Source organism: Jatrophihabitans sp. GAS493, from assembly GCF_900230215.1.
Classification (GTDB): Bacteria; Actinomycetota; Actinomycetes; order Mycobacteriales; family Jatrophihabitantaceae; genus MT45.
Window position 1 is genome coordinate 1 of sequence record NZ_LT907982.1, and the last position, 115,343, is coordinate 115,343.

At 67.6% G+C, this 115,343-nt stretch carries 92 protein-coding genes, 1 tRNA gene and 5 pseudogenes (1 of these 98 running past the window's edge); 41 read left to right on the plus strand and 57 right to left on the minus strand.

What is annotated here, in order from left to right; genetic code table 11:
- Positions 1-555, plus strand: a pseudogene (locus tag CPH63_RS00005) (hypothetical protein); the annotation flags it as partial.
- Here the strand turns inward: CPH63_RS00005 and CPH63_RS00010 are convergent.
- The 4 genes and pseudogenes from CPH63_RS00010 to CPH63_RS23560 all read right to left on the minus strand — a co-directional run bounded on the left by CPH63_RS00010 (position 479) and on the right by CPH63_RS23560 (position 4,347).
- A complete protein-coding gene (locus tag CPH63_RS00010; protein ID WP_096301002.1) occupies positions 479-1,507 on the minus strand; it encodes an NAD(P)-dependent oxidoreductase in 1,029 nt (342 codons plus the stop codon). The pseudogene CPH63_RS00005 and the gene CPH63_RS00010 overlap by 77 nt on opposite strands.
- 48 nt (positions 1,508-1,555) lie before the next feature.
- Positions 1,556-2,230, minus strand: a pseudogene (locus tag CPH63_RS00015) (PIG-L deacetylase family protein).
- Between the two features lie 12 nt (positions 2,231-2,242).
- Positions 2,243-3,073, minus strand: a pseudogene (locus CPH63_RS23555) (sugar phosphate nucleotidyltransferase).
- A pseudogene (locus CPH63_RS23560) lies at positions 3,070-4,347 on the minus strand (class I SAM-dependent methyltransferase). The pseudogenes CPH63_RS23555 and CPH63_RS23560 overlap by 4 nt, the downstream one beginning before the upstream one ends.
- A gap of 194 nt (positions 4,348-4,541) precedes the next feature.
- On the opposite strand from CPH63_RS23560, the pseudogene CPH63_RS23565 reads away from it, so the two are divergent.
- Positions 4,542-5,438, plus strand: a pseudogene (locus tag CPH63_RS23565) (glycosyltransferase family 4 protein); the annotation flags it as partial.
- Between the two features lie 31 nt (positions 5,439-5,469).
- Entirely contained in the window at positions 5,470-5,616 is a 147-nt protein-coding gene (locus CPH63_RS21985) for a hypothetical protein (protein ID WP_157749166.1), read from the plus strand.
- On the opposite strand, the gene galE is transcribed toward CPH63_RS21985, so the two are convergent.
- Positions 5,613-6,614, minus strand: a complete 1,002-nt coding sequence (gene galE / locus CPH63_RS00035; RefSeq protein ID WP_096301003.1) for a UDP-glucose 4-epimerase GalE — start codon at positions 6,612-6,614, stop codon at positions 5,613-5,615. The two genes, CPH63_RS21985 and galE, sit on opposite strands and share 4 nt — an antisense overlap.
- Before the next feature lie 108 nt (positions 6,615-6,722).
- Between galE and CPH63_RS00040 the strand changes: the two genes are divergently transcribed.
- Positions 6,723-7,475 (plus strand): hypothetical protein, encoded by a 753-nt coding sequence (locus CPH63_RS00040; protein ID WP_206745610.1) that lies wholly within the window; start codon positions 6,723-6,725, stop codon positions 7,473-7,475.
- Between the two features lie 71 nt (positions 7,476-7,546).
- Here the strand turns inward: CPH63_RS00040 and mfd are convergent, their stop codons facing one another.
- Positions 7,547-11,080 (minus strand): transcription-repair coupling factor, encoded by a 3,534-nt coding sequence (gene mfd / locus CPH63_RS00045; RefSeq protein ID WP_096301004.1) that lies wholly within the window; start codon positions 11,078-11,080, stop codon positions 7,547-7,549.
- Between the two features lie 124 nt (positions 11,081-11,204).
- Positions 11,205-11,858, minus strand: coding sequence for a hypothetical protein (locus CPH63_RS23345; RefSeq protein ID WP_096301005.1), 654 nt, complete (start codon positions 11,856-11,858; stop codon positions 11,205-11,207).
- A 208-nt stretch (positions 11,859-12,066) separates the two neighbouring features.
- Between CPH63_RS23345 and CPH63_RS00055 the strand changes: the two genes are divergently transcribed.
- The 6 genes from CPH63_RS00055 (at position 12,067) to CPH63_RS00080 (ending at position 16,574) form a co-directional block, all read left to right on the plus strand.
- The gene (locus tag CPH63_RS00055) at positions 12,067-12,894 is read left to right on the plus strand and encodes a glycosyltransferase family 2 protein (RefSeq protein WP_157749167.1); all 828 of its coding nucleotides are present in this window, start codon (positions 12,067-12,069) and stop codon (positions 12,892-12,894) included.
- Positions 12,894-13,475 (plus strand): DapH/DapD/GlmU-related protein, encoded by a 582-nt coding sequence (locus tag CPH63_RS00060; RefSeq protein ID WP_096304845.1) that lies wholly within the window; start codon positions 12,894-12,896, stop codon positions 13,473-13,475. The genes CPH63_RS00055 and CPH63_RS00060 overlap by 1 nt, the downstream gene beginning before the upstream one ends.
- A complete protein-coding gene (locus CPH63_RS00065; RefSeq protein ID WP_157749168.1) occupies positions 13,472-14,389 on the plus strand; it encodes a glycosyltransferase family 2 protein in 918 nt (305 codons plus the stop codon). Before CPH63_RS00060 ends, CPH63_RS00065 begins: the two co-directional genes overlap by 4 nt.
- Positions 14,386-14,841, plus strand: coding sequence for a hypothetical protein (locus tag CPH63_RS00070; protein WP_096301008.1), 456 nt, complete (start codon positions 14,386-14,388; stop codon positions 14,839-14,841). The genes CPH63_RS00065 and CPH63_RS00070 overlap by 4 nt, the downstream gene beginning before the upstream one ends.
- A 38-nt stretch (positions 14,842-14,879) precedes the next feature.
- Positions 14,880-15,320, plus strand: a complete 441-nt coding sequence (locus tag CPH63_RS00075) for a VOC family protein (protein WP_096301009.1) — start codon at positions 14,880-14,882, stop codon at positions 15,318-15,320.
- A gap of 249 nt (positions 15,321-15,569) precedes the next feature.
- Positions 15,570-16,574, plus strand: coding sequence for a patatin-like phospholipase family protein (locus CPH63_RS00080; RefSeq protein ID WP_096301010.1), 1,005 nt, complete (start codon positions 15,570-15,572; stop codon positions 16,572-16,574).
- Here CPH63_RS00080 and CPH63_RS23570 read toward each other — a convergent pair.
- Entirely contained in the window at positions 16,551-16,802 is a 252-nt protein-coding gene (locus tag CPH63_RS23570) for a monooxygenase family protein (protein ID WP_096301011.1), read from the minus strand. The genes CPH63_RS00080 and CPH63_RS23570 overlap by 24 nt on opposite strands.
- Between CPH63_RS23570 and CPH63_RS00090 the strand changes: the two genes are divergently transcribed.
- Positions 16,795-17,388: a dihydrofolate reductase family protein gene (locus CPH63_RS00090; protein WP_096301012.1), complete on the plus strand. Its 594-nt coding sequence runs from the start codon at positions 16,795-16,797 to the stop codon at positions 17,386-17,388. The genes CPH63_RS23570 and CPH63_RS00090 overlap by 8 nt on opposite strands.
- A 30-nt stretch (positions 17,389-17,418) precedes the next feature.
- Here the strand turns inward: CPH63_RS00090 and CPH63_RS00095 are convergent, their stop codons facing one another.
- The 3 genes from CPH63_RS00095 to CPH63_RS00105 form a co-directional block, all read right to left on the minus strand.
- Positions 17,419-18,024 (minus strand): dihydrofolate reductase family protein, encoded by a 606-nt coding sequence (locus CPH63_RS00095; protein WP_096301013.1) that lies wholly within the window; start codon positions 18,022-18,024, stop codon positions 17,419-17,421.
- A gap of 26 nt (positions 18,025-18,050) precedes the next feature.
- Positions 18,051-19,340, minus strand: a complete 1,290-nt coding sequence (locus tag CPH63_RS00100; RefSeq protein WP_206745619.1) for a glycosyltransferase family 4 protein — start codon at positions 19,338-19,340, stop codon at positions 18,051-18,053.
- 106 nt (positions 19,341-19,446) lie between these two features.
- A complete protein-coding gene (locus tag CPH63_RS00105) occupies positions 19,447-20,175 on the minus strand; it encodes a hypothetical protein (RefSeq protein WP_157749169.1) in 729 nt (242 codons plus the stop codon).
- A gap of 193 nt (positions 20,176-20,368) precedes the next feature.
- On the opposite strand from CPH63_RS00105, the gene CPH63_RS00110 reads away from it, so the two are divergent.
- Together CPH63_RS00110 and CPH63_RS00115 are read left to right on the plus strand one after the other, a co-directional pair.
- On the plus strand, positions 20,369-21,583 hold the full coding sequence (locus tag CPH63_RS00110) for a hypothetical protein (RefSeq protein WP_096301016.1): 1,215 nt from the start codon (positions 20,369-20,371) through the stop codon (positions 21,581-21,583).
- Positions 21,576-22,946 (plus strand): O-antigen ligase, encoded by a 1,371-nt coding sequence (locus CPH63_RS00115; RefSeq protein WP_096301017.1) that lies wholly within the window; start codon positions 21,576-21,578, stop codon positions 22,944-22,946. Before CPH63_RS00110 ends, CPH63_RS00115 begins: the two co-directional genes overlap by 8 nt.
- Before the next feature lie 45 nt (positions 22,947-22,991).
- Here CPH63_RS00115 and CPH63_RS00120 read toward each other — a convergent pair whose 3' ends face one another.
- From CPH63_RS00120 to CPH63_RS00130, 3 genes are all read right to left on the minus strand, one after another.
- Positions 22,992-24,137: a glycosyltransferase family 4 protein gene (locus tag CPH63_RS00120; RefSeq protein ID WP_096301018.1), complete on the minus strand. Its 1,146-nt coding sequence runs from the start codon at positions 24,135-24,137 to the stop codon at positions 22,992-22,994.
- 164 nt (positions 24,138-24,301) lie between these two features.
- Positions 24,302-25,843 carry a DUF4082 domain-containing protein gene (locus tag CPH63_RS00125; RefSeq protein ID WP_096301019.1) on the minus strand — a complete coding sequence of 514 codons (1,542 nt, stop codon included), beginning with the start codon at positions 25,841-25,843 and terminating at the stop codon, positions 24,302-24,304.
- 504 nt (positions 25,844-26,347) lie between these two features.
- On the minus strand, positions 26,348-27,970 hold the full coding sequence (locus CPH63_RS00130; protein WP_172892126.1) for a DUF4082 domain-containing protein: 1,623 nt from the start codon (positions 27,968-27,970) through the stop codon (positions 26,348-26,350).
- Positions 27,971-28,707: 737 nt separating this feature from the next.
- On the opposite strand from CPH63_RS00130, the gene CPH63_RS22665 reads away from it, so the two are divergent.
- The 5 genes from CPH63_RS22665 (at position 28,708) to CPH63_RS00155 (ending at position 34,234) form a co-directional block, all read left to right on the plus strand.
- Positions 28,708-30,144, plus strand: coding sequence for an MFS transporter (locus tag CPH63_RS22665; RefSeq protein WP_197704502.1), 1,437 nt, complete (start codon positions 28,708-28,710; stop codon positions 30,142-30,144).
- Positions 30,145-30,149: 5 nt separating this feature from the next.
- On the plus strand, positions 30,150-31,157 hold the full coding sequence (locus tag CPH63_RS00140; RefSeq protein WP_157749170.1) for a PD40 domain-containing protein: 1,008 nt from the start codon (positions 30,150-30,152) through the stop codon (positions 31,155-31,157).
- A complete protein-coding gene (locus CPH63_RS00145) occupies positions 31,154-32,272 on the plus strand; it encodes a glycosyltransferase family 4 protein (protein ID WP_096301022.1) in 1,119 nt (372 codons plus the stop codon). The genes CPH63_RS00140 and CPH63_RS00145 overlap by 4 nt, the downstream gene beginning before the upstream one ends.
- Entirely contained in the window at positions 32,269-33,024 is a 756-nt protein-coding gene (locus CPH63_RS00150; RefSeq protein ID WP_096301023.1) for a PIG-L deacetylase family protein, read from the plus strand. The genes CPH63_RS00145 and CPH63_RS00150 overlap by 4 nt, the downstream gene beginning before the upstream one ends.
- Before the next feature lie 94 nt (positions 33,025-33,118).
- The gene (locus tag CPH63_RS00155) at positions 33,119-34,234 is read left to right on the plus strand and encodes a glycosyltransferase family 2 protein (RefSeq protein WP_157749171.1); all 1,116 of its coding nucleotides are present in this window, start codon (positions 33,119-33,121) and stop codon (positions 34,232-34,234) included.
- Between the two features lie 34 nt (positions 34,235-34,268).
- Here the strand turns inward: CPH63_RS00155 and CPH63_RS00160 are convergent, their stop codons facing one another.
- The 8 genes from CPH63_RS00160 to CPH63_RS00195 all read right to left on the minus strand — a co-directional run bounded on the left by CPH63_RS00160 (position 34,269) and on the right by CPH63_RS00195 (position 48,426).
- On the minus strand, positions 34,269-35,741 hold the full coding sequence (locus CPH63_RS00160; RefSeq protein ID WP_096301025.1) for a glycosyltransferase family 4 protein: 1,473 nt from the start codon (positions 35,739-35,741) through the stop codon (positions 34,269-34,271).
- On the minus strand, positions 35,738-37,300 hold the full coding sequence (locus tag CPH63_RS00165; RefSeq protein ID WP_096301026.1) for an oligosaccharide flippase family protein: 1,563 nt from the start codon (positions 37,298-37,300) through the stop codon (positions 35,738-35,740). The genes CPH63_RS00160 and CPH63_RS00165 overlap by 4 nt, the downstream gene beginning before the upstream one ends.
- A 22-nt stretch (positions 37,301-37,322) precedes the next feature.
- Positions 37,323-38,429, minus strand: a complete 1,107-nt coding sequence (locus CPH63_RS00170) for a DegT/DnrJ/EryC1/StrS aminotransferase family protein (RefSeq protein WP_096301027.1) — start codon at positions 38,427-38,429, stop codon at positions 37,323-37,325.
- Complete coding sequence (locus CPH63_RS00175) at positions 38,426-39,070, minus strand: acetyltransferase (protein ID WP_096301028.1); 645 nt, start codon at positions 39,068-39,070, stop codon at positions 38,426-38,428. The genes CPH63_RS00170 and CPH63_RS00175 overlap by 4 nt, the downstream gene beginning before the upstream one ends.
- Positions 39,067-40,206: a DegT/DnrJ/EryC1/StrS aminotransferase family protein gene (locus CPH63_RS00180; protein ID WP_096301029.1), complete on the minus strand. Its 1,140-nt coding sequence runs from the start codon at positions 40,204-40,206 to the stop codon at positions 39,067-39,069. The genes CPH63_RS00175 and CPH63_RS00180 overlap by 4 nt, the downstream gene beginning before the upstream one ends.
- Positions 40,203-41,183, minus strand: coding sequence for an NAD-dependent epimerase/dehydratase family protein (locus CPH63_RS00185; RefSeq protein ID WP_096301030.1), 981 nt, complete (start codon positions 41,181-41,183; stop codon positions 40,203-40,205). The genes CPH63_RS00180 and CPH63_RS00185 overlap by 4 nt, the downstream gene beginning before the upstream one ends.
- The gene (locus CPH63_RS00190; RefSeq protein WP_096301031.1) at positions 41,180-42,238 is read right to left on the minus strand and encodes a Gfo/Idh/MocA family protein; all 1,059 of its coding nucleotides are present in this window, start codon (positions 42,236-42,238) and stop codon (positions 41,180-41,182) included. Before CPH63_RS00190 ends, CPH63_RS00185 begins: the two co-directional genes overlap by 4 nt.
- 170 nt (positions 42,239-42,408) lie before the next feature.
- On the minus strand, positions 42,409-48,426 hold the full coding sequence (locus tag CPH63_RS00195; protein WP_197704504.1) for a DUF4082 domain-containing protein: 6,018 nt from the start codon (positions 48,424-48,426) through the stop codon (positions 42,409-42,411).
- 275 nt (positions 48,427-48,701) lie between these two features.
- Between CPH63_RS00195 and CPH63_RS00200 the strand changes: the two genes are divergently transcribed.
- Complete coding sequence (locus tag CPH63_RS00200; protein WP_096301033.1) at positions 48,702-49,295, plus strand: acyltransferase; 594 nt, start codon at positions 48,702-48,704, stop codon at positions 49,293-49,295.
- Positions 49,296-49,345: 50 nt separating this feature from the next.
- Here the strand turns inward: CPH63_RS00200 and CPH63_RS00205 are convergent, their stop codons facing one another.
- Positions 49,346-50,956 (minus strand): sugar transferase, encoded by a 1,611-nt coding sequence (locus CPH63_RS00205; protein ID WP_197704505.1) that lies wholly within the window; start codon positions 50,954-50,956, stop codon positions 49,346-49,348.
- Positions 50,957-51,544: 588 nt separating this feature from the next.
- Here CPH63_RS00205 and ppc point away from each other — a divergent pair.
- The 3 genes from ppc to CPH63_RS23350 all read left to right on the plus strand — a co-directional run bounded on the left by ppc (position 51,545) and on the right by CPH63_RS23350 (position 56,589).
- The gene (ppc, locus tag CPH63_RS00210) at positions 51,545-54,493 is read left to right on the plus strand and encodes a phosphoenolpyruvate carboxylase (protein WP_206745620.1); all 2,949 of its coding nucleotides are present in this window, start codon (positions 51,545-51,547) and stop codon (positions 54,491-54,493) included.
- 100 nt (positions 54,494-54,593) lie between these two features.
- Positions 54,594-56,039 (plus strand): DNA-3-methyladenine glycosylase 2 family protein, encoded by a 1,446-nt coding sequence (locus CPH63_RS00215; RefSeq protein WP_096301035.1) that lies wholly within the window; start codon positions 54,594-54,596, stop codon positions 56,037-56,039.
- Position 56,040: 1 nt separating this feature from the next.
- Positions 56,041-56,589 (plus strand): methylated-DNA--[protein]-cysteine S-methyltransferase, encoded by a 549-nt coding sequence (locus CPH63_RS23350; RefSeq protein ID WP_305778086.1) that lies wholly within the window; start codon positions 56,041-56,043, stop codon positions 56,587-56,589.
- A 143-nt stretch (positions 56,590-56,732) separates the two neighbouring features.
- Here CPH63_RS23350 and pth read toward each other — a convergent pair whose 3' ends face one another.
- Both pth and CPH63_RS00230 read right to left on the minus strand, forming a co-directional pair.
- Positions 56,733-57,305, minus strand: coding sequence for an aminoacyl-tRNA hydrolase (pth, locus tag CPH63_RS00225; protein ID WP_096301037.1), 573 nt, complete (start codon positions 57,303-57,305; stop codon positions 56,733-56,735).
- Positions 57,306-57,360: 55 nt separating this feature from the next.
- Positions 57,361-57,978, minus strand: a complete 618-nt coding sequence (locus CPH63_RS00230; protein ID WP_096301038.1) for a 50S ribosomal protein L25/general stress protein Ctc — start codon at positions 57,976-57,978, stop codon at positions 57,361-57,363.
- A gap of 224 nt (positions 57,979-58,202) precedes the next feature.
- On the opposite strand from CPH63_RS00230, the gene CPH63_RS00235 reads away from it, so the two are divergent.
- Both CPH63_RS00235 and CPH63_RS00240 read left to right on the plus strand, forming a co-directional pair.
- Positions 58,203-59,126, plus strand: a complete 924-nt coding sequence (locus CPH63_RS00235; protein ID WP_241895766.1) for a 4-(cytidine 5'-diphospho)-2-C-methyl-D-erythritol kinase — start codon at positions 58,203-58,205, stop codon at positions 59,124-59,126.
- Positions 59,126-60,886, plus strand: coding sequence for an ABC-F family ATP-binding cassette domain-containing protein (locus CPH63_RS00240; protein WP_096301040.1), 1,761 nt, complete (start codon positions 59,126-59,128; stop codon positions 60,884-60,886). Before CPH63_RS00235 ends, CPH63_RS00240 begins: the two co-directional genes overlap by 1 nt.
- Here the strand turns inward: CPH63_RS00240 and CPH63_RS00245 are convergent.
- Entirely contained in the window at positions 60,883-61,524 is a 642-nt protein-coding gene (locus CPH63_RS00245; protein WP_206745621.1) for a TetR/AcrR family transcriptional regulator, read from the minus strand. The genes CPH63_RS00240 and CPH63_RS00245 overlap by 4 nt on opposite strands.
- Positions 61,525-61,607: 83 nt before the next feature.
- On the opposite strand from CPH63_RS00245, the gene kynU reads away from it, so the two are divergent.
- From kynU to CPH63_RS00270, 5 genes are all read left to right on the plus strand, one after another.
- Complete coding sequence (gene kynU, locus CPH63_RS00250) at positions 61,608-62,840, plus strand: kynureninase (RefSeq protein WP_096301042.1); 1,233 nt, start codon at positions 61,608-61,610, stop codon at positions 62,838-62,840.
- 92 nt (positions 62,841-62,932) lie between these two features.
- The gene (locus tag CPH63_RS00255; protein ID WP_096301043.1) at positions 62,933-63,502 is read left to right on the plus strand and encodes a toxin-antitoxin system HicB family antitoxin; all 570 of its coding nucleotides are present in this window, start codon (positions 62,933-62,935) and stop codon (positions 63,500-63,502) included.
- A gap of 65 nt (positions 63,503-63,567) precedes the next feature.
- Positions 63,568-64,449 carry a DUF4097 family beta strand repeat-containing protein gene (locus CPH63_RS00260; protein WP_096301044.1) on the plus strand — a complete coding sequence of 294 codons (882 nt, stop codon included), beginning with the start codon at positions 63,568-63,570 and terminating at the stop codon, positions 64,447-64,449.
- Positions 64,436-65,422, plus strand: a complete 987-nt coding sequence (locus tag CPH63_RS00265) for an ATP-binding cassette domain-containing protein (protein ID WP_096301045.1) — start codon at positions 64,436-64,438, stop codon at positions 65,420-65,422. The genes CPH63_RS00260 and CPH63_RS00265 overlap by 14 nt, the downstream gene beginning before the upstream one ends.
- Positions 65,419-66,243 carry an ABC transporter permease gene (locus CPH63_RS00270; RefSeq protein WP_096301046.1) on the plus strand — a complete coding sequence of 275 codons (825 nt, stop codon included), beginning with the start codon at positions 65,419-65,421 and terminating at the stop codon, positions 66,241-66,243. The genes CPH63_RS00265 and CPH63_RS00270 overlap by 4 nt, the downstream gene beginning before the upstream one ends.
- Before the next feature lie 16 nt (positions 66,244-66,259).
- On the opposite strand, the gene CPH63_RS00275 is transcribed toward CPH63_RS00270, so the two are convergent.
- The 3 genes from CPH63_RS00275 to CPH63_RS00285 form a co-directional block, all read right to left on the minus strand.
- Positions 66,260-66,625 (minus strand): YciI family protein, encoded by a 366-nt coding sequence (locus CPH63_RS00275; protein WP_096301047.1) that lies wholly within the window; start codon positions 66,623-66,625, stop codon positions 66,260-66,262.
- 109 nt (positions 66,626-66,734) lie between these two features.
- Entirely contained in the window at positions 66,735-67,748 is a 1,014-nt protein-coding gene (locus CPH63_RS00280) for an acyl-CoA desaturase (RefSeq protein WP_241895767.1), read from the minus strand.
- 148 nt (positions 67,749-67,896) lie between these two features.
- The gene (locus tag CPH63_RS00285) at positions 67,897-71,340 is read right to left on the minus strand and encodes a hypothetical protein (protein ID WP_096301048.1); all 3,444 of its coding nucleotides are present in this window, start codon (positions 71,338-71,340) and stop codon (positions 67,897-67,899) included.
- Positions 71,341-71,488: 148 nt separating this feature from the next.
- On the opposite strand from CPH63_RS00285, the gene CPH63_RS00290 reads away from it, so the two are divergent.
- The 3 genes from CPH63_RS00290 to CPH63_RS00300 all read left to right on the plus strand — a co-directional run bounded on the left by CPH63_RS00290 (position 71,489) and on the right by CPH63_RS00300 (position 74,114).
- A tRNA-Gln gene (locus tag CPH63_RS00290) sits at positions 71,489-71,561 on the plus strand.
- A gap of 61 nt (positions 71,562-71,622) precedes the next feature.
- Positions 71,623-73,119: a bifunctional UDP-N-acetylglucosamine diphosphorylase/glucosamine-1-phosphate N-acetyltransferase GlmU gene (glmU, locus tag CPH63_RS00295; RefSeq protein WP_096301049.1), complete on the plus strand. Its 1,497-nt coding sequence runs from the start codon at positions 71,623-71,625 to the stop codon at positions 73,117-73,119.
- 14 nt (positions 73,120-73,133) lie between these two features.
- Entirely contained in the window at positions 73,134-74,114 is a 981-nt protein-coding gene (locus CPH63_RS00300; protein ID WP_096301050.1) for a ribose-phosphate diphosphokinase, read from the plus strand.
- A gap of 30 nt (positions 74,115-74,144) precedes the next feature.
- Here the strand turns inward: CPH63_RS00300 and rsmA are convergent, their stop codons facing one another.
- From rsmA to metG, 6 genes are all read right to left on the minus strand, one after another.
- Positions 74,145-75,002: a 16S rRNA (adenine(1518)-N(6)/adenine(1519)-N(6))-dimethyltransferase RsmA gene (gene rsmA, locus CPH63_RS00305; RefSeq protein ID WP_096301051.1), complete on the minus strand. Its 858-nt coding sequence runs from the start codon at positions 75,000-75,002 to the stop codon at positions 74,145-74,147.
- Between the two features lie 21 nt (positions 75,003-75,023).
- Complete coding sequence (locus tag CPH63_RS00310) at positions 75,024-76,214, minus strand: ubiquitin-like domain-containing protein (protein ID WP_096301052.1); 1,191 nt, start codon at positions 76,212-76,214, stop codon at positions 75,024-75,026.
- Positions 76,215-76,532: 318 nt separating this feature from the next.
- On the minus strand, positions 76,533-78,095 hold the full coding sequence (locus tag CPH63_RS23455) for a resuscitation-promoting factor (RefSeq protein WP_172892127.1): 1,563 nt from the start codon (positions 78,093-78,095) through the stop codon (positions 76,533-76,535).
- 271 nt (positions 78,096-78,366) lie between these two features.
- The gene (locus CPH63_RS23355; RefSeq protein WP_096301054.1) at positions 78,367-79,494 is read right to left on the minus strand and encodes a resuscitation-promoting factor; all 1,128 of its coding nucleotides are present in this window, start codon (positions 79,492-79,494) and stop codon (positions 78,367-78,369) included.
- A gap of 123 nt (positions 79,495-79,617) precedes the next feature.
- Positions 79,618-80,481, minus strand: a complete 864-nt coding sequence (locus tag CPH63_RS00325; protein WP_256385809.1) for a TatD family hydrolase — start codon at positions 80,479-80,481, stop codon at positions 79,618-79,620.
- The gene (gene metG, locus CPH63_RS00330; RefSeq protein ID WP_096301055.1) at positions 80,478-82,277 is read right to left on the minus strand and encodes a methionine--tRNA ligase; all 1,800 of its coding nucleotides are present in this window, start codon (positions 82,275-82,277) and stop codon (positions 80,478-80,480) included. The genes CPH63_RS00325 and metG overlap by 4 nt, the downstream gene beginning before the upstream one ends.
- 295 nt (positions 82,278-82,572) lie before the next feature.
- Between metG and CPH63_RS00335 the strand changes: the two genes are divergently transcribed.
- Positions 82,573-82,860: a chorismate mutase gene (locus CPH63_RS00335; protein ID WP_096301056.1), complete on the plus strand. Its 288-nt coding sequence runs from the start codon at positions 82,573-82,575 to the stop codon at positions 82,858-82,860.
- Positions 82,861-82,869: 9 nt separating this feature from the next.
- Here CPH63_RS00335 and CPH63_RS00340 read toward each other — a convergent pair whose 3' ends face one another.
- Both CPH63_RS00340 and CPH63_RS00345 read right to left on the minus strand, forming a co-directional pair.
- Positions 82,870-83,520, minus strand: a complete 651-nt coding sequence (locus CPH63_RS00340) for a response regulator transcription factor (RefSeq protein ID WP_096301057.1) — start codon at positions 83,518-83,520, stop codon at positions 82,870-82,872.
- Positions 83,521-83,620: 100 nt separating this feature from the next.
- The gene (locus CPH63_RS00345) at positions 83,621-84,820 is read right to left on the minus strand and encodes an ATP-binding protein (protein ID WP_096301058.1); all 1,200 of its coding nucleotides are present in this window, start codon (positions 84,818-84,820) and stop codon (positions 83,621-83,623) included.
- Positions 84,821-84,950: 130 nt separating this feature from the next.
- Here CPH63_RS00345 and CPH63_RS00350 point away from each other — a divergent pair, with 130 nt between their 5' ends.
- The gene (locus tag CPH63_RS00350) at positions 84,951-86,234 is read left to right on the plus strand and encodes a PspC domain-containing protein (protein WP_157749173.1); all 1,284 of its coding nucleotides are present in this window, start codon (positions 84,951-84,953) and stop codon (positions 86,232-86,234) included.
- On the opposite strand, the gene CPH63_RS00355 is transcribed toward CPH63_RS00350, so the two are convergent.
- The 6 genes from CPH63_RS00355 to CPH63_RS00380 form a co-directional block, all read right to left on the minus strand.
- Positions 86,218-87,693, minus strand: coding sequence for an amidohydrolase family protein (locus tag CPH63_RS00355; protein WP_096301060.1), 1,476 nt, complete (start codon positions 87,691-87,693; stop codon positions 86,218-86,220). The genes CPH63_RS00350 and CPH63_RS00355 overlap by 17 nt on opposite strands.
- A gap of 26 nt (positions 87,694-87,719) precedes the next feature.
- Positions 87,720-88,475, minus strand: a complete 756-nt coding sequence (locus CPH63_RS00360; RefSeq protein WP_096301061.1) for a sulfite exporter TauE/SafE family protein — start codon at positions 88,473-88,475, stop codon at positions 87,720-87,722.
- Entirely contained in the window at positions 88,472-89,158 is a 687-nt protein-coding gene (locus CPH63_RS00365) for a cyclase family protein (RefSeq protein ID WP_096301062.1), read from the minus strand. The genes CPH63_RS00360 and CPH63_RS00365 overlap by 4 nt, the downstream gene beginning before the upstream one ends.
- Positions 89,159-89,185: 27 nt before the next feature.
- Entirely contained in the window at positions 89,186-90,694 is a 1,509-nt protein-coding gene (locus tag CPH63_RS23460; protein WP_096301063.1) for an amino acid ABC transporter permease/ATP-binding protein, read from the minus strand.
- Between the two features lie 156 nt (positions 90,695-90,850).
- Positions 90,851-91,813, minus strand: coding sequence for an ABC transporter substrate-binding protein (locus tag CPH63_RS00375; RefSeq protein WP_096301064.1), 963 nt, complete (start codon positions 91,811-91,813; stop codon positions 90,851-90,853).
- Between the two features lie 218 nt (positions 91,814-92,031).
- A complete protein-coding gene (locus tag CPH63_RS00380; RefSeq protein WP_096301065.1) occupies positions 92,032-92,691 on the minus strand; it encodes a GntR family transcriptional regulator in 660 nt (219 codons plus the stop codon).
- A 74-nt stretch (positions 92,692-92,765) separates the two neighbouring features.
- Here CPH63_RS00380 and CPH63_RS00385 point away from each other — a divergent pair, with 74 nt between their 5' ends.
- Both CPH63_RS00385 and CPH63_RS00390 read left to right on the plus strand, forming a co-directional pair.
- On the plus strand, positions 92,766-93,857 hold the full coding sequence (locus tag CPH63_RS00385) for an acetamidase/formamidase family protein (protein WP_096301066.1): 1,092 nt from the start codon (positions 92,766-92,768) through the stop codon (positions 93,855-93,857).
- Between the two features lie 2 nt (positions 93,858-93,859).
- On the plus strand, positions 93,860-94,678 hold the full coding sequence (locus CPH63_RS00390; RefSeq protein WP_096301067.1) for a DUF3891 family protein: 819 nt from the start codon (positions 93,860-93,862) through the stop codon (positions 94,676-94,678).
- Between the two features lie 70 nt (positions 94,679-94,748).
- Here CPH63_RS00390 and guaA read toward each other — a convergent pair whose 3' ends face one another.
- The 3 genes from guaA to CPH63_RS00405 all read right to left on the minus strand — a co-directional run bounded on the left by guaA (position 94,749) and on the right by CPH63_RS00405 (position 98,558).
- A complete protein-coding gene (gene guaA, locus CPH63_RS00395) occupies positions 94,749-96,311 on the minus strand; it encodes a glutamine-hydrolyzing GMP synthase (protein WP_096301068.1) in 1,563 nt (520 codons plus the stop codon).
- A 79-nt stretch (positions 96,312-96,390) separates the two neighbouring features.
- On the minus strand, positions 96,391-97,524 hold the full coding sequence (locus CPH63_RS00400; RefSeq protein ID WP_096301069.1) for an acyltransferase: 1,134 nt from the start codon (positions 97,522-97,524) through the stop codon (positions 96,391-96,393).
- Positions 97,525-97,655: 131 nt separating this feature from the next.
- The gene (locus tag CPH63_RS00405; RefSeq protein ID WP_241895768.1) at positions 97,656-98,558 is read right to left on the minus strand and encodes an oxidoreductase; all 903 of its coding nucleotides are present in this window, start codon (positions 98,556-98,558) and stop codon (positions 97,656-97,658) included.
- A 75-nt stretch (positions 98,559-98,633) separates the two neighbouring features.
- On the opposite strand from CPH63_RS00405, the gene CPH63_RS00410 reads away from it, so the two are divergent.
- Complete coding sequence (locus CPH63_RS00410; RefSeq protein WP_096301071.1) at positions 98,634-99,650, plus strand: magnesium transporter CorA family protein; 1,017 nt, start codon at positions 98,634-98,636, stop codon at positions 99,648-99,650.
- Positions 99,651-99,653: 3 nt separating this feature from the next.
- Here CPH63_RS00410 and CPH63_RS00415 read toward each other — a convergent pair whose 3' ends face one another.
- Positions 99,654-100,781: a GuaB3 family IMP dehydrogenase-related protein gene (locus tag CPH63_RS00415; protein WP_096301072.1), complete on the minus strand. Its 1,128-nt coding sequence runs from the start codon at positions 100,779-100,781 to the stop codon at positions 99,654-99,656.
- A 30-nt stretch (positions 100,782-100,811) separates the two neighbouring features.
- Positions 100,812-102,320, minus strand: a complete 1,509-nt coding sequence (gene guaB / locus CPH63_RS00420) for an IMP dehydrogenase (RefSeq protein ID WP_197704506.1) — start codon at positions 102,318-102,320, stop codon at positions 100,812-100,814.
- A gap of 255 nt (positions 102,321-102,575) precedes the next feature.
- Between guaB and CPH63_RS00425 the strand changes: the two genes are divergently transcribed.
- From CPH63_RS00425 to CPH63_RS00440, 4 genes are all read left to right on the plus strand, one after another.
- On the plus strand, positions 102,576-103,283 hold the full coding sequence (locus tag CPH63_RS00425; protein WP_371365065.1) for an ABC transporter ATP-binding protein: 708 nt from the start codon (positions 102,576-102,578) through the stop codon (positions 103,281-103,283).
- A complete protein-coding gene (locus tag CPH63_RS00430) occupies positions 103,283-105,817 on the plus strand; it encodes an ABC transporter permease (protein WP_206745623.1) in 2,535 nt (844 codons plus the stop codon). Before CPH63_RS00425 ends, CPH63_RS00430 begins: the two co-directional genes overlap by 1 nt.
- A 157-nt stretch (positions 105,818-105,974) precedes the next feature.
- On the plus strand, positions 105,975-106,349 hold the full coding sequence (locus tag CPH63_RS00435; protein WP_172892272.1) for a DUF5319 family protein: 375 nt from the start codon (positions 105,975-105,977) through the stop codon (positions 106,347-106,349).
- A 422-nt stretch (positions 106,350-106,771) separates the two neighbouring features.
- A complete protein-coding gene (locus CPH63_RS00440; protein WP_096301076.1) occupies positions 106,772-107,053 on the plus strand; it encodes a WhiB family transcriptional regulator in 282 nt (93 codons plus the stop codon).
- A gap of 438 nt (positions 107,054-107,491) precedes the next feature.
- Here the strand turns inward: CPH63_RS00440 and groL are convergent, their stop codons facing one another.
- The 9 genes from groL to CPH63_RS00485 all read right to left on the minus strand — a co-directional run.
- On the minus strand, positions 107,492-109,138 hold the full coding sequence (gene groL / locus CPH63_RS00445; RefSeq protein ID WP_096301077.1) for a chaperonin GroEL: 1,647 nt from the start codon (positions 109,136-109,138) through the stop codon (positions 107,492-107,494).
- Between the two features lie 230 nt (positions 109,139-109,368).
- Positions 109,369-109,674: a co-chaperone GroES gene (gene groES / locus CPH63_RS00450; RefSeq protein WP_091354382.1), complete on the minus strand. Its 306-nt coding sequence runs from the start codon at positions 109,672-109,674 to the stop codon at positions 109,369-109,371.
- A 187-nt stretch (positions 109,675-109,861) separates the two neighbouring features.
- A complete protein-coding gene (locus tag CPH63_RS00455) occupies positions 109,862-110,101 on the minus strand; it encodes a hypothetical protein (protein WP_096301079.1) in 240 nt (79 codons plus the stop codon).
- Between the two features lie 65 nt (positions 110,102-110,166).
- Positions 110,167-111,213, minus strand: a complete 1,047-nt coding sequence (tsaD, locus tag CPH63_RS00460) for a tRNA (adenosine(37)-N6)-threonylcarbamoyltransferase complex transferase subunit TsaD (RefSeq protein ID WP_096301080.1) — start codon at positions 111,211-111,213, stop codon at positions 110,167-110,169.
- Positions 111,210-111,728 (minus strand): ribosomal protein S18-alanine N-acetyltransferase, encoded by a 519-nt coding sequence (gene rimI, locus CPH63_RS00465; protein ID WP_096301081.1) that lies wholly within the window; start codon positions 111,726-111,728, stop codon positions 111,210-111,212. The genes tsaD and rimI overlap by 4 nt, the downstream gene beginning before the upstream one ends.
- A complete protein-coding gene (tsaB, locus tag CPH63_RS00470) occupies positions 111,725-112,396 on the minus strand; it encodes a tRNA (adenosine(37)-N6)-threonylcarbamoyltransferase complex dimerization subunit type 1 TsaB (protein WP_096301082.1) in 672 nt (223 codons plus the stop codon). Before tsaB ends, rimI begins: the two co-directional genes overlap by 4 nt.
- 67 nt (positions 112,397-112,463) lie before the next feature.
- The gene (locus tag CPH63_RS00475; protein WP_096301083.1) at positions 112,464-113,678 is read right to left on the minus strand and encodes a bulb-type lectin domain-containing protein; all 1,215 of its coding nucleotides are present in this window, start codon (positions 113,676-113,678) and stop codon (positions 112,464-112,466) included.
- A 50-nt stretch (positions 113,679-113,728) separates the two neighbouring features.
- The gene (tsaE, locus tag CPH63_RS00480; RefSeq protein ID WP_096301084.1) at positions 113,729-114,259 is read right to left on the minus strand and encodes a tRNA (adenosine(37)-N6)-threonylcarbamoyltransferase complex ATPase subunit type 1 TsaE; all 531 of its coding nucleotides are present in this window, start codon (positions 114,257-114,259) and stop codon (positions 113,729-113,731) included.
- Positions 114,256-115,343, minus strand: partial view of an alpha/beta fold hydrolase gene (locus CPH63_RS00485; protein WP_096301085.1) — the 3' portion only. It continues 19 nt past the right edge of the window; 1,088 of the gene's 1,107 nt are visible here — the last part of the coding sequence; its start codon lies beyond the right edge, outside the window; the stop codon is at positions 114,256-114,258. The genes tsaE and CPH63_RS00485 overlap by 4 nt, the downstream gene beginning before the upstream one ends.

A 115,343-nucleotide genomic window follows, 5' to 3' on the forward strand; every position in this document is an offset into this window, starting at 1 on the left:
TCGGCCATCGTCACGCTCTTCGTCACCGGCTCCCAGGACGGGTCGCTCGAGTCGCGCGGCTACGGGCGCTTCTACGTCTACTACGCGGTCGGGGACCACATCTGGGTCGGCCAGGGGCTGGGCACCTACAACGTCCCCATCCAACCGGTGCTGGACAACCAATACCTCGACCAGTTGATGGAGACCGGCGTCATCGGCCTCACCGCCTTCGCCGGGCTTCTGGTGACGGCGCTGCTGGTCGCGACGCGGGTGGCCAGCCAGATCGACCGGTGGCGGGTGCCGAACGTCGACCCGGTGCTGGCCGAACTCGCCTCCGGCGTCGGCGGCGCGATGATGGTTGTAATCACGACCAATCTGGTGCTGGACACCTATGGATTCATTCAGATCTCGACGCTGATGTGGATTCTCTTCGCGGTGGTCGCCGCGATGCGCAACGTCGCTGACATCCGGCCACCCTTCCCGGATCTGGAGCTGCTGACTACCGGCGGATCCAGCGCATCTGGTCATCCAGCTTCTGATCGGACTGCAGCTTCGCCAGCCACGGCAAGCGCTTGAAGCTCGCCCGGTACACCGCTTCGGTGAGCTGGTAGCGGGTGTACGCGTCGTAGAGCTCCTGCGCTCCGGCCGCCACCGTCCACTGGGCCTCGAACTGCGGAACCAGCTTGTTTATCCGGGAGAAATCGACCCGATAGGAGCGCGGGTCGTTACCGGCCTCGCCGGTGATACGGACCGAGGAGCCCGCCACGGTGGCGGCGACGATTTCGGCGATGTCGCTGACCCGAAGATTCGCCGCGTCGCTGCCGACGTTGAAGGCGGTGTCGTGGACGGCCGCGCGGGGTGCGGTGAGACAGGCGAGGAAGGCCGAGGCGATATCGCGGGCGTGTACGAGCGGACGCCACGGGGTGCCGTCGGAGAGCACCAGCACGGTGCCGGTCAGGTAGGCCGACGCGACCAGGTCGTTGAGCACGATGTCTCCGCGCAGCCGCGGCGAGAAGCCGAAGGCGGTCGCGTTGCGCAGGTAGACCGGTTCGAAGGAGTCATCGGCCAGCTCATGCAGATCGTCCTCGACGCGGACCTTGCTCACCGCGTAGGGGGTGACCGGCGACAACGGTGCCTCCTCGCCGACCAGCGCATCCCCACCGGAGGTTCCGTAGACGCTGCAGGTGGAGGCGTAGAGGAATCGGCGGACGCCGGCATCCCGGGCGGCCCGGGCCAGCCGCACGCTGGCGTGGTGGTTGATGTCGTAGGTGAGCTCGGGCGCCAGGTTGCCCAGCGGATCGTTGGAGAGTGCCCCCAGGTGCACCACCGCCTCGAAGTCCAGCAGCTGCTCACTCGTCACGTCTCGCAGGTCGCCGTGCAGCGTCGGCGGATCGGTCGGGTGCGGTCCCAGCACGCAGGGCTCGAAGAGGCCGCTGTCGAAGCCGACCACATCGTGACCGGCGCCCGTCAGCACCTGCGTCATGATGGTGCCGAGATACCCCTCGCTACCGGTGACCAGAACCCGCACGTCTCATCCTCTCAGCTGCTCGTCACAGCCTGTAGTTACCGCCTGTGGTTACAGCAGAATCTTGCCGGCCGTGAAGGCCTCGGCGTAGCGCTGGTTGCACTCCACCCGCGGATGCGCATCAGGGCCAGGAACGTCTCGTCGTCGAACCAGGTGTGACCCCCGCTGCGAGCCGAAATGCTCATGCAGCAGCTGCGACTTCCGCCGGGCCGCCTCCTCGCTCACTGCCACGTAGACGTTCGGCCGGCCGAGATCGCCGTCATACTTCAGGATCTCGTAGCTGAGTATCAGCTGATCGCGGAAGACGGTCGGGGCGATCTCGCCGAGCAACCGATGGTCCTGATGCGCGTCCTGCGCCGACGGGGCCAGCACCACGGCGGCCGATCCGGGCGAGCCACCGGCGGCGTCGGCCCGGTCCCGGGTTGCGTGCACCGCCTCTTTGACGGCCAGCCAGTGCTCGGGCAGGCGGCCGTCGGGGAGTTCGAGGACCTGCAGGTCAACGGCGGCGCCGGCGGCGAAGGCCGGCAGCGCCGTGAAGGCCTCAGCCGCCCGGGGCGGGGTCGAGGCGAGCACGGTGGCGACCACGGTGAGACCGGGAACCTGCTGGGAAAGCTTTGCGATCGTCGCCCCGGCCCCGATCTCGACGTCGTCGCAGTGCGCCCCCAGCGCGACCAGCACCGGGCGTGGTTGAGCCCGCAGCGCAGCCACGAGCGAAAGTTCCAGCATGAACCGGTCGACCTAGCGGGCGTCGAGATCGTGGGAGGCGCGGGCCAGGATGTCGGAGGAGGCTTCGTCGTCGAGCCAGACCATCCAGGGCCGGTACCCGTTCTCATACGCCTCCTCCAGGCGGCGCGCTCCTTCACGGTGTCGGCCGGGTGCCAGAATCCGCGGTAGGGGTAGGCGAGCAATCGCCCGTCTTTTGCCGCTGATCCGCAGCCGTCCTGTACCAGGTCCGCCCCCTCGAAGAGGTAGTCGAAGATGCCGGTGCGCAGCACGAAGTAGCCGCCGTTCTCCCAGAGGTCGAGAGTGGAGACCGAACGGACATCGGTGACGTGCGAGCTCTCATCGATCTGCAGGCAGTGGAAGGCCGACTGCGGCGGGACGGCGATCATGCTCGCCACCGCGTCACTGCGCTCCAGGTTGGCCCACCATCTCATTCAGCGGGGCATCGGTGAGGACGTCGGCGTAGTTGGCCATGAAGACCTCGTCGTCGCCGAGCAGGTGACGCACGCGGCGCAGCCGCTCGCCGATCGGGGACTTCAGTCCGGTGTCGACGAAGCTGATCGTCCAGTCGCTGATGTCGGTGGAGAGTAGCTCGACGCTTCGTCCCCCGTCGGTCATCACGAAGTCGTTGGAGTAAGTCTCCTGATAATTGAGGAAGTACTCCTTGATGTGGTGCGCGCCGTAACCGAGGCAGAGGATGAACTCGGTGTGCCCGAAGTGGGCGTAGTAGCGCATCACATGCCAGATCAGGGGGCGCGATCCGACCATCACCATCGGCTTGGGGGCACTGCTGGTGCCGTCGCGCATGCGCATGCCATAGCCACCGCAGAAAAGCACAACCTTCATTGCTTGAGGTCCCCTCTACACGATCTCAAGTTGCGGTATGGGAGCACCAATCGGGCGCCCCACTCCTTGACGTAGTCCAGCTGCTCAACCAGCTCAGTACGCAGATTCCACGGAAGGATAAGGACATAATCCGGCTTCGTGATCGCCAGCTGCTCCGGGGCGTGCACCGGAATGTGCGTCCCCGGCAGGAAGCGCCCGTGTTTGTAAGGGTTTCGGTCCACCGTGTACTGCAGCAGATCGCCCCGGATGCCGCAGTGATTCAGCAGCGTGTTGCCCTTACCCGGAGCTCCGTAGCCGGCGACGTCTTCCCTCGCGCGAGGCTTCGATCAGGAATCCCAGCAGATCACGCTTGATCTGCAGCACCGCGTGGGCGAACCCGGCGTGCCCGGCGACCGTGTCCAGGCCGGCCGCCCGCTCCTCGGCGAGCACGCGCCGCACCGCCTCCGACGCCGGCCCGGCCACCTCGACCGGTCGGGCGAAGGCCCGATGGAGCCACCGTGGGTGGCGAGTTTCCTCGACGTCGACCACCTCCAGACCACCGGATCGCAGCGCCCGGATGAGGGTCAGCAGCGTGTAGTACTGGAAGTGCTCGTGGTAGATGGTGTCGTACTGGCGCCGCTCGATGAGCCGGAGCAGGTGCTGCACCTCGATGGTGACCCAGCCGTCGTCGGCGACCAGGGCCGCAGGCCCTTGGTGAATCCGATCAGGTCCGGAATGTGGGCGTAGACGTTGTTGGCCGCCACCAGGTTCGCCCGGCCGAACTCCTCAGCCGCCTCGAAGCCGGTCTTCTCACCGAGGAAGCAACCTGGGTGCGGATCCCTTCTCGACGGCGACCTCGGCGATGTTGGCCGCCGGCTCGATGCCGAGCACCGGGATGTCACGGGCCACGAAGTGCTGCAGCAGGTAGCCGTCGTTACTGGCGACCTCGACGACGAGGCTGTCGCGGCCAAGCCCCAGGCGTTCGATCATCGCGTCGGCGTAGCGCTTGGCGTGGGCGACCCAGCTGTCGAGAAGGAGGAGAAGTACGCGTACTCGGAGAAGATCTCGTCCGGGTCGATGTAGTCGGGCAGCTGAACCAGCAGGCAGGAGGGGCAGAGTCGCACATGCAGCGGATAGGTGCGCTCCATCGCGTCGAGCTCGTCGGCGACCAGGAAATTCTCACACGGCGGGGACATTCCGAGGTCGACAAAGGTCTCGCTCAACGGGGTCTGACAGAGCCGGCACAGCGGGAGATTCTCCACGGTCACGCGCTCGCTGCCCTCTCTGTCGTCCATCTCAATCGCCGTTGAGGCAATTGCTACTCACCAGTATGAGCGGAATCCTACGTGGATCCGGACAAAGCGTCCTGTTGACCGGGGTGCGCTAACTTCGACCCGTGAGCAACCCGCACTCCGCCTCGGCCCGAGTGGTCAACTTCGTGATGATGAACCCCAACAAGCGCGGCCCGGTCGAGCTGCAGCTGGCCGAGATGGCCCGGCTCTGGAGCGCGGGCGGCGGGGAGTTCGTCTGCTACTTCATCGCCGCCCCGCCGCCCTGGTACGCAGCCCTGCTCGCCGAGGCCGGGGCCGAGGTCGGCGTCCTGGAGGGGGTCGTGGACCAGGGCAGCTGGAACCGCGCGGTGGCCGCCGCGGCCGCGGTCGAGAAGCCCGCATTGGCCCACTTCCACTTCGGCCGGCATGACACTGCCGCGCAGTTGGTGCAGTCAGGGGCGGTGGTGATCCGCACCGAACACTCGGAGCGCAAGCGCGAGCGGGGCGAACCCCTGCGCCGGCTGGCGCGCCACCGTCGCCAGCGCCACCTGCACTCCTTCATTGCCGTCTCCGACTACCTGGCCGCCCAGACCCGCCGCGACTATCTGGTCTCGGCCGCACGGGTCAAGCGCATCCACAACGGAGCCGACCTGGAGCACTTCAGGCCCCGCCCGGAGGCCGAGCGGCGTGAGCTGCGGCAGCGACTGCTGGGCATCAGCGACGACCGGGTGGTAATCACCCAGGCCGCCTTCCTCGACGCGCGCAAGCGCCAGGACCTGCTCATTCGAGCCATGCCGGAACTGCTGGCGACGGGCCGACCGGCCCACCTGGTACTGGCCGGCGGCGGAACTCAGGAGGCGGCGCTGCGCAGCCTGATCAGCGAGCTCGGGGTGCAGGATCGGGTGAGCCTGCTCAGCGGCGACAACGACATCGCTGCACTCTATGCCGCCTCCGACGTCGGGGCGCTGCTCACCGATCGGGAGGGGCTGGGGGGCAGCGCCATCGAGGCGATGGCCTGCGGGCTGCCGCTGGTCGCCTCCGATCGGGGTGGGTTGCGCGAGGTGCCCGAGGTCGGGGTGAGCGGAGTGCTGGTGGATCACGACGTACCGGCGCAGACCATCGGCGCGCTGGGCTGGTTGATCGACGATGCCGAGCTACGGCACCGGATGGGGTCCGGCCGCGCTGATCCGGGCCCGAGCCCATTTCGACCAGCGACGGGCCGCCGCGCAGACCGTGCAGCGCTATCACGAGGTTCTCACCGACGGCCACTCGCACAGCGTCCACCGCGACTAGCCGGCTTCGGCTTCGGCTTCGGCTTCGGCTTCGGCAAGGTAGTGCTGCCAGGCGGCCCAGGCGCTGGAGACCATGTCGTCCAGGTCGTGACTGGCCTGCCAGTCGAGGTCACGCCTGATGGCGGCCACCGAGCCGACGATGCGGGCCGGATCGCCGGGTCGGCGCGGCTGCACGGTCGGGGTGAAGTCGATGCCGGTGACCCGGGCGATGGTGTCCATCACCTCGCGCACCGAGGAGCCCTCCCCCCGTCCCACGTTATAGGCCGGGGCACAGACGCCCCCGCTCTCGAGATTGCGGGCCGCGGTGACGTGCGCCTGGGCCAGGTCGACCACGTGGATGTAGTCCCGCACGCAGGTGCCGTCCGGGGTGGCGTAGTCGCCGCCGTTGATCCGTGGGGTTTCGCCGGCGGCCAGGGCCCGGAAGACCATCGGAAAGAGGTTGTACGGGCTGTGGTCGGCCCGGAACTCCGGCCCCGAACCGACGACGTTGAAGTAGCGCAGCGAGGTGTGGCGCAGTTGCGGGTCGACGACGGCGCAGTCGCGCAGCAGCCACTCGCTGATCACCTTCGACTCACCGTAGGGACTCTGCGGCCGCGGCGGCTCCTGCTCGTCGACGATCTCCAGATCCGGCGTGCCGTAATAGGAGGCGCTGGAGGAGAGGACGAAGCTGCGGATCTGCCGGGCCAGCACCGCCTCCAGCAGCACCTGCATGCCGGTGACGTTCTGCCGGTAGAAGTGCAGCGGCTGCCCCACGGACTGGCCGGCGTACTTGACCCCGGCCAGGTGCACGACACCGGTGACGCCGTACTCGTCGAGCACGTGGGCCACCGCGTCGGCGTCGGTGATCGACCCTTCGACGAAGGGGACGTCGTCGGGGACGTAGTGGCGAAAACCTGAGGAGAGGTCGTCGAGCACGACCGTCGGGGTATCGGCCTGGGCGAAGGCGATGAGCACGTGCGATCCGATGTAGCCGGCGCCGCCGGTCACGAGCCAAGTCATGCAGGTAGGTTAGCGGCCCATTCCTGAGGTTTCCTGATCCACACCCCGCATCGCGTCACCCCGGCGTGGATGCGTTGTCGAACGCAGCGGATGGTGCACGCTCGACCCATGCCGTCTCCCAACTCTCAGGCCTCGACCGATCCCCCGAAGAAGCCCGATCTGCCGGCCCATCGTGGCCACGGGCACCGGCAGCAGGGTCGCGGGGAGAACCGCCTGCCCCCGGCCCTGGCCGTCGTGGTGGCGATCGGCCTCTACGCGCTCTTGCCGCAGTCGCTGCTGCTCGGCCCGCGGCTGCTGCTTCCGGCCCTGGAGGTAGTGCTGCTGCTGGCCCTGGTGATCACGCACCCGCACCGCCTGGACGAGGAGTCCCGCCTCTCCCGCATCATCTCGCTGGCGCTCACGGCGATCATCATCCTCACCAACCTCACCGCGCTCGGGCTGCTGGTCGATCACCTCACCCAACACAATGCGAAGGGTGGGTCACTTCTGGTGGCCGGCCTGCAGGTCTGGGCGACGAACGTGATCGCCTTCGGCCTCCTCTTCTGGAACATCGACCGGGGCGGCCCGGTGGCGCGCAGCAAGCTACCCCGCGACAAGCTGCCGCTGGCCGATTTCCGGTTCAGCCACGACGAGGACCATGACGCGGTCGTCGAGGTGGCGGCCGGCTCCAGTCGCTCCGCCGACTGGGCCCCCACCTTCGTGGACTACCTCTACGTGTCGACCACGAACTCCAGCGCGTTCAGCCCGACCGACACGATGCCACTCTCCAGTCGGGCCAAGATGCTGATGGCGCTGGAGGCCACGTCGGCACTACTCGTATCACTGCTCGTCATCGCACGGGCCGTGGGTTCGTTCACCTGACGAGCGAGACGGTCCAGACGATCTGCTACTCACGACCGACTACGTCGGCTACTCACGACCGACTACGTCGGCTACTCACGACCGACTACGTCGGCTAAGACCTTCGCGCACCAGGTCAGCAGCGGCACATCGCGCAGCGGCTCGCCACCGAACTTCGCTTCGGTGAACTTGCCGTCCTTCCCGACTATCCCCTTCGGCCGCGGCACGCTGACCGTGGCCACCGCCTGCTTGTAGAGCGACTTGTCGAAGAGGCGCTTGAGCCGGATCTGGGCCGACTCGGCCAGTTCGAGCGGGCCGAAGCGAATCGTGTTCCCCTGCATCGAGACCTCGGTGAGGCCATAGCTGCGAGCCAGCACCTTGAAGCGGGCCACCGCCAGCAGGTTGGAGACCGGTTCCGGGATCGGCCCGAAGCGGTCGATGAGTTCCAGCCGGACGGCCTCCACCGCCTCGTCGGATGAGGCCGAGGCCAGCGCCCGGTAGGCCTCCAGCCGTAGCCGCTCGCCGGGCAGGTAGTCGTAGGGCAGGTTGGCGTCCACCGGCAGATCCACCTTGACGTCGACGAACTCCTGCTCGGTCTCGCCGCGGAACTCGGCCACCGCCTCGCCGACCAGGCGAACGTAGAGGTCGAAGCCCACTCCGGCGATGTGCCCGGACTGCTCACCGCCGAGCAGGTTTCCGGCGCCCCGGATCTCCAGATCCTTCATAGCCACGGCCATGCCGGCCCCGAGCTCGGTGTGCTGGGCAATCGTGGCCAGGCGATCGAGTGCCAGCTCGGTGAGCGGCTTCTCCGGCGGGTAGAGGAAGTAGGCGTAGCCACGTTCCCGGGAACGCCCGACCCGGCCGCGCAGCTGGTGCAGTTGCGAGAGGCCGAACATGTCGGCCCGTTCCACGATCAGCGTGTTCGCGTTGGGGATGTCCAGCCCCGACTCGACGATGGTGGTGGAGACGAGAACGTCGAAGCGATTCTCCCAGAAACCCAGCATGATCTGCTCGAGCGCGTCCTCCCCCATCTGCCCGTGAGCCACCGCGATCCGCGCCTCGGGCACCAGCTCGGCCAGCTTCGCCGCCGCCCGGTTGATCGACTCCACCCGGTTGTGGATGTAGAAGACCTGCCCGTCGCGGAGCAGCTCGCGGCGCACCGCGGCCGCGATCTGCCGGCTGTCATGCGCCCCGACGAAGGTGAGGATCGGGTGCCGCTCCTCCGGCGGGGTGAGGATCGTCGTCATCTCCCGGATTCCGGTGAGCGACATCTCCAGGGTGCGCGGGATCGGAGTGGCCGACATCGTCAGCACATCCACCGAGGTCCGCAGCGACGTCAGGTACTCCTTGTGCTCGACGCCGAAGCGCTGCTCCTCATCGACGATGACCAGACCGAGGTCCTTGAAGCGGACGGTCTGCTGCAGGATGCGGTGCGTACCGATGACGATGTCGACGCTGCCGTCGTGCAATCCGGCCAGCACCTTGTCGGCATCCGACGACGCCGTGAAGCGGGACAACTCCCGCAGCTGCACCGGAAACTGCGACATCCGCTCGGAGAACGTGGTGTGGTGCTGGTGGGCCAGCAGCGTGGTCGGCACCAGCACCGCCACCTGCTTGCCGTCCTGGACCGCCTTGAAGGCGGCCCGTACGGCGACCTCCGTCTTGCCGTAGCCGACGTCGCCACAGATCACCCGATCCATCGGCAGCGACTTCTGCATGTCGGCCTTAACCTCGTCGATGGCGGCCAGCTGATCGGGGGTCTCGACGTAGGCGAAGGCATCCTCGAGCTCTCGCTGCCACGGGGTATCCGGGCCGAAGGCATAACCCTTCGTTGCCATTCGAGCGGAGTAGAGCCGGATCAACTCGGCCGCGATCTCCTTGACCGCCTTGCGAGCCCGGCCCTTCGTCTTGGCCCAGTCCGCTCCACCGAGGCGGTTCACCGACGGGGCCTCGCCACCGACGTACTTGGTGACCTGATCGAGGGAGTCGGTCGGGACGAAGAGCCGGTCGGCCGGCTGCCCCTTCTTCGAAGCCGCGTACTCGATGATCAGGTACTCACGCTCGCCACCGTTGATGGTGCGCCGCACCATCTCCACGTACCGCCCGACACCGTGCTGCTCGTGCACCACGAAATCACCGGCGGCCAGGTGGATCGGGTCGATCGCGTTGCGCCGCCGGGTCGGCATCCGGCTGGAGTCCTTGGTCAGCGAACCACGCTGGCCGGTGAGGTCGGTCTCGGTGAGGACCACGATCTTCATCGACGGCGAGTAGAGACCGCCGAGCAGCGAACCCGTGGTCACCAGCGCCATCCCGGCCTCGGGCACCGGCACCGCCTCCAGACGGGCCGGCACCTCGGCGTCGCTGAGCCGTTCGACGGTCCGCTTCGCGGTGCCGTGGCCGTCGAGCACGAGCGCCACCTGCCAGCCGTCGCGGGTCCAGTTGCGCAGGTCGACGACCGCCGCCTCCAGATCGCCCCGGTAGGTCGGAGCCGGCTCGAAGGTCGAGGTGATCGTCTGGGCCGAGTCGCTGCCGAAGGGGGTGATCCCCCACCACGGCAGCCCCATCCCGATCGCCTCGTCACGCACCTCGTCGAAGGAGCGCAGCGAGGCCGCCCCCAGATCCACCGGCGCTCTGCCACCACCGGCCGCGGCGGCCCAGGAGGCGGCCAGGAACTCCTGGGAGGTGCTCACCAGGTCGGCCGAGCGGGACCGCACGCGCTCCGGGTCACAGACGATGACGTGCGTTCCGACCGGCAGCTCGTGCAGCACCAGGGTGAGTTCATCGACCAGCGCCGGCGCGAGTGCCTCCATCCCCTCCACCGCAGTGCCCAGGCTGATCGGCTCGAGCAGTTCGCCTAGCTCGGGGTGCTCGGCCAGCAGCGCCGCGGCCCGTTCCCGCACCGAGTCGGTGAGCAGCATCTCCCGACACGGCGGAGCCCAGACGCCGTGCTCGGCGATCTCCAGCGACCGCTGGTCGGCCACCTTGAAGTAGCGCACCTCCTCGATGTCGTCGCCCCAGAACTCGACCCGCAGCGGGTGCTGCTCGGTGGGTGGGAAGACGTCGAGGATGCCGCCGCGGACGGCGAACTGGCCGCGGTTCTCGACCAGATCGGCCCGTGAATACCCGGCGTTCACCAGGTCGGCGACGATGGTGGCCAGGTCGCGATCGGTGTCGCCGGCGCGGAGCGAGACCGGCGTCAGGTGGCCGAGTCCGGGCACCTGCGGCTGCAACACCGACCGCACCGGGGCCACCACCACCGAGAGTGGCCCGGAGGCCGGGTCATCGGTCGAGGGGTGGGCCAGGCGGCGCAGCACGGCCAGCCGCTGCCCGACCGTATCGGCCCGCGGCGAGAGCCGCTCGTGCGGCAGCGTCTCCCAGCCGGGGTAGAGCGCGACCGTGTCCGGATCGAGCAGGCTGCCGAGCGCGGTGACCAGATCCTCGGCCTCGCGGGCGGTGCTGGTCACCGCGAGGACCGTCCGGGAGGTGCGGGCGGCGAAGCCCGCGATGGCGAAGGCCTGGATCGACGGTGGGCCGGTGAGGGTGAGAGTGGGCTGATCGACACTCTCGATCAGGGTGGTCAGGGAGGGTTCGGCGACTGCGAGTTCTCGCAATCCAGACAGGCTCATTCGGGTCCTCAGCTGGTTCAGGCACAGCAGAAATATCCCCATTCCAGCTTCGGAGGGGGATTCTCCAAGCGTACCCGCGGCCACTGACAAGGCAGCCCGCGTCGCGAGAAGGCCAGACGGCCAGCTACAGCTGAGCGGCGGCGGCCTTGGTGACGGCGATGAGGTCGTTCTTCACCTGCGCGGCTCGCTCTGCGGTGGCCGGCGACCCCAGCGTGGCTTGGATCGAGAGCGCCTTGTTCCCCTTGCGGGCATGCAGGACGTAGGTCGTCGGCAGCAGGTACGCGTCATCTCCGACGCCCGACACCGGCACCGCCCCGGTGGCCGCCGCCTTGGCCCGCGCGAAGGCAGCCGGCGTCGTCGTGGCCAGCGACATCGTCACGCTGCCGCCGGCCTTCGCGTTGGAGGACGTGAGGGTGAAGATGCAGAGCGGGCTTCCGATGCCGCTGGTGGTCGCGACGGACTTGGTCACCACGGCCCCGAAGGCGGTCTTGACGTCGGAGGTTGAGGCGATACGGCAGTTCGGCCCGGAGGCGGCGGTCTGCCCTTCGGCCCCCGGAAGCAGCGAGGAGGGGGCGGTGGAGGGGGTTGCCGAGGCAGTGGGGGCGGCAGTCGGCGCGGACGTGGCGGCTGTGCCCGGGGGGCGGGTGGCTGCGGTGCCGGAGGTTGCGCCCGCGGCGGTCGGGGCGGAGCCGGTGGCGGGTGTGGAGGCACTTGCCGACTTACCGGAGTCGTGACCGCAGGCGCTGAGGGAGAACGTCAGGGCAGCAGCACCCAGCAACGCGGCTCCAATTCGAAACTTGGTAGACCGTGACTGCTCTGTTCCCATTTGCGGCATTCCCCTGCTACCTCGGAGCAACTCATCTAGCCTTGAACCCTATGGGTTCGCACCTGCGCGGACCACTCAGACTTAGCCTTCCCACATGAGCCACCAAGATTGAGCGAGTGTCCGGTGGCTCCACACGACAGCGATGAGGGAGACTTACGCGGTGACCAGCGTGATAGTGCCTGCTCACGACGAAGCGAAGGTGATCCTGCGGCTGCTGGATGGCGCACTGGCCGACGCCGCACCCGACGAGTTCGACGTGGTCGTGGTCTGCAACGGCTGCACCGACGACACCGCGGCCCTGGCTCGCAGCCGACCGGGCGTTCGGGTTGTCGAGATCGACGCCGCCTCCAAGGTCGCCGCCCTGAATGTCGGCGATCGTCACGCGCGGGACTTTCCGCGGATCTATCTCGACGCGGACATCGAACTCAGCACGCAGTCGCTGCGCCTGGTTCGGGACGCCCTGGCCGAAGCCCCCGCGGCCGCCCCGATGCCGGTCGTCGATACCCGCGGCGGCAGCCCGCTGGTTCGCGGGTACTTCGCCATCTGGTCGCGACTGGGCTACACCACCAGTCACGTCCTTGGATCCGGCGTCTATGGCCTCTCCGAGAGCGGGCGCGAGCGTTTCGGGGAGTTCCCCGACCTCATCTCCGACGATGGTTTCGTCTACTGCCAGTTCGCCCCGTCCGAGCGTCACAACCCCCCGGGTGCGAGTTTCACCATCAGAGCACCGCGCACCGTCGCGACGCTGGTTAAGCGGCGCGTCCGCATCATCGCCGGCAACATCGAACTGGAACGCAAAACCGGTCTGCAGCCGCAGCACGACGGCCCCGGCTGGCTATCGGTGGTGTGGCACAACCCGCGCCTGGCATTCGCCGCCCCCTTCTTCGTCGGCGTGAACACCTACGCCTCCCTCGCCGCCCGGCGACGGGCCAGAGCAGGCACCGCCGGCCCATGGAGCCGGGACTTGAGCACGCGGGGGTCAAGCTGATGGCGAGAAGTTCAACCGGTCGGCTCAGCCGTGTCGTTCAGGCCGTGATGAGCCTGCTCGCACCCAGCTCGTGGCTGCGCTACGGAAAGATCGCCAACTTCTTCGGCTACGACGGGGCGGACATCCAGCGGGCCAGCGTCGGCCGGGGCGTGGCGATGTCGCCGACCGTCTCGATCCGCAACGGCGAGCGGGTGCAGATCGGCGACGGCTGCCACCTCGGTCAGTGGACCTCGATCTGGGCCGGCGACACCCACGGTCGCATCGTCATCGGTGACCACGCACTGCTCGCCCCACATGTGTTCATCACCGCGTCGGACTACGACTTCGACGCCGGCGACGGCCCGGTGATGGATCTGCCGAAGCGCGAGGCCGACATCTACATCGGTGCCAACACCTGGCTCGGAGCCAACGTCGTTGTGGTGGCCGGGGTGAGCATCGGCGACGGCGCGATCGTCGCCGCCGGATCGGTGGTCACCCGCGACGTGCCGGCGGGCAGTGTGGTGGCCGGAGTGCCGGCTCGGGTTATCCGTCAACGCGGCGCGGCACCGGGAGTCTCCGATCATCGGCCGGAGGCCCAGTGAGCGACGCTGAAGTCTCCATCGTCATTGTTCTGTACAACTGCCAGGAGTGGATCCGCCGCTGCCTCGACTCGATTCCGGCCGCGCTTGCCGATCGGACCGCGGAGATCGTCGTCGTCGACAACGCCTCGGCCGACTCCAGCGCCGACATCGTGGCCGCCGAGTACCCAGAGGTGATGCTGCTTCGCAACACCAGCAATCTCGGCTTCGCGGGCGCGGTAAATCAAGGAGTGGCCGCCTCCAGCGCGCCCTGGGTGCTGCTGCTGAACCCGGACACCGAAGCCCAGCCGGAGGCCTTCGCCCGCCTGCTGACCTTCGCCGAGTCGATGCCGGGGCGCGGCATCTACGGAGGCCGCACGCTGCGCTCGGACCTGTCGGTCGAGCCGTCGAGTTGCTGGGCGCTGCCGACGATCTGGAGCAGCGCCACCTTCGCCCTCGGCCTGTCGACGGTCTTTGCGCGCAGCCGGCTATTCGATCCGGAGTCGATGGGGAGTTGGCAGCGAGACTCCGTCCGCGAGGTCGGCATGGTCACCGGTTGTCTGCTGCTGACCCCCCGCACCGTGTGGGACGAGCTGCACGGGTTGGACGAGCGGTACTTCGTCTACGGCGAGGACGCCGACTTCGCCGCCCGGGCCCGTGACCGTGGTTATCGGCCGACGATCACTCCGGACGCCGCGGTGATCCACGAGATCGGCATCTCTTCGGCCGACGGTGGCTCGAAGACCACCCTGCTGCTGGCCGGCAAGATCACCTACGCCCGCACCCACCTGCCGGGGCCGTTCGCCGTGTACCTGCTCCGAGTCGGTGTTGCGCTGCGAGCCCTGGGGGCACGGATCACCGGTCGTGGCACGAAGTGGCGCGTCGCGTGGAGCCGGCGGGAGTCCTGGTGGGACGGCTTTCCGGAGCAGCGCCGATGAGCCGCCTGGACGAGGTGGCCGAGCGCGACGGCTGGCGGTGCTGGCTCTGTGACGAGCCCGTCGATCCGGATATGTCGGTGAACGACGACCGGGGGCCAAGCGTCGACGGGCTGACCAGCGCCAAGGCCGCCAAAGGGAAGACCGGCACGACCGAGCGGTTGGCCCACCGCGGGTGCAACACCCGCAAGGGGGCGATCAAACCAGTGGTGCCATGGCCGGCGCGGCTCTTCGTGGCCGACCCGGCTCCGCTCATCGGTGTCGCGGAACGATTGGGGCGCAAGGGCGGCCGCGAGGTTGTGGCCCGGTGCCCGAGCCGCGCCGACGCCGACCAGACCGCAGAGTGGCTCATCGATCGGTTCAGCCGGCTGGCGCCGGAGCTGGCGGTGACCGCCAGTGTCGAACCGGGCGGCGGCCAGTTCATGGTCGCGCTCACCGCTGGTTCACGTCGCTAGCCGACAAGCTGACCGACGGCCGGTGCAGGATAGAAGCCGTGACAGACATCAAGACTTTCGATCATGTCGGGATCACGGTGGCCGACCTCGATTCGGCGACGGCGTTCTTCGTCCGGCTGGGGCTGCAGGTCGAGGGGCGCGCCTTCCTGGAGGGTGACTTCCTGGACACGGTGAGCGGGATACCGGACGCGCGGACCGAGATCGTCATGCTGCGTCCCCCCAGCGGAGGCACCGGGCTGGAACTGGCCAGGTTCATCCGGCCCGACCACGTGGTCGGCTCACCCGCCGCCATGGCGAATGAGCTGGGCCTTCGCAACATATGTTTCGAGATCAGCGACCTGCGGGCGACCGTCGCCGGCTTGGCCGCGGACGGATACGGGCTGGTCGGCGGCATCGGAGAACACGAGGGCAGCTGGCTGATGGCCTACGTCCGCGGACCCGAGGGGATCGTCGTCTCACTGGCCGAGCGGATCGGCTGACCGCCGACGCGCAGACGGCCAACGCGGCGGGTAATCGCGGCGGGTAATCCGGTTGCCCAGCGCGTCGGGGGTGTGACATCGTTGCCATCGCCGCGATTTAGTCGTGATTCAACGTCGGGAGGTGACACCCATGTACGCAGTATCCGTAGTGGGCGCTCCCTCCAGTGCACGATCGCGCGACTGACCTAGTTTGCGACCGACGTAATCGCCACCGGAGCGCCCACCAAGCACTTCGCGAGAGGCGACCCCATGAACGCAACACCCTTTTCAAATCAGCACAACACCTCGACGACCCCCGCTGACCGGTCGAGCTCGGAACAGCATCAGCCAGAGGCGGATTCCACGTCTCGAACGGCCACCGCGGGCGAACGCGCGCTTGTCCTCGGCGGCGGCGGATCGACCGGCAACGCGTGGCTCATCGGCGTCATCGCCGGCCTCAGCGCGGCTGGGCTCGATGTGACCGAAGCCGATCTGATCATCGGGACCTCGGCCGGATCGACCGCGGCGGCGCAGATCAGCGGCGCCTCCCCGAACGAGTTGCTCGCCGCCATCCTCGACGCGGCATCCCAGCCGTCGACGACGGCGCCTGGACGCGACCGCAGGCCGCCGGCGATGGGACCAGTGGTCAACCAGCTGCAGCGGTTGCGCGAGATCATCGACTCCGCCGCGGACGTGGCCGACCTGCGCCGCAGACTGGGGGCGGCGGCGAGTGACCGCGATGCGACGGCGGACGGTCCCCGGCAGCTGCAGTGGCGGGCCACCGTGGCGGCCCGGCTGCCCAGCCAGGACTGGCCGGACCGCAGGATGTTCATCACTGCGATCGACGCCGACACCGGCGAGCCGGTCGTCTTCGATCGCCACAGTGGAGTCGAGCTGGTGGATGCCATCGCGGCCAGCTGCAGCAACGGCTTCGGACTCCCGCCCTACCGCATCGGCGACCGCCGATACCTCGACGGCGGCTACCGATCCAACGCCGAGAACGCCGATCTGGCACTCGGATACGGACGGGTACTCGTGCTCTCACCGTTCGGCGGAAGGTCACTGCATCCGCCGGCCTGGGGCACGCATCTGGCCACCCAGATCGAGGAGCTTCGCGCCCACGGCAGCCGGGTGGAGACCATCTTCCCCGACCCCGACGCCGAGCACATGTTCGGTGCGAATGCGATGGATCTGTCGCTGCGCCCGGCCGCCGCCCGAGCCGGCTTCGAGCAGGGAAGAGCCCGGGCCGAACTACTCGCCCCGTTCTGGCGCTGAGGTGCTGATAGCCGCCGACTGGCTGCGGCTGGGTGGGCGCCGGGCCGAGAACGTCGAACCGCGGGCGGGCTGCACCGGTGCGAATTTGGCCAGGCCAATGGCCGGCATGTCGATGTAGATCGACTCCATCGCCCCGCTGCGGGAGTACGTCTCATGCCAGAAGCCCGTGCCTGCGCGGTCCTGCAGCAGCCTCGGGTGATTGCCTGGATACGATCGGGCCGTGCTGATCTACTCGATGGGCGTCTCCGTGGACGGCTACATCGCCGATCGTGACGGTAATTTCGGGTGGAGCCCCCCGAGCGACGAGCTCTTCGCCTTCCACCTCGCGCGCGTAAGTGGGCTCGGCTCCTACCTCTGCGGCCGCCGGCTCTACGAGACGATGCTGCCCTGGGAGACCGAGCCCGCGATGCGCGAGACCGAACTGGGCGCCGAATTCGCCGACGTCTGGGCTGCACTACCGAAGGTCGTCTTCAGCCGAACCCTGGATAGCGTCCAGGGAAACGCCCGCCTGGCGCGCTCGTCGGTGGCTGAGGAGATCGCCACGGCGCTGGGCGAGACCGGGAACGGCGCGACAGGGAAGGACGAGATCGGGAAGGACGCCGAGATCGGCGGCCCCGGGCTCGCCGCCGCGGCGATCGAACTCGGCCTGGTCGATGAGCTGCGTATCTTCCGCCTGCCGATCCTGGTCGGTGGCGGCACGCCCTACCTACCTGTGACGGCCGAGGAGACACCCCTCGACCTCATCGAGACCAGAACCTTCGACTCACACGTGATCTACGAGCGCTACCGGCGCGCCCGCCCCGACTCACCCTGAAGATCTCCACCGGATTCGTCCGGGACGGCCTCAGCTGCGGCGGTAGCGAATATGGGTGGTCAGAGGGGAGTGAAGCACCTCGACCGGCTCGAAGCCGAAGGACTCAACACCGTCGAAGATGCGCTCGCCGGAACCGAGCAGCACGGGCGCGATGTCGAGGGTCAGCTCATCGATCACCCCGGCCGCGAGTGCCTGCCGGACCGTCGAGGCTCCACCGGCGATGTCCACCCCGCTATCCCCAGCCGCCTCAGATGCGGCGGCGTAGGCGGCGTCGAAACCCTCGGTGACGAAGTGAAAGGTCGTCCCGCCATCCATCGGGATCGGATCATGGCGGTGGTGGGTCAGCACGAAGACCGGCGCGTGGTACGGCGGTTCGGGACCCCACCAGCCCGACCAGTCTTCCTCGTCCCACTCCCCACGGATCGGGCCGTACATGTTGCGCCCCATCACATACGCACCGCGGGGGCGCATGAGCCACCCCGTGGCGAGCTGGTCAGCCTCATTGGCCCGGGGGTCGCCGATGTGCCAGCCGTGCAGCTCCTGCCCCCGCTTGCCCAGCGGGTTCTCCCGGCTCTGATCCGGTCCGGCGACGAAGCCGTCCAATGAGATGGACATGTGGCAGGTGGTGTCCGACACCGCAACCTCCTGATTGATCGCGACCGTCAGGCCCGATGCTGGATGAAATCGGCCAACCGCGCCGGATCGTCCAACGCTATATAACGTCGGCCGCGAGCGTCGGAGGTCCTGGCGTTCTGGGCAGCCAGAGCCTCGGGGTTGACCGGATACCCGTCCTCGGGCAGGCCGAGCACCCGCTGCCAGACCCGCACATACTTGTCGCGCTGCGGAGCCCAGTCGAGCTCGGCGGCGACGCGGGTGCGGGCGAGGGCGCCCCGCCGGGCCCGCTCACCGGGGTCGTCGAGCAGCAGCTCCCAAGCCTGCGCGAAACCGGCGAGGTCTCCGGACGGCAGGTAGATCGCGGACTCGCCGGCCGAGACCCGCGTCTCGACCAGGTCGAAGCTGATCACCGGTAAGCAGTAGGCCATGTACTCCATCGTCTTGTTCATCGTCGAGACGTCATTGAGAGGGCTCTTCGGGTCGGGGCAGATACCGATGTCGGCCGTCGAGAGGTAGTCAGCGATCTCGGGGGCGGCGACCCGACCGGTGAAGGTCACGTACTCGTCGAGGTTGAGTTCGACGGCCAGCTCCTTCAGCTCCTCGAGGCAATCGCCGAAGCCGAGCAGCGCCAGGTGACAGTCCTGGCGGCCGCGGCCGTGGACGAGTTCGGCGAGGGCCCGCAGCGCCTGGTCGACGCCGTCCTGCGGCCCCATGATGCCGAGGTACACGGCCAGTCGCTCCTGCCCACCGCGCAGTGCCGGGACCGGCTCGACCGGGCGCATCACCGTGGTGTCCGGTCCGCTGCGCACGACGGTGACCGTCTGCGGGTCACGCCCGCCGCGGTTCAGCGCGATGCTGCGGTAGGACTCGTTGGTGGAGATGACCTCGTGCGCGGTCCGGTAGGTCATCTTCTCCAGCCAGCGCAGCGCGCCGAACTGCACTCGGGCCCCGGTGGACTTCGGCGCGCCGAACCGGGATAGGAAGACCTCCGGGTTGAGGTCGTGCTGGTCGTAGACGAAGCGCTTACCGAATGGGCGGTAGAGCAGCGCCAGCGCCCAGTACGTGTCCGGCGGGTTGCAGGCCTGGATCGCCCCGAAACCGTCCCGCGCCGCCACCAACAGCGACAGCAGCGCGGTCACCAGCCAGCAGTAGATGAACTCGTACATGTAGCCCAGCACGCCGGAGGCGGCCGGTGGCGGCGGGTACTTGTAGATACGGACGCCGTCGATCTCCTGGATGAACGGGTCGCCCGGGCCCTTCGGGCAGATCACCGAGACGCCGATACCGACGTCGCGCAGCGCCTGGCACTCCAGCCACACCCGCCGGTCCAGCGGCACCGGCAGATTCTGAACGATTATCAGGACTCGTCGTCGCCGTGCGCCCATCTGCACTGCTCCCCTTACCGACTGATCTGTGCGGTGGATGTGGATCTTCGGTAGCAGCCTAGCGAGCGACCCGGCGCAGCAGCGCCATGGCGGCGCCGGTCAGTGAAACGCCGAGGATGAGGACGGCCAGCGCGGAGCGTGACCGGCTGCCATGAAGGTAGGTCACCTCGGGCTCACCCTCGGGAACGAGCTTGGTCCGGATCAGGTTCTCGGCGCTGACCTGCCGCTGCTGCTCGAGGTCGTTCAAGACCTTCGGAATGCGCACCAACAGCTGGTCCATCTGGGCCTTCACCTCGTCCGGATTCGAACCGGCGACCTGCACATCGAGCCACGGTTCGGTGTGGCCCGGGACGAACTGGCCGCCGGTCTGGGGAAGGGTCACCGACCAGCCGTCGCGCACCCCCATGCCGACGATGGTGATGCTCTCATCGTTCGGCGGTGGCAGCGGGTCCGGATCCACGATCTTGGCCACCACGCCGGCCGCACTGATCAGGCTCCGGGTCGAGACGCCGAGCCCGTTCGGGTTGTCCGAGCTGAGTGGGATGACGAACCTGACCTGAGTCTGTGCGAAGAAGACGCCGGGGGCCTTCCTCGCCACCATCGCTCCGGCCAGGGTCACCACCAGACCGCAGATCGCCGTGAGCACCAACGCCCACCGCAGCCGGTTACCCCGCTGAATCCAGCGCCGTCCCAAGCGCCGCGGCGCGGGAGGATCGCCCTGGATCTCCGAGTCCAAACCAAGGATCGGCTGAGGCTCGACCTCTCCAACGGGCGTTTGGGTCCTCACTCCGCATACAATACGGAAAGCAAACACGGTCGAGCACTTCGTCGCAGCGATCGCACAGCAACGTTCCAAGCCGATTAGGGCGATTGGGGGCGATCAGGTCGGTCGGCGACACGGACCCTCCCCGATCGCCACTACTCAGCGCCAGTCCCGAGCGACCAGATACAACCGAAGCAGCCAGTGGAGGTTCGAAGCCGTGCCGCACAAGCGCGTTGCCCTGCTGCTGCGGCGCTGGTACATCGTCCTGCTGGCGCTGTTCATCACCGCCGGACTGGTCGCGGTGGCCTTTACCCAGGTTCCGGCAACCTACAAGGCAACGGCGAACGTTCTGGTGATCCCGCCGGCCGGGGCCGGGGCCAACCCCTACCTCGATCTGGGCGGCCTCAACGGGGTCGGCGATGTCCTGTCGCTGAACCTCTCCAGCATCGACGCCGCGAAGATTCTGACCGACGAGGGCGTGACCGGCACCTATCTCGTGGCCACTGACGACTCTTCCAGCGCACCGCTGATCACGGTCACGGCAACCGACAAGTCACCGGAGGGCGCACTCGCCACCATGCATGCCGTGGTCGCGCTCCTCTCGCCGCGCCTGCAGCAGATCCAGCAGAACCTGAACGTGCCCAACGGCCATTTCCTCACGATTCAGCCGGTGAATGCCGACGACACCGCGAAGCCGATCCGCAAGAGCCAGCAGCGCGCCATCATCGCCGCCGTCGGCATCGGGGTGCTGATCGGGTTCGGAATGCTGGCCGGAGTCGAGAACCTGTCGGCGCGCCGGGCCCGCAAGCGGGCCATCGAGGCTGAGCGGCAGCAGGAGGCGGTGGAGGCGGCGCTCGCCGCCCACGCAGCGGCCGGCGATCAGGCTGAGACGGCTGATGGCGCGGCCGTCGATGGCATCGCAGTAAACGGCTCCGCCGTAAACGGCACCGCCGTGAACGGGACCGCCGTCAATGGGTCCGCCGTCAATGGGTCCGCCCATAACGGTTCGGCGGTGAACGGGCACACCAACGGCAGTCACACCAACGGCGGTCAGAACAACGGCAGCGTCGTCGGGTCCCCGATCGCCGCTCCGCTCCCCGCCGCGGCGCCCGACGAGGGGCAGCTCGGGGCCGGCGCCCACACAGCTGACTCGACAGCAACCACAGCGGTCGCAGCCGACCGGCCGGCGAAGTGGTCGCTCTTCCGCCGCCGCCGTCGTCACGCCGCTCACGTCGCCGCCCGCGCCGAAGCCGCCCGTTTGGAGAGCAGTGACGCCACCGCCGCCGACAACGAAGCCTCCGACAGCACCTCATCAGGCGAGCCGGTAGCGGCCAACGGCGCGCAGAGCTGGCCGGCGCAGGCCATCTCCGTGCCGGAGATCGGTTACGTTCCGGTGCGACGTCGCAGCGGCTCCTCTTACGAACGTGACTGACGAGCCATCTCACACCGAGAAGGGTCGCGCGTCGACACCGCCCGCTGGTGACGAAGAAGCGGCCGAACTCGATCCCGACGCGATCCAGAAGCACAGTCTCAACCTCCGGCTGCTGACCCTCCTGCTGGTTTTCCTGCTGGCGATCCCAGCTCGTCTGATCTTCAAGCCCATCGGCGCGGCCGGCACCCCGGCTGAGATGACCTGCGTGCTGCTCCTGGGCTACTGGGTCTTTCAGCGGCTCTCGACGCCGGCCCGCCACGCCCCCCTCGAACCGATCCAGCGAGCAATGCTGCTGTACATGCTCGCCGTTCTGGCCAGCTACGTGGCGGCCACGACCCGACCGATCGCGGCGAACGAACTGACCGGCGGCGACCGCGCACTGCTGACCGCCTGTAGTTGGCTCGGAGTCCTCTTCTTCGCCTCCGAACTCGTCAGCCGGGCCGAACTCGACATCCTGTTACGGCGCACCAGCTTCGGCGTCGGTTGCCTCTCCACACTGGGCGTCGTGCAGTTCGTGACCGGGCTGCCCTTCACCAACTACATCGTGATTCCCGGACTGACGTTGAACAGCGCGCTGACGTCGGTACTGGAACGCAACGGACGCAATCGGCCCGCCGGAACAGCGACGCACCCGATCGAGTTCGGCGCCGTACTGACGATGGTTCTTCCGATCGCGCTGCACTACGCGCTTTACGACACGCACCGCAGCAAGGTCAAGCGGTGGTTCCCGGTCGTGGCCATCGCCATCGCCATCCCGATCTCGATCTCGCGCTCGGCCATCGTCAGCGCCGCCGTCGCCCTCATCGTTCTGATTCCGTCCTGGCCCAAGGAACGTCGTCGCCGGGCCTACGCCTCCATCGTCGGGCTGCTCGGCGTTGCCTACCTGTTCATTCCGGGGCTGCTCGGCACGCTGACCGGACTCTTCACCGGCATCGGCGAGGACAGCAGCGCGAGCTCGCGCACCAACAGCTACGCCGTGGCCGCACATTTCATCAAGACGAACCCGATCTTCGGCCGAGGCCAGGGCACCTTCCTGATCGGCTATCACATTTTCGACAACTTCTATCTGGGAGCTGCGGTCGAGACCGGCGTGGTTGGCGTCGCCGCGATCCTCACGCTGTATCTCACGGCGATCATCACCAACCGCAAACTACACAACGTCGCCCGTGACGAATCGACGCGCGACCTCGCGCAGGCATTCGCCGCTTCCTTCGCCGCTGCCGCTCTGAGCACCGCCCTTTACGACGCGTACTCCTTCCCGATGGCCACGACGCTGCTGTTCTTTCTGCTCGGGTGTGCCGCAGCGCTGCGCCGAAGAGCGAGGGCCGGCGATGTGGGCGAGACCGCACTCGCCCCCAGCTAGCCGGATCAGCCGGATGCGCCGGTGCCGCGCCCAGGCTCTCGCAAGCTAGCTCGTGGCGGCGCCCATGATCTCGACGACCTGGCGGCCGGCTCGAGACCATGAGTAATAGGCGCGCGATTCGTCAGCCGCAGCGCTCGTGCGACGAATCAGTTCATCATCGTCCAGGGCGGAAGTTATCAGGTCGGCCAGCTCGTCCGCGGAGTCCGAGGTGACGAGGGCACCGTTACGTCCGGGCTGAATTATCTCGGGCATCGCGAAGGCGTCCCGCCCGACACAGGGCAGGCCGCGACTCAGCGCCTCCACGAAGACGATGCCGAATGCCTCGAACTGCGACGGCAAGACAAACAGGTCATGCTCGTCGACCAGTCGCGCGACCTCTTCGTTGGAGACCGGGCCCAGGAACGTCACGCCGGCCGGCGGTTCGCCGGAGAGTGGCCAGGCCTTCGGCCCAGCGATGGTCAGCGTGACATCCGCCCGCTCGCCGTCCCGCAGAATCTTCAGGGCTTGGAGTACCTGCACTCCGCCCTTTCGTTCGAAGTTTCGCCCGACGAAGAGCAACCGCGACCGTCGGCCGGCCAAGCGTCGGGCCGTGACTGCGGAGAGGTCGACCGGTGTCTTCGCCGCCGTCGCCCCCGGATGCACCACGTGCACCTTCTCGGCCGGGACGCCGGAGGTCGTCACGAGATGGCTGGCCAGCCATTGGGATAGCGCGATGACGCCATGCGAGGTCTCGTAGAGGCGTCGTTGCCGGTCGCGCAGACGTCGGATCGTCGCCAAGCTGAGCGACGAGAACTGCATCTGAACGCCCTTGTCGGCCTGCTCCAGGTCCAACAGGAGGTCATAGCTGAGATCCTGCAGAAAGAAGTAGGGCGTCCGCGTCGGACCGAGATCGCCGATCTGGAGGATCGCGTCGAGGGGACGGCTCTGCCTGTTCGCCTCATCGGCGCGGGTGAGGCGGCTTGAGTTGAGCAGCCGCGCCGGTCTCGTGTGCTTCCACAGCGACACGAGCTTCCCGTCGCGCCGGCGCGCGTATGCCGCCTTCAGCGCGAGTCGGGCGGGCTCGGGGTAGGTCAAGTCGATGTCGACGATGTCGCACTCCGATCGCATCCCCTCACGCAGTTGCCACGGGGTGTGCGACCAGGTTGCTTCGGGCTGCGGATCCCAGGCACAGGCGAAGCCAACACGGAGCATCACCGAAGACTATCCGAGCGCCGGGGGCAGCGCCGGGAAACCGGCCACGGGAAATGAGCCCAACCGGAGACAGAAGCGCCCCCGGCCTCCGAAGAGGTCAGGGGCGCTTCCGAGTCGATCCGGGTCGGCCGGGCGTCAGTCACTGACGTCCGGCCGGCCGGTGCCTAGCAGGTGGCGGTGCTGAGGGTCTTGTTGTCCGACACAACCGAACCGGCGGGAACCGAGTAGCCGGTTACCTGGAATCCCTTACCGAAGGTGTTACCCGTGAGCGTGACCTTTCCTGCGGTGTAAGCCGCGAAACCGTAGGAGGTCTGGTTGCCGCGGGTGTCGTCAGCGGTGAAGCAGTTGCCGGTTGCCGTGATGTTCTGCGTCCCGATGTCCTGGACGAAGACCGCGTCGTTGGTGCCACCCTGGAAGGTGTTGTGGGTGAGTACGACCGGTGCGGTGGCCTGCGTCATCTGGATGCCGTCCGAGTGGACGCCCGGAATCTGGTCGATGACCAGGTCGTGGATGAAGGAGTCCTGAACGGTGGTGCCACCGTCGAGGCGGAGCCCGTCACTGGTGTGGTGGACGCTCGTGCGAATGATCATGTTGTTCGGGCCACCGGTGTAGATACCGATCGCGGCGTTGTAGGTGGTGCCATTGGCGCCACCGCCGACGTCAACGCTGTCCAGCGTTGAACCTGAACCCATCGACACGCACCAGCTACCTTCACCGATGCAGCGGACCTTCGAGTTGATGAGCTTCGCGCCATTGCCGAGGTTGACCGCACCGGAGATGTCAAGGTTGCTCAGGGTCGTGTTGGCCGGAACCGAGACATTGCCGGAGCGAACGGTGAGGGTGCCGGTCGGGCCGGTGTTGGCGGCTGACGGGAAGGCCGAGGAGATCGGAGCCGGGGTCGGAGCGGCGGTCGGCACCGGCGTCGGGGCCGGGGCAACCGTCGGGACCGGGGTCGGCTTCGGAGTCGGAACAGCCGTCGGCACCGGCGTCGGGGCCGGGGCAACCGTCGGGACCGGGGTCGGCTTCGGAGTCGGGACAGCCGTCGGCACCGGGGTCGGGGCCGGCGTCGGAGCCACACTCGCGCCGGCCTGGAAGACGACGTCGACGTAGTAGGACGAGGCGTGCCAGGTGCTGGTCGGGAAAGCGCTGCCACCGCCGTAGGCGTAGACGCCCGCGGTCGCATTCAGCGAGCCGGTGTTGATCGACGCTCCGGCGAATGCGTTCTCAAGCGAGGCATAGTGGCCGGAGTTGGTGTGGTAGGACGCGACGTAGGTGGCGCCGGCCGAGACTGCGATCGGCTTGGCGAAGTCGACCTCCTGCCAGCCCGAGGTCGACTCGTCGCTGAAGGTCGCGGTTGCGAGCTTGGCTCCGCTGGAGGACCAGAGGTTTCCAATGTGGACGCCGGAGTTCTTCTTGCTCTTGAAGTAGCGGATGCCGAGGATCGAGCCCGACTTGAGGGTCGAGAACTTCACTCCGAGTTCAACGGCGCTGCTGTCACTGTCGGCCTGGACAGCCGGAACAATGCTCGCCGCGTACAGGCCACTGGTGATGGTGGCGGCTGAGGCGTTGCCGGAGATCGCCGCAAATGACAGGGTGCTGGCGAGCGTTACGGCGACGGCGCCGGCGGCGACCTTCGCGGCCCGACGGCGCTTGCTGGGGGAATCTTGCAACTTCTGGACGTGGGTGATTCGAGTGTGCTTCAGCACGGGTTTCGCTCCTGACTGGCGCGTCTTTGTTGCGCGCTAGCGTTGCTGATGCCAACCCGAACTTCGGGTGATCCAGACCGTCTGGAGAGGGTTAGACATCATCATGTGGACAGAAATCCCCGACCGGCGCTCCGACAATCCCCAGTGATTTGCACTGGATCATGCCGATTCGACGGCCCCCAAATGGAACTGGATCTTGACGCCGAGCAGACATGCGTCTACCCGGCGAGACAAACGTCCCCGAGATGGTGGTGCTTCCCCTTTGATCGGTCTGGCCTCACTCACTTGGAGCGAGGTCCCCGAGACCTTTCAAGCATGTGCGGGCACTGGCTAGTCAGTACATCAGTGCACGCTCGCCGGCTCCCAAAGCCTGGCGACTCGTAGAGATTACATCGAATCTCAGAGGCTCGCGACCGCTAGCGAGTCTCTTTACCTAGACAAAACATCGTGTTCGATGGCGCCCGGTCGGCGCCCCAGCGCCGGCCGCACGTCTGTTGTGTCTGACTACACGCTCTTTCCCGTGAGATCGGTGTTGCCGGACTTCGTGCTCCCGGATGGGACGTTGTAAGGACCGATCTCCCACTTGGTGTCGAAGACGTTCCCGGTGAGGGTGACGTGTCCGGACTGGTTCGGAACCGTGAGGCCGTAGTCGCTCAAGCTCACGTTGGGTACCAGATCAGCCATCAGCAGGTTGTTGGTGACCGTCAGCGTCTGCGTCCCGTTGTCCTCGGCGAAGATGGCGCAGTACGTACCACCGGTGATCGAGTTGTGATTGATGACCGTCGGGTACTGCGCCTGCGTCATCTGGATCCCGTCGGAGTGAACGCCGGGGATTTGATTGATGATCAGGTCGTGAATGATGCTGTCCTGCAGCGTCGTCCCACCGTCGACCCGCATGCCATCGCTGGTGTGATGGATGTTCATCCCGGTGAGGACATTCTTCGGGCCGCCGGTGTACACGCCGATCGCAGGATTGAAGGTGACACCATTGGCGCCGCCACCGACCTCGACGTCGGTAACCGTGTCATTGGAGTCCAACGCCAAGCACCAGTTCGGTTCACCGATGCAGCGAACGCGCGAGTTGATCAGTTTCGACCCCACACCCATCGACACCTGGCCACTGACGTCCACGTTGCTCAGCGTGGCCCCGGACGGGATGCTGACGTTCCCCTTGCGCACGGTGAGCACACCGGATGGGCCGGTCGTCGCGGCGGTGGGGAAACTGCTCAGGCCTGGCTTCGTCGATACCGCCACCGGCGTCGGAGCCGGCGTCGCCGCCACCTTCGGAGTCGGATTCGGGGTCGGCTTGGACGTCGGTTTCGGCGTCGGCTTGGCTGCGACCACAGTGGGGCGCGGCGTCGGTGCCGGCGTCACGGTCGGGGCGGCGGTGGGCACCGGGACCGCCGTCGGAGTGGGCCGCGCGGCCGGCTTGCCGCTCGGCCGGAAGAGCACGTCCACGTAGTAGCCGCTGTCTCGCCAGGTGCTGGTCGGGTAGCCGGAGGATGCGCCGTACCGGTAGACACCCTTCACGCCACTGAGGATCGAGGAGCCGATGTGAGCGCCATGGGCGAAGGCGCCGATCTGCTGGGCGTAGAACCCCATATTGGTGTGATACGAGGCGGTGTAGGTCTGGCCGGCCTGCACGGCGACCGGGCGATCGAAGATGAGGCGCTGCCAGCCGGAGCCGCTCTCGTCCTCGAACTGGGCGGAGGCCAGCCGCTTACCGGTTGGACTCCACACGGTGGCGGTGTGCACGCCGGTGTTACGGAAGCTCTTGAAGAATCGAATCCCCAGCACCGAGCCCGAGACACTTGCTTTGAATTGGACGCCCAACTCCACCGCACTCGAGTCGTTCTCCATAACCTGGACCGGCCGGGCGTTGGTGGCGTAGAGACTGAAGACGGTGCCCTGATCGCCGAGCGCGCCAGTGCCCTGGGCGGTGAAGGCCACGATGCCGAGCAGGAGTGCCGCGACGCCGAAGAAACCGATCGAGTGGCGACGCCGAGCAGCCCGTCGCGCCCGTCGCTTGCCGACGCGACTGGTCGTGCTCTGCCTGAAGCCGCCAACGGCAGTCGAGCCCGTCGAACTCCCGCTGCCTTGAGACCGTGCAGCGCCGTGCTTCGGCAAGATGCTCCTCCAAGTCGATCGTTCGGTCGATCGCGTAGTCGATCGACTTCGTTCGCTCGGCCCTTCCCTTTGCTGCGAAATCGTTGAATACGATCCGCGGTCCCACTGGGAATGGCGCTCAGACATTAGCACCGGGATCCATTCACGTATCAGCGCCGAACGAACACAGCACCGCAGCAGAACAGATCACGGTAATGGACCCATTGAAATTAGCGGACGGGTCCGATTGAGCCAATCCCCAAACTGGCCGATATATGTTTCAAGTGAGGCGACCCGCGTTATCAGTAGCCGTGAGTGACTGAATCGACGAATTCGAAATACGTTCCATACCTGTGCCGACGCCACGGCCAACCTGGGGCAGGGCCGCGGCAGCTAATCCCGTCGTCTCCGCCGGCAGACCTGACCGCACGCCCTCGCACGCCCCGGTCGGGCGCCTTGGACGCGGGTACCGGCCAATCCCGAAATGCTCAAAGAATTGCATTACCACACGGAGCGTGATGGATATGTCGCAGGGAGGCGCTTGGGGATTCCACCCCAGTTCCGAAGTCTGAGTTCTCGGTTAAGAGAACCCCTTCATAAACGGTTCCAGAGAGTTGATGTGATTTGACTCACATCACCTCAGGAACGCTCGCTAGCGGCCCCGATCCCCCCTAATCGGTTTCGCCAGGGGCGATTGCCAGAAACGCCCTAGAATCGAAGGACGAAGCAGATCCACCGATCTGCCAGAAGGAGCCTGGGTGTATCTGACGCTGCGCGATCGGCCGGCGCGCAAGCCCGCCGACGGTGCCGCCGCCGCCGAAGGTGCCGCCGACGCAGACGGCGCCGCCGCCGGCAGTAGGCACCGCGTAGCGGGCACCGTCGTCCTGCTGGGCATAGTCAGCATGTTCACCGATATCTCCACCGAGTCGGTCAACGCGGTACTGCCGAAGTACCTGATCTTTGTCGTCGGACTGAGCCCCCAGGCGTTCGGGTTCGTCAATGGCCTCTACAACGGGGTGAGCGCCTTCATCCGGATCTTCGGCGGTTGGCTGGCCGACCGCACCGATCGCCCGAAATGGGTGGCCTTCGTCGGGTATTTCGTCTCCGCACTGAGCCGGGTCGGGCTCCTCTTCGCGACCAACCTCACGGCTATCGGGACGGTCATCACCGGTGACCGGCTGGGAAAGGGCCTGCGAACCGCTCCCCGGGACGCGCTGATCGCGGCCGCCTCACCCGAGGAGTCCCTCGGACGGGCCTACGGGGTGCACCGATCGCTGGATAGCCTCGGCGCGGCCCTTGGGCCGCTGCTCGCCTTCTGGATTCTCACCGTGGTCAGCAACGGCTTCCACGCCGTCTTCGTGGCCTCACTGGCCTTCGCCATCGTCGGAGTCGCCATCCTGTTGCTGGTCGTACCGGACATGCGGCCACGCCGCCGAGCGCGCGCGGCGGTCGCCGATTCCGGCCGGGTTCGGGCCGGCGCCGCCCACAGCGACAGCGACAGCGACAGCGACAGCGACAGCGACGAGTCGGCGGCGACCAGCGCGACGGTCAGTCCGGCTGAGATAGCGCAACCCCCAGCCCCGCAGCGACGGGGCCTCGACTTTCGCCAGATCGCGAATCCGCGGATGGCGCGGCTGCTCGGTGCCGCCGGCCTGCTGGGGCTACTCACCGTCGGCGACGCCTTTCTCTACCTGCAGCTGCAACTGCGCGACGACCTGGCCAACAACTACTACGCGCTGCTGATGGTGGGGATGAACGTCTCCTATCTCGCGGTCGCGGTGCCGCTCGGGCGCCTCGCCGACCGTGTCGGGCGGGGCCGCGTCTTCGTCGGCGGCCACATCGCCCTCCTGGTCTGCTACTTCTGCGCAGCCGGGCCGCTCGTCGGCCCCGCCACCTCGATCGGCTGCCTGATCCTTCTCGGCACCTACTACGCCTCCACCGACGGCACCCTCGCCGCCCTCGCCGGCGGCGCCGTCGACCCGCAGATCCGGACCAGCAGCATCGCCACCGCGCAGACGTTCCAGGCATTGACCATGTTCGTCTCGTCGCTGATCGTCGGCCTCCTGTGGAGCCAGATCGGGCTACAGGACGCGATTCGCTGGTACATCCCCATCTTGGTGCTGGCTCTGCCGTTCGCCGCCCTCTTGATGCGCGGCGTACAGGTCACCCGTCCCGGCCGGGCCCGTAACGCATGACGGGGATGAAGGCGCGGATCGCCGCGCTGGTGGCGATCTGTGTTCTGGCCATCGGCGCCGCCGTCATCTACCTGGTGCGCAGCCACTCCACCCAGACGGAGGCGGTACAGCACGCGGCACCGGTTAAGACGACGAGCCCGGCGACGATCCAGGCCGAGCCCCACATCGTCTACCGCAACACCGCGCTGGGTACCCAGTACGGAATGGTGGCGATGTCGGCGCTCAGCGCGCCGGCCGGCCCACGAGCCATCACCAGCACGTCCTGCGACCGTGTCTACGCGGCGAGTTCCAAGATCCTCTGCCTCTCCTCGAAGATCGGCATCGTGACCACCTACGCGGCGGCCGTGCTCAACGACGACATGACCAAGGTGCAGAACCTCCCGCTCTCCGGCATCCCCAGCCGGGCCCGCCTCTCAGCCGACGGCAGCTATGCGGCGAGCACCAGCTTCATCTCCGGTGACTCCTACGCCGGCACCTCCTTCTCCACCCGCACGATTCTGTCCAAGGTGGGAAGTACGGAGTCGAGCAACCTCGAGTCCTACACCCTCATTCACAACGGTCAGTCGATCCATCCGGTTGATGAGAACTTCTGGGGCGTGACGTTCGCCGCCGACGGCGACACGTTCTACGTGACGGCCGAGTGGGCCCAGCACACCTGGCTCTCGCGCGGCAGCATCTCCAAGCACCAGATCGTGACGCTGCACGAGGATGCCGAGTGCCCCTCGCTCTCGCCCGACGGCAGCACCATCGTCTACAAGCAGCGAGGCAACCTTCCCTCCGGGCATTGGCGCCTCGTCCGCTACGACATCGCCTCGGGTAAGGTCACGCCGTTGGCCGAGACCCGCAGCATCGACGACCAAGTCGCATGGCTCGACGACAGCACGGTGATGTACGGCGTGCCGCGGAGTGGTTCGCAGGCGGCGGTCGACGATGTATGGAAGGTACCGGCGGATGGGACGGGTAGCCCGGTGTTGCTGATTCCCCAGGCCTGGTCGCCGGCGGTGGTGCGGTGACGCCGCAGCGGGAGCGGATCAGCTTCCTCTCCCCCGACTACCCGAGGTTCCCCGGCGGCGGCGCACTCGTCTACTACACCCAGGCCAGCCACCTCGCCCGCCTCGGCTACGACGTCAGCGTCATCCAGCCGCTGCATCTGCGGGCTGCCTACCCGGGTCGTGCCGTTGACCTGCTCCGCGGGAAGGTCCGCGACGTGCGGGCGGGGAGCATCCGCCGCCGGATCGGCTGGATCACGCCCGACCCCCGGGTGCGGACCATCTTCCTCGACCGCCTCGACGAGAGTTCCGACCTGCCGCCGGCCGACCTGCGCATCGCCACCTATTGGCGCACCAGTGAGATCCTCGGCGCCCGTGACTTCGACGGTGCGCAGAATCTGCAGTTCATGCAGGCCTACGAGACGTGGGGTGGTCCGGTGGATCGGGTCGACGCGACCTGGCGGCTGCCGTTTCACACTGCGGTGGTCTCGGAGACGTTGATGCGCAAGGGACGTGAATTCGGCATCCCGGATGAACGCCTGCACCTGGTACCCAACGGCCTGGATCATGAGCTCTGCCGGCCGGCCGCGCCGGTCGAAGGGCGCGGTCCATGCGTTGCCTTTCTGGTCCACGAGGCGGCCGTCAAGGGACTGGCCGACACCATCGCCGTGGCCGAACGGATACGGGCCGCCCGACCGGACGCCACCTTCATCGGTTTCGGCGGGCGCCGCGCACCGGCCGAGCTACCGGAATGGGTCGAGTACGTCCGCCGGCCGGTCGGTCGGGAACTCGTCGAAAAGGTCTACAGTCGCGCCGCTGTGTTTCTCTGCGGCAGTCACAGCGAGGGTTGGGGTCTCACCTCGATCGAGGCGATGTCCTGCGGTGCCGCGCTGGTGAGCACCCGAAACGGCGGCGTCGACGATTTCGCCACCGACGATGTCTCCGCGCTCCTACGCGACGTGGGTGACATCGCCGGGTTGAGCGACGCGGTGCTCGAACTGCTCGCCGACGAACCCCGACGCCTCAGCCTGGTCGAGAAGGGGCTGCAGCGGGCGGGAGAACAGGCGAGCTGGTACGAGTCGGGTGAGATCTTCCACCAGGTGGTGCGCACCGCGCTGGACTCGCCGGTAGCCCGATGAGCGGGCGAGCAGCCGGCGTCCGCGCCGCCGTGCGCGACCAGTTGATGAAGCGGGCTCACGATGTCACCGACGGCAGCCGTCGCAGCGTGCTGGTGATAGCTCCGCACCCCGACGACGAGACGCTCGGCTGCGGTTCGCTTATCCTGCGGGCGCGGCGCAGCGGGGCCCGGGTCACGCTCGTCGTCGCCACCGATGGAGCGGTCTCCCACGAGACAGATGACGCCATCTCGCTGGCCGCCCGGCGCAGCGCGGAACTTGCGGCGGCGGCCACCCTGCTCGGCGTCCCGGCGGCCGACGTCATCGAACTGCGCTACCCCGACGGCGAGCTGAGCATGCACCGCAACGGGTTCGCCGACGAGTTGGTGAAGCTGATTCAGCAGCGACGTCCGGACGACGTGTACACCACCTGCCAGGCCGACTGGCACCCTGACCATCGCGCCGCCGCGATCGCGGCCCGCGACGCCGTGGCCCGCTGCGATCCCGCACCGAGACTGCTGGAGTACCCGATCTGGCTCTGGACCGACTGGCCGGTGTCCCGGCGCTACCGAAACGGGCGCGGGCTGCTCCGCGCGCTCCGGATCCTCATCGGCGCCGAGGTGGAGAAGGTCCGGATAGCCGAGCTGCGCGAGCAGAAGCGACAGGCGCTGCAGGCCTACGCCAGCCAACTCGGCGACGAAGACGCCCTACCGGCTGAGGTGATCGACCGGGCACTCACCGGGCCGGAATTGTTTTTCCGGCTCCCGCCCGGCTGACCGACGGCCCGGATGTTCGCTAAAGTCTGAGCTAGCGATCGATCGTCAGGATCGAGTTCCGCAGGCTTCACCGGACGTCACGACAGGGAGCACATTGCCGAGCGTTAAGTTGCAGAAACTTGCCCTCGCCGGCGTCTCGACCGCTCGCGTGCTCCCGCCCCAGGTGCCATCACAGCAGGCCCAGCGGCCCACGGTCACCGTCGTCGTGCCCTGCTACAACTACGGCCGCTACCTCGAGGAGTGCGTGGCCAGCATCCTCACCCAGCCCGACGTCGAGCCCGATGTCATCATCGTCGACGATGCCTCGCCCGACGGCAGTGGTGAGGTCGCCGATGGCATAGCCGCACGGGACCAGCGCGTCCAGGTCATCCACCACCCCGTCAACACCGGGCACATCACCACCTACAACGACGGGCTGAGTGCGGCCACCGGCAAGTACGTGGTGCTGCTTTCGGCCGACGACCTGCTCACTCCCGGCGCCCTCGGACGGGCGGTGGCGCTGATGGAGGCCGAGCCGTCGGTCGGGTTCGTCTACGGATACGCACTCACCCACCGGGACGGGCCGCTCCCGCCGGCCCGACAGGATGTGCAGAGCTGGACGGTGTTCGGGGGCGAGGAGTGGATCGACTGGCGGTGCCGCTCGGCGAGCAACTCCATCGTCTGCCCCGAGGTGGTCATGCGGACGGACATCCAGCACGCCATCGGCGGATACCGCACCGACCTGCCGCACACCGGAGACTTCGAGATGTGGCTGCGGGCCGCCGCGGTGGCTGACGTCGGGCTCCTCGGCGGCGTCGACCAGGCGTACTACCGGCTGCACGGCGAGAACATGAGCCGTGGCATCTACGCCAGTGTGCTGACCAACCTTCAGGAGCGCGAGCACGCGATCGACACCGCGCTGGCCACCATGCGCCCGAACCTGCGCCAGCCCGACCGGCTGCAGGAGACCGCGCACCGGGCGCTGGCTCGTGAGGCCCTCGAACACGCCATCACCGCCGTGGTGAAGCACGAAGATGCCGAGAACTCAGTGCGGGCCTACCGAGAATTTGCCGCGAAATGTTGGGCATCGGCGCCGGAACTGCGCAATTGGCGGCTGCTCGATTCGGCCGACCCGTCGCGGGTCAACGCGCTGCGGATGCGATCGATCTACTACGTCAAGAACCTGCAGGCCAGAGTATCGTGGCGGCGGCGGCGTTGGAGCGGGATCTGAGCGGCGTCTGAGCTGCGTCTGAGCTAAGCCCGCCTCAAACCGCCAGTTCGGTCGGCAGGCTCAACGGTGCTCGCCGGGCCGCTGCGGCCAGTACGTGCGCGTGCCGGGAGACGACGACGCCCGGGTCGAATCGCTCAATTGACTCGGCTCGAATCTCAGCTCGGGCGGCCAGCCACCGGTCCCGATCGGTCGACAGCGCGGTAACCCCCTCCACCAACTCGCCTCGATTACTCTGCCGGCGGTAGCGGGCGGCGCGAATGCTCGGCCAGTCGACGACCAGCGGATCTCCGAGCGGATTCGAAATCAGGCTTCCCTTGGCCACGGGGCCGGCGAGTTGTTCTCGCGCGCCCCCCACGTCGGCCAGCACGACCGGTAGCCCGGCGACCAGCGCCTCCATGGAAGCCAGGGCCCACCCCTCGAAGAACGAGTCCAGGACGAAGGCGTCCGACGCCGCCAGCAGCACCTCGGGACGGGAGGCATGATCCCGCAGATGTACGCGATCTCCGTGCTGCATCGTGGTCTGCAGACGCTTGACCCGCGCCGAGTAGTTCGCGTCGTCCGGGCGGCCGGCCAGCACCAGATGGGCATCCGGAATTCGCGCCGCGATGTCGTCGAAGGCGCAGACGAGCCCATAGGTGTTCTTCTGCAGGCAGTGCCGGGCCAACGACGTGACGACGTATTCATCGGTAAGACCCAGCCAATCGCGTGCGGCGGCCCGATCCGGCATCGCCACCCGACCCGGATCCACCCCATTCGGAATGGTGATCACGCGATCCCCGCCGAAAGCCGGGTTGATCTCCAGATACTGCTGGCGCACCAGCTCACTGACCGAGACGATCCCGCTGAGCATGGCGGCCCGGGCCGATACGTCCGCCGCTCGGGCGCCGAATAGCGAGTGCATGCCGTGCAGCGTCTCAACGACCGGAATCTGCGATTCGTGCGCGACCGCGAGAGTCCAATCCGGGCCACCGTGCACGCTCACGACGTCCGGCTGCCAGCGGCGCAGCTCTGCCGCTCCGTCGGTGCGCGGATGGTCGAAGACGGAGATCCCCTCGGCCAGCAGGGCCTGTCCCAAGCGGCCGAGCGGCTGGCTGTGGTCGAGCGGCGCATGCAGCACGGCGGTGGCGATCCCGACCTCCGGTAGCCGGCGCGCCAGGAATGCCACGACCTCATCCATGCCACCGACGTCCAGGGATTCGGTGACCAGTAGGCAGCGCAGCGCCGCGGCGGATCCGGTGTCGGGGTGTTCCGAGCGAGCGGCACCTCGGCCGGTGGACGGCGGCGGCAATCCGGGAGGCGGCTCAGCCGGTCGGCGAGTCGGGCGACCGGTGCCGTCAGCTGGGGCAGAGATCAGCGGTTGCGACCAATCCTCAACCGTCATCGCCTCGCCGGCGAGGAAGCGACCAGCCAGCCACTTACGTAGTGGAGCCGGCAGCCGGTGGCCGTGATGCTGCGCCCAGTCCAGCAGTCGCCGCCACAGTTGTCGCGCCTGTGATCGCAGTGTCATTTGGTCTCTAACCTCGAAATCGAGTGGCGCCCGGTCGATGGCGCCGGCCGCAGCAGAGCCCGGGGAACGGCGGCCACTTCCAGCACGCGGAGAATCCTCTTACCGATGGAGCCGCCTCCCATTCCGCCGACCAGCGAGTGCAGCTCAATTGCCGTCAGCAGGATATAGGCAACGCCGCCGGCTGCGGCCCCGACCAGCAGCTGGAGCACCGGCTGGTGCAGCACCGAGGTTACGGCGCGGTCGACCAGGTACGCGCCGGCCGCGGCGAACACGAAGGGCACCACGACGCGCACCGCGGCGATCGACTTGATCCCGAGGATTCGGCGAGTGGCGATCATGTAGGTGGGGAGGACCACGATGGCGATCACCAACACATGCGCGATGGCCACCCCCCGCAGCCCGTCCAGATGAATGCCGAGGGCCATGGCCGGTATCAACGCGGCGATCCAGATGACCTGCACGATCAGCAGCGCTGTGGTGTGACCGGAGCCGCCGAGGAGGTTGGCGAATACCAGGGAATGTATGAACATCGCCCCGTAGACGGCCAGCAGCGCGAGAACGGGAGCGGCCGCGAGCCATTTCCGGCCGTAGAGAACTTCGATGAGCGGATGGGCACTGGCTATCGTGATCGCGCAGACCGGCCAGGCGACCACCGCGATGAGTCGATGGGCACTGCTCATCGCCGAGCTCATCCGCCGGATATCACCGGCGAACCGGGAGAAGGCCGGCATGGCGACGCTGTTCACCATTGAGCCCAGCAGCGCGCTCGACCAGTTCGCCACGTTGAAGGCCAGCACGTAGGCAGCCAGCGCGATCGGTCCGAGCAGGTGTCCGACGAAGGCGTAGTCGGCGTTGAGCAACGTATAGCCGACGAGGTTGGCCCCGGCCAGTGGCAACCCGAAGGTCAGCACCATGCGGACCTGGGATCGGTCGAAGCCGAAGCGATAGCGCTTCGAGACGTAGATGACCATCACGATGCCCATGATCAGCTGGCCCACGACCCGCGACCACGCGAATGAGAGCGCCCCGTCGCCGTGCAGGGCGAGAAGGATCAGCAAAGCATTGGACGGGACGAAGGAGATGATGCTCGCCTTGAAGATGACGTTCTGACGGAATTCACGGGCAAGCATCGCACCCGGCACCGTGAACACACCGACCAGCACCACGGTGAGCGACAGCACCCGGATCGAACTGCTCGCATCGGGGGCGCCGAGCGCCGACGCCAGCCAGGGCGCTCCGAAGAACATCCCGGCGGCGATCGCGGAGCAGCTGAACATCGCGATCGTCGCCACCGTCGGTGCGATGGCGTCGGCGTCGGTGTCGCGGCGGGTGAGCACCGAGGCGACCCCGAGCTCGCTGATGTTGGAGACGACCGCGTAGACGGTGAGCGCCGCGGCGAAGACTCCGAAGTCGTGCGGCGACACGATCCGCACGATGACTGCTGTGATCGCGATGTTGGCAAATCTCAGCACCAACGAGCTCAGCCCGCCCCAGAGCGCTCCTCGGCGCACCCGGGACTGCATCTCGGCGTCTTCTTCGACCTCCGTCTCTACTGACATAGACCGACGCTTCCGCCCACGATCAGCCCGCTACAACGCCACTCAAGACCCGGGCGACGCGCTCCTGCTGGGCCTCGGTGATGTGCGGGAAGAGCGGCAGCGAGAGGATCTCGTCGGCCGCCTTCTCCGATTCCGGGAAGGCGCCGACCTTCTGCTCCAGACCGGCGTAGGCCTCGGTGAGGTGCAGCGGCGTCGGGTAGTGGATCCCGGCGCCGATTCCGGCGGCGTTCAGCTCACTCAGGACGCGGTCCCGCTCGGCCACCCGGACTACGTAGAGGTGCCACACATCCACGTTTCCCTCCGCCGTGGCGGGTGTCTGAACGCCCTCGACGTCGGCCAGCAGCTCGCCGTAGCGGGCGGCCGCGGCGCGGCGGCGCTCGTTCCAGCCGGCCAGCCGGCGCAACTTCGCCTCGAGCACGACCGCCTGGACGGTATCCAGGCGCGAGTTCATCCCGATCACCTCATGGACGTACTTGCGCTCGCTGCCGTGCGCACCGAGCAGGCGCACCTGCCGGGCCAGCGCCGGATCGTTGGTGGTGACCGCGCCGGCGTCACCGGCGGCACCGAGGTTCTTCCCCGGATAGAAGCTGGTTCCGGCGAGCAGGCCGAGCGAGCCGGAGGGGCGCCCGAAGCGCGTCGCACCCTGTGACTGCGCGGCATCCTCGACGATCGGCACGCCGGCCGCCTCGGCGATCGCGACGAGCTTCTCGACCGGGGCCATCTGGCCGAAGAGATGCACGGGAACGATGGCCTGGGTCTTGGCGGTGACGGCCGCCGCGACCGCCTCCGGGTTGATCAGCTGGTACGTCGGGTCGATGTCGACGAGCACCGGTTCGGCACCGATGCGCGACACTGCCTCCGCGGTGGCGATGAACGTGTTGGCCGGCAGGATCACCTCACCACCCCGGCTCACCCCGGCGGCCCGCAGCGCCAACTCCACCGCATCGGTGCCGTTTGCCACGCCGATGCAGTGCTGCACCTCGCAGAATTCGGCGTAGGCGGTCTCGAAGCGGCCGACTGCCGGACCACCGACGAAGGCGGTCCGGGCGAAGACCTCGTCCAGGCCGAGGCGAATCTCGTCGTTGACCTCCGCCTGCTGCGCGGCGAGGTCGACCAGGGGAATCGTCATGTTGGTTGCCATCCTTCTTGGGTTTCGCTGTCACGGGCCGGTGCGCCGAACCAGGTGCGTCCCGCGGGAACGTCCCTGAGCAGTACCGACCCCATCCCGACCACACTGTCGGCGCCGATAGTCAGATTCTGTCGAACCGAGGCCGCCATTCCGAGGTAGGCCCGTTCGCCGACCCGCACCCCGCCGCCGAGAACCACGCCGGCGCAGAGGGTCGCGTAGTCACCGATTCGATCGTCGTGGGTCAGCGTCACGTTCGGCATCAGCACGACGTGTTCACCCACCTCGACCGAGGCGGTGAGGACGCAGCCGGCCAGCAGCAGACTTCCGGCCCCGATCGAGCAGGACGGGGGCAGCGCGACCGACGGGTGCACCACGCAGGCGTAGCGGGTCGGCGGCAGATCCAGCCGCTGAGCCAGAGCCTCGCGGGCGGTTCCCGAGCCGGCGCAGAGCAGCACCTGGGCGTCGGGGTGATCGGCGATGGCCGATAGGCCGCCGAGCACCTTCACCCCGTCGACCAGCTCGCCGACCAGTGCCGGGTTGTCATCGACGATCCCCACCACGTCATAGCGCTGCTGGACGCGGACGGCCTCGAGCGCCTCGCGGGCCAGGCCGCTAGCGGCGACGAGGATCAGCGCGGTCATGCGACGGCGCGCGCCGCTTGACGGACGGCATCCACGACGCGGGCGATCTCCTCGGCCGTCATCTGATGAAATACCGGAAGAATAAGGGTATTCGCCGTCAGATGATCGGTGACCGGAAGGGCGGCGTGGGGATGATCGGCGTAGGCCGGCTGCCGGTGGGAGGCCATGATCCCGCGGCGCGCCGAGATCTCATTCGTAGCCAGGTGCGCCAGCAGCCCTTCACGATCCATCGGGAATTGCGGGAGAATCTCCACCCAGAACGACTGGAAGTTGGACTCCCCCCACGCCGGGTCGGTGAGTACCCGGAGCCCGGCGATCCCGGCGAACGCCCGCTGGTACTCGGCGACGATCTCGCGGCGGCGGGCCACGATCGCCTCCAGCCGGTCCAGCTGGACCAGGCCCACGGCGGCCTGCAGATCGGTCATGCGGTAGTTGTAGCCGACCTCGAGGTACTGCTCCTCGGGTGGCAGTGTGCTCTGGTGACGCTCGGCCGCGCTGACGCTCATCGCGTGCTCGCGCAGCCGCCGCGCCCGCTGGGCCCACTCGGCGTTGTCGGTGGTGAGCATGCCGCCCTCACCGGTGGTGATCAGCTTGCGGGGGTGGAAGGACCAGGCGGCGATCTCGGCGCCCTGCCCGACCGGGCCACCACGGTAGCGGGAGCCGGCGGCGCAGGCGGCGTCCTCGATGACGGCGATGCCGCGGCCCTCGCAGAGGGCACGGACCGACGCGACGTCGGCCGGCACACCGCCCTGGTGGACCAGGATGACGGCCTTGGTCGCCGGGGTCAGCACGGCTTCGATGCTCTGCGCGGTGAGGTTGCCGGTGAGCGGGTCGACGTCGGCGAAGACCGGAGTGGCCCCGACGTACATCGGGGCGTTGGTGGTGGCGATGAAGGAGAACGACGGGACTACCACCTCGTCACCGGCGCCCACGCCGGCCACCACCAGGCTCAGGTGCAGGGCGGTGGTGCAGTTCGAGACGGCGACGGCGTGCTTCGCCCCGACCAGGGCGGCGAACTTCTCCTCGAAGGCGGCCACCCGCGGACCCTGGGCGACCCAGCCGGATTCGATGGCGGCCGTCACCGCGGCGACCTCCTCGGCCCCCATCCACGGCTTGGCGACGTTGATGCGGGTCATGAGGCCTCGCTGGCGGCGAGTTTGTCCGCCTTCCACCAGGCGACGAGGCGGCGCAGGCCCTCGTCCAGCCCGACCTCGGCGGTGAAGCCGAGGTCGCGGGTGGCGGCCGAGGTATCGGCCAGGCGCCGGGTGACCCCGTTGACCGCACGCTCCGGTCCGAACTCCACATCCAGGTCGGAGTCCATCGAGCGCAGCAGCGCCCGAGCCAGATCCAGCAGGCTCGTCTCGACGCCGCTGGCCACGTTGTAGAAGCCTTCGTTGACGTCACTCTCGATGGCCAGGATGTTCGCCCGGGCGATGTCCTCGGTGTAGACGAAATCCATCGTCTGCAGGCCGTTGCCGAAGATCAACGGCGGCTTCCCCTCGACGATCCGCTCCATCCAGCGCACCAACACCTCGGTGTAGACGCCGTAGATGTCCATTCGCGGCCCATAGACGTTGAACGGCAGCAGGCCGACGTAGTTCAGGCCGTACATCGCCCGGAAACTGGTCATCATGCCCTGGTTGAAGGACTTGGCCGCGCCGTAGAACGTGTCGTTGTTGTGGTGGTGGTGGCGCTCGGTCGTCGGGAACTCCTCAGCCAGGCCGTAGGCCGACGCGCTGGAGGCCGCGACCACCTTCTGCACGTTGTGGGCGGCCGCGGCCTCCAGCACGTTGAAGGTTCCGTCGACCAGCACCTCCAACGCCAGCCGGGGCTCCTCAGCGCACTGGGTGATCCGGATGGCGGCCTGATGGCAGACGACGTCCTTGCCCTTGGTGAGGTCATGGACCAGATCCCGGTCGCGCAGATCGCCCTCGATCAGGTTCACCCGACCGGTGGCGAAGGCGTCGGCCAGGTTCGCCCGCCGGCCCCGCACCAGGTTGTCGAGGATGTCGACGTTCGCGGCACCGGCGGCCAGCAGCTGATCCACCAGGGTGGAGCCGATGGTTCCGGCACCTCCGGTGACCAGAACGTTCGCTGCGTTGAGTGCGGTCATGATGCTCCTCCGGTTGTCAGTACGGTACTTTCGACCGGCACCAGCGCGCCGCCCTCGGCGAGGCTACGGTCGGCGGCCTCCAGTACCTCCAGCACCCGCAGGCCCGCACGGCCATCGGTTCGCGGGGCACGCTTCTCATTGATCGCCGCGGCGAACTCGCCGGCCATGATCGCCAGCGCCTCGCGCTCGGGCAGCGTCGGTGCGTGCATGTCGCCGAGACGGTAGGAGACCTGAGCCCGGGCCCGTTCGGTGGCGTCGGCCGAGACCGAGTGCAGGTCAACGCCGCGGTCATAGAGGGACAGCCGCTGCTGCGGGTTCAGGTCGTCCCAGACGAGAGTCTGGCGCGAGCCGCCGATCACCATCTGCCGGATCTTGGTCGGGCTGAGCCAGTTGACGTGCACGTGCGCGATGGCACCGCCGGGCAGCGGCATCGTCAAGTAGCCGACACACACATTGCCGGCGCCGAGCGGGTCGGCTCCCTGGGCGCCGACCGACACCGGCCGCAGCCCGCCGGGGAGCACATAGTCCAGAATCGACAGATCATGCGGGGCGAGATCCCAGAAGACGTTGACATCGGGCTGGATCAGTCCGAGGTTGATCCGCACCGAGTCGATGAAGAGGATCTCACCGAGCACGCCGTCGGCGATGAGTTCGCCGATGCGCTGCACCACCGGGGTGTAGCAGAAGGTGTGGTCGGTCATCAGCACCAGGTCATGCTGATCGGCGACCTGGACCATCTGCGCACCGACCGGGTGGCTGTCGGCCAGCGGCTTCTCGACGAGGACGTGCTTGCCCGCCTGCAGCGCCGCGAGGGCGATCGGGCTGTGCGTCTGCGCCGGAGTGGCGATCGCGACCGCGTCGATGTCGTCGCGGGCCAGTAGCCGCTCCAGCGACGTCTCGACCTCGATCGTGCTGCGGTCACCGATCACCCGGCGCGCCTTCGCCTCATCCAGGTCGCAGACCGCGACGAGATCCCAATCGGGGCTGGAGCGGAAGTTCCGCACCAGGTTGGGTCCCCAATACCCGGCGCCGACGACGCCAATCCCCAGAGTCATTCCTGCCCATCCCATCTGCGAAGAATCGTGCCCGACGAACCAACGCCGACCATCGAACTAAACCCGGCGCGCAGAGCACATACCGATTCCGGGCAGGCCCCTCCGAGCAGATACATCGTTCTTCGAGTGTTTCACATTGCGAGCATGGAGGTCTGATTGAAATTGCTTTCTCAGACGTGCAGCCCGAACTGAAGCGATCGGAAGGTTGGCGTCACGAGCGCGGTGCCAGTCGTCGTCATGGTGATCTGGTACTGGATGTAGCGCGACGTCTTGCTGACCAGCGCCCCGGACGCAGCGAGCGTCGTGTAGGCCGTCCATGTTCCGTCCGGGGTGGCTGTGTTCCCGGTCCGCACCTTCACGACCATCGTCGTGCCGGTCGGGACGGTGGCATCCCAGGTGGCCGCATCCCAGGTCACGGCGGCCGAACCGTCGATGACGCGGGATAGGAAGGTCCCCGACGTCGCGTACGGCGCCACTCGGACGTAGGTGACGACCAACCCGGCGTCGGTGGTGACACCGTCGTAGAACTGCGGACGCATCGCGCCGAAGAGCGCCGTGAAGTTGTGCGTGTACTTCTGGACGTCATCCACATAGAAGGTGACAGCCGAGGAGGTCCACGCGATCTGGAACTTGTGCGAGGCGACGACCCACCCGGTGGCGATGACCGAGCTGGCATTGTTCAGCAGCCCGTCGTTCACCGATGCCACCAACTGGCCCGAGGAGTTGACCGTGAGGCTCGCCTTCACCGAGCTGTTCGACGACGCGACCCAACCGATGGTCTGGTTGACCCCGAGGGTGGCCACCGTCTCGAAGCTACGAGTGGCCGAGTAGGTCGCGGTGCTGATCAGGGTCGAGCCCTTGATCGTCGCCACGCCGCCGGCAACCGTCGTCTTCCCACCGGTGACCGCGGCACTCGAGGTCCAGCCGGTGGGCAGCGCGGTGCCGGTGAACTCAGCACTGGCCGCCGGGGTCAGGATCACCTCGCCCGCACCGTTGGCCGAGACCACCGTCGACGTCTTCGTGCCGAGGGTGAAGTCGGCGGTCGTGGAGTCGACGATCGGCGCGATGGTCGGGGCATAGGTCCAGGTCGCCCCCGCGGTGGAGGGTGACGCGGCGGAGTTCTGCGACCCATCCGCCGAGGTGATGCGGTAGTAGTAGCGGGTGTTCACGGCCAACGCAGGCAGCGAGACGCTGTGCGCGGTGACCAGTGAGGGCGAGGTGACGGTCAGGTTCAACGCGGTCGCCGAGGTGCCGTAGTTGACCGTGCTGGTCGAGGCCTCATTGGTCGTCCACGTGACGACGGCGGTGGTGCCCGATCCGGAGGAGTTGACCGCGGTAATCGTCGGCGGCGTGGTGTCCGGGATCGGCGTCGGAACCGGCGTCGGCGTCGGGACAGGTGTCGGCGTGGGCGTGGGCGTGGGCACGGTCGGCGTGTCGTTGAACAGCGGCCCCACCCAGTAGTTGTTGGCGTTGAAGGTCGAGGTCGGCATGCCAGTCGACGAGTAGCTGTACAAGCCGTTCGCACCAACCGTCGCCTGCAGGGCACCGTAGCCGTATCCGTTGGCGAAGTAGCCGCCATCCGCCGAGTAGTGGCCGTTCGGCGCGTAGTAGCTCACGATGTACGGCGTCCCCGCGTTGACCGCGACCGGGGTTGCGAAGTTCAGCGTCTGCCAACCCGAAGCGGACTCGCCGGAGAAGGTTCCGGTGGCCAGCAGCGTGCCGTCCGTGCCCCACAGAGAACCGGTGTGGACACCCGTATTCGCGGCCGACTTGTAGAAGGTGACGCCGTATACGTAGCCCGAGCGGGCCGGCGTGAAGTTGACGCCGAGCGTGATCGCATCCGCGTCGCCGGCGTCCACCAGCGCGGGCGTCGCGGCGGTGGAGAAGAGGCCGCACGGGCAAGCCGGTGTACCGGCCGTGGTGAACGACCAGATAGCCGGGTTCGCCGTCGAGTTCCCGCTGAGGTCAGCGCCACCGACACTTGCGGTGTACGTGACCCCGGCACTCAGCGGCGACGTGGGAGTGAAGGAAGCCGTCTTGGTCGCCGCGTTGTAGCTGGTCGAGCCGGCCACCGTGGCGCCACCGGCGCTCAGCGTGAAGCTGATCGAGGTCGGGTCCATGGCGGTGGAGAACGTCGCCGTCGGCACGAGGCTGAGCGGCATCGAGGTCGAGCCGGCATCGGGCGTCGACGCGGTCACTGTCGGCAGGGTTACCGGGCTGGTCGAGAAGACGACATCGACCCAGTAGTTCGTCTGGTTGTAGGTCGAAGTCGGGAAACCGGGACCGCCGTAGCCGTAGAGGCCATTCGTGCCGCCGGCCACGGTCAGCGGACCGCTCACCCAGTCGGAGGTGAAGAAACCGCTGTCAGCCGAGTAGTGACCGTTCGGTGCCGAGTAGCTGACGACGTAGTTGACGTTGGCCGAGATCGCGACCGGCGTGCTGAAGGAGAGCGTCTGCCAACCGCTGGCCGTCTCGCTGGTGAATGTTCCGGTGGCGAGCTGAGTTCCGTCGGCCGTCCAGAGGGAGCCGGTGTGGGTACCGGTGTTCGCCGCCGACTTGTAGAACTTGATGCCACTGACATAGCCGGAGCTCGTCGACGTGAAGCTGACACCCAGATTCACGGCGCTGGAGTCACCCGAATCGGCCAGTGTCGGTACCGACTCCGACCCGAAGAGGGTGCACGGGCAGACGGTCGGGCCACTGGTGGTGAAGGTCCAGGTCTTCGGCGCCGCCAAGGCCGCACCGGTGGTGTCGGTCGCGCTCAGCGTGGCGGTGAAGACGGTGCGCGGCGCCAGCGCCACTGACGGCGCGAAGGTGACCGTCCGGGAAGCGGCGTCATAGGTGGTGACACCGTTGACTCTGGTTCCACCGGCCGTCACGGTCAGTGAGACCGATGCCGGCGGCGCGTCGGCGCCGAGCGTCGCGGTCACCGAGGTGGCAACTGAGACACCGATGGCCGACGGCTTCGGCGAGACGCTGTTGACGTTCTGGGTGGTGAAGATCGGGTCGACCCAGTAGTTCGCGCTGTTGTACGTCGAGGTCGGAATTCCGGCGACACCGTAGGAGTACAGGCCGTTGTTGCCGGCCGGAGCGGTGAGCACGCCATCGACGAAGGCGGTGGCGAAGAACCCGGAGTCGACCGAGTAGTGCCCGCTCGGCGCGTAGTAGCTGGCCTCGTAGGTGACGCCGGCGGTGACGGCGACTGGCGAGGAGAAGACGAGAGTCTGCCAGCCGGTTGCCGACTCATTGCTGAACGTTCCGGTGGCGAGCTGGGTGCCGTCGGCGGACCAGAGGTATCCGGTGTGCGTTCCGACGTTGGCCGCCGTCTTGTAGAACCGGACGCCGGCGACGAAGCCGTTGCTCGCCGGGACGAAGTTCACCCCGAGATTTACTGCTGATCCGTCCTGCGAGTCGAGGACGCTGGGCACCATGCTCGACGGGAAGAGCGTGCACGGGCAGGGAGTGGCCACTGAGAAGGTCCAGACCTTCGGTTGCGCCATCGCGACCCCGTTCGTTCCGGTGGCCGAGATGCTCGCCGTATAGGTCGCTCCCGGCTGCAAGGCAGCCGAAGGCGTGAACTTCGCGGTCTGGGTTGCGGGGTCGTAGGAGACGGCACCCGCGGTCGGCGTACCCCCGGTGGAGACGGTGAAGGCAAGCTTGGCGGGGTTGATGGGCGCCGAGAAGGTCACGCTCGGGGTCACCGTCGCCGGTACGCCGAGGGCCGAGGCCAGCGGGAGCTGCGAGGCGATGGCCGGCGGTTGGCTGGCGGCGTCGGAGAAGAGCGGGTCGACGTAGTAGTTGGCGCCGCCGTAGGTGGTGGTCGGGAAGCCGTGGCCACCGCTGAAGAAGACCCCGTTGAAGGAAGCCGGGTTGGTCGGCGAGTTGGCCTCGGCGACCAGCGGGCTGGCCTGATAGTCGCGGTAGTAGAAGAAATTCTTGTCGGCGGCATAGTGCCCGGCCGGCGCGTAGTAGCTCACCACGTAGGTCGTGTTGACGGCGACCTGCACCGGCGCGCTGAAGGTCATTGACTGCCAACCGGAGGCGGTCTCACCGGTGAAGGTGCCGGTGGCCAGAGCGACCCCGGCCGCGGACCAGAGCGTTCCGGTGTGGGTACCGGTGTTGCCCGCCGACTTGTAGAACCGCACGCCATCGATGAAACCGGCGGCGGTGGTCGTGAAGCGCACGCCCAGCTCGTTGACTGACGGGTCAGCCGCGTCCGGGGTCGTCGGCGTGGCGGAACCGAAGAGCGTGCAGGGGCACTTCGTCGTCACGGTCAAGCCGGCCGACGGCGTCTCGACGTTCGCGCTGTCGTCGCTGGCCCGGGAAAGGATCTTCAGGGCTCCGTCGCCGTGCACGATCCCGGTGTAGGACCAGGAGCTCGTTCCGGTGGCCGGGTGCCAGCTGACTCCACCATCGATGGAGACCTCGACGCCGGCCACAACGCCGCCGCCCGAGTCGGTGGCGGTGCCGGTCACGGTGACCGACGTGCCGTTGGCGATCGTGGCACCGGCCGCGGGGCTGATGATCGTCGAGGTCGGAGCCACCGTGTCCGTGCTGGCGGTGGCGGCCACCAGGCCGGCCATCAGCGTCGTGGGCTGAGCGTGCATGTCGGCCAAAAGGTTGATGGTCGCCTGCTGCATACGTGCGTCAGCCGGCGATTCGATGCCGTCGTGGTCGTCGCTCAGGCCCCAGCCCCACTGGATCGTCCCGGCACCGAAGACCAGGGCACCGCTCGCCGCGCGGTACTCGGTGATGTGGTGGGTCGTCGTCCCGGGGGCGGTTACCTGTCCGAAGTCCTGCAGCTCCTCCGGGGTGGAACCGACGGTGGTGGAGAGGTCGATGAGTCCGGCCGGCCGGAAGCCGTTGTCGACGTCTTCGTCGGATTCGTAGCCGATCGTGTGCGGAGCCAAGACCGTCGAGGCACCCGTCATGGAGTTCAGTCCGGTGCTGCGCCACATCCGGGTCTTGCCCTGAGCCGCGGTGACGGTGAGGGCCAGGTCGTCGGAGTTGGACATGTACATCGTGCCGGTGAGTGCGTTCTCCGGGTTCGACCCGCCCGGCGCCGCCCCATACCGAGGGTCTCGCCAGGTTGCGGTCGATTCACCGGTGGGATCGGAGGCCGTCTGGTCCCAGGTCTCCTTGTAGCAGACGAGGGTTCGGTAGGCGGTGTTGCTGCCATCGATACTGGCTTCGAACCGGGTGTGCCAGTAGACCTCGTTGCCGGAGAGGAACATCAGGTTGACGCCCGCATCACGCGCGCTCTCCACGTTGGTGCGCTGCGCCTGTGACCAGTACTCGTCATGGCCGACCGACAGGAAGACATGGTGGTTCTTCAGCAGCGTGGCACCGTAGCGGTCAACGTCGACGCCGGCCATGTAGGAGACGTCGTACCCGTTCTCCTCCATGAACTCGATGGTCGGGAACTCGTTGCTGAAGAGGAAGTCCCGGCCTGAGTTGTCTTCACGGGTCGCGAACGGACGGTTGTAACTGAGCTTGCGGGCCCGAGACGGCGAATCCCACATGTCGGTCGTCGAGCCGGTGTAGAAGTCGGCGTCGCCGTAGCGGTTGTAGGCCTCCCAGGTCTCATCCGAGGTCTGGAAGAGAACGTCCGAGGTGCTGGCGTCGTTGCGGACGACGAAGGTGATGTGGCTGGCGCCACCGGTGTCGGTCCGGGTCAGCTTGGCGATGTAGACGCCGGAGACGGAGGTCGACGGCACGGCCCAGGAGGCCGACAATCCCCAGTCGCCACAGTCGACGAGGCTGACGGTCGGGTCGGTGACGCAAGAGGGCTGGGTCTGCGGGAGCGCGGCGGAGGGCGAGATCGAAGCGACCTTGCGCGCACCGTCACCGCCGTAGTAGCCGAGGCGGTAGATGTCGATGGTGTAGGCCTTGGCCGGGGTGTCGATCTTGAAACCGATCGTGCCGCCGGCGTTCACACTGATGTCGGTCGAGAAGCCCTGGATCGTCGAATCACCCGCGCCGTCGATGTCCCACACCGACTCGGGCGTTCCGGGGAGCCGGTTCTCGCAGACGATCGCGTTCACCGTGGTGCCGCAGGAGGATCCGGTTGCGGCCGAGGCCGGGGTGGCCGGTAGTGCGTTGAAGAGCGCTGCCAGGAGCAGCGTCGCCACGGTCATACTGGTCCAACGCCGCGCCCGAACCGACTTTGCCTTCTGCGCGATTGTCATCGCAAAACTCCCCCGAGCTTGATATACGTCCCGCTGTGTGCGACGCCAGACGAGCTTAACGCGGAAATTATCTCGCCGCCCTTTGAAACGAATACTCGGAAACTGTTGAAAGTGTCGCCAGCTTTCGATTCCCAAAAATTCGGACTTACCGTACTTATTGCCGGGCGCCGTTGCTCAGCGTAAGCGCGTGGCGACCGAATAGTGTTCGCCCTGACGTGCACACCCGCTCCGACCCGCACTACCATCGGGCAACTCAGAGAGGTGAAGCCATAACCATGAATGCCCCTGCCGGCGACTTCGACCCGACCGCCACCGACCCGACTCACATCGACCCGACCGCGTTCGTGCACCCGAGCGCTGAGATCGAACCCGGAGTCGAGATCGGCGCCGAGACCCGCATCTGGCGCAACGTGCACATCCGTCGCGACGCACGCATCGGAGCCGGCGCTCAGATCAGCGCGAACGTCTTCGTGGATCACGGTGTCCAGATCGGTGACCGGGTGAAGATCCAGAACAACGTCTCCGTCTACGCCGGGGTGCTGCTGGAGGACGACTCCTTCGTCGGCCCGGCCGCGGTCTTCACCAACGACCTCAACCCCCGGGCCACCGGCGAGTGGCGACTCACCGAGACCTGGGTCCGAAAGGGAGCCTCGGTCGGCGCCAACGCCACGGTGGTCTGTGGCAACGAACTCGGCGAGCACTGCCTGGTCGCGGCCGGCGCCGTGGTGACCCGTTCGGTGCTGCCCCACCAGCTGGTGCTGGGCAATCCGGCCCGTCCGGCGGGCTGGGTCTGCCGCTGTGGAGAGATCGTGTCGCGGGCCGCTGAGCGGCCCGCCGACCTCGATTGCGCCGTCTGCGAGCATGACTGAGTCAGCGATTCCCCTTATTGATAAGGAAGAACGCTTCAACTCGGCCCCTCTCAGAACGCCCCGTCACTGCGAAGCACGGCGCCGAAGGTCTTCCACAGGATCATCAGATCCAACGTGAAGGACCAGTTCTCGACGTAGCGCAGGTCGAGGCGGACGGCCTCGTCCCACTTCAGGTTGCTGCGGCCACTGATCTGACCGAGGCCGGTGAGACCCGGCTTGACCAGCAGGCGCCGGTGCACCTCGGTTGCGTATTCGGCAACCTCGTTGGGCAGCGGCGGCCGCGGGCCGACCAGTGACATCTCGCCCTTGAGGACGTTCACCAACTGCGGCAGTTCGTCCAGTGAGAGCTTGCGGATGACGCGGCCGACGCGGGTGACGCGCGGGTCGTGCGCCATCTTGAAGGTCGGTCCGTCGTTCTCGTTCTGATCCATCAGCTCAGCCTTGCGGGCCTCGGCGTCGGTCGTCATCGAGCGGAACTTGAGGATGCTAAAGGTGCCTCCGTCGAGACCGACGCGGGTCTGGCGGAAGAGCGCCGGACCGGCACTGGTGAACTTGACGGCCAGCGCCACACCCAGCATCAGCGGCGACAACACGATCAGCGCGAAGGCGGCCAGCGTGCGGTCGAAGGCACCCTTGAAGATACGGCGGGTGCCGCTGAACTCCGGCTCCTCGACGTGCAGCAGCGGCAGCCCGGCAACCGGACGGATGTGCAGGCGGGTTCCGGCCACCTCGGTGAGCCCCGGCGACACGACCAGGTCGGCGTCGGTGCCCTCGAGCTGCCAGGAGATCCACCGCAGCTTCTGCGCGCCGAGCTCGCCGGAGGAGAGGACGGCGACGGTGTGGGCGCCACTGTCACGGACGGAGTCGACGATCGCGTCGACGTCGCCGAGCACCGGGATCCCGGCGGCGGCGAGCTCAGCGATGGCCTCGCGGTCGCGCATGGCCGACGTCGGCAGCGAGGCCCCGACGACCCGCATTCCGGCGTACCGGTCACGACTGAGCATCTCGCCGAACTCGAGGATCGCGTGCGGCTCGCCGACGGCGAGGACCGAGGTCATCGCCCGGCCGACAGTGCGCTGACGGTGCAGCCACTTGCGGGCGGTGTAGCGGCCGGCAACGTCCAGCACGAGGGCCAGCGGCAGAGCGACCAGCACGAAGCCCCGGGCGATCTCAGCGTGCACCGCGTAAGAAGCGACCGCGATGGCCGCACCAAGATGCAGGAAACCCCGGAAAACACGGCGGAATTCATCCTGACCGGCTCCGACGACCCGCGCCTCGTAGGCGTGGTTGAAAGACATGGCGGCGAGCCAGGCCAGCGGCATGAGCGCGATGATGAGCGGGTAGTGCATCCGCTGCGCGGTACCGGTGTCCGGTCCGAAGCGGAGCAGGAAGGCGACGACCGAGGCGACCAGCGCGCTGAGGACGTCAACCGTCTTCAGCATGTTCTGGTAGCGGCCGACCCACTGGTCACGCGAGGTGGTGCTCGCCTCAATGGCGGCGCGCAGCGGCTGCGGCGTTGACGGACGGCGCTGGGCGTCGAACTCGTCGGCGACGCTGGCTTCGTAGGTGATGGTGGCGGCGGCGACGCTTGACTGCTGCCGGCGCTGACCGCGGCGAACGCGGTGTGGAGTGAAGAGTCGGTGTGCCGCCTGCGTCGTCACTGACGCGGTTGACGAGACCGGCGAAATGCCGCGCTCGGACTCCGACGAATCTGACTTTGTGACCGTAACGGTCTGATCTGCGGCTGCCAGCGTTGTGATGGCGGAGTTTACTGGCGGCAAGCCAGCGCTCTCCATCGTCACATCGGCAGCCGAATGGCCCCCGGTGTTCATTTTTCCCCCATTTTGGCCCTCCGCAGCAAGCTGCGAAGGCCCCCCGATTTGCTCACTGCCACCCAAGAGTGGAGTGCGCGCCCCCCTGATACTTCATCTGTTCACTACGCCGAGTTTGTGACCCTCGACACCGAATGACCCGTCAGTGCCCCTGCACCGCCGAATATTCGCAGTTTCTTCACGCCGGCCCCACCGGCACTCTGATACCGGAGCCAACCTATAACGCGTGAGGTGAATGCGAAAGTCGAAATCGCGCTTGACGGCAAAGTAGTCAACGGGATAGGCATTCTGTCCATCGACTGTCATCACTCCGGAGTCAAAATCTCACCATCCGTAACAACGATTCGAAGAGCGAATAGTTACTGTGATGCAGATCACTACGAGGCACCGAGTTGGCCGGTGGGGGAGAATGGCCGGGTGACCGCGACGCAGGAAAACACGCCCCCACTGACTGACGACACGGAACTGCGCGCCGACGTGCGCCGGGTGGTGACCCTGCTGGGGGAATCCCTGGTGCGTCAGCAGGGCAGCGACCTACTGACCCTCGTCGAGCAGGTTCGCACCCTGACCAAACAGAGCAAATCGGCGGTCTCGCCCAGCGACCCGGCCGACTTCGTCGTGGAGAACGACGCCGACGAGTTCACCTCGGCCGACACCGACGGCGCTGCCGATTCCGCTGCCAACTCCGCTGCCAACGAGCTGACAGCCGGCGATTCGGCTGAACCTGCCTCGGCCACCTCGATCAGCCAGATGTCGGCGAAGAATGCCTACGACGCCGTCCGTGAACTGCTGGCCGGCCAGCCGATCGACACCGCCGCCGCGCTGGTGCGGGCCTTCTCCGCTTACTTCCACCTGGCCAACGTGGCCGAGCAGGTGCACCGGGTCCGGCTGATGCACCACCGACCCTCCGACGAGGGCTGGCTGGCCGGATCGGTCGCCGCGGTGGCCGAGTCGACCGGAGCGGCGGGGCTCGAGCAGGCCATCGCGACGTTGGCCGTCCGTCCGGTCTTCACCGCGCACCCCACTGAGGCCAGTCGCCGCTCCATCCTCACCAAGCTGCGCCGGGTGGCCGACATCCTTGAGGTGAGCACGGCCGCCGGTTCCGGGGCGCGGGCTCGTCAGGACCGCGGGCTGGCCGAGATCGTCGACCTGATCTGGCAGACCGACGAGCTGCGCCAGCACAAGCCGACCCCGGTCGACGAGGCTCGCAATGCCGTCTACTACCTGGAGGAGCTGGCCGACGATGCGCTGCCGGCGATGGCGGCCGACCTCGCCGTCGAGCTGCGTCGCCACGGCGTGGAGCTGCCGGTTGACGCGCACCCGCTCACGTTCGGCACCTGGATCGGCGGCGACCGGGACGGCAACCCGTTCGTCACCGCGACGGTCACCCGCGATGTGCTGCGTCTGCAGCACCACGTCGCCACCCGCGTCGCCACCGCCGCGATCAACGGCCTGATCGCCGAGATCTCATCCTCGTCCTCGGTCGTCGGGGTATCGGCGGCGCTGCAGGAGTCGATCGCCGCGGACCTCGAGACCCTCCCCGATCTCGACCCGCGGCTGCCGACGCTGAATGCCACCGAGCCGTACCGGCTCAAGCTCTCCTGCATCAACCACAAGATCGCCAACACCCGCAAGCGAGTGATTGCCGGCTCTCCCCACGTGCCCGGCCATGACTACCTCGGGAAGGGCGACCTGCTGGCCGAGCTGGCGATCATCGGTGAGTCGCTGCACGCGAACGCCGGCGGCCTGATCGCCGACGGATTACTGGCCCGCGCCGAGCGCACCATCGCCGTCTTCGGACTCCACCTGGCCACCATGGACATCCGTGAGCACGCCGACGCCCACCACCACGCCGTCGGCCAGCTCATCGACCGGCTCGTCGAGGAGACCTGGCTCTACGCCGACCTGCCGCGTGACTACCGCATGCGGTTGCTCTCCCGCGAGCTGGCTTCGCGCCGACCGCTGGCCCAGACGCCGCCGCCGCTGGACGAGGCCGGGGCCAAGACCTTCGCCGTCTTCACCGCCATTCGCAAGGCGCTGGACACCTACGGCCCCGAGGTCATCGAGAGCTACATCGTCTCGATGACCCGCGGCGCCGACGATGTGCTGGCCGCCGTGGTGCTGGCCCGCGAAGCCCGTCTGGTCGACATTCACGGCTCGGGCGCCGGCGGTGGCAACGAACCCTTCGCCCGCATCGGCTTCGTGCCGCTACTGGAGACGGTGGAGGAGCTTCGCCGGGCCGGCGAGGTGCTCGACGACATGCTCTCTGACCCGACCTACCGCCTCATCGTCCGCCTCCGCGGCGACGTGCAGGAGGTCATGCTCGGTTACTCCGACTCCAACAAGGAGGCCGGCATCACGACCTCGCAGTGGGAGATCCACCGGGCCCAGCGAACGCTGCGCGATGTCGGGGCTCGGCACGGGGTGCGGATTCGGCTGTTCCACGGTCGCGGTGGCACCGTCGGACGCGGTGGCGGCCCGACGTTCGAGTCGATCCTGGCTCAGCCCTGGGGCGTGCTCGACGGGGAGATGAAGGCCACCGAGCAGGGCGAGGTGATCAGCGACAAGTACATGCTGCCCGAACTGGCTCGGGAGAATCTCGAACTCACGCTGGCCGCCGTGCTGCAGGCCTCCACCCTGCACCGGACGTCGCGGCAGAGCGCCCAGCAGCTGGCCCAGTGGGACGAGACGATGACGCGGATCAGCGACGCCGCCTTCTCCACCTACCGTGGCCTGATCGACGACCCGCAACTGCCGGCGTACTTCTTCGCGTCCACTCCGGTCGAGCAACTCGGTGAGCTGAACATCGGTTCGCGCCCTTCCCGCCGCCCCGACAGCGGCGGCGGCATCCTCGGCCTGCGGGCCATCCCGTGGGTCTTCGGATGGACCCAGTCGCGTCAGATCGTCCCCGGCTGGTTCGGGGTCGGCTCGGGATTGAAGGCGGCCCGCGAGGCCGGCCTCACCGACGTCGTCGCGGAGATGTACAAGGATTGGCACTTCTTCCGGACGTTCATGAGCAACGTCGAGATGACGCTGGCCAAGACCGACCTGGACATCGCCGCCCACTACGTCTCCACCCTGGTGCCGACCGAACTGCAGCGCCTCTTCGAGGTGATCCGGGCCGAACACGAGCTCACCATGACCGAGGTGCTGAAGGTGACCGGCGAGGCCGCACTGCTGGACAATTCGCCCGTGCTGCAGCGCACGCTGAGCATCCGGGACGCCTACCTCGACCCGATCTCCTACCTGCAGGTGGATCTGCTGGCCCGCGTCCGCGATCCCGAGACCGAGGTGACCCCGGAACTGCACCGGGCGTTGCTGCTCACGGTCAACGGCGTGGCGGCCGGCCTGCGCAACACCGGCTGAGCGGCGGCTTCGCCCACCTCGACCCGACCGCCGAGGCGCTGCAAACCGTCATGTCCGAAAACCGCCAGCATGCGTGCTCGCGGGCGGGCACACTGTAGTCATGAACATCCCCGACGACGAGTCGTGCTACCGCGCGGTGAGCGGCAAAGACGCCCGCTTCGACGGATGGTTCTTCACCGCGGTGCACTCGACCGGCATCTACTGCCGCCCCTCGTGCCCGGCCCGCACACCGCTGCGCCGCAATGTCTCGTTCTACCCCAGCGCGGCCGCCGCCCAGCGCGACGGTTTCCGCGCTTGCAAGCGGTGCCGTCCGGACGCGGCACCCGGCTCGCCGGAGTGGGACGTGCGCGGTGACCTGGCCGGACGGGCGATGCGCCTGATCAGTGACGGCCTCATCGACCGGGACGGCGTTCCCGGTCTGGCCCGCCGGCTCGGGTACTCCGAGCGTCAACTGCACCGCACGCTGGTGAGTGAGGTCGGGGCCGGACCGCTGGCGCTGGCCCGGGCGCAGCGCGCTCAGACGGCCCGGATCTTGCTGGAGACCAGCCCGCTCGGCATGAGCGAGGTTGCCTTCTCAGCCGGCTTCGCCAGCGTCCGCCAGTTCAACGAGACGATGCTGCAGATCTTCGCCACCACGCCAACCCAGTTGCGCGAGAAGGCCCGCCACCGCAGTCCAATGCAGCCCGGCGCCGACGCAGTGCTGGAACTGCGGCTGGCCTATCGGCGGCCGATGAGCCTGACCGCGACGCTGGACTACTTGGGCGCTCGGGCGATCCCCGGGGTGGAGAGCATTGACGGTGCCGAGTTCGCCCGGACGCTGCGGCTGCCGATCGGCGCCGCGCTGGTGCGTCTCTCCCCCGGGGACGGCTTCGTCCGTTGCCGCCTCGCGCTCAGCGACCAGCGGGACCTGGTCGCGGCCGTCTCCCGGCTGCGCGGGCTGCTCGACCTGGACGCCGACCCGCAGGCGATCGATCTGGTCCTGGGCTCCGACGCGAGTCTGGCGCCGCTGGTCGAGGCCCGCCCGGGGCTGCGCTCCCCCGGCTCGGTCGATCCGATGGAGATGGCGGTGCGGGCCATCGTGGGGCAGCAGATCTCGGTCAGTGGCGCCCGGACGCTGCTAGGACGCATCGTCAGCGCCCTTGGCGAGCCGCTGGAGCCCGAAGGCGAGACATCGTGGCGTCTCTTCCCGAGCGCGGTCACCCTCGCCGACTGCGATCCGGCGCTGCTGCCGATGCCCCGGGCCCGGGCGCAGACCGTCCGTTGCGTTGCTGCGGCCATCGTCGACGGTTCGCTCGTGCTCGATGGCGGCGCCGATCGCGACGCCACCCGGGCCGCATTGCTGGAGATCGGCGGTATCGGGCCATGGACTGCGGACTACCTGGTGATGCGAGTGCTGGGCGACCCGGACGTGCTGCTCGGATCAGATCTCATCGTCCGCCGCCAGGCCGGTCTGCGGGGCATCGACCTCACCGAAGCCGTCAAAGCGTGGTCGCCGTGGGGCTCCTACGCATCTCACCACCTATGGGCAGGTTCGCATGATCACTAAGTTGAGCAATAGCATTCACCCTGAAAATTACCGGGGAGACGACGAATCGCAGCCTCGAGTGCGCTACACGCACATCCCCTCGCCGGTCGGCCCGCTGCTGGTCAAACGCGACCGGATCGGCATCACCGGCCTCTACTTCTCGACCGGTCGCCACCCTGAGTGGGTCAGCTCGACGGATGCTGACGCCACCGTGGACGACGGCGCGTTCGATGACGTCCGCGCGCAGCTGGAGGAGTATTTTGCCGGCCGTCGCACTCGCTTCGAGCTGGAGCTGAACCCGGCCGGGACGGACTTCCAGCGCCGGGTATGGCTGGCGCTGCGGGAGATTCCCTATGGAAAGACGAAGACTTACGGCGAGCAGGCCGAAGCCATCGGCTCACCGAAGGCGGTGCGGGCGGTGGGATTGGCCAACGGCCGCAACCCGATCTCCATCATCGTCCCGTGCCACCGGGTGATCGGGGCGAACGGCTCGCTCACCGGCTTCGGAGGTGGGCTGGAGGCCAAGCGCTGGCTGCTCGATCACGAAGCATCGGCCGAGCGACTGCTCTGACCTCCGCTCTGTCCCCCGAAAACCCGCTTCCAGCCCGCACAGCGGCCCTTCCACGGACAAAGCAGCGGCGCGGTGGTTATGCAGCAGGCGGCAGGTCGGCAGGTCAGAGGGTCAGCGCACGGCAGGCATGCAGGTCGGCAGGGTCAGTCGTTGAACTGGCTCTGCGCCCGTTCCAGGCCCGCAGTCAGCAGCATCTCCACCGCGTCAGCGGCGCGATCGACCAGGAAAGGCAGTTCTTTCCGCTCGGCCGACGCGAACTCGCGCAGCACATAGTCGGCCGGGTCCTGCCGTCCGGGCGGGCGGCCGATTCCGAAGCGAATGCGGGCGTACTCCTTGCTGCCAAGCGCGGAGGTCATCGACTTCAACCCGTTGTGGCCACCCTCGCCGCCACCGCGCTTGAGACGCAGCGCCCCGAACGGAAGGTCCAACTCGTCGTGGACGACGGCGATTCGCTCGACCGGCACCTTGTAGAAGCGCGAGATGGCGACGACCGGGCCACCGGATTCGTTCATGTACGACTTCGGCTTGGCCAGCACTACCGGCACTCCGGCCAGCTGCGTCTCGACGACGTCGCAGCGACCCTTGTGGGCTTTGAACTTCCCGCCAACCCGCTCGGCCAGCAGATCAACGACAAAGAACCCGGCGTTATGCCGGGTTCCCGCGTATTTCGGCCCTGGGTTGCCCAGACCGACGACAAGAAATCGGTCGTCGGTCATGGGCAGCGTCAGGTGTCTGTCTCAGATGTCTTCGAGTGCCCGCAGGCGAATCGAACTACTCGGCCGACTCGGTGACCGGCTCGGCGGCCGGCGCGGTGTCACCGGCGATGTCAGCCTCGACCTGCTCGGCCGTCGGCGCCTCGGCGATGTGCAGCAGAACCTGCTCCGGGTCGCCGGCGAGCGTGGAGCCCGCGGGAAGCTTGAGGTCGGCCGCGGTGACGATGGTGCCGATCGCGACTCCGTCCAGGCTGAACTCGATCTCGGTCGGGAGGTGAGTCGCCTCGGCCTCGACGCTGACCGTGTTGTTCTCCTGCGACAGCAGGGCACCGCGGGCGAGCTCGCCGGTGATGTTCAGCGGCACCTCGATGGTGACCTTCTCGCCGAGGCGGACGGCCAGCAGGTCGACGTGCTCGAAGATGCCCTTGATGGGGTGGCGCTGGATGGCCTTCGGGATGGTGAGCTCGTCCTTGCCCTCGATGACCAGGGTGAGCAGCACGTTGGCGCCACCCTTCTTGATGGCCTGGCCGAACTCACGGGCCGGCAGCGAGACGTGGCGCGGGTCGGCACCGTGACCGTAGATAACGGCCGGGATCTTGCCGTCGCGGCGGGTGCGGCGGGCGCCACCCTTGCCGAACTCGGTACGGGCGTCGGCTTCTAGGCGAACTTCAGACACGGTGGAGCTCCTCAATCAGTTTCAGACACGTCGATGGTGCAATTCACGAATGGATAAGCGCGCGTACTGAAGACGCGCACGGGTGGCGGTGCGGTGTCGCTTCGGCAAGGGCATCACAGATGACGAGCGCCGAGGTACCGACACCGCGTCGATCACGGACTCGAGTCTGGTGCAGACACGGTCCCTCGCCGGGGCAACCTGTACAGCGTACTAGCATTGCAGCAGTGTCTGACGCCGCCCTACTCTCCGTACGAGTCCGGGTGCCCGCGAAAATCAACCTCTATCTGGGCGTGGGACCGGTCCGACCGGACGGTTTCCACGAAATTGTCACGATTTTTCACGCCGTTGACCTGGTCGACGAGGTGCTGGCCAGGGTCGCCGGCGGCCTGAGCGTGAGCGTCCTCGGAGACGAGGCTCACCGTGTGCCGACGGACTCGCGCAACCTGGCCTGGAAGGCCGCGGCGCTGCTGGCCGAGCGCTGTGAACTCCCGCCGCAGGCCGCACTGGAGATCACCAAGAGCATTCCGGTCGGTGGCGGCATGGCCGGTGGATCAGCCGACGCCGCCGCGGCGCTGATCGCCTGCGCGCGGCTCTGGGACACCGGCAGCAGCCGCGCCGAGCTGGTCGAACTGGCCGGCGAGCTGGGTAGCGACGTGGCCTTCGGGCTCACCGGCGGGACAGCCCTCGGTACCGGACGGGGCGAAGTGCTCAGTCCGGTGATGACGGTGGGCACCTTCCACTGGGCGCTGGCCCTGGCCGATGCCGAGATCTCGGCCGCCGCGGCCTACCGTGAACTCGACCGGCTCCGGGCGGACGGGGCAACCGGGTCAACACCGGAACCGGCGGTCCCCGAGCCGATGCTCGAAGCACTTCGATCGGGCGATGCGACCCTGCTCGCCCAGCACATGCACAACGATCTAGAACCGGCGGCGCTTGCTCTGATGCCTGAATTGACCACCACCCTCGCGGCGGGCCGAGAGGCCGGGGCGCTGGCCGCGATCGTCTCCGGTTCCGGCCCGACCTGCGCCTTCCTGGCCCCGAGCGGCCCGGCGGCGGCGGAGCTCGCGGCCGCCCTCGGTGCCTCCGGGACCTGCCGCAGCGCCAAGGTCACCACCGGACCGGTGCTCGGCGCACGGGTGATGCGCTGATGGCCGCCAGCAACCTGATCAACATCGAGCGGGTGGGCAAGTCCTTCGGCACCACCACGGTCCTCTCCGATGTCTCCCTCGGGGTGGCCTCCGGCGAGCGGATCGGCGTGGTGGGGCGCAACGGCGGTGGTAAATCGACCCTGCTTCGCCTGATCACCGGGCTGGAGACGCCGGACTCCGGTCGGGTCACCCGCACCGGCGGGGTCGAGGTGGCCGCGGTGACGCAGCGCGGGACGCTGCGTGAAGGGGCCACCGTCCGGGACCTGGTCGTCGGCACCGGGGCCACCCATGAGTGGGCCGGTGACTCGGCGATCCGCGGAATCCTTAGCGGCCTGGGGTTGGCCGCCCTCGGTCTGGACTCCGTCGTCGACCGCCTCTCCGGCGGTGAGCGGCGGCGGGTCTCGCTGGCCGCGGCCCTGGTCCAGCAGGCGGATCTGCTGGTGCTCGACGAGCCGACCAACCACCTCGACGTGGAGGGCATCACCTGGCTGGCCGACTATCTCAACACCCGACGGGGTGCCCTGCTGGTGGTGACCCACGATCGCTGGTTCCTGGATGCCGTCTGCACCCGCACCTGGGAGGTCATCGACGGCGGGGTGCGCCAGTTCGACGGGGGCTACGCCGCCTACGTGCTGGCCCGTTCCGAGCGGGCCCGGCAGGCGGAGACGACCGAGGCGAAGCGCCTCAACCTGCTGCGCAAGGAACTGGCCTGGCTGCGCCGCGGCGCCCCGGCCCGCACCTCCAAGCCGAAGTTCCGCATCGACGCCGCCGAGGCCCTCATCGCCGACGTTCCGCCGGTGCGCTCAACGACCGAACTCCGCTCGTTGTCGCAGAAACGGCTCGGACGCAGCGTCTACGACCTGGAGGACGTCACCGTCACCGTCGGCGAAGACCGCGTCCTCCTCGACGACATCAGCTGGCATGTCGGGCCGGGTGACCGGATCGGCATCATCGGGGTCAACGGGTCGGGGAAGACGCACCTGCTGCGACTGTTGGCCGGAACACTGCAGCCGCAGCGCGGCACGGTGAGCATCGGATCGACGGTGCACGCCGGCTACCTATCCCAGGAGATTCACGAACTACCTGACAAATTAAGGGTAATCGAGGCCGTCCAGGAGGTCCGTACCACCGCTGAGATCGGTGGCGTCGAGCTCTCCGCGACCCAACTAGCCGAGCGCTTCGGCTTCGCCAACGACCGGCAGTGGACCCCGGTCAGCGACCTCTCCGGAGGCGAGCGGCGCCGGCTGCAGCTGCTGCGACTGCTACTGACCCAGCCGAACGTGCTGCTGCTGGACGAGCCGACCAACGACCTGGACACCGACACCCTGGCCGCGCTTGAGGATCTGCTGGACACCTGGGCCGGAACGCTAGTGGTGGTCAGTCACGACCGGTACCTGGTCGAGCGGATCTGCGACTCGACGGTTGCCCTGATCGGCGACGGCTCACTGGCCGCGCTACCGGGTGGGATCGACGAGTACCTGAGCCTGCGAGCCAAGGTCGCAGACGATGCGTCGAGTGCGGTGGTCGGCCAGAAACCGAAGGAAAAATCAGGTGATTCCCGGGCCGCCCGCAAGGAGTTGACCCGTCTGGAACGTCAGATAGCGACGCTGGACAAGCGCGAGAAGACGCTGCACGACGAGCTGGCCAAGCACGCGACCGACTACGAGAAGACGGCCGAACTGGATCGTCACCTTCGCGAGACGATCGAGGCGAAGGAGGCCGCCGAACTGACCTGGCTGGAGCTGGCCGACGAGGTCTAGTCGCCGAGCGCGATCGCCGTACGCAGCTTCGGATCCGCCTGCAGGCGGTGCAGGCCGTTCCAACCGAGGTTCACCAAGTGGGCGGCGACCACCTCCCGCGGGGGTTGGCGGGCCTCCAGCCACCACTGGCCGGTGAGGGCGACCATCCCGACCAGCATCTGGGCATACATGCCGGCGAGCTCCACCTGGAACCCCTGCCGGGCGAACTCCTCGGAGAGGATGTGCTCGACCTGGCCGGCGATGTCGTTGAGCAGCGTCGAGAACGTCCCGGAACCGGAGACCACCGGCGAGTCACGGGTGAGCACGCGGAAGCCGTCGGTCTCTTCCTCGATGTAGGAGAGGAAGGCCAGCGCGGCCGCTTCGACCAGTTCCCGTGCCCCGCCGCCGGTGAGCGAAGACCCGATCCGATTCATCAACGACTGCATCTCGCGATCGACCACGACGGCGTAGAGGCCCTCCTTGCCGCCGAAGTGCTCGTAGACGACCGGCTTGCTCACCGATGCCCGGAGCGCGATCTCCTCGATCGAGGTGGCCTGGAACCCCTTCTCCGCGAAGAGGGAGCGCCCGACATCCAGCAGCTGCTCCCGTCGCTGCTTCCCCGTCATACGCACCCGGGGAGCCGCATCCGATTCGCTCATGTCACACCCATCATGGTCTCTGCACCGCACTGCGCGAAGATGGGGGCCATGATGTCGCAGAACTCGTGCCCGGCCGGCACCGAATGAGCATCCAATCCCGCAGCGACGCCCTTGCCGCCGACACCGCCGATCCGCTGGCCGGGGTGCGCGCCAAATTCGTACTGCCGCCGGGGCTGATCTATCTGGACGGCAACTCCCTGGGCGCGCTTCCGGCCGCCACCCCGGCCGCCGTCGCCGACGCGGTGACCCGGCAGTGGGGGCACGATCTGATCACCTCCTGGGGTCCGACCGGCGGCTCACGAGAAGGGCAGCCCAGCGAGCAGCAGGTCGGTTCGCAGGGGTGGTGGGCCCTACCGGCGCAGATCGGCGATCGGATCGGCGCGCTCGTCGGGGCCGCGCCAGGTCAGGTGATGTGCGGCGACTCGACCAGCGTCCAGTTGTTCCAGACGATGGTCGCTGCGGCCCGACTCCGCCCGCAACGACGAACCCTGGTCATCGACGACGCCAACTTCCCCACCGACACCTATATCGCCGAGTCGGTGGCCCGGCTCCTCGACCTGCGCCTGCTGCGGGTCGCACCGGGTGAATTCGCGCCCGACGAGGACACCGCCGTCGTCGCCTACAGCGTGGTCGACTACCGCAGCGGCGAGCTCTTCGACACCGCGGCGATCACCGCCGCCGCCCACGACGCCGGCGCGATCGCGCTCTGGGACCTCTGCCACGCCGCCGGCGCCCTGGAGATCGGGTTGGACGATCTCGGCGCGGACCTGGCGGTCGGATGCTCATACAAGTACCTCAACGGCGGCCCGGGGGCACCGGCCTGGGCCTACGTGGCCGACCGGCATCAACGGGTCATAGATCTGCCGATCACCGGGTGGCACGGTCATCAAGACCCCTTCTCGCTGGCTAAAAACTTTAGCCCAGCCGACGGGATCGAACGGCTGCGGATCGGCACACCGCCGGTGCTCTCGATGCAGGCCCTGGCCAGCGCCCTGGACGTCTGGACCGGCGTCTCGGTCGCCGATGTACGGCAGAAGTCGCTGGCCCTGACCGACCTGGTGATCGACTACGCCGACCGCGAACTGGCCAGATTCGGCGTCGAGGTGATCACTCCGCGCGAGCATGAGCGACGAGGTTCGCAGGTGGCGCTGCGCATCCCGGACGCGCTGCAGGTGATGCAGGAGCTCATCAACCAGGGCGTGATGGGCGATTTCCGGGCTCCGGATCTGCTCCGCCTCGGGCTCACCCCGTTGACTCTCAGCTACGCCGATGTGTGGGACGCGATGGCGATTCTGCAGCAGCTCCTGCAGCCCTAGAGCCAACGCTAGAACCACCGCTAGAGCCACCATGGCGCCACGGTGAGCCAAAGTGGCTTGCAGTAGTGCCATTCATGTGCCACAGTGGCACCATGGATCTGACACCGCATGTGAACAACCTCGGACGTGAGTTCGCCACGCTCGCCGAAACCGGCGGCGAAGAGGCCCGAACGCTCGTCGAACGCCTGACCGGAGCGCTGGAGTCAGCGATCCGGATGACCCTGCTGGATGCCCTGTCGGCGGCGGCCGACGAGATCTCCCGGGACCTCGCTCCGGGTTCGGTCGAGGTGCGGCTGCGCGGACGGGACCCGAGCTTCGTCGTCACCCTGCCTGCGGGCCCAGCTTCCGACTTCGCCCCCGGTTTTGCCCCCGACTTCGCCCACAACGTCGATACCGGCGCGGCCGTGGGATCCGCGGCTGGCACCGTCGACGCCGACCTGCTCGTCGCCGAAGACGGCCCCGCGGCGCGCATCAACGTACGCCTCCCCGAGCAGCTCAAGACCTCGGTCGAGGCGGCCGCGGCCAAGGAGGGTCGCTCGGTCAACGCATGGCTGGTGCGGGCCGCAGCCGCCGCGCTACAGCGCTCCGATCGCGACCAGCGTCCCGAGCCACACGGCGGTGGCCGGCGCAGCAAGCAGGGCTTCACCGGCTGGGTGCGCTGACCCACCCGCCCAACACCTGAACGCCAACATCTGAACGCCAACATGAACGCCAACTGGAGACAACTATGCCAAGTTACGAAACACCGCAACCAATCTCGGTGACGCTCGAACTGAGCGTCGGCAATGTACGCATCACCGCCAGTGAGCGCACCGACAGCGTCATCGAGGTGCGGCCGACCGACCCCGCTGACGACTCTGACGTCAAGGCCGCGCAGCAGGTCCGGGTCGACTACACCAACGGCACCCTCAGAGTCACCGGACCGAAGTCGAAGGTTTTCGACTTCTCCCACCGATCCAAATCGGTCGACGTGACGATCGGGATACCCAGTGACTCCCACCTCTCCGCGACGATGCAGGTCGGCGATCTGCACTGCGCTGGACGCCTCGGCGAGTGCTCGTACAAGACCTCCGTCGGAAACCTCTGGTCGCAGCAGTCGGCGGCCCTACGCATACAGACATCGATCGGCGATGTCAGCGCCGACGAGATCGCCGGTGACGCCGAGATCGCGACCGGATCGGGGCGAGTCCAGCTCGGCCAGGTCGACGGCGCAGCCGAGGTGAAGAACTCCAATGGCGACACCGAACTGGATGCCGTCACCGGTGACGTGCGAGTGCGCTCGGCCAACGGCAGCATCCGGGTCGACCGAGCCGGAGCCGGTGTCGATGCCAAGACCTCCAACGGCGACATCCGAGTCGGCGAGGTCGTCGGCGGTTCGGTGGTGCTCGCGACCGCGAAGGGCGACCTCGACGTGGGCGTCGCCGAAGGTACCGCCGCCTGGCTGCAGCTCAACACCGCGTTCGGGCACGTCCGGAATCTGCTGGACCCCGCGGCCCAGCCCGGCGACTCCGACCAGCGAGTCGAGGTGCACGGGCGCACGTCCTATGGCGACATCACGGTTCGCCGCGCCCCATCCCAGTCTGGACGAGTGAACCATGACCAGTCCTGAATCCCCGCCGGCGATCACGACGACCGGCCTGCGCAAATCCTTCGGCGACCAGGTCGTCCTCGACGGGCTCGATCTGAGCGTGCGACGGGGGACGGTCTTCGCACTACTCGGTGCAAACGGTGCCGGGAAGACCACGACGATCAGGATTCTGACCACCCTCATCCGGGCCGACGGCGGAGGGGCTCAGGTGGCCGGCCACGATGTCGGCCTTGAACCGGACGCCGTGCGCGCCGCGATCGGCGTGACAGGGCAGTTCTCCGCCGTGGACAACCTGCTGACCGGGATGGAGAACCTGTTGCTGATGGCGGATCTTCATCACCTCGGCAAGGACGAGCGCCGTCGACGTACGGCGAAGCTGCTCGAAGAGTTCGATCTCCGGGACGCGGCCAAGAAGCCGGCGTCCACCTACTCCGGCGGGATGCGGCGCCGGCTCGACCTGGCGATGACACTGGTCGGCGACCCGCAGGTGATCTTCCTCGACGAGCCGACCACCGGACTCGACCCGCGCGGACGCCGGGACATGTGGCGGATCGTGCGGGAGTTGGTGGCCACCGGCGTCACCATCTTCCTGACCACCCAATACCTGGAGGAGGCCGACGAGCTGGCCGACCGGATCGCCGTGCTCGACCGGGGGCGGGTGATCGCGGAGGGCAGCTCCGAGGAGCTCAAGCGTCGCATCCCGGGTGGGCACATTCGCCTGCGGTTCTCCGACCGGCAGCATCTGGAGACGGCTCTGGGGGCGCTCGACAACGCCACCCGCGACAGGGATGCCCTGGCCCTACGGGTTCCCAGCGACGGCAGCCTGAGCTCGCTGAAGTCGCTGCTCGACCGCATCGACCAGATCGACCAGATCGACCAGGTCAACGGCCGGCACTTCGAGGTCGGCGAGCTCTCCGTCCACACTCCCGATCTCGACGACGTCTTCCTCGCCCTGACCACCAACTCAACGAAGGAGAAGGCGAGGACCTCATGAGCGTCGAAACCCTCACCCGTCCGGCCTCGGTCCCCCCGCGCGTCTACCCGCTGCGCGACTCGGCCACGATGCTGCGGCGAAGTCTCAAGCGCATGCAGCGCTACCCGTCGATGACCGTGATGCTCGTCGGCATGCCAATCGTCTTTCTGCTGCTCTTCGTCTATGTCTTCGGCGCCACGTTGGGGGCCGGGCTCAGTGACGGCCGCGGCGGGCGCGGCGACTACGTCAACTACGTGGTGCCGGCGATCCTTCTGATGACGGTGGCGGCCACGGTCCAGGGCACGGCGATCTCGGTCGCGATGGACCTGACCGAGGGCATCGTGGCCCGCTTCCGCAGCATGCACATCGCGCGCGTCTCGGTCCTCGCCGGACATGTCCTCGGCAGCGTCATCCAGACGGCGATCAGCCTGACGATCGTGATCGGCGTCGCGCTGCTGGTCGGCTTCCGGCCGGTCGCCGGGCTCGGCGGGTGGCTGGCCACAGCCGGGTTCCTGCTCGCGGTGACACTCGCCCTCGTCTGGCTGGCCGTGGCACTCGGTCAGGTGAGCAAGAGCGTCGAGACGGCCAGCAACCTGCCGATGCCTCTGGTTCTGCTGCCCTTCCTGAGCAGCGGATTCGTCCCGACCGACTCGATGCCGGCCGGCCTGCGCTGGCTGGCCGAGTGCCAGCCCTTCACGCCGATCATCGAGACGCTGCGCGGCCTGCTGATGGCCACCGCGATCGGCGACAGCGGGTGGATCGCCCTCGGCTGGATCGCCGTGATCGGCGCCGGGGGCTATCTCTGGTCGAAGCGGCTCTTCAACCGCGAGCCCATCAACTGACTTGCCGCTGGCGGCGCTAAGGAGTCGGGGGAGGTTGGCCGGGCGCCCGGAAGCGTCGTACCTCCTGCGGCCACCCGCAGGCCACCGCGATCTTCCCCGCCCAGAGTCGGGCCGCCTGCTCGTCGGCCACATCCACGACGGCGAACCCGCCGAGATGCTCCTTGGATTCGACGAACGGGCCGTCAGTGAACAGCGGTGTACCGCTCGAGGCGTCGACGTTGAACACGGGGGCCGCGTCATCCAGTCCGCCCGTGAAGATGAACACCCCGGCGGCCTTCATCTCGGCCACCAACCTCCGGACGGCCAGCGACTTCTCGTGCAACTCTTCGTCGGTATGGTCGGGCACCCACTCGTCATTGAAGACGATGAGGTATTCGGTCATGTCTCCTCCTTCGTTGGGGGCCGGTGGCCACCCTCCACCGACTCAACGAACGGCGGCGACCGGATTCGACACTCTCGCGAGGACCGGCCGAAACGTCGGCGGAGCTACCTCACAGGCTAGGCGTACCGACCACGGACGCGCGGAGCTTCTCGACCCGCTCGGCTGAACTCCACCGGACGTCGGTTGCCCAACCGAGCTTCTCGAAGAGCCAGATGACCCGGGCCGATTCGTCGATCTGGCCGCGGAGCACGCCGTGGCGGGCCGCCGTCGGATCGGCGTGGTGCAGGTTGTGCCAGCTCTCGCCGAAACTCAGGACGGCCAGCGGCCAGAAGTTCGCACTCTTGTCCCGAGAACTGAACGGCCGCTCACCGATGGTGTGGCAGATCGAGTTGATCGACCAGGTGACGTGGTGCAGGACGCAGATGCGTACCAGCGACGCCCAGAAGAATGCACTCACCGCACCGGCCAGCGACCAGGTGAGCAGCCCGCCCAGGAGCGCCGGCAGCAGCAGCGAGACGGCGACCCAGAGCGGGAAGAGCGTGTCGATGCGACGAATGTCCTTGTCACGCATCAGATCCGGCGTGTACTTGTCGCGGTTGGTGTGCTCGACATCGAAGAGCCAGCCGATGTGCGCAAAGAAGTTGCCCTTGATCAGCGCCGGGACCGTCTCCCCGTAGCGCCACGGCGAATGCGGGTCACCCTCTTTGTCACTGAAGGCGTGATGGCGACGGTGGTCTGCGACCCAACGGATCACTGGGCCCTCGATGGCCAAACTGCCGGCGATGGCCAGCCCGATCCGCAGCCCACGGTTGGCCTTGAAGGAGGCGTGGGTGAAGTAGCGGTGGTAGCCGACGGTGATGCCCAGACCGGAGATGACGTAGAAGACCAGCGCCAGCGTGATGTCGCTCCAGCCCAATCCCCAACCCCAGGCCACCGGGATCGCAGCGATGAGCGCGATGAACGGGATGATGACCATGGCGTAGAGAATCGCCTGCTCGTAGCTGCGCTTCTCGCCCTCAAAAACCGGCTTGGGGGCTGGCTTGGCCGCGGTCGCGGCGGCGGGCTCGGTCTGCGTCGCGTCGCGCTCGGACGGATCGACCGATACGTCGTCAAGAATGGTCAAGATAAGTGCCCTTCGTGCGCCCCGTGTTTCCTACCTGATCGGGTGGAGGTGCCACGAACCTTAGCGCAACTACCTACGCCACCGTAAGTTACCGAGACGTAGTCTCAGCGGGTCGCCAGCTGCCGTTCGCCGGCCCGTCACCGACCGGTTACCCCGACGCCGGCAACCCCAGCAGCCCGGCCGAGTTCACCGCCTGGATGCTCACCGCCGTCGAACCCTTCGGCACGGCAACCCGCTGGGTCGAACCGGCCGCCGCCGAGGCGCTGACCCGAGTCGTCACCCCGGACGGCTGAGCCGTGACGAGGTAGGCCGCCGGGGTCCCGGCGTACCAGGTGGAGCCGGGAGCCAGGAAGGAGGCGGTCGTGGCGCCGGGCGACCAACTCAGCGATCGCACCGCTCCCGGCGGGCGGGTCACCGTGCCGTAGTTGCCGGTGTTGCGCTCGTCGTGCTGCCAGCGCCACCACTGATCATTCCCGGAGGCCTTCCCGGCGGTGCTCCACGCGAAGAGGTAACCCTCGCGGGTGGTGGTGACGATGTCGGTATGGCCGTTACCCAGTAGATCGCCGGCCGCCGGGGCGAAGACGTTCCAGCCGGTGGTGAACTTCGGGAAGCCCGACGCCGGCGTACCGAGTGCGTTGTAGCCCATCACCGCCGAAGAGTCACCGCCCTCGATCACGCCGCCGAGACCGAATCCGTCGGTGTCGACGAAGATGGGCGAGCTCAGGAAGCCGAGGCCCTGCCGGGTGGCCGGGAATCCGAAGGACGTCCCACCGCCGTTGGCGTTGTACACACTCTCGTATTCGTCGATCCCATTGCCGGTGTTGTTCCCCAGCTCCGACAGGGCAAGCGAGATCGCGCCGGACTCCGACTGCGCGTACTTCAGACTCCCGGCCAGTTTGCCGAAGGCGCCCGAGGTGGTGAAGGCGGCCGGAACGTCCGGGAAGCGTGGGCCGGAGAGGATGTTCTGCAGCCCGCCCGGTTCCAGGAACTGGGAGAGGCCCGGGCCGACGGCGGCGTAGGTGGTCGTCGTCTGGCCGGCGCCGTTGAGCAGGAAGGGCACCCCGAAGTCGGGGCTCACCGCCACCGAGTCCCGGCCGGAGTTGTTGACGTCGGCCGAGACGACCGAGGAGGTGCCCTCGGTGATGAACTCCTGGGCCGATCCGTAGAACTCGATGATGCTCTGCAACCGCACCGGCCAGCCGGTCCGCAGCGAGCCATCGGCGTTGTAGGCAAAGGTGAAACTGTAGCCGAGCGGCTGGATACCGGCGCCCTGGATCATCGTGTATTGCGAGCGGATCACCAGCGACGGCGGCTTGTTACGCCCGTCCAGGTAGGCCACCGCGGGCGTCGCGTCGAGCTTCTGATCGTCGACCAGGCTGTACCCGGAGGGGACGCTCGGCGGGGTCGGGAAGTCGACCTTCACCGGCCACCCCGGCAGATCCTGGCCAGCCGCGTTCCAGGCGTGCAGCCGCCCGTCCCAGGCGGCCTGGACGATGTCCAGCTGCCCGTCGCCGTTGAGGTCGACCAGCACCGGCGCGGCCACCGCGCCCTTGGTCGGCAACCGCGTGTAGGAGAGTTTCGGACGCGGAATCGGCGGGGCGCTGACCCCGGTGTCGAGCGTCTTGGGCCAGCCCGGGAGCAGCTGCCCGTGGTCGTCCCAGGCATAGACCGAGCCGTCGATGGTGGTGGCGACGATGTCCTGGTGGCCGGTGTTGAAGAGATCGCCGACGGCCACATCGGCCAGGATCGGTTCATGTCCGGGGTCCACCCCCGGCTCGGGGTTCAGCACGCTCACCGGCTTGGTGCTCACCGGCCAGCCCGGCAGCTCCGCACCGGTAGCCGGATCGATGGCCTGCACCTGTCCGTCGGTGGTGCCGAAGATCAGGTCCTGCCGGCCGGTGCCGTTCAGGTCGACCAGGGCCGGCTGGCTCTCCCCGCTGGAGGAGGTGCGCAGCGGGAAACCGGCCAGCAGGGTGGCGTCGTGGTGGACGTTGATCGCCCGCCGGTCCATCCCGACCCGTCCGGAGGTGTCGGTCACTCGCAGCCGCAGCGTCACCGCGTACTGCTCGGAGGTCGGCAGGTCCTTCGTCTGGGAGACGGCAAAGGTGGCGTTCCAGAACGACTTGGGCACCGAGGCAGTAGAGAAGTTCCCTAGATTTCCCTGCCAATCGCCACTTCCGGTGCCGGTGGCGACGGGCGTGAAGCTGCCCGGTTGCGCGCCGAGCCCCATCTCCAGGGTGTACTGCCAGCTCTGCCCGGCGGCGGCGTGGATACTGCCGGCCACCGGCACGCTGGCCTGCGACTGCGGGTCGAAGAGGGCGTACCAGTCAGGCGAGGTGATGGCCGCGGTTGGCGCCAGCGTCCCGGCCGGGACCGAACTGCTGCCGGCCGCGGTGATGCTCTGCAGCGCGGCGTACATGTCCGGGATGCCGTAGCCGTACTGAAGGCTCCAGTCGCCCGGGGCGCCGGGCCAGGCCAGCGAGGTGTCGGTGACCGGTTTGGCGGTGGCCCGCAGTACCTGGATCGCCTGCTCGCCGGTGAACGGCTGGCTGAGATGGCCGACCGCGTACTCGTGCTGGCCCCAGGACATCACCAGCCCGAAGAGGCCACCGAGGGCCGACGTGGAGGCCGAGGTACTCCCCTGCCCGGCGACCGAGAACATGTTGTGCGTGCCCCAGCTCGTCTCGTCGGCCCGAATCCACTTGGTGTTCGAGGAGTCGGCCACCGCGCCGTTGCCGGGGACGACCCCCGGCCAGTACATGCCGCCCTGGTGGTCGGTGGAGTCGAAGTCATTGCTGGCATCGACCATCGCCACCCCCCGCTTGGTCAGCGCGGCGATGGTCTGCCGCATGAAGGTCGAGTACCCGAGGTCGGCGGTGACCGAGGTGACGACGCTGGCCCCGGCCTGAGCCGCGTAGAGCCACGCCTTGGCCAGGGTGTCGGTCGCGTCCAGGGCCTCGGCGCCCGCCTTCACCGGCATGATCATGCAGGCCGGGCACATGCTGAGGGTGTTCAGCATCTGATCGTCGGAGTGGCTGTAGGTGGCGTCAACGGTGGCCGGGTCGGGCTGGTTGTCGTAGAAGTCGTAGCCGGAGATGTCTCCTGGATACCCGTCACCGTCGTGGTCCATGGTGGCCTGCAGGCCGGTGTCGAAGGCGACGATCAAGTCCTCGGGGTCGAGGTAGCCGTTGCCGTTGCTGTCGTGCACGCGCGGGTCGTTGTCCCAGTCGTGGATGTTGACGATGCCGTCGTGATTGGCGTCGTCGTCCAGCGGAGTGCTCGGATAGGTGCGCCGGCAGGTCACCGTGGCACAGGGAACCGGGGTCTCGAGTGCGTTGATGTAGATGTGGTCGACCAGCCCGGAGGCCTCCGGGAGCTGCCAGTTGATGCCGCCCTCGACGTAGGCGATCACGGTGCTGGCCGAGCCTTTGGTGACGGTGAAGGCCTGGGTCAGGTTCATCCCCTGCGGTCCCAGCGGATCGAGCGCGGCGGCAGCGGCGGCGCCGGTGCCCGCGAGCACCGCAGTGCCGGTGACGGTCAGCGCCGCCACGAGGAGAAGAACCGGGTACCGACGGTGCCGCGACAGAATCATCGGCGAAGCGTAACCGAAATCACTACTGGCGGGTAGGTCTTTCATTCTCCGGGGCTAAGGGCTAGAGCCAACCGCGTCACCCTCCGGCCGCCCTCCGGCCTGACCGGCGGATTTGCGAGCGGCGATAGGGTGTACGGGTTCCATCCGGTGGGGGGTGGGGTAATCGGCAGCCCGCAGGCCTTTGGTGCCTTGCAGTCTCGGTTCGAGTCCGAGCCCCCCAGCAATGACTCCAAACGCAGCGAACCCGTCAAGACAACTTAGGATCACCCCGTGAGCCCCGATATGCCGTCACCCCCAGTGACGGCGGTCGTCCTCGCGGCCGGGGAGGGCACCCGGATGAAATCGCCCCGGCGGGCAAAGGTGCTGCACGGCTTCGCCGGCCGATCCCTGCTCGGTCACGCCCTCGCCGCCCTCGATGCGGTCGCCCCGGCCCGCACCCTGGTGGTGGTCGGCCACCGCCGTGACGAGGTGATCGCCCACCTCGCCGAGATAGCCCCCGCCGCGACGCCCGTCGTGCAGGAGGAGCAGAAGGGCACCGGCCACGCCGTGCAGGTCGCGCTGGCCGCCGCCGATACCGCGGCGACGGCCCGGTCGGGCGAGATCGTGCTGGTCATCCCGGCCGATGCGCCCCTGCTCAGCGGCCAGACCCTGCAGCGGCTGGTCAGCGAGCAGGCGAACTCCGACTCGGCCGCCACCATGCTGACCGCCCTCGTCGAGGATCCAACCGGCTACGGTCGGGTGCTGCGGCGCCAGGACGGAGGCGCCCGCGATGCGGTGGCCGGGGTGGTCGAACATGCCGACGCCACCGCGACCCAGCGCGAGATCCGCGAGGTCGCGGCCAGCGTCTACGCCTTCGACGCCGCGCTGCTGCGGACCGCACTGGACCGGCTGAGCAGCGACAACGCGCAGGGCGAGCTCTACCTCCCGGATGTCATCGGCATTTTCAGCGGTGACGGGTTGCCGGTGCGGGCGGTGGTCACCGTGGAGGAGGAGACGGCCGGGGTGAACACCCGAGCTCAGCTCGCCGACGCGCACCGCCACTACAACGCCCGCCTGCTGCGCCGGCACATGGAGGCCGGGGTGACCGTCATCGACCCGGCAACCACCTGGGTCGACGCCGACGTCACCCTCGAAGTGGACGTGACGCTGCGCCCGTCAGTGGAGCTCTTCGGCGCCACCAGCATCGCGTCCGGGGCCAGCATAGGCCCGGACGTCTCCCTCACCGACTGTCAGGTGGGCGAGGAGACTCGGATCTCACGGGCCGTCGCAGTGAGCGCGCGGATCGGCGCCCGCTGCGAGATCGGACCCTTCGCCTATCTGCGACCGGGCACCGACTTGGCCGACGAGGTGAAGATCGGCACCTACGTCGAGGTGAAGGGCAGCGACATCGGAACCGGCAGCAAGGTGCCGCATCTCAGCTACGTCGGCGACGCCAGCATCGGCGAGCAGACCAACATCGGCGCCGCTTCGGTCTTCGTCAACTATGACGGTGTGACCAAACGCCGGTCGGTGATAGGTAGCCACGCACGCACCGGGGCTGACAACATGTTCGTTGCACCGGTAAACGTCGGCGACGGCGCGTACACCGCCGCCGGATCGGTGATCACCACGGATGTGCCGCCCGGTGCGATGGCGGTCGCTCGGGCTCGGCAGCGCAACGTCGAGGGCTGGGTGGCCCGCAGTCGGGCCGGAACCGACGCCGCCCGAGCCGCCGAACTCGCGCAAGCACAGCACGATCAGCCAGACTCGACAAACAGCGACGATCACGAACCGACCTGAGGACGACCTAGAGCATGAGCACCCTGGAACTTGCCGGCCGCAAAAGCATGATGCTGCTCTCCGGTCGCGCGTATCCGGAGCTGGCCCACGAGATCGCCGCCGAGCTCGGCGTCACGGTCACCCCGACGACGGCCCGTGACTTCGCCAACTCCGAGACGTTCATCAAGCCGGACGAGTCGGTGCGCGGAAGCGATGCCTTCGTCATCCAGTCGTTCACCAGCCCGATCAACCACTGGGTGATGGAGACGCTGATCCTCGTCGACGCCCTCAAGCGCGCGTCGGCCAAGCGCATCACCGTTGTGGCGCCGTTCTATCCCTACGCCCGGCAGGACAAGAAGCACCGCGGCCGCGAGCCGATCTCGGCCCGCCTGATGGCTGACCTCTTCAAGACCGCCGGGGCTAACCGACTGATGTCGATCGACCTGCACACCGCCCAGATCCAGGGCTTCTTCGACGGCCCGGTCGACCACATCTTCGCGCTCCCCGTGCTCTCCCAGCACATCAAGCGCAAGTACGCCGGCGTCGACTTCACCGTCGTGTCGCCGGACACCGGCCGGGTCCGCGTCGCCGAGCAGTGGGCCGACCGGATGGGCGGCGCGCCGATCGCATTCGTGCACAAGACCCGCGATCCCCTGGTGGCCAACAAGGTCGTCGCCAATCGGGTCGTCGGCGACGTCAGCGGCCGGCGTTGCCTGCTGATCGACGACATGATCGGCACCGGCGGCACCATCGTGAAGGCCTCCGAGGTGCTCTTCAGCGCCGGTGCGGCCGAGGTCATCGTGGCGGCCACCCATGGCGAGCTCGCCGGCCCGGCGGCCAAACTGCTGAGCGAGAGCCGCATCTCCGACGTCATCGTGACCAACACACTGCCGATCCGCCCCGAGCAGGAGTTCGAGAAGCTCTCGGTCCTCTCCATCGCCCCGATCATCGCCCGTGCCATCCGAGCGGTCTTCGAGGACGGCTCGGTCACCAGCCTCTTCGACGGCCAGAGCTAGTCCGTACGGCCGCCGGGTCAGCCGACTGGGTCAGCCGACTCGAGCCGATGCGATCCGGGCGAAGCCGGCGACGTCGATCGTCTCGCCCCGCGCGGTCGGGGCGACCCCGGCCGCGAGCAGGATCTCCTCGGCCCGAGCCGGCGAGCCGGCCCACTCCCCCAGCACCGAACGCAGCATCTTGCGGCGCTGCGAGAAGGCCAGATCGATCACCGTGAAGACATCGGCCCGGGTGACGCCATCAGGCAGCGGCGGGGACTCGTGGGCGGTGATCCGCACCAGGCCTGAATCGACGTTCGGGACCGGCCAGAAGACCGCGCGCGGCACGGCACCGGCCCGCTCGGCCCGGCCGTACCAGGCTGTCTTGACGCTCGGGACGCCGTAGACCTTGGACCCCGGGGGCGCGGCGAGGCGATCGGCGACCTCGGCCTGCACCATCACCAGCGCGCTGCGCAGCGTCGGGAAACGCTGCAACAGCGAGAGCAGCACCGGAACCCCGACGTTGTAGGGAAGGTTGGCCACCAGCGCCGTCGGTGGCCGTCCGTCGATCTCGGTGACCTGCAGGGCGTCGGCGGTGATGACACGCAGGCGTGGAGCCCGCTCAGGAGCCCGCTCAGCGACCGTGAGCGGTAGTTGGCGGGCCAGGGTGGGGTCGATCTCGATCGCCACCACACGCTCAGCCTCATCCAGCAGCCCGAGAGTCAGCGATCCGAGCCCGGGACCGACCTCGATCACCACCGCGTCGGGCGGCAGTGCGGCGGTGCGCACGATGCGCCGGATCGTGTTCGGGTCGTGCAGAAAGTTCTGCCCGAGCGACTTGGTCGGGCGCAGCTGCAGGTGGGCGGCGAGGGCGCGGATCTCCGCCGGCCCCAGCAACTGCGATTGACTCACCGGGCGACCGCGGCGAGAGGGTTAGTACCAGCCGCTGGACTGCGAGTGGCCCCAGGCGCCGCACGGAGTGTCATAGCGGCCGGTGATGTAGGAGAGGCCCCACTTGATCTGGGTGGCGGCGTTGGTGCGCCAATCGGAGCCGAAGGCCCCCATCTTGCTACCCGGCAGCGCCTGCGGGATGCCGTAGGCGCCACTGGAGTTGGAGGCGTTCACCCGCCAGCCACTCTCCCGGCTCCACAGCTTCACCAGGCAGGAGAACTGGTCGTCACCCATGCCCCGGGCGGCGAGCATCTGCTGGGCGATGGCCTTGGCCGAACCCGGCGTCACGGTCGCGGCCACAGCGGCCGCGGCGGCCGAGGCCTCGGCGGCGGCGGCAGCAGCGGCGGCCTCAGCGGCCGGGTCCTTGGTGCCGACGACCTGAACCTGGGCCACCGGGGCCGAGGTGACGGTCTTGGATTGGGCGGTCTTACCGACGACCACACCGTCGAGGTAGACGACGGAGTAGGTGACCGTTGCGGTACCCGGCTTACCGGCCTTGGTGATCTTCAGGTTTCCCTGGGTCAGGGTGGCGTCCTTCTTGGAGGTGACGCCGAAGGGGACCGGGACCGTCGACTTGATGACCCCGGTGGTGACGCGCTGGACTAGAACCTGCTCGCCGTCCACCGGTGCACTGGTGAGCGGCACCGAGACCTGATCCTTCGGGCCGACCGAGATGTCGTACTGGCTGAGCAGACCGGCCACCGTCGCCTGGGTCGTCTTCACCTGCATCGGGTCACCGCCGACGACGATGGTGACGTTCTTGGGCGTACGCATGTTGATCGTCGTCGGGTTCAGCGGCAGGCGCTTGTCCCGCGAGACCGAGGAGAAGTTGCTGGAGGAGTAGCCGAGCTCCGCGAGGGCATCGGCGACCGTCGGCGCGGTGACCCAGATGTCCTTGGAGGTGCCGTCGATGGTCAGGTGCAGCAGCCGGCCCCGCTTGAGAATCACCGTCTGGCCGTCGGAGACCGAATCGTTGGCGTCGGGGGCGACCACGTCGTGGCTGGCGATCTTGTAGCCGGCGCTGGCCAGAACTCCGTCGACGTTGTCGGCGACCGTGTGGATCGTCCTGGTCTGACCGTCGACTTTGAGGGTGATCGTCTTGTCGACCGCGGTCCAGGCGACACAGCCGCCGACCAGACCAACCAGCACGGCTCCGTAGATGCCGAGTTTCATACCGCGACGCACTAAGTGACTCCAGATCGTCAGGACTGCCGTACCGGGGCTACCCGGAAGCGCTTATCGAAGCGGCTCGTTGGCTGGGTGCTCTGGCTCGCCACGTGCCTGGTCGCATCGATTGATCACGAAACCATAACGTACGCACAGCAGGCGCGCCAAAGCAGGGGGCCAACGGGGTGTGTCGCGCGGGTCGGCCCGCGTCTGCGGGTTGCCGGTGCGTTCGGGGCGCCCGCGTCGTCTGGGTGCCTGCGTCGTCTGGGTGCCTGCTGCTGAGGAGTGGAACTAGCTGCGGCTCAGAGGAGGCTCAGAGGAGGCTCAGAGGAACTGCCCGCAGTAGGGCCACGGAGCCCGGCCCCGGGCGTTGTAGAGCACCGTCGCCACCGCGATCTGCTGAGCCTTGGTCGCCAGGTCCGGACGCGCGGCGTACGCGCCACCGCCGTAGGCCAGCCAGGTGCCGAGGTTGAACTGCACCCCGCCGTAGTAGCCGTTGCCGGTGTTGATCGACCAGTTGCCGCTGGACTCGCACATCGCGAGCGCGTCCCAGTTGAGCGCTCCTGGCGGCTTCGGCGTCGGGGTGGCCGGCTTGGGGGTGGCCGGCTTGGGGGTGGCCGGCTTCGGTGTCGGGGTCGCCGGCTTCGGGGTTGGTGGTTTGGGGGTGGCCGGCTTCGGGGTTGGTGGTTTGGGTGTGGCCGGCTTCGGGGTGGGCCGCGGGCCGGCGCTGGGACGCGGCGAGGCGGCCGGTGGCGCGACAGAAGGATGGGGTGCGGCCGGTGGATGGGGTGCGACCGGTGGATGATCCGCGGCCTGCACCACCGACTTACCCGATGTCGACGTATCTGATGTTGAGGCACCGGTTGAGGCCACCGGCGACGGGCCCGACTCTGCGACCGCAGTCACGGCCGGCGGCGCCGGCGTCACGACAACGCCCGTCCCGACGGCGGTGACCTGAGCTACGGGCGGCGTCAGGACCGTGCTCGAGATCATCGTCTTGACCGTCTGCACGCCGTCGGAGAGCGAGACGCCGTACACGACTCTGGCCCGCCCCGGACGTCCCGGGGTGAGGACTCGCTGCTCTCCGGTTGGCAGCGCGGCGTCGGGCACCGTGCTGGCGCTGAACGGGATCGCCACCACTTCGGTGACGGTTCCGTTCTTCACCCGCTGGATGACGATCTCCTCCCACATCCGCAGCGGATCGTCGGACCCGGCGGAGAGGTAATCGCTGCTCTGCACGACGATGTTCAGGCTCTTCAGCAGTTCGCCGACGGTGGCCGCGGTGCTCGCCAGGTGCTGGGTCTTCCCGTCGTGCACGATCGTCACCGGCTTCGGCACCCGGATGACCAGGTCCGTCGGATCAGTCGCGAGCTTCGCCTCGGCATCGGGTGCGAAGTAGTCGTCGGTGCCGTAGCCGAGTTGACGCGCGGCGTCGGCTACCGTCAGCGCCGTCACCCAGACGTCGCTGCGGGCGCCGTCGACGTTCAGATGCAGAAGCCGCCCTCGGATGAGGGTGACGGTGTCGGCGGCTCCGACGACCTGGTCGGCGGGTGGTGTGACCGAGTCATGCGGTCCGAGTTCGATGTGGGAGTCGGCCAGTACGTCGCGGACCCGCTCGCCATCGGTGTGCACCCGGCGCAGGGCTCCGTCGACGCTGATCGTGACCGTTCTGTCGGCCGAGGCGACCACCGCGACGCGGCCCAGCACCCCGGCGGCCAGCAGCAGCGCCAGCCCGAAGGTGATGCCGAAGGTGACCCCACGGCGCAGTGGCGACCAGACCGGCCGCGACCGGCTCGGTCGTCGCCACTGCCGGGCAGCTAGAGCCCGCTGCCCTCGCAGAGTCCGGTAGTTGCGCAGTCGGCGCAGCCGGGCACGCAGAATCCACATTCGGTGGACGCGAATCCGGGGGGCCATCGCACGTCGCAAAACGAAACTCCAGTGCTGTCCTGCATCCGGGTGCGTTGGGGGGACGCAGTATCGGGCAAGGTCACAGAACCGTATCGGCGATTTTCGGCCCGACACAAATCAAGCCGTGGAACTACATTGCTGTAGTTCCACGGCTTGATCTCAGGCCCGGGTGGGGGATGTACGGGGAAGCCCGAACCTGTCGCTCTGGCCCGTCACCGCGCAGCGGCGGCGGGCAGAGCAGGGCGAGCGACTAGAGGCGCTGCCCGCAGACCGGCCACGGCGAACTGCCGCGGGCGTTGTAGAGCTTGGTGGCGATGGCGATCTGAGCCGACTTGCTGGCCAGGTCCGCCCGCGAGGCGTACGCGCCGCCGCCGTTGGCCAGCCAGGTGCTGGAGTTGAACTGCAGACCGCCGTAGTAACCGTTGCCGGTGTTGATCGCCCAGTTCCCACCGGACTCGCAGGCGGCGACGGCGTCCCAGTTGAGCCCGCTGGTGTCCTTCGGTGCGGCCTTGCCGGTGACGCTCGCCTTGGCCGTCGGCGCTGCCGCCTTCGGCTTGCTGCCGATGTGCTGCACCTGGGTCACGGGAGCCGCGATCACGATGCTGCGAACCTGGGTCTTCTTCTTGGCGACGCCGTCGATGAGGGCGATCCGGTACGTGACGTGCGCGGTGCCGTTGTGGCCGGTCGTGACGACCTTCTTCTGGCCGACGGTCAGCTGCGAGTCACGCAGCGAGGTGACCTTGAACGGCACCGGGTGAGCCTCGATGACCGTCTTGGTGGCGACCCGCTTGATGACGACGTTCTCGCCGGCGACCAGTGCGCTGGTGACCGGGACGGAGACGATGTCCGCCGGTCCGACCGCAATGTCCTGAGCGGCGAGCACGGCGGAGACGGTGGCGTCGGTGGTGGTGACGCGCTGCGCGGTTCCGTCGTGGGTGATCGTCAGTGCCTTCGGCGAGGTCACGTCGAGGGTGCTCTCGGTCAGCGGCAGGCGCTTGTCCCGGGAGACGGAGACGGCGGTGGTGCTGGAGTAACCGAGTTCGCTCAGCGCGGCGGCGACGGTCGGGGCGGTGACCCAGACGTCGCGCGGCTTACCGTCGACGACCAGGTGCAGTAGACGTCCACGCTTCAGTACGACGGTCGCGCCGTTCTTGATGGCGGTGTCGGCGGCGGGGGCCACCACGTCGTGCGCTCCGACGGTGTACTTCGCGGAGCTAAGCGCACCGGCGACGTTGTCGGCGGTGGTCTTGATCTGCTTTGACTCGCCATCGACCTTGATGGTGACCGTCTTGTCAGACGTCCCGGTGAAGGCAAGCGTGCCGCCGATGATGCCGGCGACCAGGGTTCCGTATAGGCCAATCTTGATGCTGCGATGCAAGAAAAAACTCTCCTAGATTTCGCCCGCGTCTCGCGCACCATAGGGTCCTGGCGCGGTCGAGCAAGGTCACGAAACCATAACTTCGCTTATTCGATAAGGGCAAACTCTCAGGTCTGTAAGGTGTTAAATTTCTGTTAAGTTCGCCCCGAATACGCGCTGGCCGGTGCGCACTATCGCCTGCGCCAACTCCTCGACACTGACGCCGACCGTCCCGGCCAGGCTCGTCAGCGTGTAGGGCACCAAATACGGGGCGTTGGGACGACCGCGAAATGGTTGAGGACTCAAGAATGGCGCGTCCGTTTCGACCAGTATGTGGTCAAGTGAAGTGACGGCGGCGGCGGCTCGCAGTGCCGGGGCGTTTGTGAAGGTGACCACTCCCGGAAAAGACAGAACAAATCCACGCTCAACACAGGTCCGAGCCATAACTTCGTCACCACTGAACGCGTGGAAGACGACTTGATTCGGCGCTCCCTCTGCTTCCAGGATCGCCAGCACGTCCTCGTGGGCCTCCCGATCGTGGATCATCAACGGCTTCCCGGTCCGCTTCGCGAGGTCGATGTGGCGGCGGAAATGCTCCTGCTGCTCGGCCGGCGTGGTCCGGTCCCAGTAATAGTCCAGCCCGGTCTCCCCGATCGCCACGACGTTCTCGTCAGCGGCGAGTTCCTCCAACTCGGCATAGTCACGTTCAGACATCCCGGAAATCTCCGTGGGATGCACGGCGATCGCCGCGAACACGTCCGGATGCTCACGGGCGGCCTGCACGCACCAGCGGCTCGACGCGATCGTGTCGCCGACCGTAATCACCTTGGTAACGTTGACCGTTCTCGCCTTCTGCATAGCTTCGGCGACGAACTGCGCCGTCGGTTCCAGGCCGGCCCGCTGCGCCATCGCATCGAGGTGGCAGTGCGAATCGAAGACGGGCGAGGGAAGCGGCGGTGGCAGCGGTGGAGCGGCGTTCTTGCCGTCTTTTGCGGCCGTTCGGCTCACTTGGCCTCTGCTTCCAGCCGGTCTAGCTCCTCCTGTACCACCGAGCTGTCGAGTTTGGTGAAGATCGGTGTCGGAGCAGCGATCGGGCGACCCACTTCGATCTTGGCCGACTGCCATTTCGCGAGGGCGTCGTAGTCACCACTCAGCGTGGCATACGAGGGCGAGCCCACCGCCGTCTCCTCCTCAACCTCAACAAGTTCCGGCATTCCGGCCCACTTTCCGGTGCCCCCCATCGCTTCATGCACCTTCGTCGAAGAGGAGGGCAGGAACGGCGTCAGCAGCGTCTTGGCGTCGTCGACCACCTGCAGCGCGACATGCAGCACGCTCTCCATCCGGGCCGGGTCGGCGTTCTTCAGCTTCCACGGCTCGTTGTCGGAGAGGTACTTGTTCGCCTCGCCGACAACCCGCATCGCCTCACCGATGGCCTGCTTCTGACGTGAGCGGGCCAGCAGTTCACCGACGGATTCGAAGGCGTTGCGGGAGCTGGCGAGCAGCGCGTGGTCATTGTCGTTCAGGTTGCCCGGATCAGGAATGTGACCGATGTTCTTCGCGGTCATCGACAGCGTCCGATTCACCAGGTTGCCCCAGCTGGCCAGCAGTTCGTCGTTGTTCCGGCGGACGAACTCGGCCCAGGTGAAGTCGGTGTCCTGGTTCTCGGGGCCGGCCACCGCAAGGTAGTAGCGCAGTGCGTCAGGGTCATAGCGCTGCAGCATGTCCCCGACGTAGATCACGACGTTCTGGCTGGAGGAGAACTTACGACCCTCCATCGTCAGGAATTCACTGGAGACCACCTCGTACGGACGGTCCAATGCCCCTAGTTCTCCAGCGGTTCCGCCCTTGGCACCGACTCCGGAGTAGCCGAAGAGCATGGCCGGCCAGATCTCGGAGTGGAAAACGATGTTGTCTTTGCCCATGAAGTAATAGGCCTTTGCGCTCTGGTCCTGCCAGAAGGGACGCCAGGCGTCCGGGTCGCCGCTGCGCTGCGCCCACTCGATCGAGGCCGAGAGGTAGCCGATCACCGCGTCGAACCAGACGTAGAGCTTCTTGTCCGGCCGATCCGACCAACCCGGCAGCGGCACCGGCACGCCCCAATCCAGATCACGGGTGATCGCCCGCGGCTTGAGGTCGTCCAGGAGATTCATCGAGAACTTGAGGACGTTCGGGCGCCAGTGCTTCTGCTTGCCCAGCCAGTCACTGAGGGTGGCGGTGAAGGCGGGGAGGTCGAGGAAGTACTGCTCGGTCTCGATGAACTTCGGGGTCTCCCCATTGATCTTGGAACGGGGATTGATGAGCTCGATCGGGTCGAGCTGGTTGCCGCAGTTGTCACACTGGTCGCCCCGCGCCGGGTCGTAGCCGCAGATCGGGCAGGTGCCCTCGATGTAGCGGTCGGGGAGGGTGCGCCCGGTCGACGGGCTGATCGCGCCCATCTGCACCTGCGGGAAGACGTACCCGTTCTTGAGCAGGCCCAGGAAGAGTTCCTGCACCACCGCGTAGTGGTTCTTGGTGGTGGTGCGGGTGAAGAGGTCATAGGAGAGGCCGAGCTTCTGCAGGTCACCGGCGATGACCCGGTTGTACCGGTCAGCCAACTCACGGGCGGTGACGCCCTCCCGGTCGGCCTGGACCTGGATCGGCGTGCCGTGCTCGTCGGTGCCGGAGACCATCAGCACCTTGTTCCCGGCCATCCGCTGGTAGCGGCTGAAGACGTCGGAGGGGACGCCGAAGCCGGCGACGTGTCCGATATGGCGGGGGCCGTTCGCGTACGGCCAGGCGACTGCGGTCAATACGTGGTTACTCACATTGACAGCCTAGTGAAGCGCAGCCAGCCAAAATGCGGGCGCCAGCTGAAATGGCGCTGATAGCCGGCCGCCTGCTGTTGCCTACCGATGCCGCCGCATGGCACTATTGAGCCGTGCTTCAGAACTCACGGATGTTTTTTTACGGGTACCGCATCGCGGTCCCCGTCGTTTCCGGCTGAACACTCACCGACAACGCCCCGGGCCACTCGCCCCGGGGCTTTTTTCATGTCTGGGGTCGAACCGGCTCGGAGCACCCGCGCATGGGTCCCCATGCATAACTTGGAAGGCAACACCAATGAGCAGCACGACCACCCCGGCCGTCGAAGTGACCACCATTCCCGCCGTCGATGACATCGACGAGCTGCGCGAGGGCATCGACCGCCTCGACGCGGAGATCGCCCGCCTCGTCAACGAGCGCTCCGGCCTCTCCCGCCGTATTCAGGCCGCTCGTATGAGCGCCGGCGGCACCCGGGTCGAACTCGGACGCGAGCGCGTGGTCATCGACGGGTACCGCAACGTCCTCGGCAGTGACGGCGGCGTCCTCGCGGAGGCCGTCCTGCGCGTCTGCCGCGGTGCCCGCTAACCGCTGGCTTCACAGCATTCGACGGTCGACGGCCCATCTCGTCAGCTGGTGACGGTTGGACAGCTGCAACTTCCGCAGCACGCTGGAGGCATGGGTCTCGACCGTCTTCACCGAGATGAAGAGCTCGGCGGCCACCTCCTTGTAGGCGTAGCCGCGGGCCAGCAGCCGAAGTACCTCCAGCTCCCGTGGGGTCAGCTGGTCGATGTCGCTGTCCACCGACGGCACCGACGGGGCGTCGCGGAAGGCGTCGAGTACGAATCCGGCCAGGCGGGGGCTGAAGACGACGTCGGCGTCGGCCACCCGGCGGACCGCATCGGCCAGCTCCCGGGCATCGATCGTCTTGGTGACGTAGCCCCGGGCACCGGCCCGGATGATCGCGATCACATCCTCGGCCGCATCGGAGACCGATAGGGCCAGGAACCGGGTATTCGGCCCCTGGCTCGCGACGCCGGCGATGACGGCCAGTCCCCCGCCGTCGGGCATGTGCACGTCGAGCAGCACCACGTCCGGCTGGGCGGCGACGATCCCGGTGACCGCTTCGGCCACGGTTCCGGCCTCCCCGACCACCTCGACGCCGGAGTCGACCAGCGAACCCAGCTCGGCCCGGACCCCGGCCCGGAACATCGCGTGATCATCCACCAGGAACACGGTCGGGCTCATCGGGAGATCACCGCCCCCACTCTGTCCCCCGAACGACCGGTCCGGTGATGATTTTCGGGTGCTCGACGGACAAAGCGGGTGGCGGTGGGGACGGGCGTGCTCATCGGGAGACCGGCATCCTGATCGCGACCTCGGTGCCATCGCCAGCGGCACTGCGGATCGTCGCGGTTCCGCCGTGACGCTCGACCCGCGCGATGATCGATCCGCGCACCCCCTGGCGGTCGTCGGCCACCTCGTCGAGGGCGAATCCGACTCCGCGATCCCTGACGTAGACGACCACACTGCTCTCCTCAACCTCGGCGTAGAGCGAAACTTCGGTCACCTTCGCATGCTTGGCCGCGTTCTGCAGCGCCTCGCGGGCCGATGCGACCAGGGCCCGCAGACTATCGTCCAGAGCGGTGTCGCCGACCACCACCGCGTCCACCGTGATCGCATAGGCATCCTCGATCTCGGCCGCGGCGTCGGTGAGAGCCTTGGCCAGCTGCCCGTACCGCTCGTCCGGGCCGTAGAGCAGGTTGCGCAACTCACGCTCCTGCCCACGGGCCAGCCGGGTGACCTCCCGCGGGGAATTGGCGTTGCGCTGGATGAGCGCGAGCGTCTGCAACACCGAATCGTGCAGCCTGGCGGCGATCTCGGCCCGCTCCTGGGAGCGGATCCGCTCAGTGCGTTCTGCTCCCAGCTCAGTGACCATGCCGACCCACCACGGACCGGTGATGAGCCCGATCCCGACCACGGTGACCAGCACCGCCACCAGCCCGTCGCGCATGGCTGAGAAGTCGGCGCGAGCGATCACCACCACGCAGCCGACGATCACCAGCAGCACGCCGGCGAGCAGGCGCAGCCGCCCGGTCTGGTTGGCAGCGGTGAGGGAGCGGCGCGACAGGCTCCACCACTGGGCCCGCTGCGTCTCACTGGCCTGCCGCCAGATCAGCGCCCCTCCGACCAGAGCCAGCACCGACGGCACGAAGAGGCGTCCGAGCGGCATCGTCCAGACCGTCAAGCCGATCCCGATCGCGCAGGCCACCCCGGCCGCCAGGTAGACCCACCAGCGGGTGCGCTGCTTGGTGCCCGGCGGGGTGGGGAGAACGATCCAGAAGACGGCGTAGAGGACCGGGCCGAGACCGCCACTGGCGGTGAGGACGACGAAGACGGCTCGAATGGCGACGGCCGACAGCCCCAGATGGTCGGCGATCCCACCGGCCACCCCACTGAGGTAGCGATGGTCGGCCCGGCGATACAGCTTGCGCTGCGGTTCGGCCCGCACCGGCCCCGCGGTCTCCGGCAGCGTTGTCGTCACCATGTCATGATCGCCCCCATGAGCCGCGCCGCGCATCAGGGATGCGCCCCGAATCACGCGCGCCGAAATCTCAGGGGTAGGTCAGGGCGTCGCCGGATGTGCCCGACCCGGCTGTGGGTCGATGCTCGTTGCTATGACAGCCATGACTAGCGAAACCGCATCACCGCCACCACCCCCGCCGTCCCGGCTGCTGCGCCGCAGCGCCGGCAACCGCGTCGTCGCCGGCGTCAGCGGTGGCCTGGGCGAGTACTTCGGCATCGACCCGGTGCTCTTCCGCATCCTCTTCGCGACCACCGCGTTCTTCGGCGGCGGCGGCATCATCGCCTATCTGGTGGCCTGGCTGGCCATCCCCGAGGCGGGCTCGACCAAGACCGGAATGGACCGCATCGTCACGGAACTGCGCAACCGGCGGATTCCGGTCTGGGTAGTCGTCACCGCGATCGTGATCGCGGCCTGGATCGGGCTCTTCAGCTGGTGGGCACCCTGGGGGTTCGGACCGCTGCTCGTCGCCGGCTTCATTCTCTTCGTCGCCTTCCGCCGCAAGGGCGTCGCCAACCGAACACCAATCGCAGCGACAGACGGGACGGCTGCACTCGGGACGGCTCCGGATGGGACGGCTCCGGTGAACCTGACCAAGCCGCTGACCCCGCTGACCCCGTCGGATCAGGGCCAGAGCGACCCGACCGCCGATCTGACCACCGAGACCCGGGCCTGGTTCGCCGAGTCGCGGGCCGCCTCGCGCCGCCGCCGGCACCGCGCTGCCCCAGTGCGCTGGGCGACTCTGGGACTGCTCGTCGTGGCGATGGTCGTGCTGTACATAAGCGACCGGGTCAACGGCATCATCCTCCCGGCCTACTTCTGGGTGGCCGGCGCGATCTTGCTGGGCGGACTCATCGTCGGCGCGATCCTGCGCCGAACGCCCTGGTCGTTGCTCATCCTGGTGCCGCTCGCGCTGCTTGGGCTCATCGCCTTCGGCGGCACTCGGGCCAGCCTGCACGACGGGATCGGGGTGTACGCCTGGGCCCCCACCAGCTACTCCGAACTGGAGGGCGACTACCGGCTGGCCTTCGGCAAGACCACGCTGGATCTCACCGAACTTCCTCCCTCGACGGTCGACCGGCACGTCGAGATCACCATGGCCGCCGGTCAGTCCGAGATCATCGTCGGCAGCACGGCCAACATCCGGGTCAACGCCGACGTCCACTTCGGCAACATAATCCTCACCGGGCCCGGCGCCGACAGCCCGCGGGCCGGCTTCGGCTTCGAGACGACGTCCAAGGGCGGCGCAGCGATAGCGACGGTGGAGCACAGCGGGGTGAACGTGCATCGCACGATCCAACCGCCGGCGGCCGCCACGGGTGGCGTCATCACCGTTGACGTCCAGCTCGAAGAGGGGAACATCACCGTCCGGACGTGAGCTGGGCGCTGACCCCGACATCGCGTTCATTCACCAGGGCGAGCGCGGCCAGCAGCGGCTGTACCGCTGGCCGCGCTCGCTCGACCACGCCGGCGAAGTCGCGCCGGAACCCGACCATCAACTCGGCCACCTCGGCCTGCAGGGCGGCTTCGTCAATCGTGGTGGCGACGCCGTCTCGCAGCACCACCCGGCCGTCGACGACGACGGTCTGAACAGCCCGCCCGGACTCACCGAAGACCACCTGCCTGGTGGCACTGTTGAGTGGGACGTAGGCCAGATCGTCCAGCTTTATCAGGGTGATGTCCGCCCGCTGGCCGACCTGCAGCGCCCCGAGGTCGGGTCGCCCGATCGCCCCGGCCCCTTCTGAGGTGGCGGCCCGCATCGCCGCCGCCGCGTCGATCCCGTCCGGCAGCGGCTCGCGCAGGCCGGTCAGCAGGCACATCGCCTTCATGGCCTGGAACATGTTGTGCGTGTCGCCGCAGCTGCAATTGTCGCAGCCCAACGCGATCGGAACCCCAGCCCGCTGCGCAGCCGCGATCGGCGCGATCCCACTGCGCAGCTTCATGTTGCTCACCGGGTTGTGCACGATCGCGCTTCCGGCGCCGGCCACCAGCTCCAGCTCCGCCGGCGTGATCCACACCGCGTGCACCAGGTTCGTCCGGTCACTGAGCAGACCGCGATCAGCGAGGTGGCGGATCATGGAGCCGCCGCTGGCCCGGTAGAGATCCCGCGCCCGGGCCGTCTGCACCCGCGTCTCGTAAACGTGCGTAAAGACCGGCAGATTGTCGTCCTGGCTGAGTGCGGCGATACCGTCAAGCAGTTCATCCGAGCAGCGCTGCGGCCCGGATGGGCTGAGCGCCCAGCTCCGCAGGCCGGTCGCCGGACGCCGTTTCAGCTGAGCCTGGACGAAGGCCAGCTGCTCCGCCGCCGGGGTGGCGCGCCCCTGCACCCAGGCCAGCGTCTCGGTCGGGAGGTCGGTTAGGTATGCGGCGATGTCCAATGCCGCCACATCGCGGACGGCGACTGAGAAGACAACGCGAATCCCTAGCTCGGCGTAGGCGTCCAGGATGATGTCGAGCGTCTGTTCATCGAAGGGGACGAGACTGCACATGTCCTGGATGGTGGTGATTCCGCTGCGCAGACACTCCAGCCCGCTGAGCAGCGTGCGGGCGCGCAGCTCAGCCGCGGGGCGCCGGCCGAAGTAGGCCGGCTGCGAGTGAAGAGCCCACACATCAAAGGGCATTCGCTCCAGCAGACCCTTGGCCAGCACGTCGTAGGAGTGGTGATGGGCGTTGACGAAGCCAGGCAACGCGAGCATCCCGGTCGCGTCGACGATCTCGGCCTGCGGCGGCGGCTCGGCGACGATCACCCCGTCGGTGATGTGCAGGTCGCGAACCGCAGGCAGGTCGAGGTCGCCGTCGCTGTCCCAGACCCGCGCCCCGACGATGCTGAGACTCACGGGCGCGCCCGCACCGCGCGGGGGGATCACGCGGCCAGCATCCGGATCCCGATACCCACCCCGAGCACGACGACGGCCGCCCGCAGCGCCATCGGATTGAGACGCTGCGCGGCCCGGGCGCCGAGGATGCCCCCCAGGAAGCTGGCCGGGGCGACCAACGCCACCGCCGCCCAATCGACGTGGCCGAAGATGACGAATCCGATCATCGCCACCGTGTTCACGACGAGCGCCAGCAAGGTCTTGACCCCGTTGAGATGCTGGATATCGGCGTCCAGGCAGAGGGCCAGGACGGCGACCAGGATGATCCCGAGCCCCCCGCCGAAGTAGGCGCCGTAGATCGAGGCAGCGAAGACACAGGCCAGCAGCGGCCCGCGCCGGTAGTGCCGCTCTCCGGACGCCCGCCGGGCCAGCGCCCGCGAGATGGCCGGCTGGGCCGCCAGCAGCGCCGTCGCCCCGAGGACCAGGTAGGGGACGAGCACGTGGAAGACCGAAGCCGGCGCGGTGAGCAGCACGATGGTGCCGACGACGGCACCGGACGCGGCCACCAGCGACAGCAACCGCTGCCGCTCCCAGTCCTGGCGCAGCTCGTGGCGGTAGGAGACGGCCCCGCTGAGGTAGCCCGGCCAGAGCGCCACGGTATTGGTGACGTTGGCGGTGACCGGACTCAGGCCGGCCACCAGCAGCGCCGGAAAGCTGATGAGGGTGCCACCGCCGGCCACTGCGTTCACCGCTCCGCCGGCCAGGCCGGCGACCAGCAGCAGGAGGATGTGTGCGGGGGTCACGGGTGCAGCAGCGCGACGGGGCGCACCGGGCTCGCGGTACCGCCCTTCATCGGAAGTGGGAGCACCACGAAGGTGAACTCCCGACCGACCAGCCGAGCCAGGTTGTTGAGCTGTTGGACCATCGGCACTCCCCCGCAGAGGAATGCGGTGTGGGTCGGTTCCCACCACTCCTGCGGGTTGTCGATGGCGATGAGGTCGGTGCAGAAGAGACCGATCCCCTTGTCGACCAGCCACTGCGCGCCATCGCTGGTGACGTGCGGACGCTCGGTGAAGAAGTTCTCGCTGCCCCAGTTGACGTCCTGCCCGGTGCGCACGAAGACTGCGGTGCCGGCGACGATCGGGTGCCCGCTGGCCTCCTCGGCGGCGGCCAGATCCTGCGGTCCGATCGGCTCGTGCGGCCGCTTATGGGTGAGATCGAGTAGATGCCCCGGAAGCACGAGTCGCTCCAGCGGGACCTGGTCGACGCTCAGTCCGTGTTCGTCGAAGTGCGACGGGGCGTCGAAGTGGGTGCCGGTGTGCTCGCTGAGCAGCATCATCTTGTTCTGCAGGCCCTGCCGACCGCCGCTGAGCCGGCGCGTCTTCTCGAAGCTGTCCACCGTCCAGAAGGCGGTCACCTCGGCGGCGTGGCACGGCATACCGGTGTAGAGCGGATGACCGAGGTCGACGATCTCGTCGAAGAACATGTCTCTCCTGATATTCGTTGGGGTTGGTTAGAGAACAGCGCCGGTGAGCGACTGCAGGAATTTTTGGGTGCGCGGTTCCTGTGGATTTCCGAGCACCTCGCCAGGGGGGCCCTCTTCGACGACCTGGCCGTCGGCGATGAAGACGACCCGATCGGCCACATCGCGGGCGAAGCGGATCTCGTGCGTCACCACGAGCATGGTCATACCCTCGTCGGCCAGCCGCCGCATGACGCCGAGCACCTCACCGACCAGTTCCGGATCGAGCGCACTCGTCGGCTCGTCGAAGAGCATCAGGCGCGGGCTGGTGGCCAGAGCTCGGGCAATCGCAACCCGCTGCTGCTGGCCGCCGGAGAGCTGATGCGGTGCCTTCTGTACGTGCTCGCTCAGCCCCACCGCGTCGAGCAGGCGCAGTGCCGTCTCAGTCGCCCGCTGCGGGGCGGAGCCATAGACCCGGATCGGCGCCATGCGCACGTTGTCGAGGACGCTGAGGTGCGGGAAGAGGTTGAAGTGCTGGAAAACCATACCGATCCGGGCTTGCGCACGGTCTCGGGCCAGTCGGGCCGGCGACGCCTCGGGGCTACCGTCGTCGCGGTAGCCGACACTTCGCCCGCCGACCAGGATGGAGCCACCGTCCAGGGTGTCGAGATGGTTGATCATCCGCAGCAGCGTGCTCTTGCCGCTGCCACTCGCCCCGATGATCGCGATGACCTCGCCGCGCGCGACCTTGAGGTCGACGCCGTCGAGAATCTGCCGATCTCCATAGGACTTCTTGGCCCCTTCGATCACCACCAGCGGTTGATGGCTGTTCACGGACGGGACGGTGGCCGCCTCGGTCAGACGCGCCCCGGGGTTCGCCGGGGGCGTCGGCGGAAGCTTCGTGGCTCGGACGCGATCCAGGCTGGCCCGCCGTTCCAGCCAGAGCTGGACCAGGGCGACCGCAGAGGTAAGGACGAGGTAGATGACGCCGGAGGCGATGAATACCGGGAAGAACTCGAAGGATTGTGAGGAGAGGTACTGGGTGCGCTGGGTGATCTCGCTGACTGAGATGACCGAGGCGAGGGAGGTGCTCTTGATGAGATTGATCAACTCGTTGCCGAGACTGGGCAGGATCGCCCGTATCGCCAACGGGAAGACGATCCGGCGCCGCGTGACCCAGGGTGACATTCCCAGGGCGTCGGCGGCGAGGATCTGGTTGCGATCCACCGCCAGAATGCCGCCACGGATGATCTCGGCGAAGAAGGCGGCTTCGTTGACGGTGAAGGCGATGATCGCGGTGGGTACCGGCGGGAAGATGATCCCGATCTGGGGAAGCGCGTCGTAGAAGAAGACGAGCTGAAGCAGCATCGGGGTGCCGCGGATGATCCACACATAGGTCGCCGCGAGCCAGCGCAGCGGTCTGACCCGGCTCACCCGCATCTCGGCCAGGATCGCCCCGAGTACGAGCGACCCGATCAGCGCGGCTCCGGCCACCTGCAGGGTGACGATGGCGCCTTGCCACAGGTAGTCGAGCGTGAGGTAGTGCCAGAACTGTTGCACGGGTTCTCCAGCAAGAGTGAGCGAATGGGAGTCAGGCGCTTAACCGGTCGGCCCGGCGATTGCGGAGCCGGGCCGACCGGAGCGTGCTACTGAGAGCTAGGAAGAGCTACGGAGAGCTAGGGAGAGCTAGGGAGAGCTAGGGAGAGCTACAGCGATCTACTGGGGCAGCAGCGACGCGTCGGCCTGATCGGTCGGGTCCTGCTTCCAGGTGGTGAAGAGGGCCTTCTCGGTTCCGTCCGTCTGTACGACCTTCAGCGCCGCCAGGTTCGCGTCCCGAAGCTCGGTGTCGGACTTGTTGAAGGCCATCCCGATCAGTGAGCGGAACTCAGCGATCGGCGCCGTCCCGGATAGCTTCGTCGGGTACTTGGCCACCGTCTGAGCAACCACGCTCGTCGGGTTGATGAAGGAGTCGCTGCGCCCGTTCAGCACGCCCTGCAGGCAGCCGTTGAAGTCGGCGTAGGTGTTGATGTCAATGGCCGGCTTCCCGGCGGCCTTGCAGGCGTCGCTCTGAGTCTGGGCCGCTCCGGCCTGCACCGTGCCGGGGAAGACCGCGAGACTCTTGCCGCAGAGGTCGCTCACCTCGGTGATGTTCTTCGGGTTGCCCTTGGCCACGATCAGGGCCTCTTCGTCCTTCTGGTAGATGACGAAGTTGACCTGCTTCGCCCTGGCATCGGATGCGATGAGGTTGCTGATCACCATGTCGATGCGACCAGCCTGCAGCGACGGGACCAGAGTCTGGAAGTCAGCCTTGGCGAAGGTCGTCTTGTAGCCGGCGCACGCGCTCACGGCTGAGAGCAGGTCGACGTCGAACCCGACGATCTTCTCCGGGTTGTTCGGGTCGATCGTCTCGTAGCCCGGGATGGTCGGGGCGATGCCGACCTTGACCGTCTTCTTGGCCAGATCCGGGTACTGCTTCTGCACGGCGGCACACGCCGCGCTGACCGTGCTGGCTGCCGAGGTTCCAGCGGCGGCGGCTCCAGTGCTGGCACTCGAGCTACAGCCGCTGACGACCACTGCGAGCGTCAGGCTCAGCGCGACGGCGGCGATGGACTTGCGTCCACGGATGCCGCGACTGGCGGCGGGTTTGTACGTCTGGTTGAACGTCCGGTTGAACACCATCTGGGATCACACTTCACTTCCGTCCGGCCGGAGCCGGTCAGTCGCGTCCGGCTCCCGACTGAGCCGAACTGCTCCTGAATGTATACAACCGCCATGTTACAGCTAACGACCTGGTTGTATACATTGGATTGCGAAATGCTCACTGCGACCTTCAGTGCGACCCTCACAGCGACCCTCGCGGCGGCCCGCTCGGCCCTCAGTTCGGCCCAGACCGGTGCTCACTCAGCCCGGCGCGCCGCCGATCGCAACCGGTAGGCCGCCTCGGCACCGCGAACGTGGGCCAGCATCAGGGCGGCCGCGCTGTCGGCGTCGGCGCGGGCCAGCGCGTCGACGATCATCTGGTGCTCGACCCAGGAATCACAGGCCCGCAGTGAGAGCTGAACGGAGTAGACCCAGGCGATCTTGTGGCTGAGCTGATCGAGCAGGTGGGTCAGCACCGCGCTTCCAGAGGCCTCCGCGATGAGTCCATGAAGCTGGGTGTTGAGTGCCGGCAACTCGGTGAGGCGACCGGCATTGGCCGCCTCCGTCCCAGCATTTACGGTCTCCTGCATGACGGCGAGCAGGTCCGGCGTGCAGCGGGTGGCCGCCTTCCCAGCCGCGAACGGCTCGAGTACTCCCCGGATCTCCAGCAGGTCGGCCGCCTCCTCGTCCGACACCTCGACGACGAACGTGCCGTAGTAGGGCTGCACGCGAATGAAGCCGTCTGCCTCGAGGATCCGCAGCGCCTCACGCACCGGTATGCGGGAGGTTCCGAACTCGGCTGCGAGCGCCTCTTCAGTGAGTCGCTGACCGGGCGCGAGGACGCCGGTGATGACCTGATGCCGGATCGCGGCACAGAGTTGCTGGGGCGACACGCGCTTCGCGGCAACTGACGACATAGGCCAAACTCCCTCGTTGAGAATTCGAATCGCATTTCACAGAATCGAAATGATCGTATGCAATCATCTCGCTCATGACTGTACTGCAGAGCGGCTACGGCCCGATGAATGCGGACCTGATGCTGGACTCACGCTTAGACAACATCTCATGGGGGCTGCTCCCCAACTCCGGCAGCCGGGGGGTGCTGTCGATGCGGTCGGGGCAGAGCGTATGCATCGACACCGTCTCGCACGAGGGGCTGCTCGCCGATCAGGGTCGTGACCCACGCGCCTTCTTCGGCGCCGCCGGCATCGCCAGCCACCTGCTGCTTGACGACGTGCTGGCGATCGCGGCCAGCGACCTGCCCCACGATCCGGGCAGCGTCGGCCCGCACGTGGTTACCGGTCCCATCGAGGTCGTCGGCGCTCAGCCCGGGGACGTCCTCGAGGTAGAGGTGCTGGAGCTACTGCAGCGCGCTCCGTATGGAGTGATCAGCAATCGCCACGGGCGGGGGGCACTGCCCGGTGAGTTGCCGGCGCCGCCGTTGGGCTGGGTCGACGGCGATCCGATCGACCCGGTCTGCCTGGTCGCCCGGGCCGAGGGCGACACCGGTCTGCTGCCGGTCGGCGACGGCCGCACGATCCGTTTCCCGCTCAAACCGTTCCTCGGCATCATGGGGGTCGCGCCCGGCGTCTCGTCGCCGGTGAATTCGGTGCCACCGGGGCGGCACGGCGGAAACATCGACGTGAACCTGCTCGGTGTCGGCGCGCGACTCTTCCTGCCGGTGCAGGTGCCCGGTGCAATGTTCTACGTCAGCGATCCGCACTTCGCCCAGGGCGACGGGGAGGTCGCCCTAACCGCGTTCGAGGCACCGCTGCGGGCGACACTGCGTCTCACCGTGCACAGCGACGCCCGGGCCAAGCGGCTGGCCTCCTCCTTGACTGCCCCCTGGGCGGAGACCGCGGACCTGCACATCGTGCTCGGCCTCGATCAGGATCTGAACGCGGCGATGCGCGACGCCACCCGTAACTCACTGCGGTTCCTGGCCGAGACCTGCTCGCTGCCGGCCTCGGTCGCGTTGGCCTATCTCAGCGCAGCGGCCGACTTCGAGGTGAGCCAGGTCGTCGACCAGGTGAAGGGCATCCACTGCTGTATTCGCAAATCCGATCTGAAGTCGCTGGGGTAGCAATGATTCTGAGCCGTTGGCAGGGCCGGCTGATGGTGGTCCTACAGCCTGATCACGGCGTTCAGACCGGCCTCATCGCCGCCGCCTGGGGAAGCGACGACGTGCCCCGAGTCGAGGACTTCGTGCGGGCCACCACCCTGGCCGCCCGGCACCACGACGATGGTTGGGCGGTGTGGGAGCGGCACCCCACTCTGGAACCGATGACGCAGCAACCGGTGCAGTTTCACGCGGTCTCGCCGATCGAGCACATCGCCGCCTACCGGGCGGGAATCGCCCGGGCGGCGCAGCTCGATCCGTGGACCGGGCTGCTGGTGAGCATGCATGGGGCCGGCCTCTACAACGATCGCTACGGCACGTACCGGTTGGCCGAACTCGTCGAGCAGGAGCTGAGCATCACCGAACAGCGGGTGGTGGCCGAGTTCCTCACCGATATGGCCGAACTGCAGCAGCGGCTGGCCACCGTCAGCCTCGGGCACGCACCGGCGACGGCGGCCCCGGACGATCCGCTGGTGCGGCATCATTACCTGCTGTTGCAGGTCTGGGACCGCATCTCGCTGCAGTTCGCCTACCGCCACGCCGCCGACGACATCATCAGCCCGCTGCCGTCACTCTTCGGGGCGTCGGGACCGCTCTGCTGCCGGGCCAACGGCGAGATGTCGTTGACGCTCGATCCCTATCCGTTCGCGGTCGACGGCGCGGTGTTCCCGGTTCGGGCCTACCTGCTAGAGGATCGTTCCTACGTCAATCCCGAGGATTTCCTGAACGAATTGACCTCAGCGCCGGTCATCGAGCTGGAGTGCACCACATCCCGGCGTCGCTGATCTGCAGCCCGCGACCCGCGGCCCGCGGCTCGCGCTGCAGCCTGATTCGGCGCCACCGGCGCGCCGGCGCCTACTCCCACTCGATGGTGCCTGGCGGCTTGCTGGTCAGATCGAGGACAACTCGGTTGACCTCCCGCACTTCATTGGTGATTCTCGTTGAGATCTTCTCGAGCACGTCGTACGGGACACGGGTCCAGTCGGCGGTCATCGCGTCCTCGCTGGAGACCGGGCGTAGCACGATGGGGTGGCCGTAGGTGCGCCCGTCGCCCTGCACCCCGACGGATCGGACGTCGGCCAGCAGCACGACCGGGCACTGCCAGATGACGCCGTCCAGCCCGGCGGCGGTGAGCTCGCTGCGCGCGATCGCGTCGGCCCGCCGGAGCAGGTCGAGTCGCTGCGCCGTCACCTCGCCGACGATGCGGATCCCCAGACCCGGGCCGGGGAAGGGCTGGCGCATGACGATCTCACTCGGCAGGCCGAGTTCGGCTCCGACTCGGCGGACCTCGTCCTTGAAGAGTTCGCGCAGCGGCTCGATGAGCGAGAACTGCAGGTCGTCCGGGAGCCCCCCGACGTTGTGATGCGACTTGATGTTCGCCGCACCCGTGCCGCCACCGGACTCGACCACGTCTGGGTAGAGCGTGCCCTGCACGAGGAAATCGACGCTCTCGCCATGGGCGCCGGCGTCGGCCACCACCTCGCGGGCCGCCGCCTCGAAGACCCGGATGAACTCTCGTCCGATGATCTTGCGCTTCTGCTCCGGGTCGCTCACTCCGGCCAGCGCACCCAGGAAGCGATCGACGGCGTCGACGACCTTGAGCCGGACTCCGGTCGCAGCCACGAAGTCGCGTTCGACCTGCTCGGCCTCGCCGGCTCGCAACAGACCGTGATCAACGAAGACGCAGGTGAGCTGGTCACCGATGGCCCGTTGTACGAGCGCGGCGGCCACAGCCGAGTCGACTCCACCCGAGAGCCCGCAGATGACTCGCTTGTCACCCACCTGGGCCCGGATCGATGCGATCTGATCGTCGATGATGTTCGACTCGGTCCACGTCGGGGCGATGCCGGCGATCTCGTAGAGGAAACGCTCCAGAATTCGCTGCCCGTTCTCACTGTGCAGCACCTCCGGATGGAACTGCACGCCGGCCAGGCCGCGCGCGGTGTCCTCGAAGGCGGCGACCGGCGTGTCAGCGGTCTGGGCGACGACGGTGAACCCGGGCGGGGCGGCGACGACGGCATCGCCGTGGCTCATCCAGACCTGCTGAGTCTCCGGCAGCCCGGCCAGCAGCACTCCCGGGTTGGCCTGCTGCAGGGTCGTGCGACCGAACTCGCTGCCACCGGTGTGGGCAACCTCGCCCCCGAGCGCCTGCGTCATCGCCTGGAAGCCGTAGCAGATTCCGAAGACCGGCACGCCGGCCTCGAACATCGTCGGATCAGCCTGCGGTGCCCCGTCGGCGTAGACGCTGGACGGTCCGCCGGAGAGGATTATCGCCTTCGGACCCCGGGCCAGCATCTCGCTGACCGGCATCGTGCTCGGCACGATTTCGGAGTAGATGTTGGCCTCCCGCACACGGCGGGCGATCAGCTGGGCGTACTGCGCGCCGTAGTCGACGACGAGAACGAGATCAGGATGCACCTGGCGATTCTAGTTGCTGGCGGGGCGTGCTTCGGTGCTGCCCGCGCGACGGCACATGATTCCCCGCTCGCGCGTCGTCCTACTCGCCTTCGACGACCGCGACGGATTCCGGCACCGCCGCACTCGGACCGCGGGAACCTCGGGCCTCACTCGCCTGGGTGTGGCGGCCACGCCGCCCGAGCCGGGCCCGCAGATACCGCTGGCAGGGGATTTCAACGAGATGGTGCAGCATCACGGCGCCGGCCAGACAGATGAGGAAGATGCCGAGTACAGGAAACACTCCGCCGGCGAGACTCCACCGATGGTCGACGCCCAGCTGATGGACGACGATGCGAATGATGACCTGATGCACGAGATAGAAACAGAACGAGACTCGCCCGAGGTAGGTCGCCCACGGCCGGGTCAGGATGCCGTTGCGCCCCTCGAGATCCGACACTGCGGCGGCGATGATCAGCGCCGCGAACGGCAGCACCATCACGTAGTCGAGGCTGGGGAAGCCTCCCATTCTGCGGGCGATTGTCGCCGCTACGGCCACGGCGATCGTCGCGCCCCAGATTGGAATCCGGGGGCGCCAGCCCGCCCGGACCCGGAAGGCGAGGACGATGCCCAGGATGAACTCCGGCAATCTCACCAGCGGGTTGTTGAAGGCGATGTCGCCGCCATGACCGATCAAGACGAGAATTGCCGTCGCCAGGCCCCCAGCGGCGAGTGCCACCGCCGCCGCGATCGACTGGCCCCGACCACCCAGCCGGGCCAGGCGCGCGATCCCCAGCGGAAAGACCGCGTAGAAGAACGCCTCACAGGACAGCGACCACGTCACGGCGTTGTACGCATACACCGGATAGAAGCCGGGAAACCACGCCTGGATCAGAAGTAGCCCGGTGATCAGACCGAGAATGCCGCTGTCGAAATGGTTGGGCCGAATGGCCACGACGATGACTACCAGTAGCGTCACGGTGACCATGCTCGGATAGATTCGAGCGAACCGGCGACCGTAAAACTGGCGGGCCGAGATCTGACTGTGCCAGGTCCAGGTAAGGACGAAGCCGGATAGCAGGAAGAAAAAGGTGACCCCGGTCTGGCCGAAGGTGAAGGCCCGCAGCGGAACCCAGCCGACGCCGATCTGCGCCATGTGAAAGAGGAAGACGATCAGCGCGGCGTACCAGCGAAGCGACGTTAGGCGCGGTAAGTCCCGTTTATCTACAGCGCCCATCCATAAGCCTTCGTCTTGATCTCAAGCGAAGCCGCACTGTAGCAACGCACCGCGCCTGGACACAATGGAGTTCGCCCGTCCTTCGGCGTGGCGAGCGTGGAACCAGCCCCCCGGAATCCGCTACCGGCCGGTCAGCTCGGCCAAGGGTAGCGCAGCCCGGTCAGGTCCTCGCTGACCTCCCAGAGGCGCCGCGCGAGTTCTGGGTCGCGATCGCGGTTGGTCATCCGGGCCGGTCCGATCGGGCCTCGCCATTCGCGCATCCACTGTGGACCGGTGTATGTGCCGGGCGCCGCCTCGGTGGCCGCGAAGAGGCTCGGGTTGGCTCCCGCCGCTGAGGACTGGGTGAAGATCCGCAGCACGATCGGTGCCACCGCTCGCACCAGTGCGTTGGCCCCCAGCCCCTGCGGGTCGGTGACCAGACCGGTCGCCGCGACCCCCGGGTGCGCCGCGGTGGAACTCAACGGCAACGAGCGAGCCTCGGCCCGGCGCTGCAGTTCCAACGCGAAGAGCAGATTGGCCAGCTTGGAGTTGGAGTAGGCCTTCTGCGGCGAGTACCCGGGGCCGGCGTTGCCGTCGATGACATCGGGGCCGCCGCCGAAATGGGCGACCGACGACACGGTGACGACACGGGCGGCCGGGGCTTCGAGCAGGTGTGGCAGCAGCAGTCCGGTGAGCACGAAGTGGCCCAGGTGGTTGGTGCCGAACTGGAGTTCGAAGCCATCGGCGGTACTACGCAACTTGGGTGGCGCCATGACGCCCGCGTTGTTGATCAGCAAGTCGACCGGATCGGACTGGGAGGCGGCGAAGTCACGCACGGACGCGATCTTCGACAGATCCAGCGCCCGCACCTCGAGGTCGGCGCCGTTGTGGGCCGAGCCGATCTTGTCGGCCGCCTGCTTGCCCCGCTCGACGTCGCGACAGGCTAGGACGACCCGCGCACCATGGGCAGCCAGCTCCCGTGCTGTGACGTAGCCGATACCGGAGTTGGCCCCGGTAACAACAGCCGATTTCCCCGTGAGATCGGGTAATTGCACGGCTGTCCATCCCATAGCGGCTGACGTTACGCGGTGTCACATGAAATTCGTGTCGGGAGTGACAGACTCGCCAGTATGAATGAAAGCCAGTCAGATCAGCGTCAACACGGAGTCCGGACCCGGGTCTGGCGAAACGGCAAGCTGGAAGCGGAGGACTTCCCCTTTGACATGATCTCGGACTACCTGGAGCAGCCCGATTGCCTGGTCTGGGCGGATGTCTGCGCTCCCGACACGGACCGGATAAACAGGCTGGCCGACGAGCTGAGCCTGGATGCGCACGCCGTCGAGGATGCGGTCGACGAGCACGAGCGACCGAAGGCAACCCACTACCGCACGCACGTCTTCCTCACCGCCTACGCCCTTCACTTCGTACCGGAGACAGGGGTGGTCGAGAAGACACAGGTCTCGGCCTTCGCGATGCCACGGGCCCTGATCACCGTCCGACGCGACGAGTCCTTCGACATCGAGACGGTCGTGCGGGTGTGGGATGAGAACAGTGACCTGGTGCGGCTGGGCTCCCGCGCGCTCGTGCACGGCCTGCTGGACGTGATCGTGGACAGCCACTTCGACTGCGTCGAGGCGCTGGACGACGAGGTCGAGTCGATCGAAGACACCCTCTTCGACACCGATCGACGCACCGACGCCACCATCCAGCGCCGGAGCTTCGCGCTGCGAAAGGGGCTGGTGCAGGCCCGGCGAGCGGTGCTGCCGATGCGGGAATTGGTCGCCGCGGTGCGTCGCTTCAACCAGGAGCATCCGATCGGGGATGTGGATCTGCTGGAGCCCTACTTCAACGATCTCTACGACCACGTACTCCGCGCGACCGAGTGGACTGAGTCCCTGCGCGACATGATCACCAGCATCTTCGAGACGAACCTGTCGCTGGCCGACGCCCGGATGAACATGATCATGAAGAAGCTGACGGCGTGGGCCGCCATCATCGCGGTGCCCACCGCGATCACCGGGTTCTACGGGCAGAACGTGCCCTACCCGTGGTTCGGGAAGGACCTCGGCTTCTGGTTCAGCACGGCGGCGATCCTGCTGATGAGTTTCGCGCTCTGGGTGAGCTTCCGTCGACGCGACTGGCTATAGCAGTTAGCGGGGCGTCGAGACGATGAGCTCGACCTTCTGGAACTCCTTCACCGAGGAGTAGCCACACTTTCCGACGACCCGGCGCAGCGCGCCGAAGAGGTTCCGCTCGCCGAACGGATCCGAAGTCGGGCCGTCGACGAGTTCCTGCATGCTGGGCGCGGCGGTCGGGACGCTCACACCAACGACGGCTGAGCGCGGCAGCCGCGGATGGGCCGCCGTGGAGTCCCAGTACTGCCCCGCCCCGGGGGCCTCCTGCGCGCCGGCCAGAGCTTCGCCGAGCATCACCGCGTCGGCACCGCAGGCCAGGGCCTTGGCGATGTCAGCGCCGGTGTCGATGTCGCCGTAGGCGATGAGGTGCACGTACCGGCCACCGGTCTCGTCCAGGTAATCGCGGCGGGCCGCGGCCGCGTCGACGATCGCCGTCGCCATCGGAACATCGATGCCGAGCACGTCATGGGTGGTCGACCCGGTGTGCGCGCCGTAGCCGATGATGACGCCGGCCGCTCCGGTCCGCATCAGATGCAGCGCGGTCTGGTAATTGGTCACGCCGCCGACGATGACCGGGATGTCGAGTTCGGCGATGAACGTCTTCAGGTTCAGCGCCGTCGAATCGGTGTTGGGGCCGGAGACGTGCTCGGCCGAGATGACCGTGCCCTGGATCACCAATAGGTCGACACCCTCAGCCAGTACGTGCGGGGCGAGCTCGACGGTGTGCTGGGGCGACAGCCGCACGGCGACCCGTACTCCGGAGGCTCGCAGTTCCGCGATTCGGCGGCGCAGCAGCTCCGGCGAGACGGGCGCGCGGTAGGCGTCGCCGAGATCGCTGTGCTGCTCAGCCTCGGCGATGGCGTCGTACTGCGCCTTCGGGTTCTCATGCCGGGTCCAGAGACCCTCTCCGTCGAGCACGGCCAGACCGCCCAGACGCTCGATCTCCACCGCTGTCGACGGTGACACCACGGCATCGGACGGGGCAGCCAGAAACGGCAGCTCGAAGGTGTGGGCGTCGATCTGCCAACTCGTGCTGACCACGGCCGAGCCACGGGTCCGCCGCGTCGGGACGAGGGCTAGCTCGTCCAGGTGGTAGCCCCGACGAACGCTGCGTCCCAGGCCGATCTCAACTGTGTCAGGCATGTGGCAGAGCCTATCTAGTCGCGCAGCGGCCTAGCGCCGGGAGTAGTTCGGCGCCTCGACGGTCATCTGGATGTCGTGCGGGTGCGACTCCTTCAGCCCGGCGGCGGTGATCCGGATGAGCTGCCCGTTCTCCTGCAGCTCCGCGATGCTGGTGGCCCCGGCGTAACCCATCCCGGCCTGCAGACCGCCGACGAGCTGGTGGGCGACCGAGGCGAGCGGGCCGCGGTAGGGGACCTGCCCCTCCACACCCTGCGGCACCAGGTCGTCGTCACTGCCCACGTCCTGCAACCCGTAGCGATCCTTGGAGTAGGACTTCTTGTCACCGCGGGTCTGCATGGCCGCCAGCGACCCCATGCCCCGGTAGGACTTGAACTGCTTGCCGTTGATGAACATCAGCTCACCGGGCGACTCCTCGCAGCCGGCCAGCAGCGAGCCGAGCATGACGCTGTCGGCTCCGGCCACGATGGCCTTCGGGATGTCTCCGGAGTACTGCAGCCCGCCGTCACCGATCACCGGCACCCCGGCCGGGCGGCAGGCCAGCGATGCCTCGTAGATCGCGGTGACCTGCGGTGCGCCGACCCCGGCCACGACCCGGGTGGTGCAGATCGAACCCGGCCCGACCCCGACCTTGACGCCGTCGGCGCCGGCATCGACGAGGGCCTGGGCACCGGCCCGGGTGGCGATGTTGCCGCCGACCACGTCGACGGACGTCTCCCGCTTGATCCGGGCCACCATCTCCAGGACTCCGCCCGAGTGACCGTGGGCGGTGTCGACCACGACGAAGTCGACGCCGGCCTCGACCAGGGTCATCGCGCGCTTGTAGGACTCTTCACCGACGCCGACCGCGGCACCGACGACCAGGCGACCGTGCGGGTCCTTCGTGGCGAACGGGAACTCCATGATCTTGGTGAAGTCCTTGACGGTTATCAGCCCGGTGAGGCGGCCGTCGGTGTCGATGATCGGCAGCTTCTCGATCTTGTTTGTCGACAGCAGCCGCAGCGCCTCGTCCTTGCTGACCCCGACCGGGGCGGTGATGAGCGGCATCCGGGTCATCACGTCGAGCACCGGACGGGACGGGTCGGTCTCGAAGCGGGTGTCCCGATTGGTGACGATGCCGAGCAGGATGCCGTTCTCGTCGACCACCGGGGTGCCGGAGATGCGGTACCGGGCGCAGAGTTCCTCGACGTCACCGATGGTGGCGGTGGGCGGGCAGGTGACCGGATTCGAGACCATGCCGGCCTCGGAACGCTTCACCAGATCGACCTGAGCGGCCTGATCCTCGATGGAGAGGTTGCGGTGCAGCACCCCGACGCCGCCCTGACGGGCCATCGCGATCGCCATCCGCGACTCGGTGACGGTGTCCATCGCCGAGGAGAGCAGCGGCAGCCGGGCGCTGATGTTGCGCGTGATGCGCGTGGTGGTGTCAACCTCGCTGGGGATCACATCCGAGGCCCCCGGCAGCAGCAGCACGTCGTCATAGGTGAGCCCGAGCTGGGCGAACTTGGCCGGAAGGCCATCGAAACCAGGATTTGTGGACAAGGCTGGATCTCCGGACTGCTGAGGGTTTGTTCCGACGATTCTATGCCCCCAGGGAGGGCACCCAGGACAAATGTCAGGGTCAACTCAGGTACTACCCGGGTACCGCATGTCAGACCCAGAGGCGAGGATTGGGCCATGACTCACGCAAGCACTCCATCCGACACCTCGTCTGTCGAGAATACCCAGGAAAACCAGACGGTTGCGCCGTCAACCACCGGCTCCGAATCAGCCAGCCTGTACCCGGCGGCGCGAGCGATGAACGTCACCAAGTCCTACGGCAGCGCCGAGACTTCGGTCCGCGCCCTCGACGATGTCAGCGTCGACTTTCACAGCGGCCAGTTCACCGCGATCATGGGCCCGTCGGGCTCCGGAAAGTCCACCCTGATGCACTGCCTGGCGGGCCTGGACACCGTCACGTCAGGATCGGTCTGGATCGGCGACACGTCGCTGTCGGGCTTGTCGGACAAGAAGATGACCCAGCTGCGCCGTGAGCGGATCGGCTTCGTCTTCCAGTCGTTCAATCTCGTCCCGACGCTCACCGCGAAGGAGAACATCACGCTGCCGCTGGACATCGCCGGCCGCAAGCCGGACCCGGAGTGGTTCGACCAGGTGATCTCCACCCTCGGCCTCGGTGATCGGCTCAGCCACCGTCCGAGCGAGCTCAGCGGTGGCCAGCAGCAGCGGGTCGCCTGCGCGCGGGCCCTGCTCAGCCGTCCGGCGATCGTCTTCGGCGACGAGCCGACCGGCAATCTCGACTCCCACTCCAGCGGCGAGGTGCTCGGAATCCTGCGCAACTCGGTGGATCAGCTGCGTCAGACCGTCGTCATCGTGACCCACGACCCGCGAGCGGCGAGCTACGCCGATCGGGTCGTCTTCCTGGCCGACGGGCGCATCGTCGACGAGATGACCAACCCGACCGCCGACTCCGTGCTCGACCACATGAAGAGTCTGGAGACGCTGTAATGGCCAGCGGAACCGCGGCAATGCGCCGTGTTTCATTGCGAAATCTCGCCGCCCACAAGGTGCGCCTTGCCCTCACCGTCATCTCCGTCGTACTCGGCACGGCATTCGTAGCCGGCTCCTTCGTCTTCACCGACACCCTGCAGAAGTCCTTCGACAACATCTTCTCCGACACCTACAAGGGCGTCGCCGTCCGCATCCAACCGGTGAACGGACGCAGCGCCGGAGTCCCGAGCTCTCTACTCACGTCATTGACCAGCGTGGAGGGGGTCAGCAAAGTCGAGCCCGAGGTGAACGGGCCGCTCGTGCTGGTCGCGGCCGACGGAAAACCGGTGCAGAGCGGTGGCGCCCCGAGCATCGGCATGGCGTGGCTGCCGGCCGAGAAGTCGATCGAGGCGGTGCCGACGCTCTCCAGCGGCTCCGCTCCGACCGCGACCGGTCAGGTCGCCGTCAACGAGGGCGCCGCGAAGAAGGCGGACCTCAAGGTCGGCGACCAGACGAAGGTCATCAGCGCCACCGGCGGCATCGTCCCGGTCACCATCAGCGGCGTCTACAGCTTCAAGACGGAGACCGGCGGCTACGTGGGGATCCTCTTCCCCGAGGCGCAGGCGTTCAGTCTCTTCACCGACGGCACCCACGTTGCGGCGATCGACGTCGCGGCGACCCCCGGGGTGAGCGAGACCGAACTGCGTGACCGAATCTCCGCCGAACTTCCACAGGGGATCGAGGCGGTCACCGGCACCAAGGCCCGGGCAGACATCCAGTCGCAGATCCAGACCGCGCTGCAGTTCATCAACTACATCCTGCTGGCCTTCGGTCTGATCGCCCTCGTCGTCGGCACCTTCATCATCTACAACACCTTTTCGATGCTGGTCGCCCAGCGGCTACGCGAACTCGCACTGCTACGGGCGATCGGAGCCGACAAGAAGCAGGTGACCCGCTCGGTGCTGCTGGAGGCATTTCTGGTCGGCCTGATCGGCAGCGTGCTCGGGATCGCCGGCGGGGTTGGACTGGCCTACGGGCTCAAGGCGCTGCTGGACGCGCTCGACCTGGGGCTTCCGGGCGGCCCGCTCGCCCTCGAACCTCGCACCGTGATCGTCGGGGTCATCGTCGGCGTCGGGGTCACCATGCTCTCGGCCTACGCACCGGCTCGACGCGCTGCCCGGACGCCTCCAGTAGCCGCGATGAGGGCCGAGTTCGCCTCCGTCGGCACCAGCCTGCGCAGGCGCACCATCACCGGGACCGTCCTCACCCTGCTCGGCGCGGCGGCCGCGGTGGCCGGGGTGACCTCCTCCTCGGCCGGCGCCGGCTCCTCCCTCCTCGGCCTGGCCCTGCTGGCGGTGGCCATCGGGGTACTGCTGCTCTCGCCGGTGCTGTCGAAGTGGATCATCGGCCTACTGGCCCTCGTGGTGCGACGCCCGTTCGGGGCCATCGGGCGGCTGGCCAGCTCGAACGCGATCCGCAATCCCCGGCGAACCGCAGCCACCGCCTTCGCGCTCACCCTGGGCCTGATGCTGGTGAGTGCGATCGCGGTCATCGGGGCATCGACCAAGCAGAGCATCGACGCGCTGGTCGACACCGGGACGAGCGCCGACTACATCATCTCTGCCGGCAACACCATCGCGGTGCCGGCTGAGGCGGCGGCGGCGATCGCCAAGGTGCCCGGAGTCGGCGCATACGTGGAGCTCTACTCGCTGAGCGCAAATCTCGGCGACTCCAAGTTCGAGGGGCAGGCCGTGGACGGCAACCCGGCAGATGTCTTCACGCTGAAGATGTTGTCGGGAACCGAGACGGTCTCGGCCAGCACGATGATCGCCGACAAGACCACCGCGGCCGATCACGGCTGGAAGGTCGGCTCGGAGGTGAAGCTCACCCAGCGCACCGGCGAGCAGGCGACGGTGCGGATCAGCGGCATCTACGCCGACAACGTGCTCCTGGCCGGCGTGATCGCCTCCGGCGACACCTACCGCGCCCTGACGCCGGCGACCAACCGGGCCAACGACGCCGACTTCGTCAAGGCTGCGCCCGGAACCAATCTCGACACCCTGAGAGCCGACATCCTGAAGGTCACCGATCCGTACTACGTCATCAAGGTGCAGACGAAGGACGAGTACAAGGGCGAGCAGGCATCTCAGATCAACGGCCTCCTCGGATTGCTCTACGGCCTGCTGGGGTTGGCGATCGTGATCGCGATCCTCGGCATCATCAACACGCTGGCGCTGTCGGTCGTGGAGCGGCGCCGGGAGATCGGGATACTGCGGGCCGTCGGGATGATCCGGGCCCAGCTGCGGCGCACGATCTACCTCGAATCCGCGCTGATCTCCATCTTCGGCGCCGTGCTCGGGGTGACCCTGGGGCTGGCCTTCGGCTCCGGATTCACGCACGTGCTGCGCGATACCGGGCTCGGCACGCTGTCGGTGCCGTGGGGCCAGGCCGTCGCATTCCTGGTGGTGGCCGCGGTGGTCGGTGTGCTCGCCGCGCTCTGGCCGGCCTTCCGGGCCGCTCGCACCCGGCCGCTCGACGCGATAGCCGAGTAGTCCTAGCGGGAGTATCACGGATTCGCGGCGGTGAGACAGCCAACGATTACGTCCCGATAAGAGTGGTTTGGCGCCTTTGCTCCGACAGGATTCGGAGCGAAGGCGCCAACCAAGTTGGACTAGCAACGAGAAGGGACTTACCGTGGTTGACGTGACGCTGGATGAAGGCCCCCTCGACCCGTTCCTTGGCGACCCCGCGGACCCCGCCGCGCTGCTCGCGGACCAGGAGCCGGTCGAGCCGCTCAGCGAATCCGAGCACGCCGACGTGCTGGCCGACCTCTACGAGCTCACCGAGTTCCGCACCGCTCTCGCGCCCCGCGGCGTCCGTGGCATCTGCGTCGAATGCAGTGACTGCGGCGAGCAGCATTACTTCAGCTGGGATCTCATGGCGGCCAACCTGCGCTCCCTACTGGGCGAGGGTCGTACCCAGGTTCACGAGCCGGCCTTCGAGCCGAAGCCCGAGTGCTATGTCAGCTGGGACTACGCCCGCGGCTACACCGATGCCGTGCAGGCCGCAGCGCACCGCCGCTGACCCTCAGCCGCTCCTGTTCGACCGCTCAGCAGACGCAAGCCGCCATTACGGCGAGCTTTCATACGGCCCCGTATTTTTCTTTCCCGTGCAACCATGTGATGTTCGTCATTACACAACGTGACTGATTACTACAGGCAGTCCCCATGTCCGTTTTGGGCGGCGAATGCTTATTACCCCTTAGTAGCGGATAGTTCGGACGTTTTCCGGTGCAAATCGGACCGGGCCTAGACAGTCGTCCAGCAAAAATGCGGCTTATGTCGGTTTAATCTAGGCGAACACGCCACACTCTGCTCGTACGAGTTGACGACGGAAATAATTTCCAAAAACTTTTTTCGTCAATCGCGTTACCTTTTGGTTAGTTAGGCCGTTGTCTTATCTGAAGGCCGCAACAGCACGGCCCATCTCCCCCCGGAGGGCCCTTCATGACAAACGTGCGTCAGCTCATCTCGCCCCACCACCCCAGCTGGGAGTGGCAGACCAATGCCGCGTGCCGCGGCACCGACACTTCGACCTTCTACCACCCGGAGAACGAGCGTGGCCCGTCGCGCGTCCGTCGCGAGCAGGCCGCCAAGCGCGTCTGCTCCGGCTGCCCGGTGGTTGCCAACTGTCTGCGTTGGGCACTTGAGACCCGCGAGCCGTACGGCGTGTGGGGCGGCCTCTCGGTCGACGAGCGTGAGCAGATGCTCGCCTCTCGTACCGCGTAACACCAGCAGCAAACCGCAGTAGCGAACTGAAGACGTCGGTGGCGAAACCCCAGAGCGCCACCGCTGCTGAAAGAAGCAACCGAATACTTACAACTGAACAGCACCAAGCCGGCGCCAAGCCCGCAAGCTCGGGGCCGGCCGAAGCAAGACCGCACCACCAGCAGGAAGCCTGACGTTGTCCCGTATGGGACTCCCCCGACCGTCAGTCGCACCACGTTGAAGCCCCGCTCATACCCCAGTTGAGCGGGGCTTCGTCGTTGCAAAACGGGCCAGCCGCGCCGGACAGCCGCGCCGGACAGCAAAGAGGGACGTCCCGCCCGAGGGGGAAGGCGAGACGCCCCTCAATGGTGAAGCTACAACTCAACCGATGTTTAGGTTGTGAACTAACCCAGGTTTCGGTTGGCGGTTGGTTGGGCCGTTCGACCCAACCACCTCGTACTAGTGCCCGTGGCTGTGCCCGTGACCGTGGCTGTGCCCACCGTGGCTGTGGCCATCTTCGGACGCCTCGGACTCAGCCGGCTTCTCCACGATCGCGCTCTGGGTGGAGAGGATGAGTCCGGCCACCGAGGCCGCGTTGGCCAGGGCGGCCTTGGTGACCTTCACCGGGTCGACGACGCCGGCCTGCAGCAGGTCCTGGTACTCGCCGGTCGCGGCGTTGAAGCCGTTGTTGGCCGGAAGTTCGCGAACCTTGGCGACGACGACGTAGCCCTCTTCGCCGGCGTTGGAGGCGATCCAACGCAGCGGCTGAGCGAGCGACTCACGAACGATGGCAACACCGGTCGCGTCGTCCCCGGTCAGGCCGAGGTCTCCGTCGAGGGCTGCCCCCGCGTGCACCAGGGCGACACCTCCGCCGGCGACGATGCCCTCTTCGATTGCGGCCCGAGTCGCGGCGATCGCGTCCTCGACGCGGTGCTTGCGCTCCTTGACCTCAACCTCGGTGGCGCCACCGACCTTGATGACCCCCACGCCGCCGGCGAGCTTCGCGAGACGCTCGAGGAGCTTCTCCCGGTCCCAGTCGGAGTCGGTGTTCTCGATCTCGCCACGGATCTGGCTGACCCGGTCGGCGATCGCCTCGGAGGTACCGGAACCGTGGGTCACGGTGGTGGTGTCCTTGGTGACGACGACGCGACCCGCGCGACCGAGTGAGTCCAGACCGATCGAGTCGAGCTTGAGCCCGATCTCGGGGGCGACGACCTCGGCTCCGGTGACGATCGCCAGGTCCTGCAGGAACGCCTTGCGGCGGTCACCGAAGAACGGCGCCTTGACGGCAACCGCGACGAACGTCTTGCGGATGGAGTTGACGACCAGCGTGGAGAGCGCCTCGCCGTCGACGTCCTCGGCGATGATGACGAGCGACTTGTTCTCGGCGACGACCTTCTCCAGCAGCGGCAGCAGATCGGCGATGCTGGAGATCTTCTGCGTGGTGATGAGGAGGTACGGGTCGTCCAGGACGGTCTCGGCCGCCTCCGCGTCAGTGACGAAGTAGGGCGAGATGTAGCCCTTGTCGAACTGCATGCCCTCGGTGAACTCGAGGTTGGTCTCCAGGGTGTTGGACTCCTCGACGGTGATGACACCGTCCTTGCCAACCTTGGTGAACGCCTCACCGATGAGGGCGCCGATGATCGGGTCCTGGGCCGAGATGGTGGCCACGTGGGCGATCTCGGTCTCCCCGTCGACCGGGGTGGCGACCTTGTCCAGGGCAACCGAGACGGCCTCGACGGCCGCGTCGATGCCGCGCTTGAGCGAGGTCGGGTTGGCGCCGGCGGCTACGTTGCGCAGGCCGACGTTGACCAGGGCCTGGGCCAGCACGGTGGCGGTGGTGGTGCCGTCGCCGGCGACGTCGTTGGTCTTGGTGGCGACCGACTTCGCGAGCTGGGCGCCGAGGTTCTCATACGGATCAGTCAGCTCGATCTCGCGAGCGATCGTGACGCCGTCGTTGGTGATGACCGGCGGGCCGAACGACTTGTCCAGGACCACGTTGCGGCCCTTCGGGCCAAGCGTGACCTTGACCGCGTTGGCCAGTTTGTCGACGCCGCGCTCCATCGCGCGGCGGGCGTCCTCGTCAAAACTGAGGATCTTCGCCATGTTTGTCCAATCTCTATGGGTGTTGCCAAGCAGGTGAGGTAGCTAGCGAGGAGCAGCTGCGCCGAAACGACAGTGCCCCGACCCCGTAAAGGGCCGGGGCACTGTTGCACGGTTAGTCGAAGCTGATGGTGAGTCAGCGACAAACTTGGGCGACCAGCGTTTACGCGAAGCGCAACGCAAGGGCGCGAGCGCCAATCACCCGAAGCGGGTCATGGCGCGTTCAAGTCGCCTTACTTGACGATGACCGCGAGGACGTCGCGGGCGGAGAGAACGAGGTAGTCCTCACCGGCGTAACGAACCTCGGTGCCGCCGTACTTGCTGTACAGAACGACGTCGCCGACGGCTACGTCGAGCGGGACGCGGGCGCTGTTGTCATCGAAGCGGCCGGGGCCAACCGCGACGACAGTGCCTTCCTGCGGCTTCTCCTTGGCGGTGTCCGGAATGACGATGCCCGAAGCGGTCGTGGTCTCGGCCTCGTTGGCCTGAACGACGATGCGGTCTTCGAGCGGCTTGATGTTGACCTTGGTGGCGGTCACGGTGAATCTCCATCCTGAAGGGATTACCTGGCAAAGTGCATGCGAATGATGCATATGAAGTTGGTGCGGATCTTGCTGTTGCTATTCGGAGCGCAGGCTGTCGTCGCGGGAGCCAGCCGGGCCCTCAGCTAGCACTCTAACCCTCCGAGTGCCAGTTCTCAACGACGGGTGGGGTTGCCACCGCCGTTCAGCGTGGTTGCACAGGCTCGAACGGCCCCTCGAAGGGCCATGCGTGCGGCGGGCGGGCGATCCACTCGGGCGGCACGTCCGTGATTCCCGCCCCGGTCGGGTCGATGACAACGACTCGTCCGTGGCCCTGGGCGCTGCGGTAGATCTGCGCCGACGGGGCGGCGTTGCCCCGGACGAACTCGAAGAGCTCGCTGAGGTGTCCCTCGGCAGCGGCAACTTCCCACATCACGGTCGTCATAGGCTCACCCGGCGTCACTGCAGAACCGTCGTCACAGCAGCACCGGCGTCACAGCAGCACCGTCGTCACAGCAGCACTGTTGTGATGGGCAGCGCCGACGTGGCCGGGATGTCGAGGTTCGACGGCGTTGCCCCATGGGCCACCAGCTGGGCGCCCAGAGCTGCCACCATCGCGCCGTTGTCGGTGCAGAGCCCGGGGCGGGGAATCCGCAGCACCAGCCCGGCCTTCTCGCAACGCTGCGCGGCGAGCTCCCGCAGCCGCGAGTTGGCCGCCACCCCGCCACCGATCACCAGATGCCCGACGCCGTGATCCTTCGCCGCTCGCACCGCCTTCGCGGTGAGGACGTCCACCACCGCCTCCTGGAAACTGGCCGCCACGTCGGCGATCGGCACCGGCTCGCCGGCACGTTGCCGGGCCTCCACCCAGCGCGCCACCGCGGTCTTGAGGCCGGAGAAGGAGAAGGCGTAGGCGGGATCCTGGGCACCGGTGAAGGCTCGGGGGAAGGCGATCGCCGCTCGATCCCCGTCCCGGGCGATCCGGTCGATGTGCGGCCCACCGGGAAAGGGAAGGCCGAGCAGCCGGGCGATCTTGTCGTACGCCTCGCCGGCCGCGTCGTCGACGGTGGCGCCGAGTTCGGTGAGCTCCTGGCCACCGATACGCGGCGCGAGCAGCAGCGAGGAGTGCCCACCGGAGACGAGCAGCGCGATCGCCGGCTCCGCCAGCGGTTCGTGCTCGAGCAGGTCCACCGCCACGTGGGCGCTGAGGTGGTTCACGCCGTAGAGCGGCTTGTCGAGGGCGAGCGCATAGGCCTTGGCCGCAGCCACCCCGACCAGGAGCGCGCCGGCCAGCCCGGGGCCGGCGGTCACCGCGACGGCGTCGATGTCGCCGGGCCGGATGTCGGCGAGCTGGAAGGCCCGGCGAAGGGTCGGCAGCATCGCCTCCAGGTGGGCGCGGCTGGCCACTTCAGGCACTACGCCGCCGAAACGGGCATGCTCCTCGACGCTGGTCGCGATGGCGTCGGCCAGCAGGGTGGTGCCCCGCACGATCCCGATTCCGGTCTCGTCGCAGGAGGTCTCGAAGCCGAGAACCAGTGGCTCGTCGCTGGCGGTCACACCTCGGCCTCCTGGGTCAGTCGACGATGCATGGTGAGCGCATCGACCCGTCCCCCGTCGTAGTAGCCGCGGCGCCGGCCGAGGTCGGCGAAGCCTTCGCGCCGGTAGAGATTGATCGCCGCCTCGTTGTCGACGCGCACCTCCAGGAAGACCTCGTCGGCGCTGCGCCGGCGCGCGTCGGCCAGCAGGTGGCGCAGCAGCAGGGTTGCGATGCCGGCCCGTCGAGCCGATGGCACGACCCCGACGGTGAGGATCTCGGCCTCCTTGCCGATGACCCGCACGCCGCCCCAACCCAGGAGTTCAGCACCGGGTTCAGCGCCGACTTCAGCACCGGGTTCAGCACCGGGTTCAGCGCCCTGCAGGACGGCGAAGTAGCGGCGGTACCGGTTGTCTCGAAGCTCGTCCCGGTAGGCCTCGCGACTCCAGGCCTCGGTGCCGAACATGCTTTCTTCATAGGGCATCACCGCGTCAAGGTGGTGCTCCTTCATGGGCACGAGCAGCGGTTGGAGGTTCATCCGGTCACCGACTTGGTCGCGCCGGGCTCGACCGCGTCCGGACGGCGCAGGTAGAGCGGCGTCAGGATCTCCGACTCCGCGCCGGCCGTGATCCGCCCGGCCGCCGCCTGCACCAGTGCCACCGGATCCGGATGGTCGACACTGCGCAGCGGCAGCCCGAGAACGTCGGCGTAGAGACGGGCACCGGATCCGGTCATCCCGCTGACGCCTTCTCCGCGGAGGTGCTCGGCGACGGCGGCGGGGGTGGAGACCAGCGGCCCCTCGACTCGGACGCCGTGGTGATAGCGGGCCCAGTAGACCTCGCGACGTCGAGCATCACCGGCAACCAGCAGGTCCGGCTCATCCAGCACCCCCGCGATCCCGTCGAGTGAGCAGACCCCATAAACCGGAATACCCCGCAGTTCGGCGAAGACGGCCGCGGTGACCAGACCGACCCGCAGGCCGGTGAAGGGGCCGGGACCGAGGCCGGCGACCACCGCCCCGACGTCCGCGACACGCACCCCGGCCTGCTGCAGGCAGAGCTCGATGTTCGGGGCCAGGCGCTCACCGTGGGCCCGGGCGTCGAGGGTGATGCTCTGGGCCATCGTGCGGGCGGTGCCGGCGTCGTCGACCTCGACCACGGCCGCGCTCACCGCGGCGGAGGAGGTATCGATGGCGAGTACGAACACGACTCAGAAGCCTAGCCGGTGTGTCAGGAGCTCTCACCCGGCACGATCAGCCCGTACGGCTCCACTCTCAGCCTCGTTGGGCGCTATGGCTGTCAGCGAGGAAGACGTACCCCATTCCCTTGTCCAACGTCAGCTCGCTACCAATAACCTCAAGTACGACAGCGGGGCCTGCGTTCGCGGTGTGCGAACTCCACATCGCCCTGCCATTCGGGGCGTACACCACCAGGTTGCCGTCGGCCTGCAGCGCCAGATGAGAGCCGGCGGCGAAAGTGCGAGTACTCCACTGCGGCTTGCCCGCGTGGTACAGCACCAGATTGCCGTCGGTCTGCATGCTCAGCATCGTCAGCTGTTGGTCCATTTGGTCGCGGGAAGCCAGTGAAGTACCGACGGCCAGCACATCGCCGGGAGTCATCATGGCCCGCTTCGAGCCCGACGCCCAGAGCGCGTGGCCGGCGGCCGAATAGATCACCAGGTTGCCGTCGTCCTGAAGCGTCGCGTGATTTCCCGAGCCCGACGTTCTCGTTGACCACGACGCTCGACCGGCACCGTTGTACATCACGAGGTTTCCATCCCTCTGCATCACGAGGGTGCCGTTGACGGAGCTGTAGTTGACAAGCGGCGGCGCCCAGATCGCCATGACGTGTTCGCGAAGGTTCGGATTCGGGTCCGCGACGAACGCGTGCTCCTCGATCTGAAGTAACCCGCCGTTGAGATCGAGCGTGAACCGATTGGAGGGGGCAGCCAGAGTATCGGCCGAGCCCTGAGCCGACTGCCCGGCGGTAAGCGTGCTCGGTGCGAGGAACTGGCGCGGTGGGGCTACCTGGAGCATCGGCAGGCCGGTCTTCCAGATCGCACGACCTGGCCGGTAGAGCACAACGTTCCCATCGTCCTGCATGACGAGGGCGACGACCGAGCCGGCACCGGCGGTGCGCGTCGACCAGAGTGCCTTCTGTTGGACGCTGTACAGCACCACGTTTCCGTCGCCCTGCACGATAAGATGTGCGCCCGGATGGCCGGCGGTTCGGGAGGCCCACTCGACCACTGAACCTTGATACTCGACGAGATTTCCGTCGCCCTGCATGACGAGCCGATAGGTGCCGACATCATCATGCAGTTGCTGCCCACTGATCAGCATCTCACCGGTGTCCAGCTCGCTTGTTCCGGCTGAGGCCGACGCGCTGGTTGCGGTGACACCACCGAAGAGGGACACCGTGGCCAGCGCGAGGAGGACAACCACGACGCGTAGCCGACCGGCGACACTGTGAACGAGCAATTTGGACACGCGAATCCCCCCAATTCGCAGCGCATTCCGGCTGCTCGTTCCGAACCCTACTACCAGCCGAGGCTGGAGATGCGCTGCGCCCAGTCGCCGCCCTGGGGAATGAGTTCAGCCGAGCGGACCTCGCTGTCGTCGGCCCGGGCCAGTTCGATGAGCAGTGACGATTCGCCGAGCTGCTCGACCAGGCCGTGCCCCCACTCGATCACCGTCACCGAGTCGGCGACGTCGACGTCCAGATCGAGGTCGTCCACCTCGGCCAGCGACCCCAGCCGGTAGGCGTCGACGTGCACCAGCGGGATGCGCCCGCCGACGTGGACCCGGGAGATGACGAAAGTCGGCGACACGACGGAACCGGAGACCTCCAGGCCGGCGCCGATCCCCTGGGTCAGCGCCGTCTTCCCGGCGCCCAGCGGCCCAGCCAGCACGATCAGGTCACCCGGCCGCAGCACCAGCGAGAGATTGCGGCCGAAGGCGAACGTGTCACTCGCCTCGGGAAGGGTCACCCGATGCCGGCGGGGCGCCGCGCCGGGGACGCCCGGGTCCGCGGCACGCACCGGATGCCCCGGCCCGTGCAGCGGACTCATCGGCGCACCCGCAGCCAGCGCCGGCGCGGCGTCGCGTCGGCCAAAGCGGGCGTGAAGAGCTGGATCAACGCGTCGTTCACTTCCTCCGGTCGCTCCATCGTGGCCAGATGACCGGCATTCTCGATGACCACCAGGGACGCCTTCGGCAGCGCCTCGGCCATCTCCTGGCTGTGCTCCGGCGGGGTGAGGGTGTCAGAGTCGCCGCAGATGATGACGGTCGGGACATCAGCCAGCACCGCTAGGGCGTCAAGTTTCTCGTGGTTCATCAGCGGGCCGTAGAACTCGGCGATCACCTCGATACGGGTGCCGGCGATCATCTGGGTCAGGTACTCCACCACCGCTGGGTCGACGGCCTTGTCGGCGAAGGCGAACCGGCGGATCAGCACCCAGGCCAGATCGGTGCCCATCCCCCGACCGCGCTCGACCAGCTTGGCCCGGCTGCGGGCGCCGTTGAGCAGCAGCGGCAGCAGCGGGCCCTTCATCCGGGCCAGCATCGCGGGCAGGCCGAGCGTGACCGAGGCAAGTTTCCCGGTCGAGGTGGAGATGAGCGCGACGGCGCTGACCCGCCGCTCGGAGCCGACGAAGTAGTGCGGATGCCGGTCGGCCAGCGCCATCACGGTCATCCCGCCCATCGAGTGCCCGACCAGGATGATCCGGCCGGTCGGGGCCAGGGCATCGATTACCTCACCCAGATCGTCGCCCAACTGATCTATCTCGCAGTGGTCGGGCTGGCTGCGATCGGAGCGGCCGTGGCTGCGCTGGTCATAGAAGACAAAGCGAATCTGATCGCCGAACTCCTCCACCAACGCCTTGCGCTGGAAGTGGTACGAACCCAGGTTCAGGGTGTAGCCGTGCACGAAGATCGCGGTCAGCTGGGCGTCGCGCGGCCCGACCTCCTCGTAGTACAGCCCCGTCCCGTCCGAGGTCGCCAGCACGCCCGCCCGGTCGAAGGGCAGGTGGCCGAGCTCGTTGAAATTCGTCCGGACGATCTGCTGCCGGCGGTGGGCGACGTTGCGGTCGAAGGCGTAGGCCACCCCGGCGGTGGTGACCGCGGCCGCGAAGCCGACCGTCCCGCCGATGACAC

Excerpts from the sequence above, each read along its gene's own strand:
- CPH63_RS21985 (WP_157749166.1), top strand. The coding sequence starts at position 5,470 with ATGCCGAGCTACGGCACCGGATGGGGTCCGGCCGCGCTGATCCGGGCC.
- galE (WP_096301003.1), bottom strand. The coding sequence starts at position 6,614 with ATGACTTGGCTCGTGACCGGCGGCGCCGGCTACATCGGATCGCACGTG.
- CPH63_RS00040 (WP_206745610.1), top strand. The coding sequence starts at position 6,723 with ATGCCGTCTCCCAACTCTCAGGCCTCGACCGATCCCCCGAAGAAGCCC.
- mfd (WP_096301004.1), bottom strand. The coding sequence starts at position 11,080 with ATGAGCCTGTCTGGATTGCGAGAACTCGCAGTCGCCGAACCCTCCCTG.
- CPH63_RS00060 (WP_096304845.1), top strand. The coding sequence starts at position 12,894 with ATGGCGAGAAGTTCAACCGGTCGGCTCAGCCGTGTCGTTCAGGCCGTG.
- CPH63_RS00070 (WP_096301008.1), top strand. The coding sequence starts at position 14,386 with ATGAGCCGCCTGGACGAGGTGGCCGAGCGCGACGGCTGGCGGTGCTGG.
- CPH63_RS00080 (WP_096301010.1), top strand. The coding sequence starts at position 15,570 with ATGAACGCAACACCCTTTTCAAATCAGCACAACACCTCGACGACCCCC.
- CPH63_RS00120 (WP_096301018.1), bottom strand. The coding sequence starts at position 24,137 with ATGCTCCGTGTTGGCTTCGCCTGTGCCTGGGATCCGCAGCCCGAAGCA.
- CPH63_RS00140 (WP_157749170.1), top strand. The coding sequence starts at position 30,150 with ATGAAGGCGCGGATCGCCGCGCTGGTGGCGATCTGTGTTCTGGCCATC.
- CPH63_RS00150 (WP_096301023.1), top strand. The coding sequence starts at position 32,269 with ATGAGCGGGCGAGCAGCCGGCGTCCGCGCCGCCGTGCGCGACCAGTTG.
- CPH63_RS00160 (WP_096301025.1), bottom strand. The coding sequence starts at position 35,741 with ATGACACTGCGATCACAGGCGCGACAACTGTGGCGGCGACTGCTGGAC.
- CPH63_RS00165 (WP_096301026.1), bottom strand. The coding sequence starts at position 37,300 with ATGTCAGTAGAGACGGAGGTCGAAGAAGACGCCGAGATGCAGTCCCGG.
- CPH63_RS00170 (WP_096301027.1), bottom strand. The coding sequence starts at position 38,429 with ATGACGATTCCCCTGGTCGACCTCGCCGCGCAGCAGGCGGAGGTCAAC.
- CPH63_RS00175 (WP_096301028.1), bottom strand. The coding sequence starts at position 39,070 with ATGACCGCGCTGATCCTCGTCGCCGCTAGCGGCCTGGCCCGCGAGGCG.
- CPH63_RS00180 (WP_096301029.1), bottom strand. The coding sequence starts at position 40,206 with ATGACCCGCATCAACGTCGCCAAGCCGTGGATGGGGGCCGAGGAGGTC.
- CPH63_RS00185 (WP_096301030.1), bottom strand. The coding sequence starts at position 41,183 with ATGACCGCACTCAACGCAGCGAACGTTCTGGTCACCGGAGGTGCCGGA.
- CPH63_RS00190 (WP_096301031.1), bottom strand. The coding sequence starts at position 42,238 with ATGACTCTGGGGATTGGCGTCGTCGGCGCCGGGTATTGGGGACCCAAC.
- CPH63_RS00195 (WP_197704504.1), bottom strand. The coding sequence starts at position 48,426 with ATGACAATCGCGCAGAAGGCAAAGTCGGTTCGGGCGCGGCGTTGGACC.
- CPH63_RS00200 (WP_096301033.1), top strand. The coding sequence starts at position 48,702 with ATGAATGCCCCTGCCGGCGACTTCGACCCGACCGCCACCGACCCGACT.
- CPH63_RS00215 (WP_096301035.1), top strand. The coding sequence starts at position 54,594 with ATGAACATCCCCGACGACGAGTCGTGCTACCGCGCGGTGAGCGGCAAA.
- pth (WP_096301037.1), bottom strand. The coding sequence starts at position 57,305 with ATGACCGACGACCGATTTCTTGTCGTCGGTCTGGGCAACCCAGGGCCG.
- CPH63_RS00240 (WP_096301040.1), top strand. The coding sequence starts at position 59,126 with ATGGCCGCCAGCAACCTGATCAACATCGAGCGGGTGGGCAAGTCCTTC.
- CPH63_RS00245 (WP_206745621.1), bottom strand. The coding sequence starts at position 61,524 with ATGAGCGAATCGGATGCGGCTCCCCGGGTGCGTATGACGGGGAAGCAG.
- kynU (WP_096301042.1), top strand. The coding sequence starts at position 61,608 with ATGAGCATCCAATCCCGCAGCGACGCCCTTGCCGCCGACACCGCCGAT.
- CPH63_RS00255 (WP_096301043.1), top strand. The coding sequence starts at position 62,933 with ATGGATCTGACACCGCATGTGAACAACCTCGGACGTGAGTTCGCCACG.
- CPH63_RS00260 (WP_096301044.1), top strand. The coding sequence starts at position 63,568 with ATGCCAAGTTACGAAACACCGCAACCAATCTCGGTGACGCTCGAACTG.
- CPH63_RS00265 (WP_096301045.1), top strand. The coding sequence starts at position 64,436 with ATGACCAGTCCTGAATCCCCGCCGGCGATCACGACGACCGGCCTGCGC.
- CPH63_RS00270 (WP_096301046.1), top strand. The coding sequence starts at position 65,419 with ATGAGCGTCGAAACCCTCACCCGTCCGGCCTCGGTCCCCCCGCGCGTC.
- CPH63_RS00275 (WP_096301047.1), bottom strand. The coding sequence starts at position 66,625 with ATGACCGAATACCTCATCGTCTTCAATGACGAGTGGGTGCCCGACCAT.
- CPH63_RS00285 (WP_096301048.1), bottom strand. The coding sequence starts at position 71,340 with ATGATTCTGTCGCGGCACCGTCGGTACCCGGTTCTTCTCCTCGTGGCG.
- glmU (WP_096301049.1), top strand. The coding sequence starts at position 71,623 with ATGCCGTCACCCCCAGTGACGGCGGTCGTCCTCGCGGCCGGGGAGGGC.
- CPH63_RS00300 (WP_096301050.1), top strand. The coding sequence starts at position 73,134 with ATGAGCACCCTGGAACTTGCCGGCCGCAAAAGCATGATGCTGCTCTCC.
- CPH63_RS00310 (WP_096301052.1), bottom strand. The coding sequence starts at position 76,214 with ATGAAACTCGGCATCTACGGAGCCGTGCTGGTTGGTCTGGTCGGCGGC.
- CPH63_RS23455 (WP_172892127.1), bottom strand. The coding sequence starts at position 78,095 with ATGTGGATTCTGCGTGCCCGGCTGCGCCGACTGCGCAACTACCGGACT.
- CPH63_RS00335 (WP_096301056.1), top strand. The coding sequence starts at position 82,573 with ATGAGCAGCACGACCACCCCGGCCGTCGAAGTGACCACCATTCCCGCC.
- CPH63_RS00340 (WP_096301057.1), bottom strand. The coding sequence starts at position 83,520 with ATGAGCCCGACCGTGTTCCTGGTGGATGATCACGCGATGTTCCGGGCC.
- CPH63_RS00345 (WP_096301058.1), bottom strand. The coding sequence starts at position 84,820 with ATGGTGACGACAACGCTGCCGGAGACCGCGGGGCCGGTGCGGGCCGAA.
- CPH63_RS00350 (WP_157749173.1), top strand. The coding sequence starts at position 84,951 with ATGACAGCCATGACTAGCGAAACCGCATCACCGCCACCACCCCCGCCG.
- CPH63_RS00365 (WP_096301062.1), bottom strand. The coding sequence starts at position 89,158 with ATGTTCTTCGACGAGATCGTCGACCTCGGTCATCCGCTCTACACCGGT.
- CPH63_RS00375 (WP_096301064.1), bottom strand. The coding sequence starts at position 91,813 with ATGGTGTTCAACCGGACGTTCAACCAGACGTACAAACCCGCCGCCAGT.
- CPH63_RS00380 (WP_096301065.1), bottom strand. The coding sequence starts at position 92,691 with ATGTCGTCAGTTGCCGCGAAGCGCGTGTCGCCCCAGCAACTCTGTGCC.
- CPH63_RS00385 (WP_096301066.1), top strand. The coding sequence starts at position 92,766 with ATGACTGTACTGCAGAGCGGCTACGGCCCGATGAATGCGGACCTGATG.
- CPH63_RS00390 (WP_096301067.1), top strand. The coding sequence starts at position 93,860 with ATGATTCTGAGCCGTTGGCAGGGCCGGCTGATGGTGGTCCTACAGCCT.
- CPH63_RS00400 (WP_096301069.1), bottom strand. The coding sequence starts at position 97,524 with ATGGGCGCTGTAGATAAACGGGACTTACCGCGCCTAACGTCGCTTCGC.
- CPH63_RS00410 (WP_096301071.1), top strand. The coding sequence starts at position 98,634 with ATGAATGAAAGCCAGTCAGATCAGCGTCAACACGGAGTCCGGACCCGG.
- CPH63_RS00415 (WP_096301072.1), bottom strand. The coding sequence starts at position 100,781 with ATGCCTGACACAGTTGAGATCGGCCTGGGACGCAGCGTTCGTCGGGGC.
- CPH63_RS00425 (WP_371365065.1), top strand. The coding sequence starts at position 102,576 with ATGAACGTCACCAAGTCCTACGGCAGCGCCGAGACTTCGGTCCGCGCC.
- CPH63_RS00430 (WP_206745623.1), top strand. The coding sequence starts at position 103,283 with ATGGCCAGCGGAACCGCGGCAATGCGCCGTGTTTCATTGCGAAATCTC.
- CPH63_RS00440 (WP_096301076.1), top strand. The coding sequence starts at position 106,772 with ATGACAAACGTGCGTCAGCTCATCTCGCCCCACCACCCCAGCTGGGAG.
- groL (WP_096301077.1), bottom strand. The coding sequence starts at position 109,138 with ATGGCGAAGATCCTCAGTTTTGACGAGGACGCCCGCCGCGCGATGGAG.
- CPH63_RS00455 (WP_096301079.1), bottom strand. The coding sequence starts at position 110,101 with ATGACGACCGTGATGTGGGAAGTTGCCGCTGCCGAGGGACACCTCAGC.
- rimI (WP_096301081.1), bottom strand. The coding sequence starts at position 111,728 with ATGAACCTCCAACCGCTGCTCGTGCCCATGAAGGAGCACCACCTTGAC.
- tsaE (WP_096301084.1), bottom strand. The coding sequence starts at position 114,259 with ATGAGTCCGCTGCACGGGCCGGGGCATCCGGTGCGTGCCGCGGACCCG.